This is a genomic window from Bradyrhizobium sp. Ce-3 (assembly GCF_022835695.1).
GTDB lineage: Bacteria > Pseudomonadota > Alphaproteobacteria > Rhizobiales > Xanthobacteraceae > Bradyrhizobium.
In genome coordinates, this window is sequence record NZ_BQUV01000003.1 from 281,191 (window position 1) to 391,970 (window position 110,780).

Annotated in this window: 106 protein-coding genes and 2 tRNA genes (1 of these 108 running past the window's edge); 61 read left to right on the plus strand and 47 right to left on the minus strand. The window is 64.7% G+C overall.

Annotated features, from left to right (window positions below; all coding sequences use genetic code 11):
- The first annotated feature begins 241 nt into the window (after positions 1–241).
- The 3 genes from BRSPCE3_RS12365 to BRSPCE3_RS12375 all read left to right on the plus strand — a co-directional run bounded on the left by BRSPCE3_RS12365 (position 242) and on the right by BRSPCE3_RS12375 (position 3,570).
- The gene (locus BRSPCE3_RS12365; protein WP_244066086.1) at positions 242–1,447 is read left to right on the plus strand and encodes an aspartate aminotransferase family protein; all 1,206 of its coding nucleotides are present in this window, start codon (positions 242–244) and stop codon (positions 1,445–1,447) included.
- The gene (gene argF / locus BRSPCE3_RS12370) at positions 1,447–2,373 is read left to right on the plus strand and encodes an ornithine carbamoyltransferase (RefSeq protein ID WP_244066088.1); all 927 of its coding nucleotides are present in this window, start codon (positions 1,447–1,449) and stop codon (positions 2,371–2,373) included. Before BRSPCE3_RS12365 ends, argF begins: the two co-directional genes overlap by 1 nt.
- Positions 2,374–2,568: 195 nt before the next feature.
- The gene (locus tag BRSPCE3_RS12375) at positions 2,569–3,570 is read left to right on the plus strand and encodes an Hsp33 family molecular chaperone (protein WP_244066089.1); all 1,002 of its coding nucleotides are present in this window, start codon (positions 2,569–2,571) and stop codon (positions 3,568–3,570) included.
- Between the two features lie 109 nt (positions 3,571–3,679).
- On the opposite strand, the gene apaG is transcribed toward BRSPCE3_RS12375, so the two are convergent.
- Positions 3,680–4,078: a Co2+/Mg2+ efflux protein ApaG gene (gene apaG / locus BRSPCE3_RS12380; protein ID WP_146988385.1), complete on the minus strand. Its 399-nt coding sequence runs from the start codon at positions 4,076–4,078 to the stop codon at positions 3,680–3,682.
- A 276-nt stretch (positions 4,079–4,354) separates the two neighbouring features.
- On the opposite strand from apaG, the gene BRSPCE3_RS12385 reads away from it, so the two are divergent.
- The 5 genes from BRSPCE3_RS12385 (at position 4,355) to BRSPCE3_RS12405 (ending at position 11,765) form a co-directional block, all read left to right on the plus strand.
- Positions 4,355–5,620 carry an OpgC domain-containing protein gene (locus tag BRSPCE3_RS12385; RefSeq protein WP_244066090.1) on the plus strand — a complete coding sequence of 422 codons (1,266 nt, stop codon included), beginning with the start codon at positions 4,355–4,357 and terminating at the stop codon, positions 5,618–5,620.
- Complete coding sequence (locus BRSPCE3_RS12390; RefSeq protein ID WP_244066091.1) at positions 5,617–6,390, plus strand: SGNH/GDSL hydrolase family protein; 774 nt, start codon at positions 5,617–5,619, stop codon at positions 6,388–6,390. The genes BRSPCE3_RS12385 and BRSPCE3_RS12390 overlap by 4 nt, the downstream gene beginning before the upstream one ends.
- Positions 6,391–6,403: 13 nt before the next feature.
- Positions 6,404–7,432 (plus strand): SGNH/GDSL hydrolase family protein, encoded by a 1,029-nt coding sequence (locus tag BRSPCE3_RS12395; RefSeq protein WP_244066093.1) that lies wholly within the window; start codon positions 6,404–6,406, stop codon positions 7,430–7,432.
- A 327-nt stretch (positions 7,433–7,759) separates the two neighbouring features.
- Positions 7,760–9,262: a glycerol kinase GlpK gene (glpK, locus tag BRSPCE3_RS12400; protein ID WP_244066094.1), complete on the plus strand. Its 1,503-nt coding sequence runs from the start codon at positions 7,760–7,762 to the stop codon at positions 9,260–9,262.
- Positions 9,263–9,320: 58 nt separating this feature from the next.
- Positions 9,321–11,765, plus strand: a complete 2,445-nt coding sequence (locus BRSPCE3_RS12405; RefSeq protein WP_244066095.1) for a penicillin acylase family protein — start codon at positions 9,321–9,323, stop codon at positions 11,763–11,765.
- 203 nt (positions 11,766–11,968) lie between these two features.
- Here BRSPCE3_RS12405 and BRSPCE3_RS12410 read toward each other — a convergent pair whose 3' ends face one another.
- Positions 11,969–12,250, minus strand: coding sequence for a hypothetical protein (locus BRSPCE3_RS12410; protein WP_244066096.1), 282 nt, complete (start codon positions 12,248–12,250; stop codon positions 11,969–11,971).
- Between the two features lie 149 nt (positions 12,251–12,399).
- Between BRSPCE3_RS12410 and BRSPCE3_RS12415 the strand changes: the two genes are divergently transcribed.
- The 6 genes from BRSPCE3_RS12415 (at position 12,400) to BRSPCE3_RS12440 (ending at position 19,012) form a co-directional block, all read left to right on the plus strand.
- Positions 12,400–12,993, plus strand: coding sequence for an N-acetyltransferase (locus tag BRSPCE3_RS12415; RefSeq protein ID WP_244066097.1), 594 nt, complete (start codon positions 12,400–12,402; stop codon positions 12,991–12,993).
- 156 nt (positions 12,994–13,149) lie between these two features.
- Positions 13,150–13,776, plus strand: a complete 627-nt coding sequence (locus tag BRSPCE3_RS12420) for a glutathione S-transferase family protein (RefSeq protein WP_244066098.1) — start codon at positions 13,150–13,152, stop codon at positions 13,774–13,776.
- Positions 13,777–14,858: 1,082 nt separating this feature from the next.
- On the plus strand, positions 14,859–16,274 hold the full coding sequence (gene thrC / locus BRSPCE3_RS12425; protein ID WP_244066099.1) for a threonine synthase: 1,416 nt from the start codon (positions 14,859–14,861) through the stop codon (positions 16,272–16,274).
- Positions 16,274–17,563, plus strand: coding sequence for a pitrilysin family protein (locus tag BRSPCE3_RS12430; RefSeq protein ID WP_244066100.1), 1,290 nt, complete (start codon positions 16,274–16,276; stop codon positions 17,561–17,563). The genes thrC and BRSPCE3_RS12430 overlap by 1 nt, the downstream gene beginning before the upstream one ends.
- Before the next feature lie 59 nt (positions 17,564–17,622).
- Positions 17,623–18,210, plus strand: a complete 588-nt coding sequence (locus BRSPCE3_RS12435) for a GNAT family N-acetyltransferase (RefSeq protein WP_029079870.1) — start codon at positions 17,623–17,625, stop codon at positions 18,208–18,210.
- Positions 18,211–18,361: 151 nt separating this feature from the next.
- Complete coding sequence (locus BRSPCE3_RS12440; protein ID WP_244066102.1) at positions 18,362–19,012, plus strand: hypothetical protein; 651 nt, start codon at positions 18,362–18,364, stop codon at positions 19,010–19,012.
- 103 nt (positions 19,013–19,115) lie between these two features.
- Here the strand turns inward: BRSPCE3_RS12440 and BRSPCE3_RS12445 are convergent, their stop codons facing one another.
- The 5 genes from BRSPCE3_RS12445 to BRSPCE3_RS12465 form a co-directional block, all read right to left on the minus strand.
- A complete protein-coding gene (locus tag BRSPCE3_RS12445) occupies positions 19,116–19,601 on the minus strand; it encodes an ATP F0F1 synthase subunit B (protein ID WP_244066103.1) in 486 nt (161 codons plus the stop codon).
- 3 nt (positions 19,602–19,604) lie between these two features.
- Positions 19,605–20,171 (minus strand): F0F1 ATP synthase subunit B, encoded by a 567-nt coding sequence (locus BRSPCE3_RS12450; RefSeq protein ID WP_244066104.1) that lies wholly within the window; start codon positions 20,169–20,171, stop codon positions 19,605–19,607.
- An 82-nt stretch (positions 20,172–20,253) separates the two neighbouring features.
- Complete coding sequence (locus BRSPCE3_RS12455; protein WP_016847054.1) at positions 20,254–20,484, minus strand: F0F1 ATP synthase subunit C; 231 nt, start codon at positions 20,482–20,484, stop codon at positions 20,254–20,256.
- 55 nt (positions 20,485–20,539) lie between these two features.
- Entirely contained in the window at positions 20,540–21,289 is a 750-nt protein-coding gene (locus BRSPCE3_RS12460) for a F0F1 ATP synthase subunit A (RefSeq protein WP_244066105.1), read from the minus strand.
- A gap of 72 nt (positions 21,290–21,361) precedes the next feature.
- Positions 21,362–21,733, minus strand: coding sequence for an AtpZ/AtpI family protein (locus BRSPCE3_RS12465; protein WP_244066106.1), 372 nt, complete (start codon positions 21,731–21,733; stop codon positions 21,362–21,364).
- Positions 21,734–22,008: 275 nt separating this feature from the next.
- Between BRSPCE3_RS12465 and BRSPCE3_RS12470 the strand changes: the two genes are divergently transcribed.
- From BRSPCE3_RS12470 to BRSPCE3_RS12480, 3 genes are all read left to right on the plus strand, one after another.
- A complete protein-coding gene (locus BRSPCE3_RS12470) occupies positions 22,009–22,650 on the plus strand; it encodes a 2-hydroxychromene-2-carboxylate isomerase (protein ID WP_244066107.1) in 642 nt (213 codons plus the stop codon).
- A gap of 13 nt (positions 22,651–22,663) precedes the next feature.
- Positions 22,664–23,173, plus strand: coding sequence for a hypothetical protein (locus BRSPCE3_RS12475; RefSeq protein ID WP_244066108.1), 510 nt, complete (start codon positions 22,664–22,666; stop codon positions 23,171–23,173).
- 166 nt (positions 23,174–23,339) lie between these two features.
- On the plus strand, positions 23,340–23,813 hold the full coding sequence (locus BRSPCE3_RS12480; protein WP_244066109.1) for a secondary thiamine-phosphate synthase enzyme YjbQ: 474 nt from the start codon (positions 23,340–23,342) through the stop codon (positions 23,811–23,813).
- Between the two features lie 93 nt (positions 23,814–23,906).
- Here the strand turns inward: BRSPCE3_RS12480 and BRSPCE3_RS12485 are convergent, their stop codons facing one another.
- Positions 23,907–25,532 (minus strand): MFS transporter, encoded by a 1,626-nt coding sequence (locus BRSPCE3_RS12485; RefSeq protein WP_244066531.1) that lies wholly within the window; start codon positions 25,530–25,532, stop codon positions 23,907–23,909.
- 354 nt (positions 25,533–25,886) lie between these two features.
- Between BRSPCE3_RS12485 and BRSPCE3_RS12490 the strand changes: the two genes are divergently transcribed.
- A complete protein-coding gene (locus tag BRSPCE3_RS12490) occupies positions 25,887–26,561 on the plus strand; it encodes a response regulator transcription factor (protein WP_244066110.1) in 675 nt (224 codons plus the stop codon).
- Between the two features lies 1 nt (position 26,562).
- Here the strand turns inward: BRSPCE3_RS12490 and BRSPCE3_RS12495 are convergent, their stop codons facing one another.
- Positions 26,563–27,198 (minus strand): metalloregulator ArsR/SmtB family transcription factor, encoded by a 636-nt coding sequence (locus tag BRSPCE3_RS12495; protein ID WP_244066111.1) that lies wholly within the window; start codon positions 27,196–27,198, stop codon positions 26,563–26,565.
- A 95-nt stretch (positions 27,199–27,293) separates the two neighbouring features.
- Between BRSPCE3_RS12495 and BRSPCE3_RS12500 the strand changes: the two genes are divergently transcribed.
- Positions 27,294–28,724 (plus strand): MFS transporter, encoded by a 1,431-nt coding sequence (locus tag BRSPCE3_RS12500; RefSeq protein ID WP_244066112.1) that lies wholly within the window; start codon positions 27,294–27,296, stop codon positions 28,722–28,724.
- Between the two features lie 21 nt (positions 28,725–28,745).
- Here the strand turns inward: BRSPCE3_RS12500 and BRSPCE3_RS12505 are convergent, their stop codons facing one another.
- The 7 genes from BRSPCE3_RS12505 to BRSPCE3_RS12535 form a co-directional block, all read right to left on the minus strand.
- Positions 28,746–29,234 (minus strand): DUF805 domain-containing protein, encoded by a 489-nt coding sequence (locus tag BRSPCE3_RS12505; RefSeq protein ID WP_244066113.1) that lies wholly within the window; start codon positions 29,232–29,234, stop codon positions 28,746–28,748.
- Positions 29,235–29,380: 146 nt separating this feature from the next.
- Entirely contained in the window at positions 29,381–32,890 is a 3,510-nt protein-coding gene (locus BRSPCE3_RS12510; protein WP_244066114.1) for a PAS domain-containing hybrid sensor histidine kinase/response regulator, read from the minus strand.
- 145 nt (positions 32,891–33,035) lie between these two features.
- Entirely contained in the window at positions 33,036–34,265 is a 1,230-nt protein-coding gene (hemA, locus tag BRSPCE3_RS12515) for a 5-aminolevulinate synthase (RefSeq protein WP_244066115.1), read from the minus strand.
- A 179-nt stretch (positions 34,266–34,444) separates the two neighbouring features.
- On the minus strand, positions 34,445–35,509 hold the full coding sequence (locus BRSPCE3_RS12520; RefSeq protein WP_244066116.1) for an MBL fold metallo-hydrolase: 1,065 nt from the start codon (positions 35,507–35,509) through the stop codon (positions 34,445–34,447).
- A gap of 187 nt (positions 35,510–35,696) precedes the next feature.
- Positions 35,697–37,841, minus strand: a complete 2,145-nt coding sequence (locus BRSPCE3_RS12525; RefSeq protein ID WP_244066117.1) for a methyl-accepting chemotaxis protein — start codon at positions 37,839–37,841, stop codon at positions 35,697–35,699.
- Between the two features lie 234 nt (positions 37,842–38,075).
- A complete protein-coding gene (locus tag BRSPCE3_RS12530; protein ID WP_244066118.1) occupies positions 38,076–38,822 on the minus strand; it encodes an outer membrane protein in 747 nt (248 codons plus the stop codon).
- 230 nt (positions 38,823–39,052) lie between these two features.
- Positions 39,053–39,373 (minus strand): hypothetical protein, encoded by a 321-nt coding sequence (locus BRSPCE3_RS12535; RefSeq protein ID WP_244066119.1) that lies wholly within the window; start codon positions 39,371–39,373, stop codon positions 39,053–39,055.
- 89 nt (positions 39,374–39,462) lie between these two features.
- Between BRSPCE3_RS12535 and BRSPCE3_RS36035 the strand changes: the two genes are divergently transcribed.
- On the plus strand, positions 39,463–39,588 hold the full coding sequence (locus BRSPCE3_RS36035; protein ID WP_283843111.1) for a hypothetical protein: 126 nt from the start codon (positions 39,463–39,465) through the stop codon (positions 39,586–39,588).
- Here the strand turns inward: BRSPCE3_RS36035 and BRSPCE3_RS12540 are convergent.
- Both BRSPCE3_RS12540 and BRSPCE3_RS12545 read right to left on the minus strand, forming a co-directional pair.
- Positions 39,540–41,153, minus strand: coding sequence for a hypothetical protein (locus BRSPCE3_RS12540; RefSeq protein ID WP_244066120.1), 1,614 nt, complete (start codon positions 41,151–41,153; stop codon positions 39,540–39,542). The two genes, BRSPCE3_RS36035 and BRSPCE3_RS12540, sit on opposite strands and share 49 nt — an antisense overlap.
- Positions 41,154–41,409: 256 nt before the next feature.
- Positions 41,410–41,484: transfer RNA gene (locus BRSPCE3_RS12545), tRNA-Thr, on the minus strand.
- Between the two features lie 317 nt (positions 41,485–41,801).
- Here BRSPCE3_RS12545 and BRSPCE3_RS12550 point away from each other — a divergent pair.
- The 13 genes from BRSPCE3_RS12550 (at position 41,802) to BRSPCE3_RS12610 (ending at position 51,306) form a co-directional block, all read left to right on the plus strand.
- Complete coding sequence (locus BRSPCE3_RS12550) at positions 41,802–41,993, plus strand: hypothetical protein (RefSeq protein WP_244066121.1); 192 nt, start codon at positions 41,802–41,804, stop codon at positions 41,991–41,993.
- A gap of 68 nt (positions 41,994–42,061) precedes the next feature.
- Positions 42,062–43,759, plus strand: a complete 1,698-nt coding sequence (locus BRSPCE3_RS12555) for a cyclic nucleotide-binding domain-containing thioredoxin-disulfide reductase (RefSeq protein ID WP_244066122.1) — start codon at positions 42,062–42,064, stop codon at positions 43,757–43,759.
- A 169-nt stretch (positions 43,760–43,928) separates the two neighbouring features.
- A complete protein-coding gene (locus BRSPCE3_RS12560; protein ID WP_057018148.1) occupies positions 43,929–44,237 on the plus strand; it encodes a UBP-type zinc finger domain-containing protein in 309 nt (102 codons plus the stop codon).
- Positions 44,238–44,402: 165 nt separating this feature from the next.
- Positions 44,403–44,903 carry a hypothetical protein gene (locus BRSPCE3_RS12565; protein WP_244066123.1) on the plus strand — a complete coding sequence of 167 codons (501 nt, stop codon included), beginning with the start codon at positions 44,403–44,405 and terminating at the stop codon, positions 44,901–44,903.
- A gap of 157 nt (positions 44,904–45,060) precedes the next feature.
- On the plus strand, positions 45,061–45,885 hold the full coding sequence (locus BRSPCE3_RS12570; RefSeq protein ID WP_244066124.1) for an alpha/beta fold hydrolase: 825 nt from the start codon (positions 45,061–45,063) through the stop codon (positions 45,883–45,885).
- Positions 45,886–46,098: 213 nt separating this feature from the next.
- Positions 46,099–46,758: an epimerase gene (locus tag BRSPCE3_RS12575; protein ID WP_244066125.1), complete on the plus strand. Its 660-nt coding sequence runs from the start codon at positions 46,099–46,101 to the stop codon at positions 46,756–46,758.
- Positions 46,759–46,843: 85 nt separating this feature from the next.
- Complete coding sequence (locus BRSPCE3_RS12580; protein ID WP_244066126.1) at positions 46,844–47,272, plus strand: DUF2948 family protein; 429 nt, start codon at positions 46,844–46,846, stop codon at positions 47,270–47,272.
- A 217-nt stretch (positions 47,273–47,489) separates the two neighbouring features.
- Positions 47,490–48,785 carry a histidinol dehydrogenase gene (hisD, locus tag BRSPCE3_RS12585; protein WP_244066127.1) on the plus strand — a complete coding sequence of 432 codons (1,296 nt, stop codon included), beginning with the start codon at positions 47,490–47,492 and terminating at the stop codon, positions 48,783–48,785.
- Positions 48,782–49,285, plus strand: coding sequence for a UPF0262 family protein (locus BRSPCE3_RS12590; RefSeq protein WP_244066128.1), 504 nt, complete (start codon positions 48,782–48,784; stop codon positions 49,283–49,285). The genes hisD and BRSPCE3_RS12590 overlap by 4 nt, the downstream gene beginning before the upstream one ends.
- A gap of 114 nt (positions 49,286–49,399) precedes the next feature.
- Positions 49,400–49,864, plus strand: coding sequence for a low molecular weight phosphatase family protein (locus BRSPCE3_RS12595; protein WP_244066130.1), 465 nt, complete (start codon positions 49,400–49,402; stop codon positions 49,862–49,864).
- Between the two features lie 195 nt (positions 49,865–50,059).
- Positions 50,060–50,689 (plus strand): Maf-like protein, encoded by a 630-nt coding sequence (locus BRSPCE3_RS12600; protein WP_244066131.1) that lies wholly within the window; start codon positions 50,060–50,062, stop codon positions 50,687–50,689.
- A 205-nt stretch (positions 50,690–50,894) separates the two neighbouring features.
- The gene (gene yacG, locus BRSPCE3_RS12605; protein ID WP_244066132.1) at positions 50,895–51,089 is read left to right on the plus strand and encodes a DNA gyrase inhibitor YacG; all 195 of its coding nucleotides are present in this window, start codon (positions 50,895–50,897) and stop codon (positions 51,087–51,089) included.
- A 141-nt stretch (positions 51,090–51,230) separates the two neighbouring features.
- Positions 51,231–51,306, plus strand: a tRNA-Phe gene (locus BRSPCE3_RS12610).
- Between the two features lie 275 nt (positions 51,307–51,581).
- On the opposite strand, the gene BRSPCE3_RS12615 is transcribed toward BRSPCE3_RS12610, so the two are convergent.
- The 6 genes from BRSPCE3_RS12615 to BRSPCE3_RS12640 all read right to left on the minus strand — a co-directional run bounded on the left by BRSPCE3_RS12615 (position 51,582) and on the right by BRSPCE3_RS12640 (position 56,890).
- A complete protein-coding gene (locus BRSPCE3_RS12615) occupies positions 51,582–51,899 on the minus strand; it encodes a nitrile hydratase accessory protein (RefSeq protein WP_244066133.1) in 318 nt (105 codons plus the stop codon).
- A gap of 4 nt (positions 51,900–51,903) precedes the next feature.
- A complete protein-coding gene (nthA, locus tag BRSPCE3_RS12620) occupies positions 51,904–52,524 on the minus strand; it encodes a nitrile hydratase subunit alpha (RefSeq protein WP_244066134.1) in 621 nt (206 codons plus the stop codon).
- 13 nt (positions 52,525–52,537) lie between these two features.
- Entirely contained in the window at positions 52,538–53,260 is a 723-nt protein-coding gene (nthB, locus tag BRSPCE3_RS12625; protein WP_244066135.1) for a nitrile hydratase subunit beta, read from the minus strand.
- Positions 53,257–54,285, minus strand: a complete 1,029-nt coding sequence (locus BRSPCE3_RS12630) for a GTP-binding protein (RefSeq protein WP_244066136.1) — start codon at positions 54,283–54,285, stop codon at positions 53,257–53,259. The genes nthB and BRSPCE3_RS12630 overlap by 4 nt, the downstream gene beginning before the upstream one ends.
- Before the next feature lie 131 nt (positions 54,286–54,416).
- Entirely contained in the window at positions 54,417–56,039 is a 1,623-nt protein-coding gene (locus BRSPCE3_RS12635) for an MFS transporter (RefSeq protein ID WP_244066137.1), read from the minus strand.
- Positions 56,040–56,053: 14 nt separating this feature from the next.
- Positions 56,054–56,890: an alpha/beta fold hydrolase gene (locus BRSPCE3_RS12640; RefSeq protein ID WP_244066138.1), complete on the minus strand. Its 837-nt coding sequence runs from the start codon at positions 56,888–56,890 to the stop codon at positions 56,054–56,056.
- A 214-nt stretch (positions 56,891–57,104) separates the two neighbouring features.
- Here BRSPCE3_RS12640 and BRSPCE3_RS12645 point away from each other — a divergent pair, with 214 nt between their 5' ends.
- The 6 genes from BRSPCE3_RS12645 (at position 57,105) to BRSPCE3_RS12670 (ending at position 64,092) form a co-directional block, all read left to right on the plus strand.
- Positions 57,105–58,475, plus strand: a complete 1,371-nt coding sequence (locus BRSPCE3_RS12645; RefSeq protein WP_244066139.1) for a sigma-54-dependent Fis family transcriptional regulator — start codon at positions 57,105–57,107, stop codon at positions 58,473–58,475.
- An 875-nt stretch (positions 58,476–59,350) separates the two neighbouring features.
- Positions 59,351–59,548: a hypothetical protein gene (locus BRSPCE3_RS12650; RefSeq protein WP_244066140.1), complete on the plus strand. Its 198-nt coding sequence runs from the start codon at positions 59,351–59,353 to the stop codon at positions 59,546–59,548.
- A 132-nt stretch (positions 59,549–59,680) separates the two neighbouring features.
- A complete protein-coding gene (locus tag BRSPCE3_RS12655) occupies positions 59,681–60,085 on the plus strand; it encodes a hypothetical protein (protein ID WP_244066141.1) in 405 nt (134 codons plus the stop codon).
- Positions 60,086–60,243: 158 nt separating this feature from the next.
- Positions 60,244–62,529 carry a glycosyltransferase family 4 protein gene (locus BRSPCE3_RS12660; protein ID WP_244066532.1) on the plus strand — a complete coding sequence of 762 codons (2,286 nt, stop codon included), beginning with the start codon at positions 60,244–60,246 and terminating at the stop codon, positions 62,527–62,529.
- A 33-nt stretch (positions 62,530–62,562) separates the two neighbouring features.
- Positions 62,563–63,861: a glycoside hydrolase family 130 protein gene (locus BRSPCE3_RS12665; protein WP_244066142.1), complete on the plus strand. Its 1,299-nt coding sequence runs from the start codon at positions 62,563–62,565 to the stop codon at positions 63,859–63,861.
- A gap of 57 nt (positions 63,862–63,918) precedes the next feature.
- Positions 63,919–64,092: a hypothetical protein gene (locus tag BRSPCE3_RS12670; RefSeq protein WP_244066143.1), complete on the plus strand. Its 174-nt coding sequence runs from the start codon at positions 63,919–63,921 to the stop codon at positions 64,090–64,092.
- Positions 64,093–65,055: 963 nt separating this feature from the next.
- Here BRSPCE3_RS12670 and BRSPCE3_RS12675 read toward each other — a convergent pair.
- Positions 65,056–65,193 carry a hypothetical protein gene (locus BRSPCE3_RS12675; protein WP_244066144.1) on the minus strand — a complete coding sequence of 46 codons (138 nt, stop codon included), beginning with the start codon at positions 65,191–65,193 and terminating at the stop codon, positions 65,056–65,058.
- Positions 65,194–65,711: 518 nt separating this feature from the next.
- On the opposite strand from BRSPCE3_RS12675, the gene BRSPCE3_RS12680 reads away from it, so the two are divergent.
- Positions 65,712–66,518: a transglutaminase family protein gene (locus tag BRSPCE3_RS12680; protein WP_244066145.1), complete on the plus strand. Its 807-nt coding sequence runs from the start codon at positions 65,712–65,714 to the stop codon at positions 66,516–66,518.
- A gap of 94 nt (positions 66,519–66,612) precedes the next feature.
- On the opposite strand, the gene BRSPCE3_RS36040 is transcribed toward BRSPCE3_RS12680, so the two are convergent.
- From BRSPCE3_RS36040 to BRSPCE3_RS12690, 3 genes are all read right to left on the minus strand, one after another.
- Positions 66,613–66,738, minus strand: coding sequence for a hypothetical protein (locus BRSPCE3_RS36040; RefSeq protein WP_283843114.1), 126 nt, complete (start codon positions 66,736–66,738; stop codon positions 66,613–66,615).
- Between the two features lie 389 nt (positions 66,739–67,127).
- Positions 67,128–67,352, minus strand: a complete 225-nt coding sequence (locus BRSPCE3_RS36105) for a hypothetical protein (RefSeq protein WP_309296299.1) — start codon at positions 67,350–67,352, stop codon at positions 67,128–67,130.
- Between the two features lie 394 nt (positions 67,353–67,746).
- Positions 67,747–67,956, minus strand: a complete 210-nt coding sequence (locus BRSPCE3_RS12690) for a cold-shock protein (protein WP_229183029.1) — start codon at positions 67,954–67,956, stop codon at positions 67,747–67,749.
- A 424-nt stretch (positions 67,957–68,380) separates the two neighbouring features.
- Here BRSPCE3_RS12690 and rpsU point away from each other — a divergent pair, with 424 nt between their 5' ends.
- From rpsU to BRSPCE3_RS12705, 3 genes are all read left to right on the plus strand, one after another.
- Positions 68,381–68,650 carry a 30S ribosomal protein S21 gene (gene rpsU / locus BRSPCE3_RS12695; protein WP_244066147.1) on the plus strand — a complete coding sequence of 90 codons (270 nt, stop codon included), beginning with the start codon at positions 68,381–68,383 and terminating at the stop codon, positions 68,648–68,650.
- 56 nt (positions 68,651–68,706) lie between these two features.
- Positions 68,707–69,006, plus strand: coding sequence for a hypothetical protein (locus BRSPCE3_RS12700; RefSeq protein ID WP_244066148.1), 300 nt, complete (start codon positions 68,707–68,709; stop codon positions 69,004–69,006).
- Between the two features lie 111 nt (positions 69,007–69,117).
- On the plus strand, positions 69,118–69,354 hold the full coding sequence (locus BRSPCE3_RS12705; RefSeq protein ID WP_244066149.1) for a DUF6894 family protein: 237 nt from the start codon (positions 69,118–69,120) through the stop codon (positions 69,352–69,354).
- 281 nt (positions 69,355–69,635) lie between these two features.
- On the opposite strand, the gene BRSPCE3_RS12710 is transcribed toward BRSPCE3_RS12705, so the two are convergent.
- From BRSPCE3_RS12710 to BRSPCE3_RS12740, 7 genes are all read right to left on the minus strand, one after another.
- The gene (locus BRSPCE3_RS12710) at positions 69,636–69,830 is read right to left on the minus strand and encodes a hypothetical protein (protein ID WP_244066150.1); all 195 of its coding nucleotides are present in this window, start codon (positions 69,828–69,830) and stop codon (positions 69,636–69,638) included.
- 180 nt (positions 69,831–70,010) lie between these two features.
- On the minus strand, positions 70,011–70,211 hold the full coding sequence (locus BRSPCE3_RS12715) for a hypothetical protein (protein ID WP_244066151.1): 201 nt from the start codon (positions 70,209–70,211) through the stop codon (positions 70,011–70,013).
- 35 nt (positions 70,212–70,246) lie between these two features.
- Positions 70,247–70,528 carry a DUF1488 family protein gene (locus tag BRSPCE3_RS12720; RefSeq protein ID WP_244066152.1) on the minus strand — a complete coding sequence of 94 codons (282 nt, stop codon included), beginning with the start codon at positions 70,526–70,528 and terminating at the stop codon, positions 70,247–70,249.
- 39 nt (positions 70,529–70,567) lie between these two features.
- Positions 70,568–70,864, minus strand: coding sequence for a hypothetical protein (locus BRSPCE3_RS12725; RefSeq protein ID WP_244066533.1), 297 nt, complete (start codon positions 70,862–70,864; stop codon positions 70,568–70,570).
- The gene (locus BRSPCE3_RS12730) at positions 70,857–71,123 is read right to left on the minus strand and encodes a hypothetical protein (RefSeq protein ID WP_244066153.1); all 267 of its coding nucleotides are present in this window, start codon (positions 71,121–71,123) and stop codon (positions 70,857–70,859) included. Before BRSPCE3_RS12730 ends, BRSPCE3_RS12725 begins: the two co-directional genes overlap by 8 nt.
- Positions 71,124–71,412: 289 nt before the next feature.
- A complete protein-coding gene (locus BRSPCE3_RS12735) occupies positions 71,413–72,573 on the minus strand; it encodes a caspase family protein (protein ID WP_244066154.1) in 1,161 nt (386 codons plus the stop codon).
- Between the two features lie 326 nt (positions 72,574–72,899).
- Positions 72,900–74,132, minus strand: coding sequence for a hypothetical protein (locus BRSPCE3_RS12740; RefSeq protein ID WP_244066155.1), 1,233 nt, complete (start codon positions 74,130–74,132; stop codon positions 72,900–72,902).
- 210 nt (positions 74,133–74,342) lie between these two features.
- Here BRSPCE3_RS12740 and glf point away from each other — a divergent pair, with 210 nt between their 5' ends.
- Both glf and BRSPCE3_RS12750 read left to right on the plus strand, forming a co-directional pair.
- Positions 74,343–75,569 (plus strand): UDP-galactopyranose mutase, encoded by a 1,227-nt coding sequence (gene glf / locus BRSPCE3_RS12745; RefSeq protein ID WP_244066156.1) that lies wholly within the window; start codon positions 74,343–74,345, stop codon positions 75,567–75,569.
- Positions 75,570–75,634: 65 nt separating this feature from the next.
- On the plus strand, positions 75,635–76,906 hold the full coding sequence (locus BRSPCE3_RS12750; protein ID WP_244066157.1) for a serine hydrolase: 1,272 nt from the start codon (positions 75,635–75,637) through the stop codon (positions 76,904–76,906).
- 90 nt (positions 76,907–76,996) lie between these two features.
- On the opposite strand, the gene BRSPCE3_RS12755 is transcribed toward BRSPCE3_RS12750, so the two are convergent.
- The gene (locus BRSPCE3_RS12755; protein WP_244066158.1) at positions 76,997–77,287 is read right to left on the minus strand and encodes a hypothetical protein; all 291 of its coding nucleotides are present in this window, start codon (positions 77,285–77,287) and stop codon (positions 76,997–76,999) included.
- Positions 77,288–77,739: 452 nt separating this feature from the next.
- On the opposite strand from BRSPCE3_RS12755, the gene BRSPCE3_RS12760 reads away from it, so the two are divergent.
- Positions 77,740–79,041: a sorbosone dehydrogenase family protein gene (locus BRSPCE3_RS12760; RefSeq protein ID WP_244066159.1), complete on the plus strand. Its 1,302-nt coding sequence runs from the start codon at positions 77,740–77,742 to the stop codon at positions 79,039–79,041.
- 4 nt (positions 79,042–79,045) lie between these two features.
- Here BRSPCE3_RS12760 and BRSPCE3_RS12765 read toward each other — a convergent pair whose 3' ends face one another.
- The 4 genes from BRSPCE3_RS12765 to BRSPCE3_RS12780 all read right to left on the minus strand — a co-directional run bounded on the left by BRSPCE3_RS12765 (position 79,046) and on the right by BRSPCE3_RS12780 (position 82,255).
- A complete protein-coding gene (locus BRSPCE3_RS12765; RefSeq protein WP_244066160.1) occupies positions 79,046–79,495 on the minus strand; it encodes a 4-oxalocrotonate tautomerase family protein in 450 nt (149 codons plus the stop codon).
- A gap of 249 nt (positions 79,496–79,744) precedes the next feature.
- The gene (locus tag BRSPCE3_RS12770) at positions 79,745–80,515 is read right to left on the minus strand and encodes an SDR family oxidoreductase (protein WP_244066161.1); all 771 of its coding nucleotides are present in this window, start codon (positions 80,513–80,515) and stop codon (positions 79,745–79,747) included.
- A gap of 140 nt (positions 80,516–80,655) precedes the next feature.
- Entirely contained in the window at positions 80,656–81,510 is an 855-nt protein-coding gene (locus BRSPCE3_RS12775) for an alpha/beta fold hydrolase (protein WP_244066162.1), read from the minus strand.
- Positions 81,511–81,550: 40 nt separating this feature from the next.
- Positions 81,551–82,255 (minus strand): alpha/beta fold hydrolase, encoded by a 705-nt coding sequence (locus tag BRSPCE3_RS12780; RefSeq protein WP_244066163.1) that lies wholly within the window; start codon positions 82,253–82,255, stop codon positions 81,551–81,553.
- A 166-nt stretch (positions 82,256–82,421) separates the two neighbouring features.
- Here BRSPCE3_RS12780 and BRSPCE3_RS12785 point away from each other — a divergent pair, with 166 nt between their 5' ends.
- From BRSPCE3_RS12785 to BRSPCE3_RS12820, 8 genes are all read left to right on the plus strand, one after another.
- Positions 82,422–83,027 (plus strand): ABATE domain-containing protein, encoded by a 606-nt coding sequence (locus BRSPCE3_RS12785; RefSeq protein ID WP_244066534.1) that lies wholly within the window; start codon positions 82,422–82,424, stop codon positions 83,025–83,027.
- Positions 83,028–83,133: 106 nt separating this feature from the next.
- Positions 83,134–83,817: a haloacid dehalogenase type II gene (locus tag BRSPCE3_RS12790; RefSeq protein WP_244066164.1), complete on the plus strand. Its 684-nt coding sequence runs from the start codon at positions 83,134–83,136 to the stop codon at positions 83,815–83,817.
- A gap of 191 nt (positions 83,818–84,008) precedes the next feature.
- Positions 84,009–84,362, plus strand: coding sequence for a hypothetical protein (locus BRSPCE3_RS12795; protein WP_244066165.1), 354 nt, complete (start codon positions 84,009–84,011; stop codon positions 84,360–84,362).
- A 564-nt stretch (positions 84,363–84,926) separates the two neighbouring features.
- Complete coding sequence (locus BRSPCE3_RS12800; protein WP_244066166.1) at positions 84,927–86,396, plus strand: phenylacetate--CoA ligase family protein; 1,470 nt, start codon at positions 84,927–84,929, stop codon at positions 86,394–86,396.
- Positions 86,397–86,419: 23 nt separating this feature from the next.
- Complete coding sequence (locus BRSPCE3_RS12805; protein ID WP_244066167.1) at positions 86,420–87,217, plus strand: ABC transporter permease; 798 nt, start codon at positions 86,420–86,422, stop codon at positions 87,215–87,217.
- Positions 87,218–87,229: 12 nt separating this feature from the next.
- Entirely contained in the window at positions 87,230–88,057 is an 828-nt protein-coding gene (locus tag BRSPCE3_RS12810; RefSeq protein ID WP_244066168.1) for an ABC transporter ATP-binding protein, read from the plus strand.
- Positions 88,057–88,650, plus strand: a complete 594-nt coding sequence (locus BRSPCE3_RS12815; protein ID WP_244066169.1) for a GNAT family N-acetyltransferase — start codon at positions 88,057–88,059, stop codon at positions 88,648–88,650. Before BRSPCE3_RS12810 ends, BRSPCE3_RS12815 begins: the two co-directional genes overlap by 1 nt.
- A 167-nt stretch (positions 88,651–88,817) precedes the next feature.
- Positions 88,818–90,821, plus strand: a complete 2,004-nt coding sequence (locus BRSPCE3_RS12820; RefSeq protein ID WP_244066170.1) for a DEAD/DEAH box helicase — start codon at positions 88,818–88,820, stop codon at positions 90,819–90,821.
- Positions 90,822–91,047: 226 nt separating this feature from the next.
- Here BRSPCE3_RS12820 and maiA read toward each other — a convergent pair whose 3' ends face one another.
- The 3 genes from maiA to metF form a co-directional block, all read right to left on the minus strand.
- Complete coding sequence (gene maiA, locus BRSPCE3_RS12825) at positions 91,048–91,707, minus strand: maleylacetoacetate isomerase (protein ID WP_244066171.1); 660 nt, start codon at positions 91,705–91,707, stop codon at positions 91,048–91,050.
- Between the two features lie 161 nt (positions 91,708–91,868).
- Positions 91,869–95,723 (minus strand): methionine synthase, encoded by a 3,855-nt coding sequence (gene metH, locus BRSPCE3_RS12830; RefSeq protein WP_244066172.1) that lies wholly within the window; start codon positions 95,721–95,723, stop codon positions 91,869–91,871.
- 3 nt (positions 95,724–95,726) lie between these two features.
- Positions 95,727–96,641: a methylenetetrahydrofolate reductase [NAD(P)H] gene (gene metF / locus BRSPCE3_RS12835; RefSeq protein ID WP_244066173.1), complete on the minus strand. Its 915-nt coding sequence runs from the start codon at positions 96,639–96,641 to the stop codon at positions 95,727–95,729.
- Positions 96,642–97,031: 390 nt separating this feature from the next.
- Between metF and BRSPCE3_RS12840 the strand changes: the two genes are divergently transcribed.
- Positions 97,032–98,051 (plus strand): LLM class flavin-dependent oxidoreductase, encoded by a 1,020-nt coding sequence (locus BRSPCE3_RS12840; protein ID WP_244066174.1) that lies wholly within the window; start codon positions 97,032–97,034, stop codon positions 98,049–98,051.
- 57 nt (positions 98,052–98,108) lie between these two features.
- On the opposite strand, the gene BRSPCE3_RS12845 is transcribed toward BRSPCE3_RS12840, so the two are convergent.
- Both BRSPCE3_RS12845 and BRSPCE3_RS12850 read right to left on the minus strand, forming a co-directional pair.
- On the minus strand, positions 98,109–98,969 hold the full coding sequence (locus BRSPCE3_RS12845; RefSeq protein ID WP_244066175.1) for a prephenate dehydratase: 861 nt from the start codon (positions 98,967–98,969) through the stop codon (positions 98,109–98,111).
- A 33-nt stretch (positions 98,970–99,002) separates the two neighbouring features.
- Positions 99,003–99,743 (minus strand): 3-deoxy-manno-octulosonate cytidylyltransferase, encoded by a 741-nt coding sequence (locus BRSPCE3_RS12850; protein ID WP_244066176.1) that lies wholly within the window; start codon positions 99,741–99,743, stop codon positions 99,003–99,005.
- Between the two features lie 199 nt (positions 99,744–99,942).
- On the opposite strand from BRSPCE3_RS12850, the gene BRSPCE3_RS12855 reads away from it, so the two are divergent.
- From BRSPCE3_RS12855 to BRSPCE3_RS12880, 6 genes are all read left to right on the plus strand, one after another.
- Positions 99,943–100,491 (plus strand): cytochrome c family protein, encoded by a 549-nt coding sequence (locus BRSPCE3_RS12855; protein ID WP_244066177.1) that lies wholly within the window; start codon positions 99,943–99,945, stop codon positions 100,489–100,491.
- A 239-nt stretch (positions 100,492–100,730) separates the two neighbouring features.
- Positions 100,731–102,635, plus strand: coding sequence for an extracellular solute-binding protein (locus tag BRSPCE3_RS12860; RefSeq protein ID WP_244066178.1), 1,905 nt, complete (start codon positions 100,731–100,733; stop codon positions 102,633–102,635).
- Positions 102,636–102,651: 16 nt separating this feature from the next.
- A complete protein-coding gene (locus BRSPCE3_RS12865) occupies positions 102,652–104,523 on the plus strand; it encodes an extracellular solute-binding protein (protein ID WP_244066179.1) in 1,872 nt (623 codons plus the stop codon).
- 3 nt (positions 104,524–104,526) lie between these two features.
- Entirely contained in the window at positions 104,527–105,636 is a 1,110-nt protein-coding gene (locus tag BRSPCE3_RS12870) for a microcin C ABC transporter permease YejB (protein WP_244066180.1), read from the plus strand.
- Positions 105,636–106,820, plus strand: a complete 1,185-nt coding sequence (locus BRSPCE3_RS12875) for an ABC transporter permease (protein ID WP_244066181.1) — start codon at positions 105,636–105,638, stop codon at positions 106,818–106,820. Before BRSPCE3_RS12870 ends, BRSPCE3_RS12875 begins: the two co-directional genes overlap by 1 nt.
- Before the next feature lie 3 nt (positions 106,821–106,823).
- The gene (locus BRSPCE3_RS12880) at positions 106,824–108,449 is read left to right on the plus strand and encodes an ABC transporter ATP-binding protein (RefSeq protein ID WP_244066182.1); all 1,626 of its coding nucleotides are present in this window, start codon (positions 106,824–106,826) and stop codon (positions 108,447–108,449) included.
- Positions 108,450–108,569: 120 nt separating this feature from the next.
- On the opposite strand, the gene BRSPCE3_RS12885 is transcribed toward BRSPCE3_RS12880, so the two are convergent.
- Both BRSPCE3_RS12885 and BRSPCE3_RS12890 read right to left on the minus strand, forming a co-directional pair.
- On the minus strand, positions 108,570–109,412 hold the full coding sequence (locus tag BRSPCE3_RS12885; RefSeq protein WP_244066183.1) for an NlpC/P60 family protein: 843 nt from the start codon (positions 109,410–109,412) through the stop codon (positions 108,570–108,572).
- Positions 109,405–110,780: the 3' portion of a M17 family metallopeptidase gene (locus BRSPCE3_RS12890; RefSeq protein WP_244066185.1), read on the minus strand. 4 nt of this gene lie beyond the right edge of the window; only the last 1,376 of its 1,380 coding nucleotides appear in the window; its start codon lies off the right edge, out of view — the gene reads right to left on this strand; the stop codon is at positions 109,405–109,407. The genes BRSPCE3_RS12885 and BRSPCE3_RS12890 overlap by 8 nt, the downstream gene beginning before the upstream one ends.

Consider the following 110,780-nt stretch of genomic DNA (forward strand, 5'->3'; position numbering starts at 1 on the left):
ATGTTCCCACAAAGTTAAGCATTGCTATGAGGCTTTTCCACCGCACCGGAATGCTCCGGATTGCGCTTGCTTCGCATCGCAGGAAGGCCGGCTCCCGGCGATTGACACTGCCTGACCGCAGCATAGAATGCCCGCCACGTGCCGCCCGCAAAGGCGGCCGTTTTGTTTTCCGAAGCTGGCCGTTGCTGCGCTGGCGTCAAGCCGCGCGGCAATTGTCGGTCTCAAACCGGCAGTGAACGCCATGACCAACGCCTCGTCGCATCTGCTTCCCGTCTTCGCCAGGGTCGATCTCGGCTTCGAGCGCGGTGAGGGCGCCTGGCTGATCGCAACCAACGGCGACCGCTATCTCGATTTCACCTCGGGCGTCGCGGTGAACGCGCTCGGGCATGCGCATCCGCATCTGGTCAAGGCGCTGCAGGAGCAGGCGACCAAGCTCTGGCACATGTCGAACCTGTTCAAGAGCCCGGACGGCGAGGTGCTGGCAGCGCGGCTCTGCGAGCAGAGCTTTGCCGACTTCGTGTTCTTCTGCAATTCCGGCGCGGAAGCGATGGAGGGCGTGATCAAGCTGGTCCGCCACCATCACTTCTCCAAGGGGCATGGCGAGCGCTACCGCATCATCACCTTCGAAGGCGCCTTCCATGGCCGCACGCTGGGCACGCTGGCTGCGACCGGCTCGGCGAAATATCTCGAAGGCTTCGGTCCGCCGATGGACGGCTTCGACCAGGTGCCGCATGGCGACATCGAGGCGGTGAAGAAGGCGATCGGCCCGCACACCGCCGGCATCCTGATCGAGCCGGTGCAGGGCGAGGGCGGCGTGCGCTCGGCGCCGCAGGCGTTCTTCAAGGCCCTGCGCGCGCTGTGTGACGAACATGGCCTGTTGCTCGCCTTCGACGAGGTGCAGACCGGCATGGGCCGCACCGGCGAGCTGTTCGCCTACAAGCGCACCGGCGTCACGCCGGACGTGATGTCGCTGGCCAAGGCGCTCGGCGGCGGTTTCCCGATCGGTGCGGTGCTGGCGACCGCGCAGGCTGCGGCCGGCATGGCGCCGGGCTCGCATGGCTCGACCTTCGGCGGCAATCCGCTCGCGGTCGCCGCCGCCAATGCCGTGCTCGACGTCATGCTGAAGCCCGGCTTCTTCGATCACGTGCAGAAGATGTCGCTGCTGCTCAAGCAGAAGCTCGCGTCCGTCGTCGACCGCTATCCCGGCGTGCTGTCGGAGGTGCGCGGCGAGGGCCTGTTGATCGGCGTCAAGGCCGTGGTGCCGTCGGGCGATCTGATCGTCGCGCTGCGCAACGAGAAGCTGCTCACCGTCGGCGCCGGCGACAATGTGGTCCGGTTCCTGGCGCCCCTGATCGTGACCGAAGCCGAGATCGATCAGTCGATCGGCTCGCTCGAGCGCGCCTGCTCCGTGCTATCGGCGGCGCAGCCGAAGAAGGCGGCTGGATAATGAGCAAGCCGGTCCGCCACTTCCTCGATATCAACGAGCTGCCGCTCGGCGAGCTGCGCAACATGCTCTCGGCCGGAGCCGCCATGAAGGCGAAGCTGAAGGCGCATGAAAAGGGCCGGAAGCCGCTCGAAGGCAAGACGCTGGCGATGATCTTCGAGCGCCCGTCGACCCGCACCAGGGTGTCGTTCGACGTCGGCATGCGTCAGCTCGGCGGTGAATCGATCATGCTGACCGGCGCCGAGATGCAGCTCGGCCGCGGCGAGACCATCGCCGACACCGCGCGGGTGCTGTCGCGCTATGTCGATGCGATCATGATCCGCATCCTCAACCATGACGCGCTGCTCGAGCTCGCCGCGCATGCCACCGTGCCCGTGATCAATGGCCTCACCCGGCGTTCGCATCCCTGCCAGGTGATGGCCGACCTCATGACCTACGAGGAAAATCGCGGCTCGATCGAGGGCAAGACGGTGGCCTGGACCGGCGACGACAACAACGTGTTGGCCTCCTGGGCGCATGCCGCCGAGCGGTTCAAGTTCCAGCTCAACATCGCGACGCCGCCGGAGCTCTCGCCGAAGAAGCCGATGCGCGACTGGATCAAGGCGACCAGCGCGCCGATCATGCTCGGCACCGATCCGGAAGCCGCCGTGCGCGGCGCCGACTGCGTCGTCACCGACACCTGGGTGTCGATGGGCGACAAGGAGGGCGAGCACCGCCACAACGTGCTGCGGCCCTATCAGGTCAATGCCAAGCTGATGTCGCTCGCCAAGCCGGACGCGCTGTTCATGCACTGCCTGCCCGCGCATCGCGGCGAGGAGGTCACCGACGAGGTGATCGACGGCCCGCAATCCGTGGTGTTCGACGAGGCGGAAAACCGCCTGCATGCGCAGAAGGGCATTCTGGCCTGGTGTTTCGACGCGGTCGCGTAGTCGACGACATCAATGCCGTCGTCCCTGCGAAAGCAGGGACCCATACGCCGCGGCCTGTGGAGGCGGCACAAGGGGAGACGCCTTGTGCCGCGACAAAATCCCGTGGTCATGGGTCCCTGCTTTCGCAGGGACGACGGATAGATCGGTTTGAGTGAACCCCTTTATTTCATGGTCCGAGACCCCAGATAGAGCGCCATGGTTTCACAATCCCCCGACATCAAAATCACGCCCGAGACGCCCATTCGCGCGCCGTCTTCGGTTCCTGTCGACGATGCCGTGCTGGCCTTCGAGGTCGGCGCGCTGGATTTGCGCGGCCGGCTGACCCGGCTCGGCCCCGCGCTCGACGAGATCCTGCACAAGCACGATTATCCGCCGGCAGTCGGCAAGCTGCTCGGCGAGGCCATCGTGCTGACCACGCTGCTCGGCTCGTCGGTCAAGTTCGAGGGCCGCTTCATCCTGCAGACCCGGACCGAAGGTCCGGTGTCGCTCCTGATCGTCGATTTCCAGGCGCCCGACCGGCTGCGCGCCTATGCGCGTTACGACGCCGCGCAGCTCAAGCCGGGGCAAACCTCGGGCGAGCTGCTCGGCAAGGGCCACCTGGCGATGACGATCGATCAGGGCTCCAACACCAGCCGCTACCAGGGACTGGTCGCGCTCGACGGCGGCGGCCTCGAAGAGGCGGCCCACGAATATTTCCTGCGCTCGGAGCAGATCCCGACCCGGGTGCGGCTTGCGGTCGGCGAGGAGATGCGCGGCGGCGAAGGCGGCAAGCTGCACTGGCGTGCCGGCGGCATCCTGCTGCAATTCCTGCCCAAGGCGCCCGAGCGCGCCAAGCAGGCCGATCTGCATCCCGGCGATGCGCCGGAGGGCACGGTCACGCACTCGGTGCCGGACGACGATGCCTGGGTCGAGGGCCAGTCGCTGATCTCGACCGTGGAGGATGTCGAGCTGATCGATCCGGATCTCTCCGGCGAGCGGCTGTTGTACCGCCTCTTCCACGAGCGTGGCGTCCGCGTCTTCAACCCGCAACCGCTGCGCGCGCAGTGCTCCTGCTCGCGCGATGCGGTGTCCTCGATGCTGAAGAGCTTTGCGGCGAACGATCGCGCCGAGATGGTCAAGGACGGCAAGGTCGTGGTGACCTGCGAGTTCTGCTCGTCGGTCTACGAGTTCACGCCGGAAGAGGCCGGCGTCGAGTAGGCGCGTTCGTCATAGTAGCCCGGATGAAGCGCAGCGAAATCCGGGGCCGCTCCAACCGCGGATGCACCTGCCCCGGATTGCGCTTTGCTCCATCCGGGCTACGCAGGCGCTAGTTCAGCACCCTTTTTCCATCCGGGCTCGGGCTGTCCAGCGAGAACGTCGGCACGTCGATCTCGAAGCGCTCGCCGGCTTCGGTGACCATCTGGTAGCTGCCGGTCATGAAGCCGGAGGCGGTCGGCAGCGGCACGCCGGAGGTGTATTCGAAGCGCTCGCCGGGCGCGAGCACCGGCTGCTCGCCGACCACGCCCTCGCCCCGCACCTCCTGGCGGCGCCCGGTGGCGTCGGTGATGATCCAGTGCCGCGTGCGCAGCTGCACCGTTTCCGGGCCCGAATTGACGATCACGATCTTGTACGACCAGAAATATTCGCGCCGGTCGACCGACGAGCGCTCCGGCATGAAGTTCGGCTCGACGGTGACTTCGATCTGGCGGGTAACGGCGCGGTACATACGGCTCAATCCGATGGTCTTGGCGCGTGATCCGTTGTCGACCGGATCACGCTCAAACATGCGCCATCATAACCAATTGGTCCGCCGGAACCAATCGCCTGCCGGGCCGTGAAAAGCCGGGCCGAGGCCGTTCATCGCGCTTTCAACATAGTTCCGCTCTAAGGCGCGGCCGCATGTCGCCGCACGCTTTGTCGGCAAGGCTTTCTCAGGAAGTCGTGGGCGCATAGTATGTTTTCAGCTGGGCACGCGGGGCGTTCGCGGCCGACACGGTGTTTGATGAGCTCGATTGCCGATCCCATAGCCGGTTCACCGGTGGCTGACGCCAAAACCGAGGCCAAAGCCGAGGCCAAGGCCGAGGTGAAGGTCGCTGCGCCCGCGATCACGCTGCCGGCGACCGGTGAGCGCGAACTCCGGCTCGATCTGTTCCGCGGGCTCGCGCTGTGGCTGATCTTCATCGATCATCTGCCGACCAATCTTCTGACCTGGCTGACGATCCGCAACTACGGCTTCTCCGACGCCACCGAGATCTTCATCTTCATCTCCGGCTACACCGCGGCCTTCGTCTATGGCCGCGCGATGCTGGAGGGCGGCTTCGTGATCGCGACCGCGCGCATCCTGCGCCGGGTCTGGCAGATCTATGTCGCGCATGTCTTCCTGTTCACGATCTTCCTCGCCGAGATCTCCTATGTCGCGACCTCGTTCGAGAACCCGCTCTACTCGGAAGAGATGGGGATCATGGACTTCCTCAAGCAGCCCGATGTCACCATCGTGCAGGCGCTGCTGCTGCGCTTCCGCCCCGTCAACATGGACGTGCTGCCGCTCTATATCGTCTTGATGCTGTTCCTGCCGCTGATCCTGTGGCTGATGAAGTGGAAGCCCGACGTCACGCTCGGCCTGTCGGTCCTGCTCTACGCGCTGACCTGGCAGTTCGATCTTTATCTCTCGGCCTATCCGAACGGCTTCTGGGCGTTCAATCCGTTCGCCTGGCAATTGCTGTTCGTGTTCGGCGCCTGGTGCGCGCTCGGCGGCGCGCGGCGGATGTCGCGCATCCTGTCGTCGAACATCACGATGTGGATCTGCATCGCCTACCTGGTCGCCGCGTTCTTCGTGACCCTGACCTGGTACGTGCCGCAGCTCGGCCACATCATGCCGAAGGTGATCGAGCAATGGATGTATCCGATCAACAAGACCGACCTGGACGTGTTGCGGTTTGCGCACTTCCTGGCGCTCGCAGCCCTCACCGTGCGCTTCCTGCCCCGGGATTGGCCGGGCTTGAAATCGCGCTGGCTGCGACCATTGATCCTGTGTGGCCAGCATTCGCTTGAGATATTCTGCCTCGGGGTCTTCCTCGCCTTTGCCGGACACTTCGTGCTTGCCGAAGTCTCGGGCGGTGCCGCACTGCACGCCCTGATCAGCGTCTGCGGCATCCTCATCATGTGCGGCATGGCGTGGATTATTTCGTGGTACAAGCACTCCGCCGACAAAGGCGCCTCGAAAAAAGGCGCCGCCGGCAACGCCGATCTGGCGGGAGGGGGAGCATGAAGTCCGCGCGGACGATGCTGGGCCTGTTGCTGCTGGCCGCCTGTTTGGCGGCCGCCCCCGCGCGCGCCGGCGACACCCCCGAGCAGCCCCAACCGGCGCCGCCCTGCGACGTGCCCGCTTATCTGCTGTCGAGCGAGAGCTCGCTGCCGAAGGTCACCGATGCGGTGAAGGCCAATCAGCCGCTCAACGTGCTGGTGGTCGGCAGCCGCTCCTCGACCATTCCGGGCAACGAGGCGAGTGCCTATCCGGCCACGCTGCAGGCGGCGCTGAAGGAGGCATTTCCGTCGGCCACGATCGATCTATCCGTAGAATTACAGGCAAAAAGCACCGCCGAGGAGACCGCGGGAACCCTTGTTAAGCTTGTTGAAGCAAAAAAGCCTACTTTGGTTATCTGGCAGACCGGAACAGTCGATGCTATGCGAGCAGTCGATCCCGACGATTTCCGTACCGCCATCAACGACGGCGTTGTTGCGTTGCGGGCCGCCGGGACCGACGTGGTGCTGGTCAACCTGCAGTACAGCCCGCGTACGGAGACGATGATCTCTGCACCGCCATATCTCGACAATATCAAGGTGGTGGCGCAGCAGCACGACGTTCCGCTGTTCGACCGGTTCGCGATTATGAAGCAGTGGAGCGACGCCGGATATTTTGACCTGTTCAGCACCTCGCATGGTGTCGATCTGGCCAAGAAGGTTCATGCCTGTCTCGGCCGCGCACTGGCGAAATTCGTGATCGATGCGGCTCATCTCGGGCCGGTGCAGCAGAATTAAGGAAGCAGAGTAAATGCGTTTTGCGTTCCCTTTTCGCTCATTCTCAGGGCGAAGCCTGTGCGCCGTTGCGGCGCTCCTGCTGCTTGCGCCGCTCTCGGTTGTGCCGTCGCGCGCGCAGACCGGCCAGGCCGATCAGCATGCCGCGCTTTCGCCGGATACCAAGTCCGCGGCCGCAAGACCTGATCTGGCAAGATCTGATACGAGCAAGCCCGCCGCGATCGAGGCCGATGCCGCCAGTCCGCAGCCGCAACCCGGCGTCGCGGCCAAGGCGCTCGACAAGATGAAGCAGGTCGCGAAATCCGCCACCGACATCTTCCATCGCGTGCCCTGTCAGCAGCCCAAGGGCGTGCCGAACTCGACCGGATCGCTGCCGCATGTCGCGGCCAAGCTCGCCGCCGGCAAGCCGGTGGTCATCATCGCGTTCGGCTCGTCCTCGACCCAGGGCTATGGCTCGTCGGCGCCGGAATTCACCTATCCGAACCGGCTCGCCGCGCAGCTGCGCCGGCAGTATCCGTCGGCCGACATCACCGTGCTCAACCGCGGCAAGGGCGGCGAGGACGCGCCCGAGATGATGAAGCGGTTGCAGACCGAGGTGCTCGACGTGCATCCCGACATGGTGATCTGGCAGGTCGGCACCAACGCGGTGCTGCGCAACCTCGATCCCAGCGAGACCGCCAGGCAGGTCGAGGATGGCGTGGCCCGCATCCAGGCCGACGGCGCCGATGTCGTGCTGGTCGATCCGCAATATTCGCCGCGGGTCACCGAGCGTCCCGAAAGCGCGCGCGGCATGGTGAAGCTGCTTGGCCGCATCGCAGCACTTCGCCATGTCGGCATCTTCCCGCGCTTCGAGGTGATGCGCGACTGGCACGAGAAGCAGGCGATCCCGATCGACGATTTCGTCACCGCCGACGGCCTGCACATGAACGACTGGGGCTATGCCTGCTTCGCCCAGCTGCTCGGCGACGACATCATCCGCTCGGTCGGCGCGATCAAGATCGGCGTCAACGTCCCGGCGGACGTGCGGACCTACCGGCCGATGTGATCGGGCGCGTCGCTGGGCCCCTTGGCGCACGTCAGAGAACGTAGGTGCATGAATCGCGCGCGGCACCAAGCATTCCGCGTCGTCCCGGCGAAGGCCGGGACCCATAACCACCGAGGGTCATTGTCGCGCGCTCGCGGAATGACGAGTCCCGCCTACAACAACCGCCGCGGAGTATGGGTCCCGGCCTTGGCCGGGACGACGACGGGGGAGCGCGTGGCGCCACTCGCGCCTTAGGACCATGGGTCTCTCACCGCCACCAGCAATCTTGACCTCGCCGCGGTAATCCGCTCCCTTGGCGCCTCGACCCAAGCCTCAAGGGAAACGCTCATGTCTTTCGTGCTGGCCATCGATCAGGGCACCACATCGTCGCGCGCGATGGTGTTTCGCAGCGACATCTCCATCGCCGCGGTCGCGCAGCAGGAGTTTCCGCAGCATTTCCCGGCCTCCGGCTGGGTCGAGCATGAGCCGGAGGACATCTGGACCTCGACCGTGATGGTGTGCCGCGAGGCGCTGGAGAAGGCCGGCCTCAAGGCCAAGGACATCGCCGCGATCGGCATCACCAACCAGCGCGAGACCACCGTGGTGTGGGACCGCGCCACGGGACAAGCCGTGCATCGCGCCATCGTCTGGCAGGACCGCCGCACCGCCGACATCTGCGCCAAACTGAAAAGCGAAGGCCATGAGCCGGCGATCTCGGCCAAGACCGGTCTCATTATCGACCCCTATTTCTCCGGCACCAAGGTCGCCTGGATCCTCGATCACGTGCCGGGCGCGCGTGAACGTGCCGAACGCGGTGAGCTGCTGTTCGGCACCGTCGACTGCTATCTCTTGTGGCGGCTCACCGGCGGCCGGGTGCACGCCACCGACGCCACCAACGCCTCGCGCACCCTGCTGTTCAACATCCATACCGGCGCCTGGGACGACGACCTGATCAACCTGCTGCGCGTGCCGCGCTCGATGCTGCCCGAGGTGAAGGATTCCTCCGCGCGGTTCGGCGAGAGCACCGCGGATCTGTTCGGCGGCCCGATCGCGATCTCCGGCATCGCCGGCGACCAGCAGGCCGCGATCATCGGCCAGGCCTGCTTCGAGCCCGGCATGATGAAGTCGACCTACGGCACCGGCTGCTTCGCGCTGCTCAACACCGGCACCACGCCGGTGGCTTCGAAGCACAAGCTGCTCACCACGATCGCCTACCAGCTCGGCGGCCAGCGCACCTATGCGCTCGAAGGCTCGATCTTCGTCGCCGGCTCTGCGGTGCAGTGGCTGCGCGACGGGCTCGGCATCATCAAGCATGCCGCCGAGACCGGGCCGCTCGCCGACAAATCCGACTCGATGCAGAGCGTCTATCTGGTGCCGGCCTTCGTCGGCATGGGCGCGCCGTACTGGAATCCGCGCGTGCGCGGCGCGCTGTTCGGCCTCACCCGCAACACCGGCCCGGCCGAGCTTGCGCATGCGACGCTGGAGAGCGTCTGCTACCAGACCTTCGATCTGTGGGCCGCGATGCGCACCGACTGGCCGGAAGCGAATGCCGCCAACACCGTGCTGCGGGTCGATGGCGGCATGACCGCGTCCGACTGGACCATGCAGCGGCTTGCCGATCTGCTCAACGCGCCGGTCGATCGCCCGATGATCCAGGAGACCACGGCGCTCGGCGCCGCCTATCTCGCCGGCCTCGACGCCGGCGTCTATCCGGAGCCCGCGAAATTCGCCGACAATTGGCGGCTCGAGCATCGCTTCCGGCCGGCGATGAGCGAGGCGACCCGTGACCGCAAGCTCGCCGGCTGGGCCCGCGCCGTGAAGGGCGTGCTGGCGAGCGACGAGGGGGAGTAGCGCCGGAAAAAATCCGGCTCAAGTCGCGTACCAAGAATAACAACCATCGGAGAACAACATGAACACGGATCTCAACCGCGTCACCAAGCTACTCACCGCCGCGATCTGCACCGCAATGCTCGCAGCACCCGCCGCCGCGCGCGAGAAGCCGAGCGCGCTCGTCGCGGCGCGCGAGGCCAAGAGCGACGTCGCCGGCCTGAAGGCGCCGGGCCAGATCCTGGTCGATGTCTGGGGCATCCCGCACATCTATGCCGGCAACGAGCACGACCTGTTCTTCCTGCAAGGCTTCAACGCCGCGCGCGACCGGCTCTGGCAGATCGATCTCTGGCGCAAGCGTGGCCTCGGCCTGCTGGCGAAGGATTTCGGGCCCGCCTATGCCGAGCAGGACAAGGCGCTGCGGCTGTTCCTCTATCACGGCGACATGAATGCGGAGTGGGCCGCCTACGGCCCGAAGGCGAAAACCTATGCCGAAGCCTTCGTCGCCGGCGTCAACGCCTATGTCGCCGACGTCAAAGCGGGCAAGCGTCCGCTGCCGATCGAGTTCAGGATCGCGGGTACCACGCCGGACCTGTGGTCGGCGGAGGATGTCGTGCGCGTGCGCAGCCACGGCCTGACGCGCAACGTCGCCTCCGAGGTGAAGCGTTCGCTGGTGGCCTGCGCCGCCGGCCTCGATGCCGATCGCTTCCGCGTCAAGCTGGAGCCGGACTGGACCACGAAGATTCCCGATGGCCTCGATCCCTGCAGCGTGCCGAAGGGCGTGCTCGCGGCCTACGACCTCGCCACGCGCCCGGTGAAGTTCGCAAGCCCGAAGGACCAGAAGGCGGCACTGGCGCATGATCCCGACACATATCTCGCCGAGGCCGACCAGCAGCGCGACACCATCGGCTCCAACAACTGGGTGATCGCGGCCTCGCGCACCGCGACCGGACGGCCGATCCTCGCCAACGATCCGCATCGCGAGCATTCGGTGCCGTCGCTGCGCTACATCGTCGGCCTCAACGCGCCCGGCATTTCGGTGATCGGCGCCGGCGAGCCGGCGCTGCCGGGCATCTCGATCGGCCACAACGACACCATCGCCTTCGGCCTCACCATCTTCAACGTCGACCAGGAAGACCTCTACGTCTACGAGCTCAACCCTGACAATCCGAACCAGTACCGCTACGGCACGGGCTGGGAGGACATGCGCATCGTGCACGAGAAGGAAGCGGTGAAGGGCGAGGCCGATCGCGATCTCGAGCTGAAGTTCACCCGCCATGGCCCGGTGATCTATGTCGACGCCGACAAGAAGCATGCGTTCGCGGTGCGCTCGATCTGGTTCGAGCCGGGCACCTCGGCCTATTTCGGCTCGTCCGACTACATGACCGCGAAGTCGTGGAACGGCTTCCTCGGTGCGATGCGGCGCTGGGGCGCGCCGTCGGAGAACCAGGTCTATGCCGACACCTCAGGCAATATCGGCTGGGTCGCCGCAGGCAAGACGCCGCGCCGCTTGAGCTTCGATGGGCTGATGCCGGTGCCGGGCGACGGCCGCTACGAGTGGCAGGGCTTTCTGTCGCTCGACGAATTGCCGAAGCTGTATCAACCGAAGCAGGGCTTCATCGCCACCGCCAACCAGATGAACCTGCCGGCGGATTATCCGGTCAACGAGCGCCGGGTCGGCTTCGAATGGTCCGACAGCGCGCGCTGGCAGCGCATCGTCGAGGTGCTGCAAGCCAACAGCAAGGTGACGCTGGCGGACGCGATGGCGTTGCAGAACGATGACACCGGCATGCTGGCGCGGCGCCTCGTCGCATTGCTGAAGCCGCTCACGTCCGACGATGCCAATGTGAAGAAGGGCCTCGATCTCCTGAAGGTGTGGGACGCACGCGACACTGAGGACAGCGCGGCCGCCGCGGTCTACGAGGTCTGGATCGCCAACCACCTCGGCCCGGTGCTGCTCAAGACCACGGCGCCGAAGGCGGCCGAGCTGATCGCGCCGGAGGCTTCCAGCATCTCCGCGATCGTCGGCTATCTCGAGAAGCCCGACGCCGCGCTCGGCGGCGATCCCGCAGGCGAGCGCGACCGCGTGCTGCGCGACAGCCTCGGCGCGGCCGTTGCTGACGTCACCGACAAGCTCGCGGGCGATGCGTCCATGTGGCGCTGGGGCCGCCTGCACGTCGCCAGGTTCGATCACGCGCTGATGCCGCTCGCCGACAAGGCCACCTCAGCCCAGATGCAGGTCGGCCCGCTCGCCTATGGCGGCGCCGCCAACGTGCCGCGCGCCGCCACCTATCGCCGCTCCGACTATCATCTCACCGCAGGCGCCTCGTTCCGCATGGTGCTCGATGTCGGCAATTGGGATGCGAGCCGCACCATCAACACCCCCGGCCAATCCGGCGATCCCTTCAGCGGCCACTACCGCGACCTCGCGCCGCTGTGGGCGACGGGGCAGTACGTCCCGTTGCTCTACAGCCGTAGCGCCGTGGAGGCGGCAACAGCGGAGGCGATCACGCTGACGCCGAGGTGAGGGGAGGTCTCACCGGCAGCGCCACAAACTCCGCCGTCGTCCCGGCGAAGGCCGGGACCCATAACCACGAATGCAAATTGTGTTGCGATGCTGGGACCACAGCGCGTTTCGACAACTCAACCCTGTGGTAATGGGTCCCGGCCCCGGTGCGCAATTGCGCACCAGGCCGGGACGACGTCGAGTATGCGGCAAGCGCCGTCACTCTACCTTCCAAGCTGCTCCTGCACTTCCAGCATCGCACGCAACGTGTCGTCGCTGAGCTTGCCGTGCGGTGACGGTGTACGCCGCTCGACGGTCTCGACCGGACGTGCATGCTGCGGGACAATCGGTGCGCTGCGCACGGGCGCACCGTCCTCGATGTCAGCGGCCTCGTCAGCCGCACCCGCGCCATAGGCATAACCGACGCCGCGCCGGCGCCGCGCGGGTTTCGGCTTCGGTGGCGGCGGCGTAGTGATGATCGGCGGCAGCGTGTGATGGCGCGACACGGTGGTTGCTCCGGTGGCCTCTGCACATCGAGCGCTTGATTCGCACAAATCCCCACTGACAAATCGGTAACATTGTTACGCCGCGTTGCATTGCATCTGAGGCGACATGCGAATATCTCCGGCCGGCAAGCAGAAACAAAGGTCGCTGAATGCTGTTGCCCGACGGTTACTCCGACATTCTCCACGGCAAGATCGCAGCCGTCGTCACACACCTGGAAATGACCGCGCGGCCGCAGCTCGCCGACGATCCGCTTGGCGCGTGGCGTCTGCGCAAGATCGAGCCGCCGGCGCTCGACTGGTATCGCGATCTCTACCGTCGCGTCGGCGAGGAGTGGCTGTGGTTCACCCGTACCGGGATCGACGACGCGGATCTCGCCTCACGAATCCACGCGTCCGGTGTCGAGCTCTACGGACTCCTCGTCGATGGCCGTGATGAAGGCCTGCTCGAGCTCGACTTCAGCGTATCAGGCGAATGCCAGCTGCTCTATTTCGGCGTCACCGCAAAATTCATCGGCACCGGCGCCGCGCGCTTCCTGATGAACCGCGCGCAGGAGATCGCCTGGTCGCGCGACATCGGCCGCTTCTGGGTGCACACCTGCACCTTCGATCATCCCTCCGCGATCGCGTTCTATCAGCGCTCCGGCTTCCGCCCGTTCCTGCGGCAGATCGAGGTGGCCGATGATCCGAGGCTCGACGGCAAACTGCCGCGCGATGTGGCGCGGCATGTGCCGGTGATTGAATAGCTCATCGCGCAGACCGGATGACGATCCGGTTGCAATGCAGCGCGAGCCATCTAGGATGGTGCAAAGCGCAACCTCCGACCCCGGCGTGGCCGCCACACCTCGAAAGCCCTGCTTTCGCGGCAGCGGCCTACTGCGGCACGACCGACGAGATGATGGATGTTTTTGATCGGCCAGTACGACTCGCCCTTTGTCCGCCGCACCGCGATCGCGCTGCGGCTCTATGGATTGCCGTTCGAGCACAAGCCGTGGTCGACCTTCGGTGATGCCGAGAAGGTTGCGGCCTATAATCCGGTGCAGCGGGTGCCGACACTGGTGCTCGATGACGGCGAGGCGCTGATCGAGAGCGGCGCGATCCTGGATTATCTCGACGAGCTGGTCGGGCCGGAGCGGGCGATGCTGGCGCGCTCGGGCATCGAGCGGCGCAAGCATCTGCGCATCATGGCGCTGGCGACCGGGCTCGCCGACAAGGCGGTCAGCCTGGTCTACGAGCGGGTGCTGCGCAAGGAGCAGCTCAAGCTGTGGGTCGAGCGCTGCGAGGGGCAGATTTCCCGCGTGCTCACGGTGCTGGAGCAGGAGCGCGCCGCGGTGCAGACGCCTTATTGGCTGGGTGATCGCATCGGCCATGCCGACATCGCGGTGGCCTGCGCGCTGCGCTTCACCGGCGAGGCGCATCCGCATCTGTTCGACGCGCGCTACCCGGCACTGCAGGCGCACGCGGCACGGTGCGAGGCGCTGCCGCCGTTCCGGGAGATCGTGCAGCCGCTGGCGCCGCCGAAAGGGTAGGGGGCGCACACGCGATGTGAGGTGAGCACGCCTCGCGGGCTCCCTCTCCCCCTGCGGGAGAGGGTGGGGAGAGGGGTGGCCCCGGGCGAGATGATTGCCGAACGCATTGCCCTTGCGAGACGTGTGCTCGTCGTCGAGACGAATGCGGAGAGTGCACGTCGTGTGGCACCCCTCTCCCCAGCCCTCCCCCGCAAGGGGGGAGGGAGCCGTTCAGCCGGTGCGTCCCTCACGCGCGCGCGTGCCACTGAGTTGCCCGACGGCGCAAGTCCCCGCATCGAAAATATTTCGCTTTATCCGAAGCGCGACACAGTGTATGGTCCACCCGTCTCGCCCGACACGAGGGGCGCTTCGCGGTCGTCACGAACGCGGGTCGAGATGCGGTGGACGCTGAGCGCGCAGTTGACGAATGCGCGTGGATAGCGGACGGCGAAGTCGTGTGGTCCTGACGCCCTGGTGGCAGGTGTCTTTTCCGATTGCGCAGGTCGCGCGTTGCGAAGACGGTGACAAGCAAGCCCAGTCTCGCCGGGGAGAGCACGAAGTAAGCCGTAGCCCATCGCGCAGGGAAAGCCGGATTGCTCCGGTTACACCTGTGGTCCTACCCCCGTGCTTTCTACCTTTTGCACGGGGCCCATGGGTGCGATCGGCACCCGGCTTTCCCTGCGCCCTCTTCAAGAGAGAGGGCGGAACGAGACGCAAAACTCGGGCAAAACATGTCGCGAGAATGCCGAAGTATGACCCACTAGCCGTGCAACATTCTGGGTGTCGTCCCGGCGAAGGCCGGGACCCATAACCACAAATGCCGATTGTTGTGCGACCTTGGAACGACGAGTCCCATTCACAACGCAAGCCGCGGAGTATGGGTCCCGGCCTTCGCCGGGACGACAGTTGTGTATGTGGTGCGGACGGCGGTCAATTCGCAGACAGCCCCACACACCATCCACGCGACGCCGCGCCCCGTGCTTCGGGCTACCCATTGCCGGTCCGATCTTCTATGGTGAGCCCATCCGGTTCGCATGCGGCGGACTAGATAATTCCATGATATCAAAGGCTTAAGGCTCTGATCGAAGCCTTTGGAGGGCGGTTTGACGCGGTATTCTTCGACCCGGGGTGAGGCCCCGGTGCTTGGCTTCTGCGATGTGATGCTGACCGGGCTTGCCCGCGACGGCGGGCTTTACGTGCCCGAGACCTGGCCGCAATTGTCGCACGAGACCATCGCCGGCCTGTTCGGCCGTCCCTATTGGGAGGTCGCGGTCGAGATCATCCGGCCGTTCGTCGCCGGCGAGATTTCCGATGCCGAGCTCGGCCGCATGGCCAACGAGGCCTACGCCACCTTCCGCCATCCCGCGGTGGTGCCGCTCGATCAGGCCGGGCCGAACCAGTTCCTGCTCGAGCTGTTCCACGGACCGACGCTGGCGTTCAAGGACGTCGCGATGCAGCTGATCTCGCGGCTGATGGATCACGTGCTGGCCAAGCGCGCGCAGCGCACCACCATCGTGGTCGCGACCTCGGGCGATACCGGCGGCGCCGCGGTCGAAGCCTTTGCCAATCTCGACAATGTCGATCTCGTGGTGCTGTTCCCGAACGGGCGCATCTCCGAGGTGCAGCGTCGCATGATGACGACGACGGGCGCCGCCAACGTCCATGCGCTGGCGATCGAAGGCACGTTCGACGATTGCCAGGCGCTGGTGAAGGAGATGTTCAACAACCATCGCTTCCGCGACCAGGTGGCGCTGTCGGGCGTCAACTCGATCAACTGGGCGCGCATCGTGGCGCAGGTGGTTTATTACTTCACCTCGGCGGTCGCGCTCGGCGCGCCGCAGCGGACGGTCGACTTCACCGTGCCGACCGGCAATTTCGGCGATATCTTCGCGGGCTACGTGGCGAAGCGCATGGGGCTGCCGATCCGTTGGCTGCGCATCGCCGCCAACGTCAACGACATCCTGCCGCGCACGCTGAAGACCGGCATCTACGAGGTGCGTGAGGTGCATGCCACCGCGTCGCCGTCGATGGACATCCAGGTGTCCTCGAATTTCGAGCGGCTGCTGTTCGAGGCCAGCGGCCGCGACGCCGAGCAGGTCCGCCGCCTGATGGCCTCGCTGAAGCAGTCCGGCCGCTTCGTGCTGCCGGATGCGACGCTGGCCGCGGTGCGCCGCGATTTCGACGCCGGCCGCGCCGACGAGACCGAGACCGCCGCCGCGATCCGCGCCGCCTGGCGCGAGGCCGGCGATCTGGTCGATCCGCACACCGCGGTGGCGCTTGCGGTCGCCGACCGCGACACCTCGGATTCCAAGATCCCGAACATCGTGCTGTCGACCGCGCACGCGGCCAAATTCCCCGACGCGGTCGAGGCCGCCTGCGGGGTGCGTCCGCAGCTGCCGGCCTGGCTCGGAGGCCTGATGACCAAATCCGAACACATGACGGTCATGAAGAATGATTCTGCGGAGGTCGAGCGCTTCGTGCTGTCGGTCAGCCGTGCCGCCAAGCAGGGAGTCGCCTGATGAGCGTTGAAATCACCAAGCTGCCGAGCGGCCTGACCGTCGTCACCGACACCATGCCGCATCTGGAGACCGCGGCGCTTGGGGTCTGGGCCGGCGTCGGCGGGCGCGACGAGAAGCCGAACGAGCACGGCATCTCGCATCTGCTCGAACACATGGCGTTCAAGGGCACCGCGCGGCGCTCCTCGCGCGAGATCGTCGAGGAGATCGAGGCGGTCGGCGGCGATCTCAATGCCGGCACCTCGACCGAGACCACGGCCTATTATGCGCGGGTGATGAAGGCGGACGTGCCGCTGGCGCTCGACGTGCTGTCCGACATCCTCGCCAATCCGTCCTTCGTGCCTGATGAGCTGGAGCGCGAGAAGAGCGTCATCGTGCAGGAGATCGGCGCGGCGCAGGATACGCCCGACGACGTCGTGTTCGAGCATCTCAACGAGCTCTGCTATCCGGACCAGCCGATGGGCCGCTCGCTGCTCGGCACCGCCAAGACGCTGAAGGCGTTCGACCGCGACATGCTGCGCGGCTATCTCTCGACGCATTACCGCGCGCCCGACATGGTGGTCGCCGCCGCCGGCGCCGTCGATCACCAGCGTATCGTCGAGGACGTCACGCAGAAATTTGCGAGCTTCGACGCCACGCCGGCGCCAAAGCCGCAAGCCGCAATGTTCGGCAAGGGCGGATCGCGCGTGGTGCACCGCGATCTCGAGCAGGCGCATCTGACGCTGGCGCTCGAAGGCGTGCCGCAGACCGACCTGTCGCTGTTCTCGCTCCAGGTCTTCACCAACACGCTCGGCGGCGGGATGTCGTCGCGGCTGTTCCAGGAGGTGCGCGAGAAGCGCGGGCTGTGCTACTCGATCTACACCTTCCACGCGCCCTATACCGACACCGGCTTCTTCGGCCTCTACACCGGGACCGATCCCGCCGACGCGCCGGAAATGATGGAAGTCATCGTCGACGTCATCAATGACGCGGTCGAAACCCTGACCGAGGCCGAGGTCGCCCGCGCCAAGGCGCAGATGAAGGCCGGCCTGCTGATGGCGCTGGAAAGCTGCTCATCCCGGGCCGAACAGCTGGCGCGTCATGTGCTAGCCTATGGCCGGCCGCAGACCGTGGAAGAGCTGGTGGCGCGGATCGAGGCGGTCTCGGTCGAATCGAGCCGCAACGCCGCCCGCGCCCTGCTGGCGCGCAGCCGGCCCGCCGTCGTCGCGCTCGGCAGCGGAAGGGGTCTGGACACGGCGGTGGCTTTTGCGGAAGGATTGACGAAGTCGAAGGCAAAGACGCTGCTGCACTAGGGAGCCGGCAGGCTCGCGGGTAGGGTGTCACGCCCGAATGGGCGGGGGAGTGTTGGGCCATGGCCCTGTTTCGTTTGCCGTCCAGTGGACCCGCTGCACTGATGCCGCGCGGTCACGGGCTCTTGCTGCGCGCGCCGCAAATGTCGGACTTCCCGCAATGGGCGCAACTGCGCGAATTCAGCCGCGCCTATCTCACGCCATGGGAGCCGATCTGGCCCTCCGACGACCTGACCCGCGCGGGTTTCCGCCGCCGGCTGCGCCGCTACACCGAGGATATCGCCGCCGACCGGTCCTATCCGTTCATCATCTTCCGCGAATCGGACGGGGTGATGATCGGCGGGATCACGCTCGCCAATGTGCGGCGCGGCATCGTGCAGGCCGGCACCATCGGCTATTGGGTCGGCCTTCCGCACGCCCATCGCGGCTACATGACGACGGCGCTGCGGGTGCTGCTGCCCTCGCTGTTCGGCGAGCTCAATCTGCACCGCATCGAGGCGGCCTGCATCCCGTCCAATGCGTCGTCGATCCGGGTGCTGGAGAAGTGCGGCTTCACCCGCGAGGGTCTGGCGCGCCGCTATCTCTGCATCAACGGGATCTGGCAGGACCATCTGCTGTTCGGCCTGCTGCACGAGGATTTCCGCGGCTGAATCATCAGCCTATTGGCTGATGGCAGGCCTCCCCCGGTGCCTCTTAGATGTCTTCAGATGCCTTGGGTCCGAGATGCCTTGGGTTCGCCGCCATTGCCTTGCTATAACGCCCGCGAAACGGGGAACCGGATTTGGAGATTTGAGGATTTTGATGGGTGACAGGGTGATCAGGTTCGCGCTCGTGGCGGCGGTATCGATCGGTCTCGGTGCCACCCTGCTGCCGTCAGTGGCTTCCGCGCAGTCGCTCAGCGACCGCTTCAAGAGCCTGTTCGGCGGCGGGTCGTCGGATTCGGACAAGCCGGCCGCCCCCGCAGCGCCGCAGCAGCTCAACGACGCCGACGCAGAGCTGACCTGTCCGCCGGTGCAGATCCGCTCCGGGGCCTCGACCTATTCCGTGGCCGCCAACGGCAAGGAAGCGGTCGGCAACGACGTCAAGTTCCTGGCCTCGATCACGCGCACGGCGCGGCAATGCAATCTGAACAGCGGCCAGATCACGGCCAAGATCGGTATCCAGGGGCGGATCATCGTCGGTCCCCAGGGCGCGCCGCCGAGCATTCAGGTGCCGCTGCGCGTCGCCGTGGTGCAGGGCGGCGTCGGCGAGAAGACGATCATGACCAAGGCCTACACCACCACGGTGCAGATGGACGAGAGCGGCAGCGTGCCGTTCAGCCTGGTCGCCGAGGACATCGTCTATCCGGCGCCGGCGCCGGCCGACAACGACAATTACGTCTTCTATATCGGCTTCGACCCGCAGGCCCTGAAGCCGGAGTCCAAGCCCCGCGCCCCGCACAAGAAGAAGTAGCGCCACCGCGGCGAGGCCGCTGGAATTGAGACGTCGCTGAACAAACAAAAAGGCCGGCGCGATCAGCTCGCGCCGGCCTTTTTTGGAAGGTGTTGAGATCGCGTCAGTTCAGCTTGGAGCGGACTTCGGCGATGCCTTTGCCGACGAGGTCGTCGGCAACCGGGCCCTTGACCGACTGCGACAGGATGGTCGAGGCGGCGGTCACGGCGGCGTTGGCTGCGGCGGCGCGGACATCGGCCACTGCCTGGGCCTCGGCCTGGGCGATCTTGCTCTCGGCGGTCTTGGTCCGCCGGGCGACAAAATCTTCCATCTTGGTCTTGGCTTCGGCCGCGATCCGCTCGGCTTCGGCCTTGGCGCTGGAGATGATGTCCTGGGCCTCACGCTCCGCACTGGCCCGGCGCGCCTTGTACTCGCCGAGCAGCTTGTTGGCCTCGTCCTTCAGACGGCGGGCGTCCTCCAGTTCGGCCTTGATGCGCTCGGCACGGTGGTCGAGCGCCGTCAGCAGGGTGCGATGGACGCCGAGGTAGCCGAACACGACCAGCAGAATGACGAAGGCGATCGCAACCCAGGTTTCTGGTTCGTAAAACATCGTCTATCCCTTCAGCGACGCGTCGACGGCGCTGTTGACCGTCGTGGCGTCCGGCGTGACGCCGGCAAGTTGCTGGACGATGGCGCCGGCCGCATCCGCCGCGATGCCGCGGACGTTGCTCATGGCGTTGGTCCGGGTCGTTGCGATCTGCTTCTCGGCGTCGACGAGCTTGGCCGCCAGCTTCTCTTCCAGAGCCTTGCGCTCGGCTTCCGAGGCCGCGTTCAGCTTCTCGCGGGTCTCGTTGCCGATCGCCTGCGCGTTGGCACGCGCATTCGCCAGCTCGGTTTCATAGGCCTTCAGCGCCGCGTCGGACTCGTCCTTCAGCTTCTGCGCCTCGGCCAGATCGCCCTCGATCTTGTTCTGACGTGCATCGATCGTCCCGCCGACGCGCGGCAGGGCGATACGCGACACGATCAGGTAGAGCGCGACAAATGCAATCGCCAGCGAGACCAGCTGCGAGGCGAAGTTGGACGAATCGAACGGCGGAAAGGCTCCGCCGTGATGTCCGCCATCGGCCTCGGTGTGGGCGCCGGCTTTCTGGCCTTTTGCCTCGCCATGACTCTCAGCCATGGTGTTCTCCTGTTGCTGTCATGCGCGCCGCCCTTGGGGCGGCGCGAAGGGGTTGCCGCAAGAAGCGGAACCGGGGTGCCGCTCAGAGCGGAACGAACAGCAGGAGCAGCGCGATCAGCAGCGAGAAGATGCCGAGCGCTTCGGTCACGGCGAAGCCGAAGATCAGGTTGCCGAACTGGCCCTGAGCGGCCGAGGGGTTACGCACCGCAGCGGCGAGGTAGTTGCCGAAGATGATGCCGACGCCGACGCCCGCGCCGCCCATGCCGATGCACGCGATGCCCGCGCCGATAAGTTTTGCTGCTGCCGGTTCCATTTGTAGCTCCTTGAGAAAGATAGACAGATTGGTGGGTGGAGATTCCCCGGACCGCTTAGTGTCCCGGATGAATGGCGTCGTTGAGGTAGATGCAGGTCAGGATCGCGAACACGTAGGCCTGCAGGAATGCGACCAGCAGTTCGAGCGCGTACAGCGCGACCGTGAGCGCCAGCGGCAGCACGCCGCCGAACCAGCCGAGCGCGCCGAGCGAGAAGCCGAGCATCGCGACGAAGCCCGCGAACACCTTGAGCGCGATGTGGCCGGCCAGCATGTTGGCGAACAGACGAACGCTGTGCGAGACCGGGCGCAGGAAGAACGACAGGATCTCGATGAACATGACCAGCGGCAGGATGTAGACCGGAACGCCGTGGGGGACGAAGATGCTGAAGAATTTCAGGCCGTTCTTGTAGATGCCGTAGATCAGGACGGTGAAGAACACCAAGAGCGCCAGCGCCGCCGTGACGATCAGGTGGCTCGCGATCGTGAAGGTGTAGGGAATGACGCCGACGAGGTTCGAGACGCACAGGAACATGAAGAGCGAGAAGATCAGCGGGAAGAACTTCATGCCTTCCGAGCCGGCCGTGCTGCGAATCGTGGTGGCGACGAACTCGTAGGAGATTTCGGCGACCGACTGCAGTCGCCCCGGAACCAGGTCCCGGCCGCTCGCCAGCATCAGCAGTGCGATCAGCAGCACCGCGATGAGCATGAAGAGCGACGAATTGGTGAAGGCGATCGTGTGATTGCCGATGTGGCCGAGCGTGAAGAGGGGCTCGATATTGAACTGGTGGATCGGGTCGATTTTCATCCGCGCGGCTCTTGGTCCACCGGCTCTCGTGCCGGTAATCGAATTTCAAATGTCGTGACTTCCCGCCAGCGCTCAGCGCTTGCCCGAGGCCACGCCCGCGGACCTCACCACGTTGACCACCCCGGCGACGAAGCCAAGCAGCGTTAACACGATGAAGCCGAATGGCGACGTCGACAGCAAACGGTCGAACCCCCAGCCAATCGCCGCTCCGACGGCAACGCCCGCGATCAGCTCCGAGGAAAGACGAAAACCGAGCGCCATCGCCGAAGCTCTGGCCGCACTGTCCCCGCCTTCATTACCGGATTGATCAGTCTTGCTCCTGCGGCTGTCGCGAATTTCTGACAACCGATGATCGAGACTTCCGAGCCTTGCGGAAAGCGCAGCTTCGTCAGGAGACGATTGATCGCGACTTCCATTTGCGCCGTCGTTGGTGTTCTCAGCCATGCTGCAAACACTAACCGATGCCGCGGATGATGGAAATTGCGCCCGTCCCCGTCAAAAGCCGCGCGGACCATACTTACCGCGTCTAATCAAGTCAAGATTGCGTCGTAACCGCTTATTGCTTTGATTCTGCTGGTTTTATTTGAAGATATTCAAGGTCAGAGTGACGCAGTGTTCGCAGTGCAACAGCTTGCGTGGCATTGTGCGATGTTGCGTGGCTTTTCCTGCTCTGCTGGGATCAGCGAAAGTCCCGATCTCTCTTGCAGTCAAGGTTCCGCATGGCGCGCCAGATCGACTACTACTTCTCGCTGCAATCGCCCTGGGCCTATATCGGCCACGAGGCCTTCGCGCGACTCGTAAGCACTTATGATCTCAAGGTAAATTACCGGCCCGTGCTGCTGGTCGATCTGTTCTCGGAAACCGGCGGACTGCCGCTCGCCAAGCGTCACCCGGTGCGGCAGCGCTACCGGATGATCGAGTTGCAGCGTTGGCGCGACAAGCGTGGGCTGAATTTTCATCTGCAGCCGGCCAACTGGCCGTTCAACGGGCGCCTTGCCGACGGCGTGGTGATTGCGCTGCTCGAGGCGGGTCTCGATCCCGAGCCGTTTTTGCAACGCGCCTATCCCGCGGTGTGGGAGCTTGAGCTCAATCTTGCCGATCCCGCGACGCTGGTGAAGCTCGCCGACGATGCCGGTCTGCCGGGCCGGCAGCTGGTCGAGCGTTCGGGCTCCGATGAGATCAGCGCGGCGTATGAGCAGAATCGGCAGAATGCATTGGAAGCCGATGTGTTCGGCTCGCCCGGATATGTGCTGGATGGCGAGGTGTTCTGGGGGCAGGACCGGATCGAATTGCTCGAAGACGCGTTGAAGTCGGGCCGCAAGCCCTATAGCTGTGTGGTCCAGGGGCAGCAATCAGGTTGAGGCGGAGCAAGCCATGCCCATCGCGATGTTGCCGTCGAAATTGTTCATCGCAATTGCCGCCGTCCTGATCGCAAGCGGCGCGGCGCGCGCCCAAACCACACCCGACACCGAGAACGGCCGCTACGCCCTGTCGCCGGCCGGCGATGGCTTCCTGCGGCTCGACACGCGTACCGGCGCGGTCTCGACCTGCACCAATTCCAGTGCCGGCTGGGCCTGTTACATGGTGCCCGACGAGCGGGCGGCGCTGGATGCCGAGATCGGGCGCCTGCAAGTTGACAACGACAGACTGAAGGGCGAGCTCGCCGCGCGCGCCCCGTCGGCCAAGACCGACGAGGCATTGCCGAAATCGGATCAGCTGAAGAAGGCGGAGCCGAAGGTCGCGGAGGGCGAGCGCAAGATCGAGATTCCGCTGCCGAGCGACCGCGACATGGACCGCATGATGTCGTTCCTGGAGCGGGCCTGGCGGCGGCTGATCGAGATGGCCAACCGCGTGCAGCGCGACGTCAATGGCGGCAAGATTTGAGCTGACGTCGGCGCCGTCTCTACGGCGTCGTCCCGGCGAAAGCCGGGACCAATAACCGCCGCTGGGAGTTGGTTGGCTAAGCTGGCAGCTCCAAATCTTCGTTAACTGAGGGGCCGCGGTGTATGCGTCCCGGCCTTCGCCGGGACGACGTGTTGAGAGACCGCAGATGAATTCAGCGAGAACCACGTCCCGCACTTCGCCATCTTCCATCGCGGCGACCAGCATCGTGTCGTCACGCCTGACGGTCGAAACGTCGGGCGCCGGCTTCACCGACATCACGCGCGAGGTCGCCAAATTCCTGCGCGAGGTGCGCGCCGGCGAGGGCGCGGTGACGCTGTTCATCCGTCACACCTCGGCTTCGCTGACGATCCAGGAGAATGCCGATCCGACGGTGCTGCTCGACCTGATGACGGCGCTCGATCGGGCGGCGCCCGAACACGGCGGCTGGCGTCACGACGCCGAAGGCCCCGACGACATGCCGGCGCACATCAAGACCATGCTGACGGCGACCTCGCTGCAGGTCCCCGTGCTCGACGGCGAGATGGCGCTCGGCACCTGGCAGGGCATCTATCTGATCGAGCATCGTGCCCGTCCGCACCGGCGCGAGATCGTGCTGCAATTCATCGGCGCCACGCGCTGACGCGCAGCGCCTCGCTTTCAAGGCCCGGCTGCCAAAACGACATCGGCCGCGGATCGCTCCGCGGCCGATGCATTTGATTGCGGTGTCGACTGGTCAGGTCTTGGTGATGTCGACGTCCTTGGTTTCCGGAATGAACAGCGCGCCGACCACGACGGTGATTGCGGCGAAGATGACCGGATACCAGAGACCGGAGTAGATATCGCCGGTCGAGGCGGTGATCGCGAACGCGGTCGCCGGGAGCAGGCCGCCGAACCAGCCGTTGCCGATGTGATAGGGCAGCGACATCGAGGTGTAGCGGATGCGGGTCGGGAACAGCTCGACCAGCATGGCGGCAATCGGGCCGTAGACCATGGTGACGTACAGCACCAGGATGAACAGCAGGCCGATGACCGAGGCCACCTGCGGACGGAAGACGTCGAACGGGTGCGACATCTTCACGATGCCGGCGTCACCCGGCTTCGGATAGCCCGCCGCCTGCGCCGCCGCGAGGATTGCGGGGTTCGACGTCTTGGCGTCCGTGTACGGCACTTCCTTGTCGTTGATCAGGACTTTCACCGGCGAGCCGGCCGGGCCCGGTACCGTCGAATATTTCACCGACGATTGGGCGAGGAAGGCGCGGGCGGTGTCGCAAGGCGCGGTGAAGACGCGGGTGCCGACCGGGTTGAACAGATCGCCGCAGCCTGCGGGATCCGCAACCACCTGCACCTTGACCGTCTCATAGGCCTTCTCCAATGCCGGATTGGCGTTGGTCGTGATCATCTTGAAGATCGGGAACAGCGTGAGTGCGCCGATCAGGCAGCCCGCCAGGATGATAGGCTTGCGGCCGATCTTGTCCGACAGCGCGCCGAACACCAGGAAGAAGCCGGTGCCGAGCAGCAGCGACCAGGCGATCAGCAGGTTGGCGGTATAACCGTCGACCTTCAGGATCGATTGCAGGAAGAACAGCGCGTAGAACTGGCCCGTGTACCAGATCACCGCCTGGCCCATGGTCAGGCCGAGCAGCGCGAGGATCACGATCTTGGCGTTGCTCCAGGTCGCGAAGGCCTCGGTCAGCGGCGCCTTGGAAGTCTTGCCCTCGTCCTTCATCCGCTGGAACACCGGCGATTCGTTCAGCCGCAGCCGGATCCAGACCGAGATGCCGAGCAGCAGCACCGACACCAGGAACGGAATCCGCCAGCCCCACTCCGCGAAGTCCTTTTCGCCGGTGATGGTTCGGGTGAACAGGATCACCAGCAGCGACAGGAACAGCCCGAGCGTGGCCGTGGTCTGGATGAACGAGGTGTAGTAGCCGCGCTTGCCGGGCGGCGCATGCTCGGCGACATAGGTCGCCGCACCGCCATATTCGCCACCGAGGGCGAGGCCCTGCAGCAGGCGGAGCGAGATCAGGATGATCGGCGCCGCGATGCCGATGGTCTTGGCGTTGGGCAACAGGCCGACGATGAAGGTCGACAGGCCCATGATCAGGATGGTGACGAGGAAGGTGTATTTGCGGCCGACGATATCGCCGACCCGGCCGAACACGATCGCGCCGAACGGGCGGACCAGGAAGCCCGCGGCGAACGCCAGCAACGCGAAGATATCGCGGGTGGCGGGCGGATAGTCGGAGAAGAACTGCGCGCCGATGATGCCGGCCAGCGAACCGTAGAGATAGAAGTCGTACCACTCGAACACGGTGCCGAGCGACGACGCGAGGATGACGAACCGTTCATCCTTCGTCATGCCGGCGGGCCGTGCCGAAGTTGCAGTCATAGTGGACATCTGGATTGCTCCCCCCGAATTATTGCTGCCATGCTCGCCCCCGGCTGGCGGGTTAGGCCCGAATGGGTCCTAGGCTTGGTTTGAGGGTAACATCGCAGTGAAACCCGCCCCAATAAGACTTTTGGCTTTTGCACGCTTGAACTTATCTTCAGAGGCGAGAGCAGGATGGAACGCCCCCGCGTGCGCCTGTTGCGGCGCACAAGCTAGGCGGGTTAACTGCGTTGGCATCTGGTATTATCAAGCGCTTGCGTGATACTGCCGCGCGAGCGACAACCGAGCGACGCGGGTTTGCCAAAGCCCGCTTGTGGGACTGAGATGACTGCTGCTGCCAATACTCATCTTGTCATCGCCGACGACCATCCGCTGTTCCGCGATGCGTTGCGCCAGGCGGTGTCGAGCGTTGTGAGTTCGGCCACGATCAGCGAGGCTGGATCGTTCGAGGACCTGACCGCGCTGCTGGAACAGGACTCCGAGGTCGACCTGATCCTGCTCGACCTGAGCATGCCGGGGATCAGTGGCTTCTCCGGCCTGATCTATCTGCGGGCCCAGTATCCAGCGATCCCGGTGGTGATCGTCTCCGCCAGCGACGATGCCGGGACGATCCGCCGCTCGCTCGACTTCGGCGCGTCCGGCTTCATCCCCAAGCGCTTCGGCGTCGAGACGTTGCGCGATGCCATCATGAAGGTGATGGAGGGCGACGTCTGGGTTCCGCCGGACACCGATCTGTCGGCGGCCGGCGATCCCGACATGACCCGGCTGCGCGACCGCCTGGTGACGCTGACCCCGCAACAGGTGCGGGTGCTGATGATGCTGTCGGAGGGGCTGCTCAACAAGCAGATCGCCTACGAGCTCGGCGTCTCCGAAGCCACCATCAAGGCCCACGTCTCCGCCATCCTGCAGAAGCTCGGCGTCGAAAGCCGCACCCAAGCCGTGATCGCCGCCGCCAAGATCGCCGGCGGCCAATGGCGCCAGGGCACGCCGTCGAGCTGACTCACGCGGCCGGCATCACCCGGTACGCGCAGCGCCGCGCGCCGGCCAGGATATGATCGACGCGCTCGACCACGACGTCGCTGCCCAGCACGGCGCGAAACACCGCAAGTTCGGAGCGGCAGAGGCCCTGACAGGCTGCCGCCGCCGCGCAGATCGGGCAGTGGTCCTCGATCAGCAGAAAGCCGCCGGCGTCCCTGACCACGCTCGCCATGTAGCCTTCCCGGCTCCTGATCCGGGCGAGCGCCGTGAGCTTCCGTCGGAGTGAACCCGCCGTTCCGACCGCCTTGCGGTAGTCGGCGATACTGACGCGTTCGCGATGCGCGATCAGCGTCTCCAGGCCGCGCTCGCCAAACACCTCATGCATCGACCGCAGCAGATCAAGCGTGAGGTCGGAATGGCGGTCGGGGAAGCGCGCGTGGCCGCGCGCCGTCAGACGCCAATACTTCCGCGGCCGCCCGCGCCCTTCGCGTTCATCGCCGCTTTCGACGAGGCCTGCCGCTTCGAGCTTGACGAGATGCTGGCGCACACCGGCAGGCGTCATGTCCAGCCGCGCGCCGACGCCGGCGGCCGTCTGCGGGCCGCGCGTCTTCAGTTCGAACAGGATGCGATCCTGGCTGTTTGCGTCGTCTTGACTCATCGGCCTATTTTAGAAACAAGATGCTATCTAAAATAACCGGAAATCGCCGCCGCGGGCAACTGCCTTGGCGCCAGTCCGGAAGGAGAAACTCCGACATGGAGCGACAAGAAGTCCGCGAGGGGTGGCGATCGCTGCTCAGGCGCGAATGGATCCCGACGCTCACCATCCTGCTCGGCGGCGTGCTGCTGCAATCCATGAACGTGCTGATGCTGACGACGGTGCTGCCGTCCATCGTCGGCGAACTCGGCGGCGTCGCCATGCTGAGCTGGCCGACCACGGCCTATCTGGCATCCTCCATCGTCGCGGCCAGCTGCGTCGGCGTGCTGTCGACCGCACTCGGCGCACGGCAGGTCTACTGTGTGGGCGTTGCGATCTTCGGCATCGGAGCCGTGTTGTGTTCGCTGGCGCCGGCGATGGGCTGGATCGTGGCCGGACGGTTGATCCAGGGATTCGGCGGCGGCCTGGAGGCTGCCGTCGCCTATGTTCTGGTGCGCGGCACCTTTCCGGAGCACATCTGGTCGCGTGCGATCGCGCTGATGTCGACGAGCTGGAGCCTGTCGGTGCTGATCGGCCCGCTGGTCGGCGGGATGTTCGCGCATTTCGCCAGCTGGCGCGGTGCCTTTGTCGCCAGCGCCACGATCGCCGCCGTGCTGGCGGCCGCAGCTTTCTTCGTGCTGCCGCCGGTGACGGCGGCCAAGCCTGCATCCTCGGCGCGGGTACCGATCGGCCGTGTCGCGCTGATCTGTCTCGCCATCGCCGCGACGTCAGCCACCTCGGCCGTCGGATCGTCATTTTTGAAGCTCGGCCTGATCGTCACGGCGATCGTCTCGTTTGCCGCGATGCTGCGGCTTGACCGCCTGGCGTCACGGCGGCTGCTGCCCAGTGATGCGTTCTCCTGGCGCACCGGCACCGGCGTCGGTCTGTGGCTTGCGCTGCTGCTCTGCATCACCTTCAGCCCGCTGCAGATCTACGTGCCGATGTTCCTGCAGCAATTGCATGGCTTCGATCCGCTCTCGGCCGGCTTCACCGTCGCCTGCGCTTCGCTGGGCTGGAGCGCCGCCTCGCTGCTGACGGCCGGAGCGTCGGCTCGCCGGGCCGAGGGCCTGATGCTGACCGGTCCTGCGATCATGGCAGCGAGTCTTGCCGCGATCGGGTGGCTTGGCTCGGACGGCGCGGCGTCGATCATCCTGCTGGTTGTGGCGATCGCGATACTGGGAGCAGGTATCGGCCAGTGCTGGCCCCTCGTCGCACATCGGGTCATGGACAGTGCCAAGGCGGGCGACGAGGTGGTCGCGGCCTCGTCGGTGCCGACGATCCAGCAGATGGGCTTTGCGTTCGGTGCTGCGATCGCAGGCCTGATCGCGAATGCCAGTGGCCTGTCGGCTGCGATCGCCGACGCGACGATGGCGCGCGCCGCCTTCTGGGTGCCGGCGAGCTTCGTGGTGCCGGCCCTGCTCGCCGTTGCGGCCGCGCTTCGTTTGCGGGTCTTGCGCCGGCCGCGAGCCGATCGATCGCCGTCACCATGACGTACTGCGGTTATTGTTTTCTCATGTCGAAGCCGATCCCGCGTCGGACGCGGCGAGCGGATCGGGTCCATATCTGTTCGGTCCAGCGGTGCCGGGAAGGCAGCCGAGTTCGACAACCGCCCAGACGCTGATCGCGGTAGAGATGAGGCTGGCGATGCGAATTGATCCAGTCGCCCCGCCGATCGTTCCAATGATGGCCGGCCCCAAATAAAACGGCAGAAGCCACCGCCCGCTCTTGCCGCGATCGTGCAGGCGCTTGATACCAACGGCGATCGCCGAAAGGATCGACAGAGCGCCGGCGACAAAGACAACAGCCACTCCTGCGATCCATGCGAGGGAGGACAGCCATCCAACGAGAACAAGTGCTGCCCAAATCGCTATGGGAATAAGAATCCACACAAGCGCGGCCAGCCAGAACTTTCTGCGTTCGATTCGGCCATCAAACGTGAAAAGCAAATCGCGCAGCGTCTCTCGACCATCGGGCGTGAAAACCAAATCATCGAGCGTCATAAATTCCTCCGTGGATCCCATCGGTCGGGATTCGGTAACGAATCTACGTGCTCTTTGCTCTCAGCACAATCTGTGCGCGATTTCGTCGCGGCCGGTCAGCGCTGAGTGATGCCTTGCCCGTTCGCAGGCGCGCCCGCGGCACTCAGCTACTCCGCCGCCACCATCTGCTGGGTCCGCCATTGCCCGAGCAGGGCGCGCAGCGAGGCGGGTTTGACCGGCTTGTTGAGGACGGCGATGTTTTCCTCGCGGGCGGCGGCGCGCACCGCGGGGCTGCGGTCGGCGGTGATCAGGATCGCCGGGATGCCGTCGCCGAAGCGGCGGCGGATCTCGCGGATCGCGGCGACGCCGTTGCCGCGATCGAGATGGTAATCGACCAGCACCCCGGTGACGCGGCCGCCGGCGGCCTCGATCGCGCTGATGGCACCGTCGGCATCGAGCACCGCGATCACTTCGGCGTCCCACGCCGTGAGCAGCGTCTTCATGCCGTCGAGGATGGCGGGATCGTTCTCGATGCAGACGATCAGCGAGCCGCTCATGGGCGTCTTCGACAGCGGCGTCGCGGTGGTGACGGCGGCGGTATGGTTGACGGCGGTCGCGACCGGCACGGTGACCGAGAATGCCGAGCCGCCGCTCACATTGGCCGAGATCGCGATACGGTGGTTGAGCACGCGCGCCAGCCGCTCGACGATCGACAGGCCGAGGCCGAGGCCGCGGGCGATCCGGGCGCCCTGTTCGAGGCGGTGGAATTCCTTGAAGATCTCGCCGCGCTTCTGCACGGGAATGCCGACGCCGGTGTCGAAGATGCTGATCTGGAGCGTGTCGCCGCGGCGCCGGCAGCCGATCAGGACGCGGCCGCGCGGGGTATATTTGATCGCGTTGGAGATGAAGTTCTGCAACAGCCGGCGCAGCAGCGAGCGGTCGGACTCGACCGGCAGCGAGCAGGCGATGAAGCGCAGATCGAGGCCCTTGTCGCGGGCGATCGGCATGAACTCGATCTCCAGCGAGCGCATCAGATCGGCCATCCGGAAGCTCGTGATCGCCGGCGTCATGGCGCCCGCATCGAGCCTGGAGATGTCGAGCAGCGCACCCAGGATGTCCTCGATCGCCTCGAGCGAGTCGTCGATGTTCTCGACCAGGCGCGAATCCTCGCCGCCGTTCTGGCGCTCGACCAGGCTCGTGACGTAGAGGCGCGCGGCATTCAGCGGCTGCAGGATGTCGTGGCTGGCGGCGGCCAGGAAGCGCGTCTTGGAGGCGTTGGCGTCCTCCGCGATGCCCTTGGCGAGCGCGAGCTCCGAGTTCAGCCGGGTCAGCTCCTCGGTGCGGTCGCGCACACGCTTTTCCAGCGTCGCATTGGCGCGCTCCAGCGCCTCCGCGGCCTCGAAGCTCGGCGTGACGTCGGAGAAGGTGATGACGAGCCCGCCGCCCGGCATGCGGTTGGCGCGCACCTCGATCACCAGGTGGCGGTCGGTGAAGCGCTCCAGATAGGGCTCGCCCTCGCTGGTGTAGGCACGCAGGCGTGCCTGCAGCAGGTTGTCGCCGTCGCCGGCCGCCGGCGGACTGATCGCGCCCATGAATTCGAGGATCTCGGGCAAGGGGATGCCGAGTTGCACCAGGTGCGGCGGCAGCCCCAGCAATTCGGAGAACTGGCGGTTGGAGCAGATCAGCTGCAGATCGGCGTCGAACACCGCGATGCCCTGGCGGACGTGATTGAGCGCGGTCTGCAGGATCTCGCGGTTGAAATGCAGCGCGGCGTGGGAGTCATCGAGCAGCTTCAGCGCGGCCTTGGCCGACACCGTGCGCCGCTGCAGCAGCAGCGACATCACGAGCCGCGAGGACGCCGCCCCGATCGAGGACGCGATCAGCCGCTCGGCGTGCTGCAGCAGCTCGAAATCGGCCGGCGCCGACGCCAGCAGCACGATATTGCGGTCGACGGCGAACGCGGCGAACGCTTCGCGGGTGCGCTCAGGGCCGAGATATTGCGTCACCGTGCTCTCGATGTCCTGCACCGTCACCGTGGTGCGCCAGCGCCGGAAGCTCGGCGCGATCGGCGCCAGTGCATTGGGCACGAACACGTCGGCCTGCAGCAGCTCGATCGCGGACGGCGCGCGCGCCAGCGAGAACAGCACGTAGGTGAGGATGTTGAGCGCAAGGCTCCACAGCACGCCGTGCAGCAGCGGCGGCAAATCGGCGCCGAACAGCGCCTGCGGCCGCAGCGCCTCGATCCCGAACGGGCCGTGCTGCAGCAGCATCAGCCCGCCGGTCGAGTTTTCCAGGAAGCTCGGGATGAACAGCGTGTAGAGCCAGGTCGCGAAGCCGACCAGCATGCCCGCCATGGCGCCGCGCGCGGTGGCCCGGCGCCAGAACAGGCCGCCGAAGAACGCCGGTGCGAGCTGGGTGATCGCGGCGAACGACAGCAGGCCGATCGCGACCAGCTGGGTGTTGCCGAGCGCGCGATAGTAGAAATACGCCAGCACCATGATGGCGAAGATCGAGAAGCGGCGCGCCTTCAGCAGGAAATCGCCAAAATCCTTCTGGCCGGCGCTGACGTCGTCGCTGCGCGGCAGCACCAGCGGCAGCACGATGTCGTTGGAGACCATGATCGAGAGCGCGACGCATTCGACGATCACCATCGCGGTCGCCGCCGACAGCCCGCCGACGAAGACGGCGAGGCTGAGCAGCTGCGAGTTGCCCTCGATCGGCAGCGCCAGCACGAACATGTCGGCATCGACCGCGCCGAACGGGAAGATCACGAGGCCGGCGATCGCGATCGGAATCACGAACAGGTTGATGACGACGAGGTAGAGCGGAAACAGCCAGCGCGCCCTTGTGACCTCGGCCGGCGTCGAATTCTCCACCACGCTGACATGGAACTGGCGCGGCAGCAGCATGACCGCGCAGAACGACAGCAGCGTCATGATCAGGAAGTTGCCGATCGACGGCACATATTCGATCGCGCGCACCGCCTCCGGCGTCTTCAGGGCGCGCTCATAGAGCTCGACCGGCGAGAACATCCAGAAGGTGACGAAGGCGCCGGCGGCGATGAAGGCGACCAGCTTGACGATGGATTCGGCGGCGATCGCCAGGATCAGGCCGTGCTGGTGCTCGGTCGCGTCGGTGTGGCGGGTGCCGAACAGCACCGCGAACACCGCCATCGCCAGCGTCACCATCAGCGCGATGTCGCCGATCACGGGGATTTTCGAGAACGCCTGGTCCTCGCTCAGGATGGTCTCGAGCGACGAGGCCATCGCCTTGAGCTGCAGCGCGATGTAGGGCACCGAGCCGATGATCGCGATCAGCGCCACGGTGGCCGCGACCGCCTGGCTCTTGCCGTAGCGGGCGGCGATGAAGTCGGCGATCGAGGTGATGTTCTGCGACTTGGCGAGCGCGATGACGCGGCGGAGCAGTGGCGTGCACAGCCCGACCATCACGATCGGGCCGACATAGATCGCCAGGAAGTCGACGCTGGTGCGGGTGGCGAAGCCGACCGAGCCGAAGAAGGTCCAGGAGGTGCAGTAGATCGCCAGCGACAGCGGATAGATCCACTGGCTGGCACGGCCGCGCTCGCCCGCCGACATCCGGTCGCCGCGGCTGGCAATGAAGAACAACAATCCGATGTAGGCGAACGCCGTGGCGATCACGCCCCAATCGTGCAGCATCGCTGCTCATCTCCTGTCCCGGCCTCCAAGGCATGATCCGGAAAGATCATGCTCGAACAAAGGGGCCGGGTGTCAGGATTATAACGCAAAGGGCCGGCCGCGCGATGCACGGCCGGCCCGAATTCGGGGGTAGAAACGGATAGGGTTACTCGGCGGCCAGCGATTTCTGGCGCAGCGGCAGGCCGAGCCGGTCCCAGACCTGGAGCAGGGCCTCGGCCAGCGCGTCGATCAGGCCATCGTCATGGTAGGGCGAGGGCGTGATGCGCAGCCGCTCGGTGCCCTTGGCGACCGTCGGGTAGTTGATCGGCTGGATGTAGATGCCGTGGTCCTCGAGCAGCAGGTCGGAGGCGCGCTTGCACTTCTCGGGGTCGCCGACGAACAGCGGCACGATATGGGTGTCGCTCGACATCACCGGCAGGCCGGCGGCGGTCAGGATCGCCTTGGTGCGGGCGGCGCGGTCCTGGTGGCGCTCGCGCTCCCAGGTCGAGGTCTTGAGGTGGCGGATCGCAGCCGTCGCGGCCGAGCAGATCGCCGGCGGCAGGGCGGTGGTGAAGATGAAGCCCGGCGCGTAGGACCGCACCGCGTCGATGATCTCGGCGCGGCCCGCGATATAGCCGCCGAGGCAGCCGAACGCCTTGGCCAGCGTGCCCTCGAGCACGTCGATCCGGTGCATCACGCCGTCACGCTCGGCAATGCCGCCGCCGCGCGGGCCGTACATGCCGACCGCATGGACCTCGTCGACATAGGTCATGGCGCCGTATTTCTCGGCCAGATCGCAGATCTTGGCGAGCGGCGCGACGTCGCCGTCCATCGAATAGAGGCTCTCGCAGACGATCAGCTTCGGCCGGTCGGGACCGGCGGCGATCAGGAGCTCCTCGAGATGGGCGACGTCGTTATGGCGGAAGATCTGGCGGTCGCAGCCGGCCTGGCGCACGCCTTCGATCATCGAATTGTGGTTCAGCGCGTCCGACAGGATCAGGCAGTTCGGAATAAGCTTGGCGAGCGTCGAGATGCCGGTCTGGTTCGAGACGTAGCCAGAGGTGAACAGCAGCGAGGCTTCCTTGCCATGCAGGTCGGCGAGCTCGGCCTCGAGCTGCACCAGCGGATGGTGGGTGCCGGCGATGTTGCGGGTGCCGCCAGCGCCGGTGCCGACCCGGGTCGCCGTCTCGACCATGGCGCCGACCACCTTGGGGTGCTGACCCATGCCGAGATAGTCGTTGGAGCACCAGATCACGACGTTGCGGCTGCCTTTCGGCGAATGCCAGGTCGCGTGCGGGAAGCGTCCCGCGATCCGCTCGAGGTCGGCGAACACCCGGTAGCGCCGCTCATCGTGCAGGCGGTTGAGGGCGGTGTTGAAGAACTGGTTGTAATCCATCGGCAAACCCAGAAAGGAACCTGACCGGAACGACTGCCTCTTCTTAGAGCTTTTCCAGCTCTAATGTCCATGCATTGGCCCACATCTGGGCATGCGTCGCAGTTGGGCAAATTGCCCTAGCTTGCGCGATTTTGCTTGATTTCGGTCAAATAGCCCGGGGCATTACGGGCCGGCCGAGCTCAGGTCGTGCTGAAGCGCAGCATGCCGTCGTCGTGCATTGCGGCCGTCAGGCGGCCCTCGACCAGCATGTAGTTGACATGGGCGACCAGCTCGCCGGCGGCGAAGCCCATCTGGTGCTCGTCCAGCACGTGCTTGTGGAACACCACGGGGACCAGTTCCTTGGAGGTCTGCGGCACCTGGCGGCAGGCCTCGGCGATCAGCCGGCAGCGCTCCTCATGATGATCGGCGAGCTGCTTGATCCGGGTCTTCAGCCCGTAGAACGGCACGCCGTGGCCGGGCAACACCATCACGTCATAGGGCAAAGTGGTGGTCAGGCTCGCCAGCGAGGCCAGATATTCGCCGAGCGAGTTCTGCTCGGGCTCGACCGCCCAGACGCTGACATTGGGCGAGATCTTGCTCAGCACCTGGTCGGCGGACAGGAACAGCTTGTCGGCGGCGCAATACAGCATCACCTGGTCGAGCGCGTGGCCGCCACCGGTGATCACCTTGAAGCGCCGCGTGCCGATCACGACCTCGTCGCCATGGGTGAGGCGGTGATAGGACGGCGGCAGCACCGACACGCGCTTCAGATAGTCCTGGCCGCGGCCGAGCAGCTTCTCGGTCAGGTCCTCGTCCATGCCATGGCAGCGAAAGAACAGCCGCTGCGCGTTGCGCCGCTCCTCGGTGCCGCGATTCTGGTGATAGACCGACTGCAGATATTCGACCTGCGACATGAACAGCGGGCAGTCGAAGCGCTCGGTGATCCAGCCGGCGAGACCGACATGGTCGGGATGCGAATGCGTCACGATCAGCCGCTTGACCTTGACGTGCTTCAGCGGTCCTTCGAACAGCGTGGTCCAGGCCGCAATCGATTCCTCATTGCCGAAGCCGGCATCCACCATGGTCCAGCCGTCGCCGTCGGCGAGCAGATAGATGTTCACATGGTTGAGGCGGAACGGCAGCTTCAGCCGCGCCCACAGCACGCCGGGCGCCACCTCCACGACCTGGTCGTGGCCGGGATGGTTCTCCCAAGGGTATCGCAGTGCCTCCGCGGAGGAGGGAAGGCTGTCGGTCTTCGTATGCATGCTACCGGCTTAGCGGCACATTGCCCGCCGCGCCAGCCGAAAAATCAGATAGTCGTCCGGAGAATACGCTGATCGGCGGCCCGAATTCCGTAGCCCGGATGGAGCGAAGCGCAATCCGGGGCCCTGGCTCCATAGAGAGCGACCCCGGATTTCGCTGCGCTCCATCCGGGCTACGATTTCGCTGAGCTTACGCCGCCCTTATGTTCGACAGGAAGCCGTCGATCTCGGAGCGCAGCACGTCGGCCTCGCGGCGCAGCGCGTCGGAGGCGCTGAGCACCTCGCCGGCAGCAGTGCCGGCCTCGGCCGAGGCGGTCGAGACGCCGACGATGTTGCTCGACACCTCGCTGGTGCCGCCCGCCGCATGCTGGATGTTGCGGGCGATCTCGCGGGTCGCGGCGCCCTGCTCCTCGACGGCGGCGGCGATCGCGGTGGTGACGTCGTTGATCTCGCCGATCGTGCTCGAGATGTTGCGGATCGCGGAGACCGCCGTGGTGGTCACCTCCTGCATGCTGACGATCTGCTGGCGGATCTCCTCGGTGGCCTTGGCGGTCTGGCTCGCCAGGTTCTTCACCTCGGAGGCGACCACGGCGAAGCCGCGGCCGGCCTCGCCGGCACGCGCCGCCTCGATGGTGGCGTTGAGCGCCAGCAGGTTGGTCTGCGAGGCGATGGTCTGGATCAGGTCGACCACGACGCTGATGCGCGCGGCGTTGTCGGCGAGCCCCTGCATCGTGGTGTCGGTGGCGCTGGCCTCCTCCACCGCCTTGCGGGCGATCTCCGCCGAGGTGACGACCTGGCGGCCGATCTCCTGGATCGAGGACGACAGCTCCTCGGTGCCGGCCGACACCGTCTGCACGTTGACCGAGGTCTCCTCGGCGGCCGAGGCCACCGCATTGACCAATGCGCTCGACTGGTCGGCGGTCGCCGACATGCTCTGCGCGGTCGACTGCATCGAGTTCGCGGCGGTCTGCAGGCTGCCGAGCGCGTCGCGCACCGTCGATTCGAAGGTTGCGATCTGGGTCTCCATGCGCGAGGCGCGCTCCGCCTTGGCGGAGCGGTCCTTGTTCTGGTTCTCGGTCAGCTCGCGGCTCTCGATCATGCTTTCGCGGAACACCTGCAGTGCGTCGGCCATGACCGCGATTTCGTCGCGCTGGCGGCTCTGCGGGATCTCGGTGTCGAGGTCGCCGTCGGACAACAGCTGCATCGAGCGCTGCAGGCCGCGGATGCGGCGCAGGATGTTGCGGCCGACATAGAGCCAGACGAACAGGAACGAACCGACCAGCGTCAACGCACCGAGGCCGATCATGACCGTGGTCGCAAGCGAGATCTGCTGCCGCGCCTGGAAGGTCGAGCTGTCGGTCTCCTTCTGCACGGCGTCGACCAGCTGCTGGACGCTGATGCCGAGCCCGACATTGAGCTTGCGGGTCTCTTCCAGGATGGTCTGGCCGTAGTCGATCGAGTCGAGTTCCTTCTGGCGGACCTTGAACACGCCGGTCTTGCCTTCGCCGAGCGTCAACAGCTTCTGCGCGGTGTCGCGCACGGCAACGATCGCCGGATTGTTCGGCAGGTCGTCGAGGTTGGACTTGACGCGTTCGCGGCCCTTCTTGAACTCCGCCTCGATCGCATCGAGCGTCTCGCTGGAATTGGCTGACAGCGCCGCGGTCATGTCGGCGGCCATCAGATTGCCGGCGGCCAGCACGCTGCTGATCTGGCTGACGGTGCGGGCCGCCTCGGTGGCGTCGTCGGCGGAGACTTCGGCCGCCGCGAGGATGGCGTTGAGCCGGGTCTGCGCGTCGAGCGTCGCGGGACCGGTGGCGGAGACGAAGGCCGCCTGCGCCTTGCGCAGCGCGTTGTACTGCTTGTCGCGCAGCGCGCCGACCTCGAGCCGCTCGCGCGCCGCCGAGATCAGGCTCTTGGTCGCCTCGTCGGTGTTCTTGACGTTCTCCTGCAGCGCGCTGACGACGGCTTTGTCGGCGCCGAGCTCGATGATCTCGCCAAGCTTGGCATTGGTCTGCTGCGCAACCTCCTGCACCTTCTTGGTGCGCTCGTTCAGCGCATCCTCGCTCTGCACGGCGAGCAGGCCGGGACCTTGCGCCGCGAGCGAGGCGCTCTGCGCGGACAGTTGCAGGCTCGCGGCAAGCCGCGGAATGTCGCGGCCGGAGAGATCGCTCATGGTGCCGCCGAGCTGATGCAGCACGATGCCGGCGCCTGCGCTGATGACGAGCGCCATGCCCGCGATCACGGCGAAGGCCGCGAACAGGCTACCCCTGACGCCCATCTGCGGCAGGCGGATACGCTTGAGATTTGGTTTGCCGAGCTTGAACCGAAACGCCATTGCCCCGTCCCCTGGCCACTATCCTTGGCCACTACTCTTGGATGTTTCCCCGGCGCGGGAGTATCGGTGCGGCGGGTTAACAAAATCGGGAAAATCGCGGCGATCTGCGGGATTTTTCAGGGCGGCCGCGCGCCGGCGCCGTGTTGGTTCGCTGTGCGGAATCAATGCACGCGATATGATGCAAAAAGGCCGGCGCGAGGCCGGCCTTTCCACTTTTGGTTGTGGAGAGTGATCTCAGTAGCGGCCGTAGGCGGGGCCGCCACCGAAGTTACCAAGATTGAAGCGGTAGTTGAGGCCAGCCTTCACGGTGTGCTCGTCATTGTGGAAGCTGCCGACCGGCACCAGCGCGCCGGGCGCGGTGAAGCGGCTGTCGCCGAAGTCGTAGTACTGATACTCGACCTTGGCCGACCAGTTCGGCGCGAACATGTATTCGGCGCCGCCGCCGATGGTCCAGCCGTTGCTGTGGTTGTCGCTGAGCGCGAAGCCGACCGGCGCGCCGCCGAGCGTCACCGTTTCGTTGTTGTCGGAATAGGCGTAACCGCCCTTCACATAGATCAGGCCCGGGCCCCAGGTGTAGCCGACGCGGCCGGTGATCGAACCGATGCCGCGCTGGTTGTTGTTGTAGACGTAGCCGCCCGGGAAGATCGCGTTGAGCTGATGGCCGCCGACCCAGGAATACTGGCCTTCGAGGCCGATCACCCACATCGGCGACAGCTGCCAGTCGTAGCCGGCCTGCACGCCGCCCATGAAGCGGCCGTCGGAATCCGAGAGCGCGAGGCCGTTGAAGTTGTTGTTGCCCGAGAACACGCCGCCGAGATGGCCGCCGAGATAGAAGCCGGTCCAGTTGTAGAGCGGCGCGGCGTAAACGGGCGCGGGCGCCTTCTGGTAATAGCCGCGGTTGAAATCGGCGGCGTCGGCGGTCGCGCCAAAGGCGGCGACGGCAACAGCTGCGGCTGCGGTTGCGAGCAGGAACGTCTTCATGGGGGTAGTCTCCGGACAAGTTCATGAGGCGCAGCGTGAATGGCGCCATCCATGGCGGATGGGTTAGACCGCATTTGAATAAAATGCAGTCACCGGAAGGCTGTCCGGAGCGTTAAGTCGCACCCTTTGCGGTGAAACGTTTTGTTGTGCCTAACGAACGCTTAAGCCGGAGTGACGGAAGGCTTAATGCCGCCTGCACGACGCGCATCTCGCGTTAACCAAGCGGTCTGCTAGTCCAATCGCTTGCGCACGTCGTCGCGCATCTGCTCGCGGAACGCCTGGCGGCGCGCGGCGCGATCTTTGACCGGAACGTCGTGACGATCGAACACGTCGAACTTCTCCAGGATCGGATAGTGCTCGCTCGCCATCGCCAGGATGCGGAGCAGGCCTGCGACTTTCGGGGTCGGGCCGGTGACTTCCCATTTGCGGAGTTTTTCGGCGCCGCCCGCGGCCGGCAGCCCGCACAGCTTCGCCATGTCCGCCGCCGTCAGCTCCCTGCCGAGTGCCTCGCCGAGATGCTTGCGCAATTTTCTTAGTTCTGGGCCGGTCACGCTTGGGTCCGCAAAGTGTGAAGTGAGTCACATGACGTGCTCGGGGAGCCGTCTATACGCCGCGCATGCGACTTCTCAAGGAAACAATCATGAACGGCATCATCGAAAGCCTCAGCCCTGACGACCGACACATCGATTGGAGATGGGTCGGCAGTGTGTTCGCGTTCTACATCGTGCTGATGATCGGCGGCGTGGGCCTGCTGATCGTGCATTGATCCAGCGAATCCGACGAGGGCATTTTTTCGCCGCGGAGGGCCTTCAGTTGCTGAAAGGCCAGCATAAGTTTCCTCTTCACCGGGCCGAGGGTTTGCCGCAGCCGCGCATAGGCGAGGTGCCTGATCGGAAGGTTCAGGTCCTGCGCGAGCCTTTGGTAGTGTTCGGCCAGACTTTGGTTGTCTTGAGCCAGACTTTGATGGTTTCCGACCAGCCTCTGGTGGTCTCCAGCCAGCCTTTGGTAATCTTTGGCCAGGCTTTGGTAGCTTTCGACCAGCCCTTGATAATATTCGTTGAGCCTTTGGTAGTGTTTGCCCAACTCTTGATGGCCTTCAACCAGGCCGTTGTAGGCCGGGAGAACGTGTTCTTCGAGATATTGACCGCGCGCGACCCACTGAAGTCCGTGTGTGCTGATCGCCAGTTCCAGCGGGCCGAGCGTCTCGGGAATCGCGCTGCGCGCCAGCCCGAGCCGTTGCGCTTCGTCGTCGACGACGCTGTCAAATCGCTCGACCATTTGCCTGAACGTCCACGCAGGGGACAGGGCAACTTCGTGAAACGCGCGATCGATGATGGCTTGTGCCTTGGAAGGATCTCGTATGATCGAGACCACCTCCGCCATGTTGCCGTGGTCGCGGCGGAGCGGGACGTAGTGCTCCCACGGCTTTACCGCGCCTGAATAGTCACCCTCATAGAGGACCATAAGGGTGCGAAGCGCGGCGGCTTCGAAAATGCGCGGAGAAACCACCCGGATAACGATCTTGCCGTCGTCATCTCCCAAAAATCTCTGTCTCACCACCTCGTGGGGGACGTCGGGATTTTCTGCGCAGAAGCGTTCCACCTGGATCTGGATGTCCCCGGTGAAATCGATGAAGCTGACGCCGCTCTCCGTCCCCAGGACGGCTTTCGAGCTCGCGACAAAGTCAATCCAGGAGCCGCCATAGACCCGCGACGTTTCGCTGGTGTCGATGTCGCAGACCAGATTGTGCTGCGCTGCATCGGCGGCAAATCTGTCGGCTATCCGCCATTTTTCCTCGGCGAAGGATCCGAGCCAAGGCGACGTCTTGCGTGCGCGATACGAAACGTCGCGCGGACGCTCCGCATAGCTCGGCACCTTCATCGACAGCAGGTGTTCGGGGACGAATCCGGTGAGCGTGTGCTCGAACCGCACGCCTTGGAAATACTTGTCGCGGTAGATTTTTCGGGTCACGTCGGGGTTCGTGACGGTGAAAATCACGCCGACCTGCAAATCGGCCAACGCCGCGTTTTGACGATCGACGAATCGATATTCGTCCTGGATGAACGCGACCTTGACCCCTTTGAACCGTCTTAGCCGCTCGCGGAGCGAGGCGGGAATGTAGTTCTCCATCGAGATCACGATGGAATAGTGAAGGATCACGCAGTCATAGCTGTCCAGATCCGCTCCGATGGCCTCGAAGGCCAGCGAATCAACAATGGTGTATTTGTGTTGGCCATATTGGCGAAACGCCCGAATATGATCCGATACCGTATTGGTTTTCAGCGCTGCTGCGGCGCACAGGAGCAGAATATTGCGGGGGGCGGAGTGCACGCGGATTTCTCAAGGTGATAATCGAACCATCTGACGCGAAGAATCTGATTCTCTCAACTTCCTTGCGCCCTCCGGCCATCAAATTTCCAAACTTTGCGCCCCGTCAAGGGTGTTCCTCGGGCGCCGAGCCGAACAATCCCAATGAGCTGAAAGCACGTTGCGTGGACCGCCGACGCGGTTGATACAGGCGCCGCTGGCGGCGAGCCCGCTCGCGTGAAACAGCGATCCCAAGTGTTTGAACCGTCGAGGGAGATCCTGGTGCTGCCAGACAGGATTGAACTGTCGACCTCTCCATTACCAATGGAGTGCTCTACCACTGAGCTACGGCAGCATGCCCGGGAAAATTGAATCGGCCGCATGGGCCCGTCCAAGCGGGCGGTTCTTGCCACAGGCCTCCCATTCGCGCAAGCGAAACAGCACCCTTGCTGCCGGTGAAATCCGCAGAAATTGGCCTTCTGCGCGGTGATCCTGTCCAATTCGGCCGATTTGGGCTCGATTGGGTTCCGGATCCCGCTGGAACGTCCCGATCCAGCGACCACCGAATCATGCCACCGAGCACGCAACTGGCCGACCGGGCAGGGTGCGCCGGCGCCGTCCATTGGCTAAGGTCGGCCTCGCGCAGGGCGTCGGCGGTTCGAGAGTTCTAGAATGACAGGCGAGCAGGACAAGGGCGGTGGGCAGGCCCGCGTGAAGGATTCACGGCAGGATCGTCTCAAGCTGGCGCTGCGCGAAAACCTGAAACGGCGGAAATCGCAGGCGCGCGGTCGTGACGAGGTGGCCTCTTCCGAACTCGCCGATCGCTCGCTAGATGACGCCGGCGGAAACGAGCCGGACCGCTAGGCCGGCTTGCCTGTGTTGCCAAGACGTGTGTTGCCAAGACGTGTTGCCAAGAAAGCGAGTCGCCGAAAATGGCTATCGATGAGACGACGATCAATCGGTTGAACGCGACCGCCTACGCCTTCCCGCGCCATGAGCAGACCTTTCCGACCCTAACCGCGCATGAGATCGAGCGGATGCGCCGCTTCGGCGAGCCGCGTTCGTACCGGGACGGCGAGGCGCTGTTCGAGACCGGCACGCCCGGTCCCGGCATGTTCGTGGTGCTGTCGGGCAACGTGTCGATCACCCAGCGCGACGGCCTCGGCCATGTCACGCCGATCATCGACCAGGGTCCGGGCCAGTTCCTGGCCGAGATCGGCCAGCTCTCCGGCCGCCCGGCGCTGGTTGACGGTCATGCCGACGGTGCTGTCGAGACGCTGCTGCTGCCGCCCGAGCGGCTGCGCGCGCTGTTGGTCGCCGAGGCCGATCTCGGCGAGCGCATCATGCGCGCGCTGATCCTGCGCCGCGTCAGCCTGATCCAGGGCGGCGCCGGCGGGCCGGTGCTGATCGGCTCGGCCTCGGTCGGCAACACGGCGCCGCTGCAGAATTTCCTGGCGCGCAACGGCCAGCCGCATCACGTCATCGATCCCGAGACCGACAAGGATGCCGCCGATCTCGTCGCGCGCTATTCGCCGACCCGCGCCGAGCTGCCGCTGGTGGTCTGTCCCAACGGCACGGTGCTGCGCAATCCGTCCGAGATCGCGCTTGCGATGGCGCTCGGCATGATCGGCAACAATGCGCAGGACAAGCTCTACGATGTCGCCGTGGTCGGCAGCGGCCCGGCCGGGCTCTCCACCGCGGTGTATGCGGCCTCCGAGGGCCTGTCGGTCGCGGTGTTCGATTCCCGCGCCTTCGGCGGCCAGGCCGGTGCCAGCATGCGGATCGAGAACTATCTGGGCTTCCCGACCGGCATCACCGGCCAGGCGCTTGCCGGGCGCGCCTTCAACCAGGCGCAGAAATTTGGCGCCGAGATGCTGATCCCGGTCTCGATCAAGTCGCTCGACTGCTCGAAGGCGTCGGGCGCGTTTGCGCTCGCCACCGGTTGCGGGCACACGCTGCGCGCCAAGTCGGTGGTGGTGGCGAGCGGCGCGCGCTATCGGAGGCCTGCGATCGACAATCTCGAGAGCTATGAGGGCCGCGGCGTCTGGTACTGGGCCTCGCCGATCGAGGCGCGGCTCTGCACCGACCAGGACGTGGTGCTGGTCGGCGGCGGCAACTCCGCAGGCCAGGCCGCGGTGTACCTGTCGGCGCATGCCCGCAGGGTCAACATGATGATCCGCGGCGGCGGGCTCGGCGCCAGCATGTCGCGCTATCTGATCGAGCGCATCGAGGCGACGCCGAACATCGAATTGATGTTCAACACCGAGGTGGTCGGGCTCGACGGCGCCGAGACGCTGGAGCGGGTGCGCTGGCGCAGCCGGCTCGCGCCCGACGAGTTCACCATGGATATCCGCAATCTCTTTTTGTTCGTCGGCGCCGATCCGGCGACCGGCTGGCTGGAGGGCTGCGGCGTGCAGGTCGACCGCGGCGGCTTCGTGATGACCGGCATGCAGAACGGCGAGGGCGCGCGCGCCGTGCCGCTGCTCGAGACCACGGTGCCCGGCGTATTCGCGGTCGGCGATGTCCGCTCCGGATCGGTCAAGCGCGTCGGCGGCGCGATCGGCGAGGGCGCGCAGGTCGTCGCCGCGCTGCACGGCTATCTCGCCGATGCGGGTGGTTCGTCGCTGTGATGACCATCGAGCAGCGAATGCTCATGATTAGCCGTCATCCTGGGGAGCCGCGAAGCGGCGTCTCGAAGGATGGATCGGCCACAGTGCGGCCGTGCATCCTTCGAGGCTCGCAAGGGCTCGCACCTCAGCATGACGGATCAGATAGGCGCGGCAGGTAAAGGGACCGAAAATGACCAAAGGCTGCACCCACATCGCCGGCATCCAGGACGTCACGCCGAGCGCGCTCGGCTGTGAGGAATGCCTGAAGAGCGGCAGCCGCTGGCTGCATTTGCGGATCTGCCGGACCTGCGGCCATGTCGGCTGCTGCGACGACTCGCCGAACCGGCACGCCACCGCGCATTTCCACGCCACCGGCCATCCCGTGATCGAGGGCTACGATCCGCCGGAGGGCTGGGGCTGGTGCTATGTCGACGAGGTGCTGTTCGACCTGTCGAAGCGCAAGACGCCGCACAACGGACCGATCCCGCGCTACTATTGATGTCTCATCAGGCGCACGCGTCGCGCCATCTGAGGGATGACGGTTGATCAAAATTTAGCACCGGCAAATTCTGATGAGATGCCGGTCGTCCTGCCATCGAACATTGTAGCAATTTCTGATCGCGCATCGTAACGTGGTGTGGGTCCTCAGCGGGGAGCGAACCACATGTCGACGTTGGTGCTTGTGCACGTCATTATCAGCCTGATCGCAATCGTCGCCGGTGTGATCGTGATGTTCGGGCTGCTCGGCTCGCGCGCGATGCCGGGGCCGACCTTGATCTTCCTCCTGTTCACGATCCTGACCAGCGCCACCGGCTTCGTGATCCCGCCGCTGGTGACCGAGAAGCTGCTGCCGTCGCAGATCATCGGCGGCCTCTCGCTGGTGCTGCTCGCGATCGCCTGCATCGCGCTGTATGCAATGCAGCTCAGGGGCGCCTGGCGTCCGATCTATGTCGTGACCGCGATGGTCTCGCTCTATCTCAACGTCTTCGTGCTGATCATCCAGAGCTTCCTGAAAGTGCCGGCGCTGCAGGCGCTGGCGCCGGCGGTGCCGCCGAACCCGCCGTCCGGACCGGTGTTCGCGGCGGTGCAGGGCATCGTGCTGGTGTTCTTCGCCGTGATGATCATCGGCGCCTGGCGGCGGTTCAGGCCGGTCAATTTCGCCTGATCCTATTTGTCATTCCCCGATGCGCAATTGCGCATCTGAGGGCGCGCGCAGCGCGAGCCCGGAATCCATCGGGCCACACATTCTCTGGATAAATGGATTCCGGGTTCACGCTGCGCGTGCCCCGGAATGACGCATCCGCAACAAGAGGAGCAAGCAAATGCCCACCATCACCACCAAAGACGGCGTCGAAATCTTTTTCAAGGATTGGGGTTCGGGCCAGCCGATCGTGTTCAGCCATGGCTGGCCGCTGTCGTCGGACGACTGGGACGCGCAGATGCTGTTCTTCGTCGGGCATGGCTTTCGCGTCGTCGCCCACGATCGCCGCGGCCACGGCCGCTCGGCCCAGGTCGCCGACGGCCATGACATGGACCACTACGCCGACGACCTCGCGGCTGTCACCGCGCATCTCGACCTGAAGAATGCCGTCCATGTCGGTCATTCCACCGGCGGCGGCGAAGTCGTGCACTATATTGCCCGCCACGGCGAGAGCCGGGTGGCGAAGGCTGCGATCCTCAGCGCGGTGCCGCCCCTGATGGTGCAGACGGCGGCAAACCCCGGCGGCCTGCCGAAGTCGGTGTTCGACGGGCTGCAGGCGCAGCTCGCGGCCAACCGCTCGCAATTCTACCGCGATCTGCCGGCCGGGCCGTTCTACGGCTACAACCGGCCGGGCGCGAAACCGTCGGAAGCCGTGATCCAGAACTGGTGGCGGCAGGGCATGATGGGCGGCGCGAAAGCGCATTACGATGGCATTGTCGCGTTCTCGCAGACCGACTTCACCGAGGACCTGAAGAAGATCACCGTGCCGGTGCTGGTGATGCATGGCGACGACGACCAGATCGTGCCCTACGCCGATTCCGCCCCGCTCTCGACCAAGCTTCTGAAGAACGGCACGCTGAAGACCTACAAGGGCTTTCCGCACGGCATGCCGACCACGGAAGCCGAGACGATCAACAAGGATCTGTTGGCGTTCATCAGGGGGTGAGGCGCGGGCTGCGTTCTGCGTCGCGTCTCAACCTTGGGCAGCTTCACTGATGCTCAAGTGAGGAAGCCACCAGCGGAAGGGTTCCCTCCCCCGCAAGGGGGGAGGGAGCCCAATCAACGTGCTCACCTCACCAAGGGCTGATGCGCTAACCTATCCGCTCGAGGACGCGACAATCGCGACTCGAGCGAGCCGGGGCGACAAGGAGCACATCGCATGAAGGTCATCCTGTTCGGCGCGACCGGCATGGTCGGGCAGGGCGTGCTGCGCGAATGCCTGCTCGATCCCGCCGTCGAGCGCGTGCTCGCGGTGGGGCGCAGCCCGACCGGGCAGCGCGACCCCAAGCTCGTCGAGTTGACCTGCGACAATTTCACCGACTACAGCGCGATCGAGCCGCAGCTTGCCGGCTACGACGCCTGTTTCTTCTGCCTCGGCGTCTCCTCGATCGGCATGGACGAGGCGCGCTACCGTCATCTCACCTACGACATCACGCTGGCCGCGGCGACCACACTTGCACGGCTCAATCCCGGCATGGTGTTCACCTATGTCAGCGGGCGCAGCACCGATTCCACCGAGCAGGGCGCGCTGATGTGGGCGCGGGTGAAGGGCAAGACCGAGAACGACCTGCTCAAGCTGCCGTTCAAGGCCGCCTACATGTTCCGGCCCGCCGGCATCCAGCCGCTGCACGGCGTGCGCTCCAAGACGCCCTGGGTGCAGGCGATCTATCTCGCGACCGCGCCGCTGCTGTCGTTCCTGGTGCGGGTGGCCCCGGGTTACATGACGACATCGGAGCAGCTCGGCCGCGCCATGCTCAAGGTGGCCCGGGACGGCTACCCTCGGCCGGTGCTGGAGAGCGAGGACATCAACCGCCTGTGACGGGCCGGCAGAGCCGGTTCCCCCGCGCCGGATTTCGTTACGGAGCGTGGTACCTCCGGCGGCCGAAGGCGTTATAACCACCGTCATGTCCCCACCCGCGCCGCTGAAACTGATCGCCCTCGATGCCGATGACCTCGCGGTGATCTCCGCCCATGTCCAGGATGCCCAGGTCCAACCCGCCGACATCGTCTGGCGCCAGGACGAGAAACGCCTTGTGGTCGGCCTGAACCGGCTGGATTGGGAGCAGACCCTGTCCGGCGGCACCTGCTCGCGCCGGCTGATCGCCGCGCTCCGGTTCGACCGGGTGCTGGCATGCAAGTCGCGCAATATCGACCTCGAGGCCCCCACGGCCACCCTGGAACTGCTCGGGATCGAATTCCACGCCTCCGACCCGCCGGGCGGCAGCGCGCTGCTGATGTTCGGCGAGGGGGCGGCGCTGCGGCTCGATGTCGAGTGCCTGGAGTGCGAATTGACCGATCTCGGGGAAGACGACCTCGGGGTGGCGGCGGGGTAAATATGTCCATCGTCCCGGCGAAGGCCGGGACCGATCACCCCTGAAGCCCGTTGCTGGAGTGAGATGGGGCCCCAGCGTTCCACCACAATTACTATTTGTGGTTATGGGTCCCGGCCTTCGCCGGGACGACGGTGAAATTGCGTGTCTGGCAAGGGTTGACGGCCATTATCCGCCGCGCCATTGAGCAGGGACCCGAATTGCTCCTAAGAAAGCCGTCATGCCCGTTCGCCTGGACCGACAGAGCGCCGATTTCGACCAGCGTTTCCGCGAATTCCTGGCGGCCAAGCGCGAGGTCTCGGCCGACGTCGAGCGCGCCACCCGCGCCATCGTCGATGACGTGGCCGCCCGCGGCGACGCGGCGCTGCTCGAGGCGACCAAAAAGTTCGACCGACTCGATCTCGACGCTGCCGGCCTGCGCATCACCACGGCCGAGATCGATGCCGCGGTCGCGGCGTGCGATCCCAAGACCGTCGACGCGCTGAAATTCGCGCGCGACCGGATCGAGACCTTCCATCGCCGCCAGCTGCCGAAGGACGAGCGCTTCACCGATGCCGAAGGCGTCGAGCTCGGCTGGCGCTGGAGCGCGGTCGATGCGGTCGGGCTTTACGTGCCCGGCGGCACCGCGGCCTATCCGTCCTCGGTGCTGATGAACGCGGTGCCGGCCATGGTCGCCGGCGTGCCGCGGGTGGTGATGGTGGTGCCGGCGCCGGACGGCAAGCTCAACCCGCTGGTGCTGGCGGCAGCCCAACTCGGCGGCGTCTCGGAAATCTACCGGGTCGGCGGCGCCCAGGCGGTGGCCGCGCTGGCCTATGGCACCGCGACGATTGCGCCGGTGGCAAAAATCGTCGGCCCCGGCAACGCCTATGTCGCCGCCGCCAAACGGCAGGTGTTCGGCAAGGTCGGCATCGACATGATCGCCGGTCCCTCCGAGGTGCTTGTGATCGCCGACGACACCGGCAATGCGGACTGGATCGCGGGCGATCTCCTGGCGCAGGCCGAGCATGACGTCAGCGCGCAGTCGATCCTGATCACGGATAGTGCCCGTCTCGCTGCCGATGTCGAGCGCGCGGTCGAGGCGCAGCTTGCGACCTTGCCGCGCGCCGAGATCGCCCGCACCTCCTGGAACGATTTTGGTGCCGTGATCAAGGTGGCCAAGCTGGATGACGCGGTCGAGCTCGCCAATGCGATCGCCGCCGAGCATCTCGAGATCATGACCGCGGACGCCGAGGGCCTGTCGAAACAGGTCCGCAACGCCGGGGCGATCTTCCTCGGGGCCCATACCCCGGAGGCGATCGGCGATTATGTCGGCGGCTCCAACCACGTGCTGCCGACCGCGCGCTCCGCCCGGTTCTCCTCGGGCCTCGGGGTGCTTGACTTCATGAAGCGAACCTCGATCCTGAGGTGCGGGCCGGATCAGCTGCGTGCGCTCGGGCCCGCCGCGATGACGCTCGGCCGGGCCGAGGGTCTCGATGCCCATTCACGTTCCGTCGGATTGCGCCTCAACCTCTCATGAACAAGCCACCAGACGACGAGGATTCCAACAATCGCATCGTCGCGGTGACGCTCGACGAGGAATCGATCGGCCGTTCCGGGCCCGACATCGAGCATGAGCGGGCGATCGCGATCTACGATCTGGTCGAGCAGAACCTGTTCGCGCCCGAGGGCGCCGCGGCCGGGCCCTATACGCTGCATATCGCGATCACCGGCAACCGGCTGATGTTCGATATCCGCAAGGAGGACGGCGCGCCTGTCGTGGCGCATCTGTTGTCGCTGACGCCGTTCCGCCGCGTCGTGAAGGACTACTTCATGATCTGCGACAGCTACTACCAGGCGATCCGGACCGCCACGCCGGACAAGATCGAGGCGATCGACATGGGCCGCCGCGGCATCCATGACGAGGGCTCGCGCACGCTGCAGGAGCGGCTCAAGGGCAAGGTGCGGGTCGACTTCGAGACCGCGCGGCGGCTGTTCACGCTGATCACTGTGCTGCACTGGAAGGGTGAAGGCGCATGATCCCGAAAAGTGGGCACCGGTTTTCGGATCCGATCATGCGCCAGAATAAGAGGCGCATGATCCCGATCGCTGCAGACGACGGGGGCGTACCCCGGTCGAAAAAAGCCTGATCGCATGGAAGCGCCGCGCGCGCGCACCCCGCAGGCCGTGCTGTTCGCATGTGGCCACAATGCCGTGCGCTCGCCGATGGCCGAAAGCCTGCTGCAGCAGATGTTCCCGCAAGGCGTCTACGTCCGTTCCGCCGGGGTGAAGAAGGGCGAGCTCGATCCGTTCGCGGTCGCGGTGATGGCCGAGTTCGGCCAGGACATTTCCGGCCACAAGCCGCAGACCTTCGAGGAGCTCGAGGATTGGGAGGGGTTGAACTTCGACCTCATCATCACGCTGTCGCCGGAGGCGCATCACAAGGCGCTGGACCTGACCCGGACGCTCGCCGCCGAGGTCGAATACTGGCCGACCCACGATCCGACCGGCACCAGCGGCAACCGCGAGCAGAAGCTCGCCGCCTATCGCGAGGTCTGCGACGGCCTGTTGCTGCGGATCCGCCGCCGTTTCGCCAAGGGCGGCGCCGCGAACCTGTGAGGCGCGGCGAGGCGAGGCCGCCGGGTTCCGATTCACAGAACCGCCCCTTGTCGCCAGACTGACAAACGACTGTGCTTATGGGGCCTTGTCAGCAAGGGGAAGCGCGATTCGCAGGCAGTTCCAAGGTTGTGCATCGATGCCCCATCCGATAGGTTCCGCCCGCGTCCGTCCCCCCGATTCAGCCCAAAAGCCCGCATGCTAGGCCGTCCCAAATTCGTTCTTGCTTCCGGTTCGCCGCGGCGGCTGGCCCTGCTCAACCAGGCCGGCATCGAGCCCGATGCGCTGCGCCCGGCCGATGTCGACGAGACCCCGCGGCGGGCCGAGCTGCCGCGCGCCTGCGCCAACCGCCTGGCGCGCGCGAAGGCCGACGCGGCGCTGAAATCGGTGCAGCTCGACGACGATCTGCGCGGCTCCTTCATCATTTCGGCCGACACCGTGGTCGCGGTCGGCCGCCGCATCCTGCCCAAGGCCAATCTGGTCGACGAGGCCGCGCAGTGCCTGCGGCTGCTGTCGGGCCGCAACCACCGCGTCTACACCGCGATCTGCGTGGTGACGCCGCGCGAGGCGTTCCGCCAGCGCCTGGTCGAGACCCGCGTGCGCTTCAAGCGGCTCAGCGAGGACGATATCCAGGCCTATATCGGCTCCGGCGAATGGCGCGGCAAAGCCGGCGGCTATGCCGTGCAGGGCATCGCCGGATCCTTCGTGGTCAAGATGGTCGGCTCCTACACCAATGTGGTCGGCCTGCCGCTGTACGAAACCGTGACCCTGCTCGGCGGCGAGGGCTTTCCGGTCCGTCACGGCTGGCTCAACTCCGTCGCGGTGTGAGCTATCCACTTTCGCGCAGCGACGGCAGTCGATCGCCGGGCGCGAGAGCTCGTCCCAGCGGCGCGCCACCAAAATATCGAAAACAACCCCATGCACAGTAGCCGGCGACCGCCGGGGTTCCGACGCGGCGCCTTGACTCGTCAGGCAAACCAGCTGTGCGAGGGAGCGCGGCGGACCATGCGACAGATGATGTAAACTCCCGGCCATGACCGACCAAACCCGAACGCCCAAGGCCATACCCTCTGCCACCCCGCGCGCCTGCTCGATCTGCGGCAAGCCCGCCGAGCAGGCCTTCCGCCCGTTCTGCTCGCCGCGCTGCCGCGACGTCGACCTCAACCGCTGGCTGACCGGCCGCTACGTCGTTCCCGGCCGCGAGGACGACGCGGAAGACCCGGAATAGCCAAGATTTCCCAACAAGTTGGGGAAACAACGCCGAGCGGGCCGCGCCCGGCGAAGCGTTTCGCGAAGCCGGGTGGACACGGCGCCCCGACCTCTCTATAAACCGCCCGCTCGCACCGGCCTTTTCGGTCCCCGCGGGTATGCCCAGGTAGCTCAGTTGGTAGAGCATGCGACTGAAAATCGCAGTGTCGGTGGTTCGATCCCGCCCCTGGGCACCACGCTTTTCCACGCTGGCGCACGACCTTGTACGATCGCGTTCGCTAGATGAGCGGTGCTTGCGGATTTCCCTCAATGGGGACCGCTAAGTTTACGTACGTTCGAATCCAGCCTCCCCGCAACCAAGCTAGATGTCCATCGAGCCAGGCCGCCTTGGACGCCTAACATGAACTACCGGCATTGGCTTGGGTCGAACGCCTAACTCGACCGCAGCGGCAGAGGTCGTTGGATGAATGCGCTCTGGGGCCGCGGCTGGATCGATCCGACAACGACGCGCCTAGAAAGACCCCAGGGTCGATTGGTCGACCAAGCCGGATCGTTGCACCATCTGCTCAAGTACGGTGAGCCAGATCTCGTAGTAGTCCCAATTTGGGTCTGTCTTGTCATGGGTGGCCTCCCACGCGGCGATGCTTGATATCATTTCCGATCGGAAATCATCCCATTCGAACACGCCCTGTTTGGACAAGGCGAGCGCGATGCCGAAGGCCTGACGCTCCCAGGGCGCGCTGAAGCAAAGGCTTCCATTGTCCTTGGGTGGCATGTCGGGCTCCCCCAGCATGCTTCCCAAGGCGAAATGCTCGAAATTCGTTTGCATCGCGTCAGGCGCCCGGCGGCTTGACGATGGCGACGCCCATCATCGACTCAGGCGTGACAAGAGCCGCCAGTTGCTCTTCGCTGAAACTGTCGGTGCCCGCCGGTCGTTCCGGGACAACGAACCAGCGGATCTGGGCGCTGCTGTCCCACGTTCTGATTTCCTTCTCGGGGGCAATGTCCAGACCAAATTCGCTCAGGACTTTGCGGGGTTCGCGCGCAGCCCGCGCGCGGAACGAAGGATCCTTGTACCAATAGGGTGGCAGGCCCAGAATCGGCCAAGGATAGCAAGAACAGAGGGTGCAGATGATGAGGTTGTGCACCTCAGGCGTGTTGATCGCCGCTCGCATATGCTCACCTTCGGCACCAGCTCCCTTGGTCACGAAGTTCATCTGTTCGACCGCGGCCATGGTGTCTTCGGCCACAAGCTTCATGAAGGAGGGATCGACCCATGCCTTCGCGATGAGCTTGGCACCGTTGAACGGGCCCATCTCGGTCGCGAAGATCGCCATGATCTTGTCGACGGTGTCGCCGGTGATGACACCCCTCTCGATGAGCAGTGCCTCCAACGCGCGGACGCGCGCCGCGTTTACCGTCTCCCGGTCGTTGGGATACTCGAAACGTTGCATGGTGTGCGGCTCCTCAGGGTGCGATGGCCGGTTCGAGATAGGCTTCGAACAGGTCCGCATAGAAGGTGAAATTCTGTTCGGTATTCCCGGGCCAGAGAGTCTCCGGGTCGAACTTGACGGAGTAGACGGGCATTGCTTTGCCGATTCCGTCCGGTCCCGTGTCACAAAGGTAGACGTAAGCGTCGGGATAAACGCCATCGATGATGCCCGGCTTGTTTCGCAGATGTCCGGGCAAGCGTGTGTGGTCGACCGATTTCGGATCGGCGACGCAAACGGCGTCGCCGATCGCAAACCGAGGTTGCGTTGAGCGTTCCCGTTTCGGATCGTCGCCGATCAGCAGATATGTCCGCACGCGCGTGTCCACGGCGGCGTCTCCGCCTTTTGGCATGACGGGCGGCGACATCAAAAAGGTTTCGGTTCGCGCGTCGAGTTCTACCTGCGTGATGTAACCCTTCGCGACGAAATAGGCCGAAATTCCGCCAAGCCACTTTTCGTAGTAGCGGAATTTGAAGTAGTCGAAGGGATGCATCGATTCTGCGCCCTTGCGCAGGTCGGCCCAGGTCCATTCGGAGTTGAACGTGCTGGGCGTCGTTTCGAGATTGAGCTGCGGGCTCAGTGCCATCATCGCCGTATGGATGCCGAAGATTCTTTCCTCCCATGCTTCCGCGAAGACACGCGTATCGAGTGGGATCGGATCGAGACCTTCGAGTCCTCCCAGATAGTGCTGTAGCTTCATTGTTGCGCTGCCTCATTCGGGATTGATCGCGTGTCGAGACTGGTATCTGACAAGGTCAGATCGACAATCTCGTTTCGAATTCGGGTTGCATCGAGCCCTCGCCCGATGAAGACGATCGCGCTGGTGCGATGCTCATTCGCGGCCCAGGGCCTGCCCGGTCGACCTTCGAGCGACATATGGACGCCATGGAAAACCCAGCGCCGGGCCTCGCCTGCCAGCGAAAGGATTCCCTTGGAGCGCAGAAGGGTCTCGCCATTCTGCTGCACAAACCCGTTGAGCCACCGGAAGAAGCGAGGCCCGTCCAGAGCGCGTTCTTCGCGCACTTCGACGCTGATCACCGAGAGGTCGTGTTCGTGCTCAAGCTCGGAGAGCAGCAGCGGTTCGATAGCCAGGCAGTTCTTCAAATCGAAAGCCTTGACGTCGACAATGGAGACGACGTCGACCCGACCGTCGACCGTCCCGACCATTCGAACCATCGGATTGATGGTCCGAATGGTCGCCTCGCATTTGGCGCGTGCGCCTTCATCGACCAGGTCCAGCTTGCTTATCACCACGACGTCGGCGAACGCGATCTGCTCGGCCGCGACGTTCTCGCCAGAGCCCTGATCGGCAAGCCAGCGGTCTATGTTGACGGCGTCCACCACGGTCACGACCGCATCGAGCGTGGTGGCCTCAGACAGGACCTCGTCGACAATAAAGCTTTGAATGATAGGCGCGGGATCGGCCAGCCCGGTGGTCTCGATGAGGATGCGGCGGATTGGTCTTGGTCCGGAGAGCAGGCCGGTGATCGTTGAAACAAGGTCGGAGCGGACGGTGCAGCAGATGCAGCCGTTGTTGATTTGAAGAATTTCCTCGTCGACGCCGACGACCAGTTCGGCATCGATGCTGATGGCTCCGAACTCGTTCACGATGACCGCCGCATCGGCCATCATCTCGCTTTCGAGCAAGCGATTGAGCAGTGTCGTCTTGCCGGATCCCAGATAGCCAGTCAGGACAGTGATCGGAATTTTCTGCGATGTCGCCATTGTTGCCGCCGGATTGTTTTAGTGTGTCTCGAATGTCTGATGAAGTTCGGGATGCGCCGCTCGGGCGGCGTCGTCGCAACGAGACCCTGCGACGGCGGGGATTCGCCGCCGCAGGTCAGGAGTGGTGCGGATTACCCGCGGATGTCGCGGCCGCGGGTTTCCGGCAGCAACAATGCCCCGATGATCGCGGTCGAACCGGCAAACGCGATGGTGTACCAAAGGCCGCCGAAGATGTTGCCGCTCGCGATGACGACTGCCGTTGCGACGAACGGGGCAAAACCGCCGATCCAGCCGTTACCGAACTGCAGCGCGACGGAAACGCCGCTGTAGCGGATGTGGACAGGAAACAGTTCGACGAGGAGCGCCCCAAGCGGCCCGTAAACCATGGTCGCCAGGAAGACCAAAGCAAACAGGATGGCGATCACCCTCGGTGCGTCGGGCTGCGCCGGCGCCTTCGCCGAGGGGAGACCGCGTTCGGTCAATTCCTTCAGAAGCCCGGCTTCATCGAAGGCCGTCGCCGGACCGTCGTTGACCTGCACACCGAGGGATGCGGTATTCGCCTTCACGACATAGGGAACGGCATTCGCGGTCAGGAATGCCTTCACGCGCGTACACTCTTTCATTGCCTGGGGGCGGAAGAGCTGACCGATCCAGGACTGATCCTCGCTGCAATCGTTTCCATGTATGACCACCGAAGTCCTGGCGCGAAATTCTGCAAGCGCCGGATTGCCGTAAGTCGCCAGGCCCTGGAACAGCGGCATGATCAGCAGGGCGGATAGCGCGCATCCCGTGACGACGATCCACTTGCGCCCGACCTTGTCGGAGAGCCAGCCGAACAACAGGAAGAACGGTGTTCCGAGCGTGAGCGCGACCAGAAGGTAGAAGTTGGCCTGATCCTGGCTCATCTTCAGTGCTGTGGTCATGAAATAGAGGCTGTAGAAATGCCCCGTGTACCAAATCACCGCCTGACCCGCCACGACGCCAAAGATCGCCACGAGCACCAGACGCAGATTGCCCCGATCAGCAAATGTATCGGCGATTGGATTCTTCGAGCCTTTGCCCTCGGCCTTCATCTGCCGGAACACGGGTGACTCGTGCAGCTTCAACCGGATGTACAAGGAGAGGATCAGAAGTGCGATCGACCCGATGAATGGGACACGCCAGCCCCAGATCGAAAAGCTCTCCGCCGACATGGAGGAGCGGCAAAGAATGATGACCGCCAGCGAGAGAAACAGCCCAAGCGTCGCCGTGATCTGGATCCAACTCGTCGTGAAGCCGCGCTTGTCCGGATCGGAGTGCTCGGCAACGTAGGTCACCGCGCCTCCGAATTCGCCGCCGACGGCGAGCCCTTGCAAAAGGCGCAGTCCAACCAAAATGGTCGGAGCCCACCAGCCGAAAGTCTCGAACGAGGGCAGCAGGCCGACGGCTGCGGTAGCGAGGCCCATCACCAGCATCGTTACGAGGAATGTCTTTTTGCGGCCTACGAGATCGCCGAGGCGTCCGAAGACGATGGCGCCGAACGGGCGAAGAACGAAGCCGGCGCCAAAGGTCGCCAAGGCCGCGAGCAATGCCGCCGTGTCATTTCCTTTTGGAAAGAACAGCGTGCTGAAAAATGCCGCCAACGAGCCGTAGACAAAGAAATCATACCACTCGAAAACGGTGCCGAGGGCGGCCGCGAAGACGATGCGTTTGGTGCCGCGATCCAGGTGGTTGGACGCGAGGCTGGCTTCTGATTCGATAGCTTGAACGGACATCCGATCCTCCCGCATCAAACGGCTTGGTGTACGTAAGACGTCACATCTTCGGCCATGCGTGGCGGCAGCATGCCGTGCTGCGCCAGAAATTCGCCCAGCAAGCGATTGAATACGTCCGGCTGCTCAAGCATCGGGAAATGACCGGCCGATGCCATGACGTGAAGCCGGCTGTTCGGAATGCTGTTCGCCAGCGTTCGCGACTCGCTCGGCGGGGTGATGACGTCCTCCTCGCCAACGAGGACCAGCGTCGGCACGCTGATCTCCCCGAGCCGCGCGCGGCTGTCCGAGGCGTTGAGCGAGGCAATCGCCTGGCACGCGACGAAGGCGGGCGTTTGCGCAACTTCGGTCTTGGCAAAGTCGATGAGCTCGGCGCTCGCGGCGGAGCCGAAGGATCGCTCGATCACCTTCTGGCTCGCCGTCACCACACCCAGCTCGTCGATGGCTTTGTGCACGTTGTCGACATTGACGTCCGCGCCCAAGCCATGCGGCGTGGCCCCCACCAGCACCAACGCGCGCACGCACGCCGGGTGAGCGAGCGTGAAATTCTGGGCCACGGTCCCGCCCATCGAAAGACCGACGAGAAACGCCGACTCGATCGACAATGCGCGGTAGACCCGAAGCACGTCCTCGACGAAGGCGTCGATCGTGTAGTCCCGGTCTTCTGGACGTGGCGAGCGGCCGTGACCGGGCAGATTGATGCGAACCATCTGATGGTGCGCCGAGAACGGCTCGACCTGCTCGCGCCAGAACTCCGCTGTCGTCGTGAAGCCGTGCACGAACACCAACGGCATTCCTTCTCCGGACACCTGCACGACTGTGTCCCCGACCGTGATCGTTCTGATGGATGTCATTCCGCTCCTCCTGTTGTCCCGGCAGGAAGTTCGCAAGCGCCGTGCCATCTCGGCTTCTTGTTTTGTGAGAACGCGCTAACGCTTTGACACTGCAATCTGAATTCTTGCGGGCGAGAGCTGCAACCCCGATTTGACGCTCCGTGGTCGCAGCGCTAGTGTACCAATTACGTGACACTATTTGTCGCATGGATGCGACACCGGACGTGGTTCCTCAATGGTCCTTTCGCAGTGGATTGCCGGATCATCGGAAGAAGCAGGCTTCCTGAAGCTTGTGCTCGACCACGTATCGGACTGTCTCGTCGCCGTTGATACGTCCGGCGCGATTGTCCTGATCAACCAGCCCTATTGCAGACTGTTGGGAGGCGAAGCAGACGATTTCATCGGGCGGCACATTACCGAGGTGGTTGGTCCGCAAACCAAACTTCACCTTGTGGCGCGTGGGGAAGGCAGCCATATCGGCTATCCCCTGAAGGTGCGTGGGCACCAACTCATTACGAGACAGGTCCCCGTACTTCAGGATGGCCGCATCATTGGTGCGGTCGGCCTGGCACTGTTCTCCGATCTCGGTGCTCTGAAGCGGACCTTCCGACGGGTCGCACAAGCCGAACTGGCAATGCCGCAAGGCAACAAGCAATGGCGCTCGCGGTTCAGCATGCGCGACATCGTGGGCGAAGGCGAACTCATGAACGCGTACCGAAATTCGCTTGAGCTCGTCGCCGGACATGATCTTCCAGTGTTGATCTCGGGTGAAACCGGTTCCGGCAAGGAACTGGCCGCACACGCCATCCACGGGAATTCGAGCCGATCCGAGGGGCCCTTCGTTTGGATCAATTGCGCTTCAATCCCGGGCGAACTGATCGAAGCCGAGTTGTTTGGGTATGAGGGCGGCGCATTTACCGGTGCGCGTAGTCGCGGAAAACTCGGAAAGTTCGAGCTGGCCTCCGGCGGCACGCTGTTCTTGGATGAGATTGGGGATATGCCGTTGCACCTGCAGGGCAGCTTGCTACGGGTTCTTCAGACAAACGAGATGGTGCGGGTGGGTGGCACAGCTCCGGTTGCGGTCAATGCCCGCGTTGTTTGCGCAACCAATCAATCGCTTCCCGAACTGGCCCGAGCCGGCCGCTTTCGGCAGGATCTTTATTACCGCCTCAGCGTCTTGCCGATCAGCGTGCCGCCCCTCCGTGAGCGGGACGACATCGAATTTCTCGCTCGAGAATTGCTCGTCCGGATTGGGGAGCGGTTGGGCAGCGAAACGAGGAACCTATCGCGAAAAGAGTTGGCGTCCCTGGGCGCATATAGCTGGCCTGGAAATGTCCGGGAGCTGGAAAACGTGCTCACTCGGTTCATCGTGACCGGTCAACTATCGGTGCTCCCCGCACATGCTCCATCAAGGCCGGAAGTGGAAAAGGGGTCCGGACTTCTGAAGCAGCGCATCCAGTCTCAAACCGCGACGGAAATTCGAGCCGCCTTGGAGAAAACCGGCGGTAACAAGCGCCAAGCAGCAGGGCTGCTCGGCATCAGTCGTGGGCATTTGCATCGGCTTATGAAAGAGCAAGCGTCTGATCCCAATCAAGCGAGGGATTAACGCGATATCGGATCTGGCGATGAAGCGATCTCCGCCACCACGCCGGGCACTCACGCCACCATATTAAGGACAAACAGCGGTTCCTCGTGTCGGTGGTTGCGTATGTTTCCCTCCCTGGGCACCATTTTCCTACCGATCAGAACGGAACCGCGAACCATGACGGTCGGCACTTGGGTTGCCGAATTAGATTGAAGCGGACTTAAAGTTTCGGTCTTCAAATCGTCGATGCTGCCGGGCAGCTGAGTGTCGCTGCAGAGGCGTGAAGCGAATCCAGTCAGACGCCGGCTATGATGAGTCGGACTTTCCGAACGCGCTCGATTGCAATCGTGACTTGATATGTGGCGCCGCTGCCAAGATGTACGTGCGGGGCACCAGAGGCTCCTGCGATCTGGTCGCCCAAAATTTTGATGCGCGAACTGTTCGCCGCCAGTATGCGATGCCTGCGTCACGATAAGCCGCCGAGACCCGAAGAGATTGGGATACGCAAAGAAAAGTCCGGCGCTGCGACGCCGGGCTGATCAACCAATATATTCCGAGGATCGGTAATTCATGACGCTAACGCAGATCATCATGTTCGTCCATTTATTCCGAGCGATCGCACTTGCCTCCTCTCGTTCTCAGAGCTGCTTCATGCTTTGCAGATTCGATTCCGCAGATGTTCCGCGACGTTTTAGTGCTCGCTATTCCCAAGACCTGAGCGTAGGGTTGCTCATCACCGCCCGTCCCGCGGCTTCTACCGGTGACTGAGGGTAGCGTATGCTCCCGCCGAGAGAAGAGAGCGTGGATGTCTCGATTTCGCTTGACCGACACGATCGCGCCGCCGGTGATCATCCCGCTGTCTCCTGTGCTGTTGGTATTTGCAGCGGTCGTGCTGCGTGCATAGCGCAACACCACTGCAATACCTGGTTGGCGGCAACAATCGAGCCGGCCAAGTCAATCTGACCTGCGACACGGCGGCTGCCGCCGTGAAGAAGGCGCGGCAGCTCTTGCAGGAAGGCTATGTGGACGTGCGCTTATGCACGCCACGAGGCCAGATCCTGCTGCCTGACGAGTTCGATCAGCTCGAAGCCTGAGGGAACGGCAGTCAGACCGCGTCCGCATCGGGCTGCGGCTCGGATTTTGCGGCAACGCTACCGTGTCTGTCTTGGTCGACTATTGAGTTCCATCGGAAATGGATGGAGGCAGACAGCCATGAAGGGCAGCACATGTTCAAGTCGAAACAATATCGTGCAGAAGCAGCCGAATACGCGGAGCGGGTCAAAGATTCGACCGATCCGGACGAAGGCCGTAAACTTCAGGAATTGCAGGACCGTCTCGTCTCGAGGGCTGAACGCGAGCAAGGATTGGCGGACGATTTCCACGACGCGGTTCATGTCGCAGGGCCGGACCAACCTCGCGGCGCAGCCCTCGCAAGCGAAGAAGAGCGCGTTCTGCGGTGTCTTGGCGCAGCCGTCATCATGCAATGGAACGCCCTGCCGACGACGTTGCAGCGGGAGATATTCGACTCTGCCGGATCGGTCGGCAAGTTGCTGGAGACGGCGGAGCTTCGCGGGCAGATCGCGCGATTTCTGCACAAGCACAAGAGTGACCCGAGCGGCAACGAACGTTGATGGCGCGACCCGTTTCATGAACGCGCAAAGGGTTACCTATCCGGACCGGACCCCATGGCTTCCCTGCTGCAAGACTGCACCGGATGAACGACCAAATCTCCAGCCGCGTCGGCCGCAGCGCGTCCTACGAAATCAGGCAAGATCATCGAGGTACAGACATGACGTCGCTCCGCCGCATCGCCTTTGTCGGTAACTCGCTGCCTCGTCGCTGCGGTATCGCAACCTTTACGACGGACCTGCAGAGCGCAATATCGGCGTCACACCCTGATCTTGAGACCTGCATCGTGGCGATGACCGACCGCGGCCACACCTACGACTACCCCTCGGCGGTCGCTTTCCAGATCAAAGACGACCATATCGAAGACTACTTGCGCGCAGCGGACTTCCTGAACGCTGGCCGGTTCGAGACCGTATGCTTGCAGCACGAATTCGGCATTTTTGGCGGCGTAGCCGGTGCTCATATTCTCGCTCTGCTGGCGCGCCTGACCATGCCGGTCGTGACGACGTTCCATACCGTGCTGGCCGATCCCACCGCCAAGCAACGTGCGGTCATGGAATGCATCGCCAATGCGTCGACGAAAGTGGTGGTGATGGCCAACAAGGCCCGGGAGCTATTGCGCAGCGTCTACCTCGTGCCGGACGACAAGATCGAGGTGATTGCCCACGGCATTCCCGATGTCGCTTTCACCGGACCCGATGCGGCGAAGGCCAGGCTTGGGTTTGCTGGCAAGTCGGTCATTCTGACATTCGGCCTACTGTCCCCCAACAAAGGCATCGAAGTCATGATCGATGCCATGCCCTTGATTCTGAAGCACCGCGCGGATGCGGTGTACGTCGTGCTCGGCGCAACACACCCCAATCTGGTTCGAGACCAGGGTGAAGCCTATCGCGAAAGTCTGACGGCAAGGGTCCGCGAGTTGGGCGTCGAAGACCACGTGGTGTTCCTCGACCAGTTCGTGGATCAGGCCACGCTGCTCGAATTTATCTCGATGTGCGACGTCTATGTCACGCCCTATCTCAACGAAGCCCAGATGACCTCTGGAACCCTGGCTTACAGTTTTGGGCTCGGGAAGCCGGTCGTCTCGACGCCTTACTGGCACGCACGCGAGCTGCTTACCGATGGATGCGGAGTTCTGGTGCCATTCGGCGACGCGGCGGCGATCGGCGGCGAGATCGCCAAACTGCTCACCGACGACGCGCGCCGGCAGGCGATGTGTCGACGCGCTTACGCTATGAGCCGGACGATGACGTGGGAACGGACGGCCGAGCGTTACATGTATGCCTTCACGACCGCGCGGCAAAGTCAGCGGCTCAAGGTCCTAGCGCGTTCCGACACCGGCTCGCAGGAACTGCTCGGCTCTGCTGCGCCTGACATGCAAATCGGCCATTTCATGACGATGTGCGATGATATTGGTCTGTTCCAGCACGCCGTGCACTCGGTGCCCGATCGCTCGCACGGCTATTGTGTCGATGACAATGCACGGGCGTTGCTATTGTCTTGTGCCCTCAATCATCCCGACGAACAGCCGCTGCCGGAAATCCTGACGACCCGGTTTGCGGCTTTCGTGCAGCATGCGTGGAATCCCGACACCATGCGCTTTCGCAACTTCATGGGCTTCAATCGAGCCTGGCTCGAGGACAGAGGCTCCGAAGACAGTCACGGGCGGACGCTATGGGCATTGGGCGAGGCGGCACGCGGAGACGCAAGCCCGTCGCGGCGCAGGTGGGCCACGGATCTGTTCGCCCAGGCTTTGCCGACGGCGGAGAGCTTTGGTTCGCCCCGCGCGTGGGCGTTCATGCTGCTGGGTCTGGACGCCTATTGCACCGTTGCTCCGGATGACCTCCACGCGAGAGAGGTCCGGCATGCTCTTGCGGACAGGTTGATGTCCTGTCTGGCGTCGGTAGAGACGCCGGACTGGGTGTGGTTCGAGGAAGGGCTCGCCTACGACAACGCGCGATTGCCGCAAGCCCTGACTCTGACAGGGATGACGACACAAACGCCTCAATACATTGATGCTGGATTGCGGTCGCTGCGCTGGCTGATGATGCAGCAGACGACGATGGCAGGTCATTTCCGGCCGGTGGGCACCGCCAGTTTCGGCGAACAGCGGCAGCATCCCCGCGCCTTCGATCAGCAACCCGTCGAAGCAACGGCCACGATCGCTGCCTGTCTGACGGCGTGGCGCGCGGACGGCGATGCCGAGTGGAAAGCCATGGCAATGCGCGCTTTCGGCTGGTTTCTCGGCAGCAATGATCTGTCCGTGGCACTGGTCGATCCGCACACCGGGAGCTGTCGCGATGGATTGCATCCCGATCGCGCCAACGAAAACCGCGGAGGCGAATCGGTCGTCTGCTATCTCCTTGGTCTTGCGGAAATTCGTCAGCTTGCGCGCCTCAACACCAACCTGGCCAAGCCCACGGGCTTACGCGCTGTGGGCGCTTGAATTTTACCTTTCATCCAGCGAGACGAGGCCACCGTGTCACACGCTACCTTCCTGAATCGGCAGGCGCTTTATCTACGTCCAGACCCCGCACGGGTCATCGTGCGGCCATTCAAGCCGGCGACGGAACCGCGCGATCTCAACCCGACCGACAAGATGCGCGCAAATCATATCGTCGAGCGAGTTCTCGCACTCGATCAGGAGACCGTTGCCGCTCAGCTCGCAGACGTCCTGGAAAATTTCAAGGGTCGCCATCGCAACCTGTTGGAGAGGTTCGAGGCCCGCGCGGACGAAATGGAGGACGCTTTCGCAACGCATGGCGTCTTCTCGAAGACGCAGCGCCAGCTGGTCGGCGCCTACTTCCTCAACGAGTATTCGTTCGAAGCCTCTGCCTTGTTCAACCCCAGCATCGTGGCGCACCCCGATCAATCGGGGGCGCCGAAGGGCGGCGTGCGCTTTGTCCTCAGTCTTCGAGCCACCGGCGAAGGGCATGTATCGTCGCTGACGTTTCGAACCGGGACCATTGCGGCTGACGGCGGTCTGACCGTTGATCCGACGGCTCGGCTCGCGTCAAATCCGAGGATTTGCCATCGCGCATCCGGGCCGGACGGCGAACTCGTCGAGTTGGCCTTCAATCCCAAAGAAGACCTCACCGAGCGCGTTATCTTTCCTGTCACGGAATCCCAATCGAACGGCATTGAGGACGCGCGCTTTGTCGAGTTCAGCGACGGTGATCGGAAGACCTACTACGCGACCTTTACCGCATACAGCGGACGGGCCATCCGGTCCGAATTGATCGAGACCAGTGATTTCCTATCGTTTCGACTTATGCCCTTGCGGGGGGCCGCTGCGCGGAACAAGGGCATGGCACTGTTCCCGCGCAAGATCGGCGGCAAGTTCGCCATGATCGCGCGGCAGGACAATGAGAACCTGTATCTGATCTATTCTGACGACCTCCATGCATGGGACGGCGGCCAAGCCATTCTGAAGCCGCAATTTCCATGGGAGTTCGTCCAGATCGGCAATTGCGGGTCGCCAATCGAACTCGATGAAGGTTGGCTGCTGCTGACGCACGGCGTCGGCCCTGTCCGCAAATACTCGATCGGCGCGGCGCTGCTTGACAAGCGCGATCCCTCCAAGGTGCTGGGGCGTTCGCGCGAGCCGCTGTTGCGGCCTGAAGCGTCCGAGCGCGAGGGATACGTTCCAAACGTCGTCTATACGTGTGGCGCGATGCGGCACAACGACCATATCATCCTGCCATATGCGGTATCGGACACCTTTTCCAATTTCGCGACGATGAAGATTTCGGCGCTCATGGATGCCATGAAGCGCTGAGCGCAATCGTAACCGGTGGCGTCGACGGCGCTATTGTCAACAGCCCAGGGAGCCTTCATGGCCCGCGAAACGACCTACATCGTGCAGGCGTTCAACGCCGGCAAGGGCGGACATCTGAAGCCTGACTCTCCGATCGTCTGCAAATCGGCAAGCGGCGGAGAAGCCGGCGCTGAGCAAGCTCGCCGTCGTCGCCTTCTCGTCGACCGGCGATCCCGAGATGGGCGACTATGACGACGAGCTCCTATCTTCTTCCGGAAAGGTGAGCTTCCGGTTGCCTTCGGCTGAATTCTTGGCTGCGACGAGAGCATAACAGAGAAAGTGCAGATGAGCGGGCGACTGGAACCGGACCCGGGCAGCCCAAGGAGGAATGAGGCCTGCGCGCCGCACCTCGACCAGGGCAGTTGCGAAGCGCGCGGCTCCTCGAGACGGACGGGAGCCTTTCAGCATTGTTCGCTCTGGCGCCGAGCCGGTCTTGCACGATTTCACTGGGTTGACGGTACCGCCGAGCGAGGCTCCGCCGTGGAGGGCGCCTCCATGTCGCCTGCTCCCGCAATCATGCCGTTTGCCGCAGCACAAAATCGTACGCAAGGGTGACGGGGTGCTCCTATCATGAAGCGCACATGTGCCGGCCGCCGGGTGGCGTGCCTGAGCCGTGAGCATCTCGCCGGCCGTCAAAGGGGCTCGACCAGGCCGCCGGCTTGAAGCTTATGGACTGATCCGACGACCGGCTGGACTTCGAATTTCTGTTTGAAGATCGCGACGTCGTCGTAGCCGGCGCGAAGAGCCCGCAGAATGCTTCGCCCAACAGCGAGGCGGCGTTATCCCGGATCTGGATGAATCGCTTTCTTGTCTGCGCAGTACTTTGCAATAAGAAGGCGGATTCCCTCTTGCGCGGTCTGATCGGTTACGCAGCTTGAGAGCTTTTGGTAATGCTCGATTCTCCTGTCGAGTTCGATGCACTTCTCGCACATGGAGAGTCTCCTGCTAGGCGGCGGGAGCGCCTGTCGGCCCCAGTACCGCTGTCGATATCCATCACGGAGACGCTCGGTGCCGTCAGCGATCGCTTCAACGCTTGATGGGCGTTGTGCCGCTCGTGATGGCGAAGATGACTTTCCGGGACCGATAGAGGGGATTGACTTCCAGCGCCATTCGTCCGGCTTCTGGGAAGCCATCGAGCTGAGCGCCAACCTCTGCTTACCTCTTCTTCTTTGCAGGACCGAAGTCCGGTTGCCAGCCGGCCTCCTTGCGGCTCGGCGCCGCTGCAATCACCTTCGCTTTTTCCTTCTTCGGTTTCTTGGTTTCGCGATTGCCGCGTTGCTGTCCCTTGGCCATGATTTAGATCTCCAATTGGGGTCTGAGCTCTTCAGCCCGTTCGGCTGCAATATGCGTCGCGGGCGACGCAAGACGTAACGACGCGACCGTGCCGCAAGTGGCGTTGCCGTGATAGATTCCCTGTGACCAAACAGGCCAAGAGAGCCGTGCTAGCCGTTTAGGATGGCCGCAGCACATGCGAGAAGCAGAAGAAACAGCGGCACGACGACCGGCGGAACGATCCATTCCGAGGCGCGAAAACGAGTCATCGAACGCTCCTGTTAGTTAGTTGGCGGGAGCGCATGTGACCCTCAGTCACCGGTCGATGCCGTTGATAATGCGGTGATCCAGCCACCCTACGCCCGGGGCTGGCCAATAGCGAGCACTAACCGCGCGCAGCGAAGATTTGGAACATGCGCTGCGTCATATAGCCCTGATCGCGCAGTACGCACTCATCCCGTTTACCCACCGTCAATGCCTTGTATTCGGCTAGCTCCGTCGCCACCTCTGCCAAGAGCGCAGAGAAGAAAGCATTTCGAATGAAGATCAATGTCGGATTCGAGATGCTCTATGATTTCCCGCAACCGACGCCCGTGATCATGGTGCTGGGCACTCACATCTCTCGTGCCTCAGACATCATCGTTCCGGATTCCTTGACAACCGAGCCTGCGGTGCCGATCACGAGGTATCGCGATTCATTCGGCAATTGGTGCAGCCGCATTGTCGCGCCCGCCGGGCGTATGCGGTTCGCTGCCGATGGCTGTGTGCGTGACAGCGGTTTGCCGGACCCAGCGTTTCCATCGGCCGTTCAACATGCAGTGCAAGACCTGCCTGCTGATACGCTGCTCTATTTGCTCGGCAGTCGTTATTGCGAGACGGACCGGCTCTCCGATATTGCCTGGACCTTGTTTCAGAATACGCCGCCGGGCTGGGCGAGGGTGCAGGCGATCTGTGAGTTCGTGCACCACCATATTTCGTTCGGATACGAGCATGCCAGTTCCAGCAAGACGGCACTTGAGGCGTACCACGAGGGTAAGGGTGTCTGCCGCGACTATGCCCACCTGGCCATTGCGTTCTGCCGCTGTATGAACATCCCGGCTCGATACTGTACTGGGTATCTGAGCGATGTGAGCACGCCGAAACCTTGGGCCGCGGGCGATTTCGCCGGCTGGTTTGAGGCCTATCTCGGAGGCCGATGGCACACCTTCGATCCCCGCAACTTCGTGCCGCGGATCGGCCGCATCTTGATCGCACACGGGCGCGACGCCGCTGATGTTCCCATTACCCAGACATTCGGGCAGAATTCTCTGGTCAGTTTTAGGGTCTGGACTGACGAGATCGCGTAGTAAATGAGCCATCGCCCCCGCGGCGGATAAAGCGTCTCCGGTCCGGCGGGGCCGCTAAGACGCGGTCCCTATTTCATGAGGCTCGCCAACTGAGTTACTTCGTCTCCGGATGTAACGCGGCCTTCTTCACTTCCATCTCAGCGAGGCTAACCTTGAGACGGTCCGTGGTGAGCGGATCAAAACGCTGACAGAGTGCGCGTCGAAACATGTCGATCTGCATCTGAAGCTCGTCGCATTGCTTGCACATGAGTGCTCCGTACAGCCACCGACGCCCAAGGGCAAAGCCTCAGCCGGTGGTGGGGAACAACGTACCATGATGAAATTCGTTCAACTAACGGGTTGGGCGTCTTCCTCTCGGAGAAAAGGAAAAACGGCGAAACGAGCAGATCGAACCTCACAGGGAATGAAAGGAGCAGGGCAGACCTGCGGAGGGGCGCCGGTCAAGCCACGGCTTCTGTTCGCCAAATGGAGCAAGACATTCCGAAATCGAATAACGGGTCAAAGCGCTGGCAGCTCCGAAAAATCACCAGCGCCTACCAGCAAAACGTTCGACACGCGAGGCCGCTTGAGGACGCATCAAATCGCGTGGCATCGCAGTGCCGGCCGAAGCTAGAGCATGGAGAGCACGACGATCCCGTCTTCAAGCTGTCCCGAGGCAAGGCGCGCTCGCGCCATCTGCTCCAGTTCCGTCCGGTACTTATGAAGATAACTAAGGGCTTGCTTGTCCGTCTGAAATGTCGTTGTGAGCCGACACATCTGTCGAGCTGCGCCGAGCGCAAGAGAGAACGTTATTGTTCCGTCGCCGAGTGACTTGGCTCTACGCACGATCTGCATGCTCCGGCTTGGTGAGGCTTGGTCGTCGGCATAATCATCGACCACTGCCGAAGTTGACTATCGCGGTAACTTATTGGTGCGCTTCTTTGGCGAATGCGCCGGCAATGGTGCCGGCGGCGTTGCAGCGGCGGCTTCCCTGGTCTCGCGGAGCTCTCGAAGTCGCGCCATGTTCTTGCGAACCTCGATGGCCTGCCTTCCGACCTCCGCCATCGCGCGCGCTCCCTCGTCAGCGGCCAATCGTTTTCGGTTGGCACGCGCGATGCGTTCGGGCGATGATTCTGCCGACTTCCTGACGCTCATGCACACGACCGCTGAACAGGCAAAACCCGCTCAATCCTGAGATTGAGCGGGCAGCATGCCGTTTCAGTACATCCGTGAAACGACACGACGAAACTCACGCCAGCGAGAGGCTCTCGGCGCTGACCTTGCCTCGCATCTTGTCGGTCTTGACCTCGTAGTGAACCTTTTGGCCCTCCGCGAGACTCGAAAGACCGGCCCGTTCGACTGCGCTGATGTGAACGAACACATCGCTGCTGCCGTCTTCCGGCTGGATAAAGCCGAAGCCCTTTTGGCTATTGAACCATTTAACAGTACCTGTCGTCATCTTGTTCTCCAAAGCGCGCGAGCGCATACCGCGCGACAGTCACGCGATGATTTCAACTTCGTCGATGTCTTTGGAAAAGGTGCCCGCGGGCGCGTTCAACAAGGCACAGCGGCTAATCGAATACAGTTAGTATATATGCTATGTGCGGCCCATTACAAGGAACGGGGCTGATTTGTTTCAGTTGGGCGCCTCCGCCGCCGATCGAGAGCTTCGAACGGGCCCGCCGAGGGGAACCTAATCGATTGACACGGCCGCGCGGTAGTGTTCCGGTCATTCCACCAACCGTATCGGCATGGCGAGCAGACCGGCTTGTTCAAAGCCGGCGAAGAATTTCGCCGTTACCCTCATCCTCACGATCGTGAACGTCCCCTGCGCAAAGGTTGCGTGCAGGGCTGTTCCAGTTCGCAGCCACCGAGGAGTTTTGATGCAGGTCCTTGTTCGCGACAACAATATCGACCAGGCACTTCGAGTCCTGAAGAAAAAGATGCAGCGCGAAGGTGTCTTCCGCGAGATGAAGCAACGCCGCGCCTATGAGAAGCCTTCGGAAAGAAAGACGCGAGAAAGATCGGAGGCCATTCGTCGGGCCCGCAAGCTCGCTCGGAAGCAGGCGATCCGCGAAGGATTGCTGCCGGCGCCTCCGAAGAAAAAACTTCCAGAGCGCAGGCCACCTTTGCCGCAGGTCACCGTCATCTAGCAAGGATACCAACCGGTTCGACTCCGGTGAGGTAAGGCGACGGGTCCGAATGTCGAATGAGACTTGTCGAAGCCGGATGGTCCTATCGAGAGGCAGAGCTTTCAATTCGTTCGAGTGGCAGATGGATATGCCTAGGAATCGGATGGGTTGAGGCGCATATTGAGGAAATGAAAACCTATTTCACACCTCGTTTGCTGGAGGTCACCGTGACGCCTCAACAGCCCACGCGCTGGAAATGGCACGTTTCCGAAGCAAACGTTGAGCTGGCCTGCGGGTACGCGACCAGCCGGGAAACGGCGCAGATTGAAGGCGATGACGCTCTGTTCGCTATGCTCTCGATAGGGCCCGTCAAGTGACTGCCAAGCGTCCGGGACCCCAACCGGCGCGCCAGATCCGTTGAAAAGGCATCGTGTCAATACGAGGTACGAAATCCGCACACCATCTGTTGCCGGCGAAAGGAAGCGCGGATGATCCGCTACTACTTCGACATCAGGGATGACAACGGGATTTATCCCGATAAGGAAGGGATGGAGTTTGCAACGCAGCGTGAAGCTGAAGTCGAGGCAGCAGAATCGCTGGCAGGCCTAGCGCGTGATCTTGCCACTCTGGACGATCGACCGGACCTCTCGGTTGAGGTGAGAACCGTCGTTGGACGCGTATTCCAAGCCGCCCTCATTTTCGATAGGGGCGAGACGAAGCGGTAACGGCGCAGCTTGCGGCCTTTGTCGCCTTCAGTTCTCGGCCTGGTCACAATTGTCTAGCTTGAGATTCGCTGCTCCGCCATGAGCCACTGATGTACGATCTGCCATTTGTCCTCTGCGCCTGACCGAAAATCCAGTAATGTTGGCTCGCGTCTGGCTTTGATCTCGAGGAAAAATCGCCGCGCGTCGCGTGCGCAGGCTTTTCCGCCAAGCGGCTGCGTCTTGATCCAGTGGTCCCATTCGCGAACGATCGCCTGCCTCGCTGCGCGATGAAGCGACGTCATCTAGCGGGCCTTATTGGTGGGATGCTTGGATTCTCGTGCCAATCGCTCGGCTTTGAGGCGCTCGCGGTTGGCTTGGAACGCTTTGTCGACTTTGGCATGCTCGCTCGGCGCGGCCTCCACTTTTCGGAACATCTTGTTGGCTTCTCGCGCCGCGGCGGTTGAGTCCTGGCGGCCGAAGGCTCGATCTTTGATCATTCCTGGCACTCCACATCCCCAAATTATGAGACGGGTCTCGGGCGGCGCAACCTCAGCTTAGGCCTCGGTGCGTTCGTCCGTCAGCGGCGGCGGCCTTACGATTCATGACCTCGCGCCGTCTTCGTCAAACGTCCTGGTGTCATTCCGGTTCCTAGCGACGACGCTGCCGTGCTGAAGCTGCTAGAACAAACTGTCCGCCGCCTTGTCGAGCCGTCTTACCGCGCCTCCGGCTTCGTTGAGGTGACCCACCAGTTCACCGGAGAGCCGATAAATCCTGCTGCCCTTCAGATCGTAAAGCTTCCGGCCCTTGAGGTCGAAAACAGCGGAGCCGACCACCACGGCGACGTGTACGCCATCACTGTTGACTATGTCGCCCTTCAAGCGTGACTCCCTTGTTTTCGCGACCTCGGTGATCCTCACTGCTTCCTGAAGTCGATGCTTCTCAGGATGATCCCGGCGGGCACACCTTCGAACTCGCCCGCCATGTATTTGACGGTGGCGCGGGCTTCGATGCGTTCTCGCAGTCGCATGAACTGTGCTTCGCGTTCGCTCGACGGTGCGCGTCCCGCACCTTCCAGCTCATCCATCGCGGAAGTCGAGATCGCGCAGGAGATGACCTTCGCGCCGTCGCGCATCGAGAACTGGACGATCATGCGGTCGTACTCGAAACTGGTGAAACAAGCTTGTTCAAGTGACATGCGACTAAACCCGTTGCGTTGGCCGAAGCAGGCACAGCTTCAGCCCTGTTCATCGAGCCGGGCAAAATCCGCCAGAATCGCCGCGACGAGATCGCGATGCCTCGTATCGTCAGGCGAAAGGCTCGCAGCGTAGATGTTCAGCACGTAGCGCGCCTTGGCAGCCGCTTCCGGCCATGAGGTCGCGGCGATCGAGACCAGTTCGCTTTCCAGCCCGCTTTGCCGTTCGCGCAGGTCCCGCGCACGGCTCTCGACATCCGTTGTTGCGCGGCGGACTTCCGTCGCTTTCTGCGCTGCAATCCCGCGATGCTTGTCCAGATCGAGCGGTTCGTCACTCATCTGGCATGCCCGCGTCGATCCGTTGCGCATCCGCCAGGTCGACCGGACCGATGGAAAACATCTCCATCCTGGCGCCATGCGAGGCAGCCGGCACGATCATCATCGTCGCAACGCGGCGATAAGACGCGAAGGAAAGCCCTTCGATCATCTCCTCGTCCGTGATGACCTCGTAGCGTCCGGCAGGCAGAGGGTGATCGATGCCCCTGATCTGGAACGAATGCTTGAAGGTGACGATTTCCCGTCGCGAGCGAGTCTGCATGTACGCCCGCCTTTGCCAATGCTCGGGCGCCGATGTCGGCTCGCCGATCAGGGCACCATGCGCTCTTTCGAGAGCATTAGCTAACGCTTTCTCGCGCTCCGATGTCGCGGCCGGAACGCCTCGACGCGCTCGCTATTCCGGCGGCGAACGCGTCATGATGCCTCTAACCGCCATTGGGAGGTCACTGAGAGTGAGTATGCTCCCGCCAAAGACGAGGAGCGTCCCTTTTCATGGCTTGGCTTGGTCGACTGCATTGCGCCGCCGGTGGGTCGACCCACGCGGCGCCCCCTCACTCCACGCTCCGCTTCCAATAGCCGGTGCCGAGCTTGCCGGTGATCACGGCAGTCGCGTCGTGCACTTCGTAGGAGCCGGCATCGCTGTAATTCCTCATTCCCTTCAGCGCATGCAGCGTCCAGCGGCCGTTGGCGAAGGTGACGGTACCTTCGTGCGATTGCGCCGAGCGGAATGGTTCGGCGTGGAATTTGTAGGTCCCGTTGGCCATGATCTGCCAGATCCAGCGCGACTGGCCGCGGCCGCTTGCCACCATGATCTCCCAGGTGCCGACCAATGCGGGATCGATGGCGCTCTCTGAAGTTGCTGATGGCGCCGACACGACGGGAGCGGCGGCTGCCGGTGCCGCATTCGCCTGTTTGGCATTCGCGGTCTCGGTGGGCGGCGCTGCCAGGTAGATCGCCTTGCGCGACAGCGAGCCGTAGACGAACGGCTGCTGCGCGTTGCGCGTCGCCTCCATCACGTCGTCGCGGACGTTGCGGAACATGAAGGTGACCTCGACGCCGGGCGCTTCGATGTTGCGCAACAGCGCCGTGGCGAACGGGCTGTTGCGGCCGTCGCCGTCGAGCGCGGTGGTGCCGTCGCGCGCGGCGTAGGCGACCAGCACGTTGCCGACCGGCTCGATGCGGCCGAGCCCGCTGTTTGCAGCGGCGCGGCTGGCGAGCGAGCGGCTCATCTTCGCCGCGAACGGATTGTTGCGGCAGGCATCGAGGATGACGAGGCCGAGGCTTCCGGTGCTCGAGACCTGCAGCATCACGCTCTGCAGGCTGATCGCTTCATTGGCGGCGTCGGTGTCGCGCTTCAGCTCGGCATCGACAGGGATCAGCCAGTTGTCGCCGTTGATCTCCATGCCGTGGCCGGCGAAATACACCGCCGCCATGTCGGCCCCGGCGGCGTTGTGCCCGAACGCGATCAGGCCGCGCCGCATCTCGTCGAAGCTGCCATTGCTGATCAGCGTCACCGCGAAGCCGAGGCGTTTCAGCGAGGCTGCGATATCGCCGGCGTCGTTCGGCGGATTGGAGAGAACAGGCACGCTTCGGTAGGCGCCGTTGCCGATCACCAGCGCCACCCGCCTGCCGTCCGCGGCCGCCGGTGCCGCGGCAACGCCAGCGAGCGCCGCGGCAACAGCCAGTCCCCAAACAAACGCGCGGCGGTTCATGCTGGACCCGATCGGAGGTGACGGGTCCACGGTAGCGCAGCCGGCGCGGCACGGCCACGAAAATGGCAATCAAGTGTAGCCCGGATGAGCCAACGGGTCGTCGCTTCTTCTCCTTCCCGCTGCAAGGGGGAAGGTCGGGATGGGGGTCAGCCGCGGGCGACGTTGCGAGTGGAGGGAGCAGATCCCCACCCGCTTGCTCTGACGAGCCAAGCGACCTCCCCTTTGCAAGGGGAGGTTGGAGCTGCGCAGCAGGGATGGGCCAACATGACGCGCATTCACCCAATCCGCTTGGCTCATGCGGGCTACTGGCTGCGCGCTACGCCAGATCAGGCCGCCTGCTTCGGCGTCCAGACGCCGGCCGGCACCGGCTCGGCCGGCAACAGATTGGCGCCGGCAGCCCCCGCGATCGACATCGTGATCTCGTGGATGTCCTGCACCGACCGCTGCATCGAGAAGCGCGGATAGAGCTCGCGCATCGTGGTGGCGGTCGCCGCCTGCGCCGCGGCGGGATCGGTCAGCACGGCCTCGACGGCGGCGGCGACGCTGGCGGCGTCCTGGTTGAAGGTGTAGCGGGCAAGATGCGGCATCTCCCTGGCCGAGAAGCGGTTGGCGTCGAACACCGGCACGGTGCCGGCGCCGAGCGCGAAGAACACCCGGTCATGCACCGACAGGTCGACGTTCGGATTGAGCGACACCGCGGCGAGATAGCTGCCGAGGCCTTCGCGCATCGCATCGAAGGTCATGGCGCCGAGCACGCGCGCCGGCCGTCCGCTGACGTCGAGGTCGCTCCAGCCGCCGCCGATGAAATCGACCGGATAATCGGCAAGCACCGCACCGACCTCGCGGGTGCGCACGCCCCGGGTGTAGTTGTCGAGCCGGGTCAGGATCACGTTGAACAGGTCGCCGCCCGGCTTCAGATAGACGAGGTGCCGCTCGGCGACGTCGACGATGATTTTTGGAAACGCGCCGCAGGTCTTGCCGCGGGCCTCGGCGATCGCGTCGAACAGCAGCGCGAACAGCTTCGGCGGCATCGTCTTGCGCCAGCCGCGCTCGAGCGCCAGCGGATTCCAGCCTGACTTGGCGAAGATCAGCCGGCCGTTGCGGCTCTCGGCCGGCAGGCCGCCGAAGAAGCCGGGATCGGGGATGCCCATATGGGTCGCGAACACGGCGCCATTGGCCCCGAGATGATCGCGGTTGAAGGCGGCGTGGTCCGGAAACACGTAACCATGCGCGGCATAGCGGCTCTCGAGGCCGTGACGCTTGGCAAAATAGCAGGGGTGGTCGCAGAACCAGGTGAAGACGGGAATCTGGGCGACGTCCCAGAACAGCCTGCCGTCCTTGGTGTGGATATCGAGCCCGATGCCGGAGAAGCCGAGCGCCATGGTCTCGGCCTTGCGCGGCAGCAGGGCGTTGAGCCGGGCCGAAAAGTCCGGCGCCAGCAGGTCGAGCATCTTGACCTCGTGCCCGAGCCGGTCGAGCTCGGCGGCGGCCATCGCAAGGATGCCGCGCAGCGAATCGTAGGTGGTGTTGCCGGAATACAGGACGCAGATTACGGACATCGGGCCCCCGCGCATGATGCTGTTGCTGCGCGCGCGGACACGTCCACCGCCTCGCATGCTCCTCGTTCAACGGCCGAGCCCGCCGTTCCGGGCTGGAAATTATCGCGGCCTTAACCAAAATCTTCGCCGGAAGTCGACTGCGGCGCCGTTCAAGTTCCGTCGGGATGTCGCGGCGGGCCACCGCCCGGGCCCGCGCGGGGCGGGGGCCACATGCAGCTTGAGAATTTCGACGTCGTCGTGGTGGGCGCGGGCTTCTTCGGCGCCGTGATCGCCGAGCAGGTGGCGAACAAGCTCGGCCGCAGTGTCTGCGTGCTCGACCGCCGGCTGCATATCGGCGGCAACGCCTATTCGGAGCTCGATTCCGACAGCGGCGTCGAGGTGCATCGCTACGGCACGCATATCTTCCACACCAATTCCGAGACCGTCTGGCGCTATCTGCAGCGCTTCACCCATTTCACCGACTACCGTCACCGCGTCTTCACGGTGGCGAACGGCCGCGTCTATGCGATGCCGATCAACCTTGCGACGGTGTGTGCCGCATTCGGCCGCATCATGTCGCCGGACGAGGCGCGCGCCGTGATCGCGGCAGAGGCGGCAGCGCACGGTGCCTCCGGGAGGCATGGTGCCTCCGGGATCGGCAATCTCGAGGACAAGGCGATCGCCTCGGTCGGCCGCACGCTCTATGATCTCCTGATCCGCGGCTATACGCAGAAACAGTGGCAGACCGATCCGCGCGAGCTCTCCGCCGACATCATCGGCCGCTTGCCGGTGCGCTTCACCTTCGATGATCGCTACTTCGCCGATCGCTACGAGGGCATGCCGGTCGACGGCTACACCGCGATCTTCCGCCGGATGCTCGAGCATCCGAAGATCGCGGTCGAACTCGGGGTCGACTATTTCGACGTCGCCGACCGCATCAATCCGCACCAGCTCGTGATCTATACCGGGCCGATCGACCGCTTCTTCGGCTACACCTGCGGCCATCTCGGCTGGCGCACCGTCGACTTCGCGCGCGAGGTGCATGACGTCGCCGATTTCCAGGGCGCCGCCGTCATCAATTATGCCGACGCTGAGGTGCCGTTCACCCGGATCCACGAGTTCAGGCATCTGCATCCGGAGCGCGCGCATGCGCAGGCGCGGACCACGATCTACCGCGAATATTCCCGCTTCGCCGGCCGCACCGACGAGCCGTATTATCCGATCAACACCGGATCCGACCGCGCCATGCTGGCGTCCTATCACGCCATGACGGCGGCGCATCCGAACGTCATTTTCGGCGGCCGGCTCGGCTCCTACAAATATCTCGACATGCACCAGGCGATCGGAGCCGCGCTGAAGACGTTCGAGCACGAGGTCGCGCCGTTCTTCGTTCGCGAAGGCATGCAGCCAAGCGACGCGGCCGCGCGCCGCGCCGCCTTGTCGGCTCTGTCGGCGTGATCTAATCCTGCCGGCGCGGGCCGCGAACACGACAACAATCGCCCGCGGTCCCCGGTGAGGAAACAATGAGAAAATTCGCTATTGCCGCGGTTGCCGCCGTCAGCAGTCTTGCCTTCAACATCGCCCATGCCGCGCCGCCGCTTCCGGAAGCTTCGGCGCATCAGGCCGGGTTCTCGGAGCAGGGGCTGGCGCGGCTTGACGATTTCTTCGCGCGCGAGATCGCGGCCAAGCGCGTGCCCGGCGCGGTGGTGGCGATCGCGCGCGACGGCAGGCTTGTGCATTACAAGGCCTACGGCCAGCTCGACCCGGCGAAGGGCACGCCGATGCCGATCGATGCGGTGTTCGCGCTGGCGTCGATGACCAAGCCGATGGCGGCGGTCGCCGGTCTGACATTGATGGAGCAGGGGCGGTTGCCGCTGCAGGCCAAGGTCGCCGACTACTATCCGGCGTTCGCCGACATGAAGGTCGGCGTGCAGCAGGCCGACGGCTCGCTGACGATGGAGCCGCAGGCCCGGCCGATCTTCATCCATGACCTCTATCGCCACACCTCCGGCCTGATGTATGGCGGCCGGCCCGACAGTGCGAGCGCGCTGGCGCGGCTCTATCCCGAAGGCACCGCGCCGGCGGTCGAGGGCGACACCCAGGCCTTCATCGAGCGCATCACCAAGCTGCCTCTGGTGCACCAGCCCGGCACCGAGTTCGAATACGGTTTCTCGATCGATGTGCTCGGCGCCGTCGTCGAGAAGGTGTCCGGCCAGCGGCTCGGCGACTATCTCTCGGCCAATGTCTGGAAGCCGCTCGGCATGAAGGATGCGACATTCCATTTGTCCGACGCGCAGCGGGCGCGGCTGGCGCGTCCGTTTCCGAATGATCCGCTGACCGGCAAGCCGCAATCCATCCGGGTGCTCGACGCGCCGATCAAGTTCGACTGCGGCGGCGCCTGCTCGTTCGCGACCGTCGGGGATTATCTCCGCTTCGGCGAGATGCTGCTCAACGGCGGCGAGCTCGACGGCAAGCGCATCCTCAGCCCCAAGACCGTGCACCATATGACGTCGAACCATCTCGGGCCCGAGATCAAGAACAACGTCGCCGCGGTCGAGCCGCATCGCGGCGGCTTCGGCTTCGGGCTCGCGGTCGCGGTGCGGACCAGCGAAGGCCTGTCGTCGGTGCCGGGCAATCCCGGCGAGTTCACCTGGAACGGCGCCAACGGCACGCAGTTCTTCTGCGATCCGAAGGAGCGCCTCGTCGTGGTGGTGGGAACCGCAGCGCCCGGTGAGCTGCGCAAATATTATCGCGAGAACGTGCAGGACATCGTCTACGGCGCGATGGTGAAGTGACCGCATGACCGCGGCGCCGGTCGCAACGTCCGGCGAACAGCAAAAGGCCCGTCGCTCAAGCCGAGCGACGGGCCTTCGAATGTGCGTGGGCTACCACTGCCGGTAAACCCCGGTCAGCGTGCCGTTGTTGTTCCCTTCGGGACCCACGTCACCCTGGGTCGAGCTCGGTGCCGGATGATTGGTGCCGTTCATCGCGCCGTCACCATACCAGCCCGGTTCCGCCGGTTGGTACGTCACGTAAGGCTGGGCACCGTAGCGCGGGCCACCGTAATATCGCGCACTGGGACTGCCATACGGATAGTAGCCCTGCGCGAACGCGCCGGCGGTCGTTGCAATCAGGGACACTGCCGCAAGGGTCAGTATCTTGATGTTCCGTTGCATGCACACACTCCTTGCTGGTGTCACGACCAACGACCGCCATGGACCGGCGTTCCTGATCTGCCATGCGATGCGCGAGGGTGAATTTGCGCGGAGCTGGGATCAGGTTTCGGTGAGGGGCCTTGCGCCCCGACAGCCGGGCGTGCGCCGCTATGCCCGGTCCGATGCATCCGCCGCAGCCCCGCTATGCTTTTCCAGCTATAACGGCCGCGGTCGCGCCCGCGCGCGGTGCTTCGAAACAACAGCTGCTGTGGAAAAGGAAGCCCGCCGACCGGGGCGGGCAAGGTCTCAGGGAGGAAAACGCTCTGACAAGGGAGCGTAAGGCCAGTCTCGCCGATTCGAGGGCGGCTGCGAAGATCGTATAATTACTGTCATCAGGCCCGGCATTATGCGAATGCTCGTGCGGGCCGCGGCCGGCAATGCCTGGCAACACGGTGCAAGTACAGGGGAAGTTCATGAGCACGTCTGGAGTTTTTGCCCGCGTCGTCGCGGCGATCGGGGCCGGCGCCGTGGCGTGGCGGCGGATGCAGGGCGCAGAGCCGGCACCGGCCTGGGGCAGCGCGCCGCAAATTCCGGCCGCGAAATCGCAGGGCGCGATCCCGACGCTGAAGATGCCGACCGCGCGCGGCTGGGACAAGGGCCAGCTTCCGAGCGCGGCGCCCGGGCTCAAGGTCAACGCGTTTGCTGCCGGGCTCGATCACCCGCGCTGGATCAACGTGCTGCCGAACGGCGATGTCCTGATCGCGGAGGCAACCCAGATCGCCGGCACGCCGCGCAGCGTGTTCCACTACGCGATGCAGGCGACGATGCGCCGTGCCGCCGCGCTCGGCGTCAGCGCCAACCGCATCACGCTGCTGCGCGACCGCGATGGCGACGGCGTCGCCGAGAGCCGCGGTGCCTTCATGGAAGGCCTGCGGCAGCCGTTCGGCATGGCGCTGATCGGTGACACCTTTTATGTCGGCAACACCGACGGCGTGGTGGCGTTTCCCTACACCGCGGGCGCCGATCGCATCACGGCAGAGGGACGCAAGCTCGTCACCTTCAAGCCCGACGGGCACTGGACCCGCAGCCTGCTGCCGAGCGCCGACGGCAAGAAGCTCTATGCCGGCGTCGGCTCGCTCAGCAACATCGCCGAGAACGGCATGGAGGTCGAGCAAGGCCGCGCCGCGGTCTACGAGCTCGATCTCGCGGCCGGCACCAGCCGCATCTTCGCCGGCGGCCTGCGCAACCCGGTCGGGCTCGCATGGGAGCCGAGCACGAATGTGTTGTGGACCGTGGTCAATGAACGCGACGGCATCGGCGACGAGACGCCGCCGGACTATCTGACCTCGGTGCGCGACGGCGGCTTCTACGGCTGGCCCTATTGCTATTGGGGCCAGACGGTGGACGACCGCGTGCCGCAGGATCCGGCGCTGGTCGCCAGGGCGATCCAGCCGGACTACGCACTCGGCGGCCACACCGCTTCGCTCGGCCTGTGCTGGATGCCCGCAGGCACGCTGCCGGGCTTCCCCGACGGCATGGTGATCGGCCAGCACGGCTCGTGGAATCGCTCGACGCTGTCGGGCTACAAGGTGGTCTTCGTGCCGTTCACGAACGGCCGCCCTTCGGGGCCCGCACGCGACATTCTGTCGGGCTTCCTCGCGCCCGACGAGAAGGTCTCGTATGGCCGCCCGGTCGGCGTCGCGCTCGGCCCCGATGGCTCGCTGCTGGTGGCCGACGACGTCGGCAACGTGATCTGGCGCGTGACGGGGGCGTAGCCCTTCAACGCCGCTTCGCGATCGATTGCATGAAATTGCGGTCCGCTTCCGGCAGCGCGTCGGTCCAGGCCGGCTCGTCGCCGGGTTCGGGCAGCACATGGCCGAATTCGATCATCTGCCGCGGCTGCAACTCGTTGAGATAGACCCACACCGCGCGCTTGCTGTCGGCATTGGCCGCGGCTCCCACCGCGTCCGCCATCAGTCTGATCATGCGCGTCTTGTCGACCGCGGCGCGGCCGGAACGGATGTGGCCGTAGACGAAGATGTGGTCATGCGCGACCGGGACGCCGCCCATGAACCAGTTGCCGGGAGCGACCTCGCTGAAGATCACCTGCGCGAAATAGCTCGGTGCGCCCGTCACCTCGGCGTGGATCCGGGTGATCTCGCCCGCGATCCGGCCCTTCTGCTCCGCGCTGAGGCGGCCTTGCGCACTGGTGCAGGTGTAGGTTGGCATTGGCGTGACCTCGCTCTGATGTCGATCCGGTTGAGCTTCCGCACAGGAACCCGCGCCGTCAAGCAGACGTTCACTCGGGCCATTCGCAATCCAAACCTCCCCTTGAAAAGGGGAGGTCACTTTGCTCGTCAGAGCAAAGCGGGTGGGGATCTGCGCTCCCCACTCGCACCGTCGCCTGCGGTTGACCCCCATCCCGACCTTCCCCCTTTCAGGGGGAAGGGGAAGGCAGGATCACAGAGATGGTGCGTCTCACACGGTCCTGATCTCGCCGCCATCCATGCGCAGCACGGTGCCGGTCATCCAGCGCGCCGGCGGCGACACTGCGAAGGCGACGAGATCGGCGATCTCTTCCGGGGCACCGAAGCGCGTGATGCCGGCCTGCTTGAGGAAGCCGGCCTTGGCGGTGTCGAGATCGAGCTGCCGCGTGGCCGCGGCTTTCTCCAGCATCGCAAGCCGGCGTCCGGTCATGATGGCGCCCGGCGACACGCAATTCACCTGCACGCCGTCGTCGATGCCGCGCTCGGCGAACGCCTTTGCCAATGCCTCGATCGCGGCATTGATCGTGCCGACCGCCGCGGCTCCGGCGCGCGGCAGCACGGCGGCATTGCCGGAGGTGAAGATCACGGTGCCCTGCGACGCCTTCAGCGCGTCCCAGGCGCGGATCGTCAACCGCCTCGCGCCGTGAAACTTGAGCGCGAGGCCTGCATCCCATTGTGCGTCGGTCATCTCGAATAGATCGAGGCCCGGCACCGCGCCGGCGACGTTGACCAGCGCGTCGATGCGGCCGAAGCGATCCAGCGCCGCCTTGACCACGTCGTCGGCGGCGGTCGGCGAGGCAAGGTCGAGATCGAGCACCAGCGGCGTGGCGCCGGCAGCTTCGATCTGTTGGCCCGCGTCGCGTAACTTCTGGCCGCTGCGCGCGACGAGGACGACGGAGGAAAAATCCCGCGCGAGCCGCTGCGCGGTGGCGCGTCCGATGCCGGAGCTTGCGCCGGTCACGATGGCGACGGATTCGGTCATATGCATGTCCTTGGTGGATCGGGAGGTTCGTCATTGCGAGGAGCGACAGCGACGGAGCAATCCATCCCTCCGCTGTGCGGGCTATGGATTGCTTCGCTGCGTTCGCAATGACGCGGATAGAGTTGTCGCTGCCGTCACCTTCAGCGGTTCAGGAACTCGCGGATGGCCTGCGCGATCTCGGCGGCGTGGGTTTCCAGCGCGAAGTGGCCGGTGTCGAAGAATTCGACCACCGCCTTCGGATTGTCGCGCTTGAAGGCCTCGGCACCCGGCGGCAGGAAGAACGGGTCGTTCTTGCCCCACACCGCGAGGAACGGCGGCTGATGGGTACGGAAGTAGCTCTGGAAGGCCGGATAGAGCGCGACGTTGCTCTTGTAGTCGCCAAACAGATCGAGCTGCACGTCATGCGCGCCGGGCCGCGCCATGTAGTAATTGTCGAGGTTCTGGCCGTCCGGCGACACCGCCTGCGGATCCGGTGTGCCATGGGTGTACTGCCAGCGCGTGGTCTCCGGGGTCAGGAAGGCGCGCAGCGCTTCGCGGTTCGCCGGCGAGGGATCCTGCCAATAGGCCTTGATCGGAGTCCAGCCGTCGCTGAGGCCTTCCTCATAGGCGTTGCCGTTCTGCGAGATGATTGCGGTGATCCGCTCCGGATGCTTCATGGCGAGGCGGAAGCCGGTTGGCGCGCCGTAGTCGAACACATAGACCGCGTAGCGATCGAAGCCGATCACCTCGGTGAAGCGATCGATCACAGCCGCGATGCTGTCGAACGTGTACGTGAACTTGTTGCGCGCGGGCATGTCGGACTGGCCGAAGCCGGGCAGATCAGGCGCCACGATGTGGAATTTGTCCGCAAGCTGCGGGATCAGATCGCGGAACATATGTCCCGCGCTCGGGAAGCCGTGCAGCAGCAGAAGTTTCGGCGCGCCGGGTGAACCGGCTTCGCGATAGAACAGCTTGAAGCCGTCGACGTCGGCCGTGCGATACTTGACCTCAGACATTTGTCACTCCTTGTGATCGTGATGTTGGCGAGACTTGCGGTCAGGACTTGATTTGCCCGGCAACCGCGCTGACCGCTTCCCGGATGATGTCGGTGACGAGCTTCGGTGCCGTCACGATCGGGGTGTGGTCGACGGCATGTGATCGCATCACAGCCTTCATCCGCGCCGCCATGCTGCGCTGGGTCTCGGGCGCGATCATCCGGTCGTCCTCGGCAACCAGGAACCAGCTCGGTACGTCCTTCCAGAGCGGACGGCCGACCGGCACGGTGATACAGGCCGGCGAGATCGGCCGCTGCACGGCGGCGAGCACCGCGAGGTCCTCGGGCCGCGCGCCCTGCGCGAATGCCGACGCGAAGGCGGCCTCCGGCAGCCAGATCAGCCCGTTGGCATCGGGCGCGAGCTTCGGCGCGAACGGATGCGGCGGTGCGCGATAAAACACGTCGGCGACGGTCTCGCCCTCGTCGGGCGCCAGCGCCGCGACATAGACCAGCGCTTTCACGCGCGGCGCGCGGGTCTCGGCGATCACCGCGCCGGCATAGGCGTGGCCAACCAGCACGACCGGCCCCTCGGCGCGATCCAGCGTGCGGTTCAGCGCGGTGACATCGTCCGCAAGCGAAGTCAGCGGTAGCGGTGCGGCCACCGCGGCGATGCCCTCGGCGTCGAGCGCCGTGATCACCCGCGCCCAGCTTGACCCGTCGGCCCATGCGCCATGGGCGAGCACCACGCTGACATCCTTGTTCGACATTGTCCGCTCCCTTTGCCTCAGATAGTAACCTGTAAAATGATATTTGACAGGTTACGACACTTATGCTCCAATGTTCGTAACTTGTCAACATGCTTTTAGGCGGTTATTTCTGACCGGGTCGAAAGCGCCCCCAGGAGGTCCAGCCGTGCAATCCCACCCGCCCGCGATGTTCATCGCCGACAGCCTGGGCCTCGACTTCATCAATTCGATCGCGACCCCGGTCGATACGCCAGTGGACTGGATCGCCGATGGTGGCGGCCTGTTGCGCTGGCTGGCGCAGGCGAAGCTGGTGCCGTCAGGCGTGCTCGACGAGCTGGCAGCGCGCGCGCAGCCGGGCGAGCTCGATGATGTTGCGGGTCAGGCCCGCGATCTGCGCGAATGGTTCCGCGGCTTCGTGCGCAAGCATAGGGGCACGCCGTTGGCGCCGCGTGCGCTCAGGGAATTGGAGCCGCTCAATCGGCTGCTCGCAAGCGATCAGGCATTCAGCCGGATCGTGCCGCATCGTCACGACGATCATGACGGCTTCGCGCTGGAGCGGACGCGGCGCTGGCGTTCGGCTGAAACGTTGCTGCTGCCGATCGGGGAAGCGATGGCCAGGGTCGTCTGTGAGGAAAGCTTTTCCGACATCAAGGCGTGCGAGGGCCCGGCCTGCACGTTGATGTTTGCCGATCACACAAGGGCGCGCGCGCGCCGATGGTGCAGCATGGCGATCTGCGGCAACCGCGCCAAGCAGGCCGCGCACCGCAGCCGGATCAAGGACAGGGGAGCATGATCCGGAAAAGTGCGAAGCGGTTTTCCCTCGCGACAAACGCGGAACGCGTTTGCGCGGAGATCACGCTCAAAAAAGAGACCAACAAGCCAACAATCGGAGACCAGAAATGGCGCTTCCTCTGATCGTGTTCGACGTCAACGAGACCCTGCTCGACCTCGAGACCATGGAGCCGGTGTTTGCGCGCATCTTCAACGACAAGAGCGCAATGCGGCTCTGGTTCGCGAACTTCATCATGTATTCGGCGTCGCTCACGGTGGCCGGCTGCTACGTGCCGTTCACCGATATCGGCGCAGCGGTCATGAAGATGCTCGCGGATACGCGCGGCATCAGGATCGACGATTCAGACAAGAAGGAGCTGACCGAGAAATTCTCCACCATGCCGCCGCATGCCGAAGTGCCGGCGGCGTTGCGCAAGCTGCGCGCGGCGGGCTTTCGCCTGTTCACGCTGACCGACAATCTGCTGGAGGTGCAGACCCGGCAGCTGACCAACGGCGGCATCGTCGATTTGTTCGAGCGGCGCTTCTCCGCCGACGGCGTCAAGCACCACAAGCCGTCGCGGCAGGCCTATGGCTATGTCGAAAAGGAACTCGGTGCCAAGCCGTCGGAGTTCTGCCTGATCGCCTGCCACACCTGGGACACGCTGGGCGCGGTCGCCGCCGGCTGGGAGGCCGCGCTGATCAAGCGGCCCGGCAATGATGTGCTCGGCGTCGGTCCGCAGCCGCAGGTGGTCGGTGGCAATCTCGATGATGTCGCCGACCAGCTGATCCGCCGCTACGGCGCCAAAGGGTAACGGTTCCTGACGGATCGGGCGGCGGAGGGGAGGCTTGAAAACCCCTCCGGGCCGATAGCTCGGAAGCGCCTAAAACCGGAATGAAATCCATAGCGGTTTTCAACCATGCCCCTTGAGCCTTCCTCAACTTCCGCGGCCGATGCTTCGCGCGCCGCAGGGGCACCGACCAGGGATCGACAAGGAGCTTGAGCATGCCGGCCAAGGCACGAACGACCGGACGAGCGACCGCCGCCACCGCGCAGGGGCGCGAGGATATCCTCAACGCGCACGCCATCAGCACGCTGGGCGCCGGCGTCGTCAGCGCGATGAGCGCGGTCGGCGCCGCCGTCATCAAGAAGCACAAGCCGGCGCTCGGCAAGAGTCCGGACTGGTTCTGGCACATGTTCGCGAAGTGCGAGGCCAAGGCCGCGCGCGTCGCCGAGCAGGCCGCGCGCGATCCGCAGGCCTGGGGCGATGCCACCTTCATCGAGGTCTATGCCGCGCAATTGCCGAAGCTGATGAGCGCAGCGCTCGAGAGCCACGACAAGGCGCTGAAGGCGAAGTGACGTAGCGTCGGAGGTGAAGCGGACAACGGCGATCGTGCCGGTGTCGTTCCCTCGATTGCTGAATTGCGCTGCCAAGCAGCGCAGCCATGCATCATGAAACCGCGACCTGCCGCCGTTCGTAATCAACGGGTGGCGGAAGTCCGCGCCCGCGGGCTTCCGGATTTTTTCAAATCCGGGGCGTTTGATGGTGAAGCATCTTGTTTCCGATGAAGAGAAGTGTGACGCGTGTAACGGGACGGGCTTTCCAGTGGTGAAGCAACCGGGAGAGCCGGGACGGAAGATCTATCCCGAGCCATGCAAGAAATGCGGCGGCAAGGGCCGGGTCAGGAAGGCGACGTGGGGCAAGTAGTCGCTCAAAGTAATCAGCCTTGTAGGGCGGTTAGCGCAGCGTAACCCGCCGCGACGCGATGGAGCGATGGCGGGTTACGGCTTCGCCTAACCCGCCCTACGCGGCTGCGTTCCGGGCTGCGATCGCGTGTGACGCGTGTCACGGCGGCCACGCGCGCCGCGCGCCATTGATAGCGCCATGAACGGGCGGTCCTCCCGTCAATCATGGAGCTGAAGATGACGTCCACCCTTGCAATCAGCACTTCCGATGACGGCCTTGCCCTGGTGCCGGAGCACGATCAGGCCGCCGCGTCCCTCGTCCCAGCCGCGGTTGAACCCGCCCGCGTGCCGCAGCGCCAGTTCTGGGAGACCGAGCACACCCGTCCGGATTTCCAGCCGTCCGACGACGCCGCGCCGGAGCTCGTCGCGGCCACCGCGAACTATCTCGGCGAATGCATGCGGCATCCCTATCTGCCGGTGGCGGAAATCCGCGCGCGGCAGCTCGCCCGCATCAAGGAGCTGGTCGAGCTCGCCTATCGCGACATTCCGGTCTATCGCGCCAAGTATGACGCGGCCGGCTTCAAGCCGGAGCATCTGCGCGACTATGACGACATCCAGAAGATCCCTGTGATCACCAAGCCCGAGCTGGTCGCGGCCTTCCCGGACCAGTGCGTCAACAAGAAGTACAAGCCGGAAAACCTGTTTCCGACCCGCTCGTCCGGCTCGTCCGGCCAGACCCTGCTGATCCGCGTCGACTATGACGCCGTCATCACCGACACCATCCAGGGCGTCCGCCAGTTCGCGATGCAGAGCGGCGGCAACTACCGCACTGATGATCTGCTCGCGCATGTCTACACCGTGCCGTGGTGGTTCGATTCGATCGGCGGCGATTATCCGACCGCCTTCATCTCGAACCTGATCCCGCCGGCGCGCGTCGCCCAGCATCTGCGTTATCTCGGGCCGAAGATCCTGTCGCTGTATCCGTCGAGCCTCGATGCGCTGATGCCGCATGTCGACGAGTTCCGTTCCTCGCTCAATCTCGCGGTGACGCATTCGGAATACTCCTCGCGCGCCGCGCGTCAGGAATGGTCGCGCCAGCTCGGCGTGCCCGTGCTCGACGAATATTCCTCCGAGGAGGCGACGCGGATCGCGCTCGAAATGCCCAACGGCCAGTACCACGTCTGCGAGGACACCGTGCATCTCGACGTGCTCGACCCCATCACGATGGAGCCTCAAGCTCCGGGGCAGTCCGGCATCGCCGTGATCACCAATCTGCTCAACGAGGCGATGCCGTTCATCCGCTACGTCCAGGGCGATTACATCACCCAGCCGGAAAATCCCACACCGTCCGACATCAACTGGTCGCAGATCGCCAGCATCGACGGCCGGCTCAACGATGCCTTCGTCAATCGCTGTGGCCGCAAGGTGCCGGCCGGCAGCATTCTCGATGCGACCTATCGCTGGATGTTCGACTGCAATCTGCATCTGGCGCAGTTCGAGATCGTGCAGCGCGGCGTCGACCTCGTCGAGGCGCGCGTCGTGCTCGGCCAGGATATGCCGATGTCGCGGTTGCACGGCTCGGTCGCGCATCTGGAGGATCTGCTCGCGGCCTGCCTCGAGCATCCGGTCCGGGTGCAGGCCCATGCGCTGCTGGCGTTCCCGCCCAAGGTCGGCAAACGCCGCCCGATCCGCCGCGAGTTCGATTGACCTCAGCAAAACGGGTGCGTGCCATGTCACAGTCACTGAACCGCATCGCCGCCATGACGGCGCGCTATTACTACATCCTGCGCTCGTCATGGCTGCGGCTGCTCGAGATCGTCTACTGGCCGGCGATGCAGATGCTGGTGTGGGGTTTCCTCTACACCTACCTCTATGACAGCAAATCGGCGATGGCCTCCACCGCCGGCCTGCTGCTCGGCGCCGTCCTTCTCTGGGACGTGCTGTTTCGCGGCCAGCTCGGCTTCACCTTCACTTTCCTGGAGGAGATATGGTCGCGCAACCTCGCCAATTTGATGATGAGCCCGTTGCAGCCTTTCGAGCTTGCGGCCTCGCTGATGCTGATGAGCCTGATCCGGCTGGTGATCGGCACGCTGCCGGTGCTGCTGCTGACGTTCGTGCTGTTCGGCTTCAACGTGTTTGCGATGGGGCCGGGGCTGATCTTGTTCTTCCTCAACCTGGTGCTGACCAGCTGGGCGATCGGGCTCGTCATTGCCGGCCTCGTGATCCGGCAGGGCTTCGGTGCGGAGAGCCTGGCCTATTCGATCATGATCGTGCTGCTGCCGCTGTGCTGCGTCTACTATCCGGTCGCGGCGCTGCCTCTCTGGTTGCACCCGGTCGCCTGGTCGCTGACGCCGACCTATGTGTTCGAGGGCATGCGCGCCGTGCTGCTCGACGGCAGCTTCCGCACCGACCTGATGCTCGAATGCCTCGCACTCAATGCCGTCTATCTCGGCATTGGCTTCACCACATTCGTCGCCCTGCTGCACAGCGCCCGCCACAAGGGCGGCCTGCTCACCATGGGCGAGTAAGGGGAGAGATCCATGAGCCGCATCGAACGCTTTTTGCCCCGCAGACATCTGACACCGGTGTCGCCGAACGCCACGCCCGCGCAGGACCATGCGCCCGTGAGCCCCGCTGACGATGAGGCGCCGGCCATTGCGGTCGAGGACCTCTGCAAGCAGTACCGCAGCCATTGGGCGGTCGACGACGTGAACTTCATCGTGCCGAAGGGCTGGACCGTCGGTCTGCTCGGCGGCAACGGCGCCGGCAAGACCACCACCATCGCCATGATCATGGGCCTGATCGTGCCGAGCTTCGGCCGTGCCATGGTGCTCGGCCACGACATGGCGACCGAGCGGCACAAGGTGCTCGGCCGGATGAATTTCGAAAGTCCCTATGTCGCGCTGCCGGGGCGGCTCACCGTGCGGCAGAACCTGACGGTGTTCGGCCGGCTCTATGGCGTCGCCGATCTGAAGGCGCGGATCGAGGAGCTGATCGAGGATTTCGAGCTCGGCGATGTGCTCGACCGGGTCACCGGGCGGCTCTCGGCCGGGCAGAAGACCCGCGTCGCGATCGCCAAGGCGCTGATCAACGATCCCGACGTGCTGTTGCTCGACGAGCCGACGGCCTCGCTCGATCCTGATCGTGCCGAATGGGTGCGCAGCCGGCTCACCGCCTATCAGAAGCGCCGCCGCGCCACCATCCTGTTGTCCTCGCACAACATGACCGAGGTCGAGCAGCTTTGCGACTTCGTCGTCATCATGAGCCATGGCCGGGTCGTCGCGATGGGACGTCCGGCCGAACTCGCCGAGCGCTTCAAGTGCCGGGATCTCGACGAGGTCTTCATCTACCTGGCGAGGGTGGCGTGATGTCGTCATTTGGTTCTCCGAACGACAAACCGGTTGCGATCCGTCAGGAACGCCGTTCGGACGTGGCAGCGCGAGAGAGTCTGCTCGACGCTGCATTCGGTCCTGGCCGCCTGGCCAGGACCTCGGAGCGGCTGCGCGAGGGCCGCAAGCATGCGCGCGGCCTCGCGTTAGTCGCGCGCCGTGCCGGCCGGCTGGTCGGCACCGTCCGGCTGTGGCCGGTCGTGACCGGTACCGGTCACACCTGTCTGCTGCTCGGCCCGCTCGCGGTGGCGGAAGATGCGCGATGCCTCGGCATCGGCGCCGCGCTGATGCGGCAGGCCTTGCAGCGGGCGCAGCGGCTCGGCCACCGTGCCGTCATCCTGGTCGGCGATGCCGCCTATTATGACCGTTTCGGCTTCTCGGCCGCGACAACCGGCGCGCTCCGCATGCCCGGCCCGTATCAGCGCGAGCGGCTGCTGGCCCGCGAGCTGGTTCCGGACGCGCTCACCGGCGCGCGGGGGCTGATCGCCGCAGCCGGCCCACCACGATCGCGGCTGTCCGGATTGGTGGACCGGATCGCCGGCAGCCCGGCTCCGCTGGGGCAGCCGGCCTGATCCGGCACCTTTTCCGCCTTGGGAGGCCATCGAGGCATGGCGATTTGGTCGGTCTTGGCGTAAAGCAGCGCCAAATCGTCATGCGGCTGTGCCGCCTGCCGGGGTCGCAGCTTCCAGGTCGTCCCGCTCGACGTTCTGCGCCCGGACCAATCAAGGTTTCCCATCCCGTGCCCTTTCCGACCACAAGTCCGCCGCTCGCTCGCGCCTTGGCTGAGCGCAACTACGAACAACCGACCGCCGTCCAGCTCGCCGTGGTCGCGGACGACGCCGTCGACCGCGATCTGCTGGTTTCGGCCCAGACCGGCTCGGGCAAGACCGTTGCCTACGGCCTGGCCATGGCAAAGGACCTGCTTGAGGGCGGCGAGCGGTTCGAGCCGGCCGCCGCGCCGCTGGCGCTGATCGTCGCGCCGACCCGCGAGCTTGCCTTGCAGGTGCAGCGCGAGCTGTCCTGGCTTTATGAACATGCTGACGGACGTGTGGTTTCCTGCGTCGGCGGCATGGATCCGCGCCGCGAGCAGCGCGAGCTTGCCGCCGGCGCCCACATCGTGGTCGGGACGCCCGGCCGGTTGTGCGACCATTTGCGGCGCGGCCGTCTCGACATCTCGGGATTGCGGGTCGTGGTGCTCGACGAGGCCGATGAGATGCTCAATCTCGGCTTCCGCGAGGATATGGAATTCATCCTCGAGACCACGCCGGACACCCGCCGCACCCTGCTGTTCTCGGCAACGTTCCCACGCGGCATCGTCGCGCTGGCCAAGCAGTATCAGCAGCAGGCGTTCCGGATCGAGGTCGCGGGCGACGAGGGCGGCCACGCCGATATCGAGTATCGCGCCATCCGGGTCGCCGCCGATGATGTCGAGCACGCGGTGGTCAATGTGCTGCGCTTTTATGAGGCGCCGAGCGCGCTGGTGTTCTGCAACACGCGAGAGGCCGTCAGGCATTTGCAGGCGGCGCTCCTGGAGCGCGGCTTCTCGGTGGCCGCGCTGTCGGGCGAAATGACCCAGAACGAGCGGACCCAGGCGCTGCAGGCGCTGCGCGACGGACGGTCCCGTGTTTGCGTCGCGACCGACGTCGCGGCGCGCGGCATCGACCTGCCGAGCCTCGATCTCGTTATTCACGCCGATCTGCCGAAAGACCCGGAGGTCATGCAGCATCGCTCGGGCCGCACCGGCCGCGCCGGGCGCAAGGGTGTCAGCATCCTGCTGGTGCCGCCGGCACGGCGGCGGCGTGCCGAACTGCTGCTCGATCTCGCCGGCATCGACGTGGCTTGGGGCTCCGCGCCGCAGGCGGAGGAAATCCGCAAGCTCGACCATGATCGCCTGCTGCAGGACGCGGTGTTCTCCGAGGAGGTGACCTCCGACGATCAGGTGCTTGCGGCAGCCTTGCTTGCCGAACGCTCGCCCGAGGCGATCGCGGCGGCGCTGGCCCGGTTCTATCGCGCGCGGCTGCCCGCGCCCGAAGACATTCTCGATCCCGGCGAGGGCCGCGGCCGCGACCGCGACGATCGCCGCGGCGACCGCGCCTCGCGCCGCGAGGATCGTGCCGCCGGGCCGCGCGCGAAGACCGGCAAGTCCCCGCGTCACGGCATCGAGGAAGCCACCGTCTGGTTCCGCGCCGCGATCGGGCGCCGCAAGAATGCCGAGGCGCGCTGGCTGCTGCCGATGATCTGCCGCCGCGGCGGCATCGACAAGCGCGACATCGGCGCCATCAAGATCTCGGACACCACCACCGAGTTCGAGATCGCAGCAAGGGTCGCGGATTCCTTTGCGTTGAAGATCAAGCGTCCCGACAAGGAAGACAGCATCCGGATCGAGCCGCTGGCCGACGCGCCGCAGCGCCAGGCCTCCCCGGACATGCCGGCGCGCAAGCCCAAGCACGATACCAAGCACGATACCAGGCACGATCCCAGACCCGATACCAGGCAAGATTCTTGGCGCGACAGGCACGACGCCGCACACAGCGCGCCGCGCCGCGACGAGCCGCGTGACGACATGGCCGCGAAGCGGCGCGGCAAGCCGGACCGTGAGCACAAGCCGAAATTCGATACCGAGCCGAAGTTCGGGAAGAAAAAGAAACACCGCAACAAGCCGCAGGCCGGACACACGCAATGGCCGGACGTGGCGGCGAAGCCGAAGTTCGGCAAGAAGCCGAAGCAGAAGCGGCGCGGCTGAGCTGGCGTCGGAGCCGCAGCTCGCTTCAACAACGAAAGCCTGTGGTTATGGGTCCCTGCTTTCGCAGGGACGACGATGGGGAGAGATCGCGGGTTCGTCTCTATCACCGTCACCCTGAGGAGCCGCAGAGCGGCGTCTCGAAGGGTCGACGGCCCGACCGTGGCCGTGCATCCTTCGAGACGCCGCTATGCGCTCCTCGGGATGACGGGACTGCCAGCGTCGCAAACTACTTCGCCCGCATCGCCTCGGGTGTATCCGGCTGCGCGGACGGATGCGCCTTGGCAAACGCCGGCAGTGCCATCGCGGTGTCGTGGATGCGCTTCACGGTCGGCCAGGGCGACAGGCTGATCTGCTGGTTGATCGCCGCCGTGACATGGCCGACCAGGCAGATGTCGGCGAGGGTCGGCGCATCGCCGTGACAGAATGAGCCGGTGGCCTTGTGGCCGGCGAGGTGGCCTTCGAGTGCGGCCAGCGTCTCGACGGTCCAGTGCCGCCGCCAGGCGTTCTGCTGGCTGTCGCGCAGGTCGAGCTCGCGGTCGAGATAGCGGCGCACCCGCGGCGTCAGCAGCGGATGGCCCTCGCAGGCGACGATCAGCGCCAGCCCGCGCACCCGGGCGCGGCCGATCGCGTCGGCCGGCAGCAGCGGCGGGGTCGGGTAGGTCTCGTCGAGATAGTCGATGATCGCGAGCGACTGGAACAGCACCGTGCCGTCGTCGGTCACCAGCGCCGGCAGCGCCATCTGCGGATTGATCTTGCGATAGGCATCGGCGCGATGCGCGTCCGCATCGATGTCGATGAACACGATGTCGGCCGGCACACCCTTGAGGTTGAGCGCGATCCGCACCCGAAAGCTCGCCAGCGATCGCCAGAAGGAGAAGAACTGCATGGGGAATTTGTCTCCGCGCCGAACATCGCGGCCGTAGCCCGGATGAAGCGCAAGCGAAATCCGGGGCCGGTCGTCGTTCCATCGCAGTCTATCCCGGATTGCGCTTCGCTGCATCCGGGCTACGGCGCTTCACCCTCCCCCTCCAGGGGAGGGTGGAAGGCCTACCCCGCTCCCACCTTCTTCTTGCGCCAGGCCAGATGCACGGCGCAGGTGCAGCCCTGCGGATGCGAGGCGAGCTCGGCGTCGTTGGCGGGCGTCGCGGCGGGCGCGATCGTCGCTCCCTTCGCGCCGTCCTGCGAAGGGATGTAGTTCAAGACCGGCGCCAGCCAGCGCTCGACCTCGGCGACCGTCATGGCCTTGCGCGCGGCATAGTCCTCGACCTGGTCGCGCTCGATCTTGCCGACGCCGAAATAGAAGCTTTCGGGATGCGAGAAATACAGGCCCGAGACCGACGAGCCCGGCCACATCGCAAAGCTCTCGGTCAGCTTCACGCCTGACGTGTTCTCGGCATCGAGCAGCGCGAACAGCGTTTTCTTCTCGGTGTGGTCGGGCTGCGCCGGATAGCCCGGCGCCGGGCGGATGCCGTCATATTTCTCGAGGATCAGTTCGTCGGCCGAGAACGTCTCGCCGGGCGCATAGCCCCAGAACTCCTTGCGCACGCGCTGGTGCATGCGTTCGGCAAAGGCTTCCGCCAGACGATCGGCCAGCGCCTTGCACAGGATCGAGGAGTAGTCGTCATTGGCGTTCTTGAAACGGTCGGCCACCGCGTCCTCGCCGATCCCCGCCGTGACGACGAAGCCGCCGATATAATCGGCCACGCCGGTTTCCTTCGGCGCAATGAAATCGGACAGCGCGGCGTTGAAGCGGCCCTCGCGCTTCTCGAGCTGCTGGCGCAGCGTGTGGAAGGTCGCGATCTTCTGCTTTCGCGTCTCGTCGGCATAGACCTCGACATCGTCACCGACCGCATTCGCCGGCCAGAAGCCGATGGTGGCCCGCGCCGTGAACCACTTCTCCTGGATGATGGTGTCGAGCATCTTGCGCGCGTCGGCATAGAGCGAGCGCGCGACCTCGCCGACCTTGGGATCGTCGAGGATCGCCGGGAAGCGGCCGGTCAGCTCCCAGGTCTGGAAGAACGGCGTCCAGTCGATGTAGTCGGCGAGCTCGGCGAGATCGTAGGCGTCAAAACTCTTCAGCCCGAAGAAGGCCGGCTTCTTCGGCGGCACGGCCGCAAAGTCGATCGCGACCTTGTTGGCGCGGGCGTCGTTGAGCTTCAGCCGCTTCTTGTCGGCCTGGGCGCGGAAATGCGCCGTCGAGATTTTTGCGTATTCGGCGCGCACCTCGGCGGCATAGGCCTGCTTCTTGTCGGCCGACAGCAGCGAGGAGGCGACGCCGACGGCGCGGCTCGCATCGTTGACATGCACGACCGGGCCGCCCGGATAGTTCGGGTCGATCTTCACGGCGGTGTGGACGCGGCTGGTGGTGGCGCCGCCGATCAAGAGCGGCAGGTTCATGCCCTGCCGTTCCAGCTCGCCGGCAAGGAAGCTCATCTCGTCGAGCGAGGGCGTGATCAGGCCGGACAGGCCGATGATGTCGGCGCCCTCGGCCTTCGCGGTCTCGATGATCTTGTTGGCGGGCACCATGACGCCGAGATCGATCACCTCGAAATTGTTGCACTGGAGCACGATGCCGACGATGTTCTTGCCGATGTCGTGGACGTCGCCCTTGACGGTGGCGAGCACGATCTTGCCCGCGGCGTTGCGGCCGCCGGTGATGCCATTGGCGAGGTTGCGCGCCTTCTCCTCCTCCATGTACGGCATCAGATAGGCGACCGCCTGCTTCATCACGCGGGCCGACTTCACGACCTGCGGCAAAAACATCTTGCCGTCGCCGAAGAGGTCGCCGACCACGTTCATGCCGGCCATCAGCGGCCCTTCGATGACGTCGAGCGGCCGCGTCGCGTTCTGGCGGGCGGCCTCGGTGTCAGCTTCGATGAATTCGGTGATGCCGTGCACCAGCGCGTGTGACAGCCGCTTCTCGACCGGCCATTCGCGCCAGGCGAGATCCTGCTCCTTGGTCTGCTTCTCCTTGCCGCGGAATTTCTCGGCCAGCGCCAGCAAGCGCTCGGACGCGCCGGGGTCGCGGTTGAGGATCACGTCCTCGCAGGTCTGGCGCAGCTCGGGATCGATGTCGTCATAGACGATCATCTGCCCGGCATTGACGATGCCCATGTCCATGCCGGCATGGATCGCGTGATACAGGAACACCGAGTGCATCGCCTCGCGCACCGGCTCGTTGCCGCGGAACGAGAACGAGAGGTTGGAGACGCCGCCGGAGATGTGGGCGCCGGGCAGGTTCTGCCGGATCCAGCGCGTCGCCTCGATGAAGTCGACGCCGTAATTGTTGTGCTCCTCGAGGCCGGTCGCGATCGCGAAGATGTTCGGATCGAAGATGATGTCCTCGGGCGGGAAGTCGAGCCGGTTGACCAGGATGTCGTAGGCGCGCTTGCAGATCTCGGTCTTGCGCGCGAACGTGTCGGCCTGGCCGGTCTCGTCGAACGCCATCACCACCACGGCGGCGCCGTGGCGCTTGGCGACCGTCGCCTCGTGCAGGAACTTGTCCTCGCCTTCCTTCATCGAGATCGAGTTCACGATCGGCTTGCCCTGGATGCACTTCAGGCCGGCCTCGATGACGTGGAATTTCGAGGAATCGACCATCACGGGCACCCGCGCGATGTCGGGCTCGGCGGCGACGAGGTTGAGGAACGTGACCATCGCCGCTTCGGAATCGAGCAGGCCCTCGTCCATGTTGACGTCGATCACCTGCGCGCCGTTCTCGACCTGGTCGCGCGCGACCTGAAGCGCAGCCGTGTAGTCGCCCGCGGTGATCAGCTTGCGGAAGCGTGCCGAGCCGGTGACGTTGGTGCGCTCGCCGACGTTCACGAACGGGATCGCGTCGGTCAGCGTGAACGGCTCGAGGCCGGAGAGCCTGAGCCGCGGTTCGATTTCGGGCACCACGCGCGGCTTGTGCGGGGCGACGGCCCTGGCGATCGCGGCGATATGGTCGGGCGTGGTGCCGCAGCAGCCGCCGACGATGTTGACGAGGCCGGCGCTCGCGAACTCGCCGATCAGCCGCGCCATGTAGTCCGGCATCTCGTCGTACTGGCCGAACTCGTTGGGCAGGCCCGCGTTCGGGTAAGCACACACCAGCGTGTCGGCGACGCGGCCGATGTCGGCGATATGCGCGCGCAGATCCTCGGCGCCGAGCGCGCAGTTGAAGCCGATCGTGATCGGCCTGGCGTGTCGCACCGAATGCCAGAACGCCTCCGGCAGCTGCCCGGAGAGCAGGCGGCCGGACTTGTCGGTGATGGTGCCGGAGATCATCACGGGCACGTCGATGCCGCGCTCCTCGATGATCTCGGCGATCGCATACAGCGCCGCCTTGGCGTTCAGCGTGTCGAAGATGGTCTCGACCAGCAGCAGGTCGGCGCCGCCGTCGAGCAGGCCCTTGGCCTGTTCGCCGTAAGCCTTGCGCAGATCGTCGAACGTCACCGCGCGGTAGCCGGGATTGGAGACGTCGGGCGAGATCGAGGCGGTACGGTTGGTCGGGCCGAGCGCGCCGGCGACGAAACGCTCCTTGCCGTCCTCCGCGCTCACCCGCTCGGCGGCGGCACGCGCGAGACGGGCGCCTTGCAGGTTCAGCTCATAGGCGAGGTCCGACATGTCGTAGTCGGCCTGCGCGATCGAGGTCGAGGAGAAGGTGTTGGTCGCGACGATGTCGGCGCCGGCGCGCAGGTAGGCGGCGTGGATATCGGTGATCGCCTCGGCCTGGGTCAGGATCAACAGATCGTTGTTGCCCTTGATGTCGCGATGGAAGTCCGCAAAGCGCGCGCCGCGGAAGGCGGCTTCGTCGAACTGCAGGCCCTGGATCATCGTGCCCATGGCGCCGTCGAGCACCAGGATGCGCTCGCGGGCAGCCGCGAGCAAAGCGTTACGCTTCGCAGAAACGGGAATGGTCATGGATCAGGCAGCTTTCTGGGCACCGTTCGGCCGGATGCCGAGCAGGTGGCTGATCGCGAACACGAGGTCCGCGCGGTTCATGGTGTAGAAGTGGAAGGTGTCGACGCCGTGCTTGAACAGCTTCTGCACCTGGCCGGCGGCGACGGTGGCGGCGACCAGCTTGCGGGTCTCGGCATCGTTGTCGAGGCCTTCGAACTTCTCGGCCAGCCAGTCCGGCACGCTGGTGCCGGCGCGGGTGACGAAGTTGCGCGCCTGCTTGAAATTGTGCATCGGCATGATGCCCGGCACGATCGGAATCTCGATGCCTGCCGCGCGCACCCTGTCGACATAGCGATGGTAGAGGTCGTTATCGAAGAACACCTGGGTGATCGCGCGCGTCGCGCCGGCGTCGACCTTCGCCTTCAGCGTATCGATGTCGGCATTGAAATCCGTAGCTTCCGGATGCTTCTCGGGATAGGCGGACACCGAGATCTCGATATCGGCGTGGCGCTTCTTGATCCCGGCGACGAGCTCGGCCGAGCTCTGGTAGCCGTCGGGATGGGTGAAGTAGGGCGTGCCGATGCCGCCGGGCGGATCGCCGCGCAGCGCCACGATATGGCGGACGCCGACCTCATGGTAGCGGTCGACGATCTCGTCGATCTCGCCGCGCGAGGCGCTGACGCAGGTCAGGTGCGCGGCCGGCAGCAGGTCGGTCTCGCGCAGGATGCGGCTGATGGTCGAATGGGTGCGCTCGCGGGTCGAGCCGCCGGCGCCATAAGTGACCGAGACGAAGTTCGGCGTCAGCGGCGCCAGGCGATTGATGGTCTCCCAGAGACTGCGTTCCATCTCCTCGGTCTTCGGCGGGAAGAACTCGAAGGAGATTTTCGGCGCCTTAGGCGCGCGCTGGCCGTTTGGCAGGGAGGAAATGGTCTCGGTCATGATACGCAAGGGCTCCGCAACTGGAGGGCAGACGTCCGGCCTGGATATGGAGGTCCTAAGATAGGCCAAACCGGTGGGCTGAAACAGCCCATCGGATATGGGAAATTGCCCATTGACTGCTAATAAGTAGCGAAAAATGGCCGTGGGGCACAAGAGATGGGCGAAGCTTGGTTAGCCGTCTGGAATAGATAATATATTGAAATATATACAATAATAATGAATCTCACGGCAGAGCGGTCGTCAGAATCGGTGGTGGGCAGTCAATCATGTCAATGAATTGTCGTCTTCTGTCCCAAGGCCAGCCGATGCCTGCACCGACTTTCGGGTGCGGGACTGGTCTGCGCGGCAGGGGCCTTTGTCGCCTCGTGGCGCCACATTAGGTTGGCGGCCATGATCCCGCTCTCCGTCCTCGACCTCTCCGTCGTCACCACAGGCACCAAGCCGGCCGCCGCGCTCCGCAACAGCATCGATTTGGCGCGCCATGTCGATGCGCTCGGCTACACGCGCTATTGGCTCGCCGAGCACCACAACCTTGCGTCGGTCGCGAGCCCGGCGCCCGATTTGATGATCGGGCAGATCGCGGCGGTGACGCAGCATATCCGGGTCGGCTCCGGCGGCGTGATGCTGCCGAATCATGCGCCGCTCGTGGTCGCCGAGCGCTTCAAGATGCTGGAGGCGCTGTTTCCCGGCCGCATCGACCTCGGCCTCGGCCGCGCGCCCGGCACCGACGGTGCCACGGCTTACGCGCTGCGCAGCCGGCTCGACCGCCGCGAGGGCGACGACTTCCTCGAACGGCTGCATGAGCTGACCTTGTGGGAGACGCGCGATTTCCCGGCCGGGCACCCCTACAACAATGTGGTGGCGATGCCGGATGATTCGCCGCTGCCGCCGATCTGGCTGCTCGGCTCGAGCGATTATTCCGCCGAGCTCGCCGCCCAGGTCGGGATGGGCTTTGCGTTCGCGCATCATTTCGCCACGCATGACGCGATTGCTGCGATGATCAACTATCGCGCACATTTCAAGCCGTCGGGCTGGCGCGCGGCGCCGCAGTCGATCCTGGCAGTCGCCGTCGTCACCGCGGAGACCGATGCCGAGGCCGAACGGCTCGCGCGATCGATGGACCTCAACCGGCTGCGCCGCGACCGCGGCCAGTATCTGCCGCTGCCCAGCGTCGAGGAGGCCGAGGCCTATCCTTACACGGATGCCGAGCGCGCCTCGATCGCGCGCAACCGCGCGCGGCTGTTCGTCGGCAGCCCGGCAACCGTGATGACGAAGCTGCAGCCGCTGATCGCGGCGACAAAGGCGGATGAGCTGATGGTGATCACAGCGGTCTACGACCACGCGGCGCGGAAGAGGTCGTACAGCCTGCTTGCCGAGGCGTTCGGGCTGAAGAAGGCCGCTACTGCATAACAATTGTCGTCCCGGCCTTCGCCGGGACGACGGGTGGAGAGACTGCGTTCGCTTCGCCTAGTCCCGCGTTTCGCTGAAGGTCGCGCGGAACGGATGGCCGGGGTAGACGCCGACGATGCGGAATTCGCGCGAGAAGAATTTCAATTCCTCCAACGCAAAGGCAAGTCCGCGGTCGTCCGGGTGACCATCGACATCGGCATAGAATTGCGTGGCGAAGAAATTGCCGTCGACCATGTAGCTTTCGAGCTTGGTCATGTTGACGCCGTTGGTGGCGAAGCCGCCGAGCGCCTTGTAGAGCGCGGCGGGCAAATTGCGCACCCGGAAAACAAAACTGGTGACCAGCGGCCCCGAGCCCTGCGCGGCCCATTTGGCCTCGCGCGCCAGCACCACGAAGCGGGTGGTGTTGTGGGCCTCGTCCTCGATGTCCTCGGAGAGAATGTCGAGGCCGTAGATATCGGCGGCGAGCCGCGAGGCGATCGCCGCCACGCTCTTGTCGCCGCGTTCGGAGATGTCGCGGGCGCTGCCGGCGGTGTCGCCGGCGACGATCGGCCGGATGCCGAGCTTGCGGATGATGCGCCGGCACTGGCCGAGCGCATGGACGTGGCTCTCGACGCTCTTGATGTCGGCGAGCTTGGTGCCCTTGACCGCCATCAATTGGTGACGGATCGGCAGGAACCATTCGCCGACGATGAACAGGCCCGAGGCCGGCAGCAAATGATGGATGTCGGCGACGCGGCCGGCGACCGAATTCTCGATCGGGATCATGCCGAGATCGGCCTCGCCCGAGGAAATCGCCGCCAGCGCGTCCTCGAAGGTCGGGCACGGCATCGGCTCGGCGTCGGGATAGGCCTCGACGATCGCGATATGGGAATTGGCGCCAGGCTCGCCCTGGAACGCGATTTTCAGCTTCTTGGTCATGGGTTCTTTCCTGCGGGGCCTTTTAGCACCCGCTCAGGCCTTGGAAAGTATTCTGCGGGCGGTTTCGAGGTCGGCCGGGGTGTCGACCCCGCGCGGAACGGTGTCGACGATGGTGACGTCGATCCGCATCCCGGCCTCCAGCGCGCGCAGCTGCTCGAGCTTCTCCTGCTGCTCCAGCGGCGAGGGCGGCAACGCGACGAACCGCTCCAGCGCGGCGCGGCGATAGGCGTAGAGGCCGATATGGTGGTAGCGCGGTCCGTCGCCATAAGGCGCGGTGGCACGGGTGAAATAGAGCGCCCGCAACCGGTTGGCACCGATCGGCGAGCCGACCGCCTTGACCACGCTCGGGGCCTGATCCTCCTCCGCGCTGTGGATGCGCGAGGCCAGCGTCGAGATGTCGACCGCGGGATCCGCGAGCGGCGGCATCACGCTGCGGATGGTCTCGGGCGTGATGGTCGGGAAATCGCCCTGCAGATTGACCACGATCTCGGCGCGGCCCTCCGGGTCGAGCGTCGTCATCGCCTCATAAATCCGGTCCGAGCCGGACGGGTGGTCGGGGCGGGTCATCACGACCTCGCCGCCCGCAGCCCTCACGGCATCAGCGATCTCCGCGGTGTCGGTGGCGACCGCGACCCGGCCGATCCCGGCCTCCTCGGCCCGCCGCAGCACGTGGACGATCATGGGCGCCCCTGCGATATCGAGCAGCGGTTTGCCGGGCAGTCGGGTGGCGGCCATGCGGGCCGGAATCAGCACCAAGGTACGCGGGTCGGTCATTCGTCTCGGGGCCCGTCCGGCCTGCGGAAATTGCCGGGGAGGAGGTTGAATTCGGCGCGTTTATACGGGTTGCCAGAGCGCGGGCAAACCGATATCTCAACCCTGCTTGGGGCGGTGCGATAAGGCCGATTCCCAGGTCTTTCCCCGCGGCCGTATTCCCGGCCTGAAGTCGACATTCAAGGCCCGGAGCCTGACCCAAATGGACTCCTTCGAACTCAACAAAATCCTCGGTGCGGTTCTCGGCACCTGCATCGTCGTCCTGGTGATGAGCTTTGCCGCCGGATCGGTGTTTTCCGCCAAGCTGCCGGAGAAGCCGGGTTTTGAGATCGCGGTGAAGGAAGAGTCCCATGGCGCTGGCGGCGAGGCTGCTGCGGCCGCCTCCGAGCCGATTGAGAAGCTGCTGCAGACCGCGTCGGCCGAGAAGGGCGCGGCGGCCGCCAAGAAGTGCCAGGCCTGCCACACCTTCGAGAAGGGCGGTCCCAACCGCGTCGGTCCGAACCTCTACGGCATCGTCGGCGAGAAGAAGGGCGAGGGCCGCGGCTTCAATTTCTCGGCCGCGATGAAGGGCAAGGGCGGCGATTGGTCGTTCGACGACCTCAACAAGTTCCTGACCAACCCGAAGGGCTTCGTTCCCGGCACCGCGATGGGCTTCGCCGGCGTGCCGAAGGACAGCGAGCGCGCCGACATCATCGCCTACCTGAATTCGAACTCGGAGCATCCGGCTCCGCTCCCGACCGCTTCGAAGTAACGATTTGCTTCGCGCAAGCATGTGGATGAAACGGCCAGGCACTGCCTGGCCGTTTTCGCATGGGGAATCCCTTGGGGAATTCCTTGGGGAATCCGCTGTCGCGGGGTTGTTATCGGGGCGTTTCGCCGCACCGATATTGTTCCCGGGCCAACATCATGAGGAAAAAGCAACGTAATTTGTCGAACCGTTGCCTTATATTGGGTCCCATGTAACCGGGGCCGCAAGCAGGAAGAGCGAATTTGGCGATCACCCGACGACACCTCCTTCAAGGCAGCGCACTGGCGGCACTCGCTCCGGCGCTCGGACTCAATCCCGGCCTCTCGCCGATCACGCCGGCGCTCGCCGACGACGCCCCGAACGGGCTGAAATGGCGCCACGGCCTCTCCACCTATGGCGAGATCAAATACCCCGCCGACTTCAAGCGCTACGATTACGTCAGGCCGGACGCGCCGAAGGGTGGCGTGGTGCGGCTGTTCCAGCCCGGCACCTATGATAGCTTCAACGTGGTCGTTGCGGGTTTGAAGGGCGCCGTCTCGGCTGCCGTCGGTCGCATCTACGACTCGCTGATGGAGGGCTCGCTCGACGAGCCCGATACCTATTACGGCGAACTCGCCGAGGCGGCAGCCTTCCCCGACGATTTCTCCTACGTGATCTACCGGCTCCGTCCCGGCTCGCGCTGGCACGACGGCAAGCCGGTCACGCCGGAGGATGTGATCTTCTCCTTCGAGGCGTGGAAGGCGAACAGCCCGATGTTCAGCGCCTACTACCGGCATATTGCAAAGGCCGAGAAGATCGGTGATCGCGACGTCAAGTTCACCTTCGACAGCCCGGGCAACCGCGAGCTGCCGATGATCACCGGCCAGCTCACCATATTGCCCAAGCATTGGTGGGAAGGCACCGACGCGCAGGGCAAGAAGCGTGACATCACCGCGAGCACGCTGGAGCCGCCGCTCGGCTCGGGCCCCTACCGGATCAAGGAGTTTGTCGCCGGACGCTCGGTCGTGCTCGAGCGCGTCAAGGACTACTGGGGCAAGGATATCCCGATCGCGATCGGACAGAACAATTTCGACGAGCTGCGCTACGAATATTTCCGCGACGACACCGTCGCGCGCGAGGCGCTGAAGGCCGACCAGTTCGATTGGTACGGTGAGCGTAGCGCCAAGGAATGGGCGGCGGCCTACGACGTGTCGCCGGTGCGCGACAAGCGGCTGCTCAAGGAGCTCTTCACCGTTCGCAATGAGGGGCGGATGCAGGGCTGGGTGTTCAACCTGCGACGCCCGAAATTCGCCGACCCGCGGCTGCGCCGTGCCTTCAACTACGCGTTCGATTTCGAGGAGATGAACCGCACGCTGTCGACCGGCGAGTATCATCGCGACTCCAGCTATTTCGACGGCATCCCCGATCTGATGGCGACCGGCCTGCCGGAAGGCAAGGAGCTCGAGATCCTGGAGACGGTGCGCGACAAGGTGCCGCCGGAGGTCTTCACGACGCCCTACAAGGATCCCGTCGGCGGCACGCCGGAGAACGTGCGTGCCAATCTGCGCGAGGCGACCCGGCTGTTAAAGGAAGCCGGCTTCGATATCCGCGATCGCAAGCTGGTCGATTCCTCGGGCCAGCCGTTTACGGTCGAAATCCTCGGCAACAGCGGCGACGCCGGCATGGAGCGGATCGCGCTGTTCTACAAGCCGAGCCTGGAACGCCTCGGCATCACTGTCAATCTGCGTGCCGTAGACACTGTGCAGTACCAGAACCGGGTTCGCGAATACGATTTTGAGATGGTGACCCAGGTCTGGGGCCAATCGATCTCGCCGGGCAATGAGCAGCGCGACAATTTTGGCTCGCAGGCCGCAGATCAACCAGGTTCGCGCAATCTTCCCGGCATCAAGAACCCGGCTGTCGACGCCCTCATCGAGCGCATCATCTTCGCCAAGAGCCGTGCCGAACAGATCGCCGCTGCCAAGGCGATGGATCGGGTGCTGCTCTGGAACTTCTATCTCGTGCCACACTTCAATTACGACAAACAGCGCTACGTGTACTGGGATCGCTTCAGCCATCCCGACCCGCTGCCGAAATACGGTGTTTCGGGATTCCCAAATCTTTGGTGGTACGACGCCGACAAGGCGGCCAAGCTCAAGCGTTCATAAGCTCAAGGATCCGCGCATGGCGCACTTCTCCCGTCGGCACGCACTCGGTCTCGGCATCGGTGCGTTGAGTGCTGCAGGCTTGCGTGTCGCACCGGCAGCCGCCGACAACGGCACCGAGATGCACGGCATGTCGGTGTTCGGCGACCTGAAATATCCGGCGGACTTCCAGCAATTCGACTACGTCAACGTGAAGGCGCCGAAGGGTGGGGCGTTCTCGGTCATTCCGTGGGTGCGTGCCTACAACCAGTCCTACTACACCTTCAACTCTTTGAACGCTTACGTCCTGAAAGGTGAAGGCGCGCAGGGCATGGACATGACGTTCGCGACATTGATGTCGCGCGCCAATGACGAGCCGGATGCGATGTACGGCTTTGCCGCCAAGTCGGTGCAGATATCGCCGGACAAGCTGACCTACCGCTTCACGATGCGCCCCGAGGCGCGCTTCCATGACGGCTCGAAGCTGACCGCGCAGGACGTCGCCTTCTCGCTCAATATGCTGAAGGAAAAGGGGCACCCGCTGATCCAGGTGCAGCTGCGCGACTTCGTCAAGGCCGAGGCGCCGGATGACGCGACCGTCGTGGTGACTTTCGCGGCCGGCCGTGCGCGCGATGTGCCGCTCTATGTTGCGAGCCTGCCGATCTTCTCCAAGGCCTACTATGCGACGCGATCGTTCGAGGAATCGACACTTGATACGGTGCTGGGTTCGGGGCCGTACAAGGTCGGCCGGTTCGAGGTCAACCGCTACGTCGAATACGACCGTGTCAAGGACTGGTGGGGCGCCGAGCTTGCGGTCAATCGCGGCAGCTACAATTTCGATACCGTGCGCTACGAATATTATCGCGACCGCGACGTGGCGTTCGAGGGCTTCACCTCGAAGAGCTATCTGTTCCGCGAGGAGTTCACCGCGCGCGTCTGGGCGACACGCTACGACTTTCCCGCGGTGAAGGATGGCCGCGTCAAGCGCGAGACGCTGCCCGACGACACGCCGTCGGGCGCGCAGGGCTGGTTCATCAACATGCGTCGCGACAAGTTCAAGGATCCGCGCGTGCGCGAGGCGCTGATCTGCGCCTTCGATTTCGAGTGGACCAACAAGACCATCATGTACGATGCCTATGCGCGGACGGTCTCGCCGTTCCAGAACTCGGACATGGTCGCTGAAGGGCCTCCCCCGCCGGAGGAGCTTGCGCTGCTCGAGCCGTTCCGCGGCCAGGTGCCTGACGAAGTGTTCGGCCTGCCATTCGTGCCGCCGATGTCCGACGGCTCCGGTCAGGACCGCACGCTGCTGCGCAGGGCGGTGCAACTGCTCAACGAGGCCGGCTGTGTCATCAAGGACGGCAAGCGGGTGCTGCCGAAGGGCGAGCCCATCACGGTCGAATTTCTCAACGACGAGCCCTCGCTGCAGCCGCATCACGGCCCCTACATCAAGAATCTCGGTACGCTCGGCATCGATGCGACATTCCGCCTGGTCGACGCGGTGCAGTACCGCGCCCGCGTCGAGGACTTCGACTTCGACATGACCATGCAGCGCTTCAGCTTCTCGGCGACGCCCGGCGACAGCATGCGGCCGTTCTTCTCGTCGCAGGCAGCGAAGACCAAGGGCTCCTATAATCTTGCGGGTGTCGCCAACCCAGCGATCGACGCCCTGATCGAGAAGATCATCGGCGCCAACAACCGCCATGAGCTGACGGTCGCCTGCCGCGCCTTCGACCGCGTGTTCCGCGCCGGCCGCTACTGGGTGTCGCAATGGTACCGCAACACGCATCCGATCGCCTATTGGGATCAGTTCGGCCATACCGAGAAGCTCGCCAAGTATACCCAGGGCGTCGGGGCGCCGGAGAACTGGTGGTACGATGCGGCCAAGGCCGCGAAGCTCGAGCAGGCGAAGTAGCCGATGAGCGCCTATATCGCCCGACGTATCTTCCTGATGCTGCCGACGCTGCTCGGCATCCTGTTCGTGTCCTTTGTGGTCGTGCAGTTTGCTCCCGGCGGTCCGGTCGAGCGGGTCATCGCCCAGATCAACGGCGCCGACACCGGCGGCACCTCGCGCGTGTCGGGGGGCGGCGGCGATTTCGGCGCGCAGCGCGGCCAGGGCGCGGGCGCAGGTGCGGCCATCAACTCGAAATACCGCGGCGCGCAGGGGCTCGATCCTGACTTCATCAAGAAGCTCGAGGTGCAGTTCGGCTTCGACAAGCCGGCGCCGGAGCGGTTCGCGCTGATGGTGTGGAATTTCGCGCGGTTCGATTTCGGCCAAAGCTATTTCCGCAGCGTCAGCGTGCTGCAGCTGATCAAGGAAAAGTTGCCGGTCTCGATGTCGCTCGGCATCTGGATGACGCTCCTGACCTATCTGATCTCGATCCCGCTCGGCATCCGCAAGGCCGTGAAGGACGGATCGCGGTTCGACACCTGGACCTCGGCGGTGATCATCGTCGGCTTTGCGATTCCGGGCTTCCTGTTCGCGATCCTGCTGATCGTGTTGTTCGCCGGCGGCTCGTTCCTCAATATCTTCCCGCTGCGCGGGCTGACCTCGGACGGCTGGGCGCAGTTCCCCTGGTACTGGAAGATCATCGATTATTTCTGGCACCTGACGCTGCCGCTGATTTCGATGGCGCTCGGCGCCTTCGCCACCATGACGCTGCTGACCAAGAACTCGTTCCTCGACGAGATCCGCAAGCAATATGTGATGACCGCGCGCGCCAAGGGCTGCAGCGAGCACCAGGTGCTGTATGGCCACATCTTCCGCAACGCCATGCTGATCGTGATCGCGGGCTTTCCGGGCGCGTTCATCCACGCGTTCTTCTCGGGCTCGCTGCTGATCGAGACCATCTTCTCGCTCGACGGGCTCGGCCTGCTCGGCTTCGAGAGCGTGTTGAACCGCGACTATCCGGTGGTGTTCGGGACGCTGTTCATCTTCTCGCTGGTCGGATTGGTGGTCAATCTGATCTCCGATCTCGCCTATATGTGGATCGATCCCCGGATCGACTTCGAGGCGCGGGAGGTCTGATGACGCTGCTCGCGCCCCAGCCGGTCGAGACCACGACGCAATCGCCGCTCGGCGAGGCGGTGCCCGCCACGCGGCACGGCTTTTCGCCGTCGCCGCTCAACAAGCGGCGCTGGCAGAACTTCAAGGCGAACCGGCGCGGCTATTGGTCGTTCTGGATCTTCCTGGTCCTGTTCGTGGCGTCGCTGTTCGCCAATTTCATCGCCAACGACAAGCCGCTGATGGTCAAGTATGACGGCCATCTCTACTGGCCGGTTGTGCGCACCTACGCCGAGACCACCTTCGGCGGCGACTTCGAGACCGCCGCCGATTATCGCGATCCCTATCTGCAGAAGCAGATCGCCGCCAAGGGCGGCAGCATGATCTGGCCGCCGATCCGCTACTCTTATGACAGCCGCAACCTCGATCCGCCGACCGCGGTGCCGTCGAAGCCGACCTGGCTGTTGACCGAGAAGGAGTGCGCCGATGTGGTGAAGCGCAAGGGGCTGACCGGCTGCCGCGACCTCGAATACAATTGGCTCGGCACCGACGATCAAGGCCGCGACGTCGTCGCGCGGCTGATCTACGGCTTCCGCATCTCGGTGCTGTTCGGCCTGACGCTCACCATTCTGTCCTCGATCATCGGCATCGCCGCCGGCGGCGTGCAGGGCTATTTCGGCGGCTGGACCGATCTGATCTTCCAGCGGCTGATCGAGATCTGGACCGCGATCCCCTCGCTCTACCTGCTCTTGATCATTTCGGCGGTGCTTCCGCCGGGCTTCTTCATCCTGCTCGGCATCCTGCTGCTGTTCTCATGGGTCTCGCTGGTCGGCCTGGTGCGCGCCGAATTCCTGCGCGGCCGCAATTTCGAATACATCCAGGCGGCGCGTGCGCTCGGCGTCTCCAACGGCGTGATCATGTTCCGCCATCTGCTGCCGAACGCGATGGTCGCGACCATGACGTTCCTGCCCTTCATCGTGTCGTCCTCGGTGATGACGCTGACGGCGCTGGACTTCCTCGGCTTCGGGCTGCCGCCCGGCTCGCCCTCACTCGGTGAATTGCTGTCGCAGGGCAAGGCCAATGTGCAGGCACCGTGGCTCGGCCTCACCGGCTTCTTCTCGGTCGCGATCATGCTGTCGCTGCTGATCTTCATCGGCGAAGCCGCGCGCGACGCCTTCGATCCGCGCAAGACGTTCTCGAAGGGCTGACGCATGGACGCGACCAACCAGCCTCTGCTCGACGTCCGCGACCTTTCGGTCGCGTTCGGCCGCTCGCTCGCGGTCGACGGCATCTCGTTCTCGATCAAGCGCGGCGAGTGCGTCGCGCTGGTCGGCGAGTCCGGTTCGGGAAAATCCGTCAGCGCGCTGTCGGTGCTCAAGCTGCTGCCCTATCCGACGGCATCGCACCCTTCGGGCGCGATCCGCTTCCGCGGCCGCGATCTGCTGACCGCGTCCGAACGGGAGATGCGCGAGGTGCGCGGCAACGACATCTCGATCATCTTCCAGGAGCCGATGACCTCGCTCAATCCGCTCCAGACCATCGAGACCCAGATCGGCGAGATCCTGTCGCTGCACCGGGGCATCAGTGGTCAGGCGGCACGGGCCCGGACCTTGGAATTGCTCGGCCAGGTCGGCATCCCGGAGCCGGAGACGCGGCTCAACAGCTATCCGCACCAATTGTCCGGCGGCCAGCGCCAGCGCGTGATGATCGCGATGGCGCTCGCCAACGAGCCCGACCTGCTGATCGCGGACGAGCCGACCACGGCGCTCGACGTCACCGTGCAGGCGCAGATCCTGGCGCTGCTGGCCGAGATCCGCGCCCGGCTCGGCATGAGCCTGCTGTTCATCACCCACGATCTCGGCATCGTCCGCCGCATCGCCGACACCGTCTGCGTGATGAACAACGGCAAGATCGTCGAGCAGGGCCCGGTCGAGCAAGTCTTCACCGCGCCGAAGCACGCCTACACCCAGGCGCTGCTGGCGGCCGAGCCGAAGCCCGATCCGGCGCCGCCGCAGCCGGGTGCGCCGGTGGTGATGTCGGCGGACAATCTCAAGGTCTGGTTTCCGATCAAGCGCGGGCTGCTGCGCTCCACCGTCGGCCACATCAAGGCGGTCGACGGCGTCAGCCTCGCGGTACGCAAGGGCGAGACGCTCGGCGTGGTCGGCGAATCCGGCTCCGGCAAGACCACGCTTGGACTGGCGCTGCTGCGGCTGATTTCCTCCGATGGGCCGATCGTGTTTCTCGGCAGCGACATTCAGGGCCTGCGCTTCAAGCAGATGCGGCCGTTCCGCCGCGACATGCAGATCGTGTTCCAGGACCCGTTCGGCTCGCTCAGCCCGCGCATGTCGGTGGCCGACATCATCGCCGAGGGCCTCGAGGTGCACCAGAAGCAGCTGTCGCGCGAGGAGCGCGAAGCACGGGTGATCAAGGCATTGAAGGATGTCGGCCTCGATCCCGACTGGCGCTTCCGCTATCCGCACGAATTCTCCGGCGGCCAGCGCCAGCGCATCTCGATCGCGCGCGCGGTCGTGCTGGAGCCGAACTTCGTCGTGCTGGACGAGCCGACCAGTGCGCTCGACATGCTGCTGCAGGCCCAGATGGTCGACCTGCTGCGCGACCTGCAGCGCAAGCGCGATCTCACCTACATGTTCATCTCGCACGATCTGCGCGTGGTGGCCTCGCTGGCAAGCCATCTGATCGTGATGAAGTCCGGCAAGGTCGAGGAGGAAGGGCCGGCCTCGGAACTGTTCAAGAATCCGAAGAGCGACTACACCCGCGCGCTGTTCGCCGCCGCGTTCCGCATCGAAGCGGCCGGCGACGGGGCGGTGGCGACGTAGCCATCCTTCTCGTTCCACCTCATCCTGAGGTGCGAGCGAAGCGAGCCTCGAAGGGTGGCGTGGCCCGAGTGGGGCCGTCGATCCTTCGAGACGCGCTTCGCGTTCCTCAGGATGACGGGGTTAGAGCCGCTTGATCGCCAGCACGTCGCTGCCGGCGGCCTTGATCCGCGCGATCGCAGCCTGCGTGTTCTCGATCGCCGTCGCCATGTGATGGGCGTTGGCGTGCACGATCGTCGTCGCATCGCGGACGATCGCGACATGGCCCTTCCAGAAGATCAAATCGCCGCGTGCGAGATGCTTCGATTCCGCTGACGTCAGTTTGCGGCCGAGCCCGTCCTGCTGCATGTCGCTGTCGCGTGGGCAGCCGGTGCCGGCGGCGGTCAGCGCGATCTGCACCAGGCCGGAGCAGTCGATGCCGAGGCTCGACTTGCCGCCCCAGAGATAGGGTGTGCCGAGGAACTGCTCGGCGATGGCGACGAAATCCGGTGCCATCGTGTCGAGCGGCGCGAGATGCTGGCGCGGCAGGTACCATCCCTCGCGGGTCACGGCAAAGCGATCATCCTCGCGCACGACCGCAAGCTTCGTTCCCATCGCCACACCGTCGACCGGCGGCAGCTTGATCGAGGGGCCCGGAAACGCCAGCGTGCGCAGCGCGGTCACCTTGTGGGTCGGAGGTGCGCCGACCCCGAACAGCACAACTTCGGGAATCCAGCCGACATAGCCGTCATCGGCGAGCTGGCCCCAAGCCCAGCCTTCGCCGTTACGGTCATAGATCGTGATGCGCTCGCCCTTCAGCGCCTGCGTCATCAATTCGGCATCGGCGGAAGGGGCCCGGCGCAGCGGTGCGATCGCCTCGAAGACCTCAAACACCTCGCCGTCGACGTAGCGCTCAGCCTTCACCTTGCCCTCGAGATATTTCGCGGCGAGGTCGGCGCGGGCCGGCGTCAGTCTGGCATCATGCATAGCGCTGGCTCAGCAATTTGTAGATCGCGCGCGCGGCCTGGCATTCGCCGCCTTCGGGCCGGCCGGGCTTCGCCGACGGCGTCCATCCGTAGATGTCGACATGCAGCCAGCTCCGCGCGTGCTCAACGAAGCGCTGCAGGAACAGCGCACAGGTGATCGAGCCCGCGAAGCCGCCCGACGGCGCGTTGGTGATGTCGGCGGTCTTGGAATCGAGCCAGGCATCGTAGGCCGGCCACAGTGGCAGTCGCCACAGCGGATCGTTCTCGATCCTCGCGTGAGCCGCGACGTCGCCGGCGAGCGCCTCGTCATTGGTGTAGAACGGCGGCAGATCCGGGCCCAGCGCCACGCGCGCCGCGCCGGTCAGCGTGCCGAGATCGACCAGCAGGTCCGGCGTCTCCTCGTCGGCCAGCGCCAGCGCGTCGGCGAGCACCAGCCGCCCCTCGGCGTCGGTGTTGCCGATCTCGACGGTGATGCCCTTGCGCGACTTGAAGATGTCGAGCGGGCGGAACGCGTTGCCGGCAACGGCATTCTCGACCGCCGGGATCAGCACGCGCAGCCGCACCTTGAGCTTGGCGTCCATCACCATCTGCGCCAGCGCCAGCACGTTGGCGGCGCCGCCCATGTCCTTCTTCATCAGCAGCATGCCGCTCGACGGCTTGAGGTCGAGCCCGCCGGTGTCGAAGCAGACGCCCTTGCCGACCAGCGTCACCTTCGGATGGGCCGGATCGCCCCAGCTCAGCTCGATCAGCCGCGGCGCACGGGGCGACGCCATGCCGACGGCGTGGATCAGCGGGAAGTTCTGCGCGAGCTCGTCGCCCGCGATGCAATTGAATGCGGCGCCGAACCGGCTCGCGAGATCGCGCGCCACCTCGGCGAGCTCGGCCGGGCCCATGTCGTTGGACGGGGTGTTGATGAGGTCGCGCGCCAGCGCTGCCGCATCCGCCATCCGCGTGATCTCGGCAGCATCGACGCCGTCGGGCGGCACCAGGCGGACCTCGGGTGCCTTGTTCTTGCGATAGCGGCCGAAGCGGTAGCAGCCGAGTGCGAAGGCGAGCGCGGCGAGCCGCGTGTCATGCGGCGCATTGGCAAAGCGGTAGACGCCCGGCGGCAGCAGGCCGGGCAGGGCGCCGGGCCGGAACGGATCGCGCGCCTTGTGGTCGGCGTCCTCGAGGCCGAACAGCACCTGCGCGATGCCGCCATCGGCGGCCGGCAGAGCGAGGGCCTTGCCGGGCTTGGCAGCGAAGTCATTGGCCTCGGCGAACTGGCGCGCCGGCGCCGGCAGCTCGTTGCGGATCGCATCCCATGTCGCCTTGGTGACGAAAGTGATCGGCGTGACGGCGGTTTCGGGGGCGGTCTCGAACACGGATG

What these genes read in the sequence shown, in the direction of transcription:
- BRSPCE3_RS12365 (WP_244066086.1), top strand. Translation starts at nt 242, where the DNA reads ATGACCAACGCCTCGTCGCATCTGCTTCCCGTCTTCGCCAGGGTCGAT.
- argF (WP_244066088.1), top strand. Translation starts at nt 1,447, where the DNA reads ATGAGCAAGCCGGTCCGCCACTTCCTCGATATCAACGAGCTGCCGCTC.
- BRSPCE3_RS12375 (WP_244066089.1), top strand. Translation starts at nt 2,569, where the DNA reads ATGGTTTCACAATCCCCCGACATCAAAATCACGCCCGAGACGCCCATT.
- apaG (WP_146988385.1), bottom strand. Translation starts at nt 4,078, where the DNA reads ATGTACCGCGCCGTTACCCGCCAGATCGAAGTCACCGTCGAGCCGAAC.
- BRSPCE3_RS12385 (WP_244066090.1), top strand. Translation starts at nt 4,355, where the DNA reads ATGAGCTCGATTGCCGATCCCATAGCCGGTTCACCGGTGGCTGACGCC.
- BRSPCE3_RS12390 (WP_244066091.1), top strand. Translation starts at nt 5,617, where the DNA reads ATGAAGTCCGCGCGGACGATGCTGGGCCTGTTGCTGCTGGCCGCCTGT.
- BRSPCE3_RS12395 (WP_244066093.1), top strand. Translation starts at nt 6,404, where the DNA reads ATGCGTTTTGCGTTCCCTTTTCGCTCATTCTCAGGGCGAAGCCTGTGC.
- glpK (WP_244066094.1), top strand. Translation starts at nt 7,760, where the DNA reads ATGTCTTTCGTGCTGGCCATCGATCAGGGCACCACATCGTCGCGCGCG.
- BRSPCE3_RS12405 (WP_244066095.1), top strand. Translation starts at nt 9,321, where the DNA reads ATGAACACGGATCTCAACCGCGTCACCAAGCTACTCACCGCCGCGATC.
- BRSPCE3_RS12415 (WP_244066097.1), top strand. Translation starts at nt 12,400, where the DNA reads ATGCTGTTGCCCGACGGTTACTCCGACATTCTCCACGGCAAGATCGCA.
- BRSPCE3_RS12420 (WP_244066098.1), top strand. Translation starts at nt 13,150, where the DNA reads ATGTTTTTGATCGGCCAGTACGACTCGCCCTTTGTCCGCCGCACCGCG.
- BRSPCE3_RS12430 (WP_244066100.1), top strand. Translation starts at nt 16,274, where the DNA reads ATGAGCGTTGAAATCACCAAGCTGCCGAGCGGCCTGACCGTCGTCACC.
- BRSPCE3_RS12435 (WP_029079870.1), top strand. Translation starts at nt 17,623, where the DNA reads ATGGCCCTGTTTCGTTTGCCGTCCAGTGGACCCGCTGCACTGATGCCG.
- BRSPCE3_RS12440 (WP_244066102.1), top strand. Translation starts at nt 18,362, where the DNA reads ATGGGTGACAGGGTGATCAGGTTCGCGCTCGTGGCGGCGGTATCGATC.
- BRSPCE3_RS12445 (WP_244066103.1), bottom strand. Translation starts at nt 19,601, where the DNA reads ATGTTTTACGAACCAGAAACCTGGGTTGCGATCGCCTTCGTCATTCTG.
- BRSPCE3_RS12450 (WP_244066104.1), bottom strand. Translation starts at nt 20,171, where the DNA reads ATGGCTGAGAGTCATGGCGAGGCAAAAGGCCAGAAAGCCGGCGCCCAC.
- BRSPCE3_RS12455 (WP_016847054.1), bottom strand. Translation starts at nt 20,484, where the DNA reads ATGGAACCGGCAGCAGCAAAACTTATCGGCGCGGGCATCGCGTGCATC.
- BRSPCE3_RS12460 (WP_244066105.1), bottom strand. Translation starts at nt 21,289, where the DNA reads ATGAAAATCGACCCGATCCACCAGTTCAATATCGAGCCCCTCTTCACG.
- BRSPCE3_RS12465 (WP_244066106.1), bottom strand. Translation starts at nt 21,733, where the DNA reads ATGGCTGAGAACACCAACGACGGCGCAAATGGAAGTCGCGATCAATCG.
- BRSPCE3_RS12470 (WP_244066107.1), top strand. Translation starts at nt 22,009, where the DNA reads ATGGCGCGCCAGATCGACTACTACTTCTCGCTGCAATCGCCCTGGGCC.
- BRSPCE3_RS12475 (WP_244066108.1), top strand. Translation starts at nt 22,664, where the DNA reads ATGCCCATCGCGATGTTGCCGTCGAAATTGTTCATCGCAATTGCCGCC.
- BRSPCE3_RS12480 (WP_244066109.1), top strand. Translation starts at nt 23,340, where the DNA reads ATGAATTCAGCGAGAACCACGTCCCGCACTTCGCCATCTTCCATCGCG.
- BRSPCE3_RS12485 (WP_244066531.1), bottom strand. Translation starts at nt 25,532, where the DNA reads ATGACGAAGGATGAACGGTTCGTCATCCTCGCGTCGTCGCTCGGCACC.
- BRSPCE3_RS12490 (WP_244066110.1), top strand. Translation starts at nt 25,887, where the DNA reads ATGACTGCTGCTGCCAATACTCATCTTGTCATCGCCGACGACCATCCG.
- BRSPCE3_RS12495 (WP_244066111.1), bottom strand. Translation starts at nt 27,198, where the DNA reads ATGAGTCAAGACGACGCAAACAGCCAGGATCGCATCCTGTTCGAACTG.
- BRSPCE3_RS12500 (WP_244066112.1), top strand. Translation starts at nt 27,294, where the DNA reads ATGGAGCGACAAGAAGTCCGCGAGGGGTGGCGATCGCTGCTCAGGCGC.
- BRSPCE3_RS12505 (WP_244066113.1), bottom strand. Translation starts at nt 29,234, where the DNA reads ATGACGCTCGATGATTTGGTTTTCACGCCCGATGGTCGAGAGACGCTG.
- BRSPCE3_RS12510 (WP_244066114.1), bottom strand. Translation starts at nt 32,890, where the DNA reads ATGCTGCACGATTGGGGCGTGATCGCCACGGCGTTCGCCTACATCGGA.
- hemA (WP_244066115.1), bottom strand. Translation starts at nt 34,265, where the DNA reads ATGGATTACAACCAGTTCTTCAACACCGCCCTCAACCGCCTGCACGAT.
- BRSPCE3_RS12520 (WP_244066116.1), bottom strand. Translation starts at nt 35,509, where the DNA reads ATGCATACGAAGACCGACAGCCTTCCCTCCTCCGCGGAGGCACTGCGA.
- BRSPCE3_RS12525 (WP_244066117.1), bottom strand. Translation starts at nt 37,841, where the DNA reads ATGGCGTTTCGGTTCAAGCTCGGCAAACCAAATCTCAAGCGTATCCGC.
- BRSPCE3_RS12530 (WP_244066118.1), bottom strand. Translation starts at nt 38,822, where the DNA reads ATGAAGACGTTCCTGCTCGCAACCGCAGCCGCAGCTGTTGCCGTCGCC.
- BRSPCE3_RS36035 (WP_283843111.1), top strand. Translation starts at nt 39,463, where the DNA reads ATGAACGGCATCATCGAAAGCCTCAGCCCTGACGACCGACACATCGAT.
- BRSPCE3_RS12550 (WP_244066121.1), top strand. Translation starts at nt 41,802, where the DNA reads ATGACAGGCGAGCAGGACAAGGGCGGTGGGCAGGCCCGCGTGAAGGAT.
- BRSPCE3_RS12555 (WP_244066122.1), top strand. Translation starts at nt 42,062, where the DNA reads ATGGCTATCGATGAGACGACGATCAATCGGTTGAACGCGACCGCCTAC.
- BRSPCE3_RS12560 (WP_057018148.1), top strand. Translation starts at nt 43,929, where the DNA reads ATGACCAAAGGCTGCACCCACATCGCCGGCATCCAGGACGTCACGCCG.
- BRSPCE3_RS12565 (WP_244066123.1), top strand. Translation starts at nt 44,403, where the DNA reads ATGTCGACGTTGGTGCTTGTGCACGTCATTATCAGCCTGATCGCAATC.
- BRSPCE3_RS12570 (WP_244066124.1), top strand. Translation starts at nt 45,061, where the DNA reads ATGCCCACCATCACCACCAAAGACGGCGTCGAAATCTTTTTCAAGGAT.
- BRSPCE3_RS12575 (WP_244066125.1), top strand. Translation starts at nt 46,099, where the DNA reads ATGAAGGTCATCCTGTTCGGCGCGACCGGCATGGTCGGGCAGGGCGTG.
- BRSPCE3_RS12580 (WP_244066126.1), top strand. Translation starts at nt 46,844, where the DNA reads ATGTCCCCACCCGCGCCGCTGAAACTGATCGCCCTCGATGCCGATGAC.
- hisD (WP_244066127.1), top strand. Translation starts at nt 47,490, where the DNA reads ATGCCCGTTCGCCTGGACCGACAGAGCGCCGATTTCGACCAGCGTTTC.
- BRSPCE3_RS12590 (WP_244066128.1), top strand. Translation starts at nt 48,782, where the DNA reads ATGAACAAGCCACCAGACGACGAGGATTCCAACAATCGCATCGTCGCG.
- BRSPCE3_RS12595 (WP_244066130.1), top strand. Translation starts at nt 49,400, where the DNA reads ATGGAAGCGCCGCGCGCGCGCACCCCGCAGGCCGTGCTGTTCGCATGT.
- BRSPCE3_RS12600 (WP_244066131.1), top strand. Translation starts at nt 50,060, where the DNA reads ATGCTAGGCCGTCCCAAATTCGTTCTTGCTTCCGGTTCGCCGCGGCGG.
- yacG (WP_244066132.1), top strand. Translation starts at nt 50,895, where the DNA reads ATGACCGACCAAACCCGAACGCCCAAGGCCATACCCTCTGCCACCCCG.
- BRSPCE3_RS12615 (WP_244066133.1), bottom strand. Translation starts at nt 51,899, where the DNA reads ATGCAAACGAATTTCGAGCATTTCGCCTTGGGAAGCATGCTGGGGGAG.
- nthA (WP_244066134.1), bottom strand. Translation starts at nt 52,524, where the DNA reads ATGCAACGTTTCGAGTATCCCAACGACCGGGAGACGGTAAACGCGGCG.
- nthB (WP_244066135.1), bottom strand. Translation starts at nt 53,260, where the DNA reads ATGAAGCTACAGCACTATCTGGGAGGACTCGAAGGTCTCGATCCGATC.
- BRSPCE3_RS12630 (WP_244066136.1), bottom strand. Translation starts at nt 54,285, where the DNA reads ATGGCGACATCGCAGAAAATTCCGATCACTGTCCTGACTGGCTATCTG.
- BRSPCE3_RS12635 (WP_244066137.1), bottom strand. Translation starts at nt 56,039, where the DNA reads ATGTCCGTTCAAGCTATCGAATCAGAAGCCAGCCTCGCGTCCAACCAC.
- BRSPCE3_RS12640 (WP_244066138.1), bottom strand. Translation starts at nt 56,890, where the DNA reads ATGACATCCATCAGAACGATCACGGTCGGGGACACAGTCGTGCAGGTG.
- BRSPCE3_RS12645 (WP_244066139.1), top strand. Translation starts at nt 57,105, where the DNA reads ATGGTCCTTTCGCAGTGGATTGCCGGATCATCGGAAGAAGCAGGCTTC.
- BRSPCE3_RS12655 (WP_244066141.1), top strand. Translation starts at nt 59,681, where the DNA reads ATGTTCAAGTCGAAACAATATCGTGCAGAAGCAGCCGAATACGCGGAG.
- BRSPCE3_RS12660 (WP_244066532.1), top strand. Translation starts at nt 60,244, where the DNA reads ATGACGTCGCTCCGCCGCATCGCCTTTGTCGGTAACTCGCTGCCTCGT.
- BRSPCE3_RS12670 (WP_244066143.1), top strand. Translation starts at nt 63,919, where the DNA reads ATGGCCCGCGAAACGACCTACATCGTGCAGGCGTTCAACGCCGGCAAG.
- BRSPCE3_RS12675 (WP_244066144.1), bottom strand. Translation starts at nt 65,193, where the DNA reads ATGGCCAAGGGACAGCAACGCGGCAATCGCGAAACCAAGAAACCGAAG.
- BRSPCE3_RS12680 (WP_244066145.1), top strand. Translation starts at nt 65,712, where the DNA reads ATGAAGATCAATGTCGGATTCGAGATGCTCTATGATTTCCCGCAACCG.
- BRSPCE3_RS36040 (WP_283843114.1), bottom strand. Translation starts at nt 66,738, where the DNA reads ATGCAGATCGACATGTTTCGACGCGCACTCTGTCAGCGTTTTGATCCG.
- BRSPCE3_RS36105 (WP_309296299.1), bottom strand. Translation starts at nt 67,352, where the DNA reads ATGCAGATCGTGCGTAGAGCCAAGTCACTCGGCGACGGAACAATAACG.
- BRSPCE3_RS12690 (WP_229183029.1), bottom strand. Translation starts at nt 67,956, where the DNA reads ATGACGACAGGTACTGTTAAATGGTTCAATAGCCAAAAGGGCTTCGGC.
- rpsU (WP_244066147.1), top strand. Translation starts at nt 68,381, where the DNA reads ATGCAGGTCCTTGTTCGCGACAACAATATCGACCAGGCACTTCGAGTC.
- BRSPCE3_RS12700 (WP_244066148.1), top strand. Translation starts at nt 68,707, where the DNA reads ATGAGACTTGTCGAAGCCGGATGGTCCTATCGAGAGGCAGAGCTTTCA.
- BRSPCE3_RS12705 (WP_244066149.1), top strand. Translation starts at nt 69,118, where the DNA reads ATGATCCGCTACTACTTCGACATCAGGGATGACAACGGGATTTATCCC.
- BRSPCE3_RS12710 (WP_244066150.1), bottom strand. Translation starts at nt 69,830, where the DNA reads ATGATCAAAGATCGAGCCTTCGGCCGCCAGGACTCAACCGCCGCGGCG.
- BRSPCE3_RS12720 (WP_244066152.1), bottom strand. Translation starts at nt 70,528, where the DNA reads ATGTCACTTGAACAAGCTTGTTTCACCAGTTTCGAGTACGACCGCATG.
- BRSPCE3_RS12725 (WP_244066533.1), bottom strand. Translation starts at nt 70,864, where the DNA reads ATGAGTGACGAACCGCTCGATCTGGACAAGCATCGCGGGATTGCAGCG.
- BRSPCE3_RS12730 (WP_244066153.1), bottom strand. Translation starts at nt 71,123, where the DNA reads ATGCAGACTCGCTCGCGACGGGAAATCGTCACCTTCAAGCATTCGTTC.
- BRSPCE3_RS12735 (WP_244066154.1), bottom strand. Translation starts at nt 72,573, where the DNA reads ATGAACCGCCGCGCGTTTGTTTGGGGACTGGCTGTTGCCGCGGCGCTC.
- BRSPCE3_RS12740 (WP_244066155.1), bottom strand. Translation starts at nt 74,132, where the DNA reads ATGTCCGTAATCTGCGTCCTGTATTCCGGCAACACCACCTACGATTCG.
- glf (WP_244066156.1), top strand. Translation starts at nt 74,343, where the DNA reads ATGCAGCTTGAGAATTTCGACGTCGTCGTGGTGGGCGCGGGCTTCTTC.
- BRSPCE3_RS12750 (WP_244066157.1), top strand. Translation starts at nt 75,635, where the DNA reads ATGAGAAAATTCGCTATTGCCGCGGTTGCCGCCGTCAGCAGTCTTGCC.
- BRSPCE3_RS12755 (WP_244066158.1), bottom strand. Translation starts at nt 77,287, where the DNA reads ATGCAACGGAACATCAAGATACTGACCCTTGCGGCAGTGTCCCTGATT.
- BRSPCE3_RS12760 (WP_244066159.1), top strand. Translation starts at nt 77,740, where the DNA reads ATGAGCACGTCTGGAGTTTTTGCCCGCGTCGTCGCGGCGATCGGGGCC.
- BRSPCE3_RS12765 (WP_244066160.1), bottom strand. Translation starts at nt 79,495, where the DNA reads ATGCCAACCTACACCTGCACCAGTGCGCAAGGCCGCCTCAGCGCGGAG.
- BRSPCE3_RS12770 (WP_244066161.1), bottom strand. Translation starts at nt 80,515, where the DNA reads ATGACCGAATCCGTCGCCATCGTGACCGGCGCAAGCTCCGGCATCGGA.
- BRSPCE3_RS12775 (WP_244066162.1), bottom strand. Translation starts at nt 81,510, where the DNA reads ATGTCTGAGGTCAAGTATCGCACGGCCGACGTCGACGGCTTCAAGCTG.
- BRSPCE3_RS12780 (WP_244066163.1), bottom strand. Translation starts at nt 82,255, where the DNA reads ATGTCGAACAAGGATGTCAGCGTGGTGCTCGCCCATGGCGCATGGGCC.
- BRSPCE3_RS12785 (WP_244066534.1), top strand. Translation starts at nt 82,422, where the DNA reads ATGTTCATCGCCGACAGCCTGGGCCTCGACTTCATCAATTCGATCGCG.
- BRSPCE3_RS12790 (WP_244066164.1), top strand. Translation starts at nt 83,134, where the DNA reads ATGGCGCTTCCTCTGATCGTGTTCGACGTCAACGAGACCCTGCTCGAC.
- BRSPCE3_RS12795 (WP_244066165.1), top strand. Translation starts at nt 84,009, where the DNA reads ATGCCGGCCAAGGCACGAACGACCGGACGAGCGACCGCCGCCACCGCG.
- BRSPCE3_RS12800 (WP_244066166.1), top strand. Translation starts at nt 84,927, where the DNA reads ATGACGTCCACCCTTGCAATCAGCACTTCCGATGACGGCCTTGCCCTG.
- BRSPCE3_RS12805 (WP_244066167.1), top strand. Translation starts at nt 86,420, where the DNA reads ATGTCACAGTCACTGAACCGCATCGCCGCCATGACGGCGCGCTATTAC.
- BRSPCE3_RS12810 (WP_244066168.1), top strand. Translation starts at nt 87,230, where the DNA reads ATGAGCCGCATCGAACGCTTTTTGCCCCGCAGACATCTGACACCGGTG.
- BRSPCE3_RS12815 (WP_244066169.1), top strand. Translation starts at nt 88,057, where the DNA reads ATGTCGTCATTTGGTTCTCCGAACGACAAACCGGTTGCGATCCGTCAG.
- maiA (WP_244066171.1), bottom strand. Translation starts at nt 91,707, where the DNA reads ATGCAGTTCTTCTCCTTCTGGCGATCGCTGGCGAGCTTTCGGGTGCGG.
- metH (WP_244066172.1), bottom strand. Translation starts at nt 95,723, where the DNA reads ATGACCATTCCCGTTTCTGCGAAGCGTAACGCTTTGCTCGCGGCTGCC.
- metF (WP_244066173.1), bottom strand. Translation starts at nt 96,641, where the DNA reads ATGACCGAGACCATTTCCTCCCTGCCAAACGGCCAGCGCGCGCCTAAG.
- BRSPCE3_RS12840 (WP_244066174.1), top strand. Translation starts at nt 97,032, where the DNA reads ATGATCCCGCTCTCCGTCCTCGACCTCTCCGTCGTCACCACAGGCACC.
- BRSPCE3_RS12845 (WP_244066175.1), bottom strand. Translation starts at nt 98,969, where the DNA reads ATGACCAAGAAGCTGAAAATCGCGTTCCAGGGCGAGCCTGGCGCCAAT.
- BRSPCE3_RS12850 (WP_244066176.1), bottom strand. Translation starts at nt 99,743, where the DNA reads ATGACCGACCCGCGTACCTTGGTGCTGATTCCGGCCCGCATGGCCGCC.
- BRSPCE3_RS12855 (WP_244066177.1), top strand. Translation starts at nt 99,943, where the DNA reads ATGGACTCCTTCGAACTCAACAAAATCCTCGGTGCGGTTCTCGGCACC.
- BRSPCE3_RS12865 (WP_244066179.1), top strand. Translation starts at nt 102,652, where the DNA reads ATGGCGCACTTCTCCCGTCGGCACGCACTCGGTCTCGGCATCGGTGCG.
- BRSPCE3_RS12870 (WP_244066180.1), top strand. Translation starts at nt 104,527, where the DNA reads ATGAGCGCCTATATCGCCCGACGTATCTTCCTGATGCTGCCGACGCTG.
- BRSPCE3_RS12875 (WP_244066181.1), top strand. Translation starts at nt 105,636, where the DNA reads ATGACGCTGCTCGCGCCCCAGCCGGTCGAGACCACGACGCAATCGCCG.
- BRSPCE3_RS12880 (WP_244066182.1), top strand. Translation starts at nt 106,824, where the DNA reads ATGGACGCGACCAACCAGCCTCTGCTCGACGTCCGCGACCTTTCGGTC.
- BRSPCE3_RS12885 (WP_244066183.1), bottom strand. Translation starts at nt 109,412, where the DNA reads ATGCATGATGCCAGACTGACGCCGGCCCGCGCCGACCTCGCCGCGAAA.